The sequence below is a fragment of the Dorea sp. 210702-DFI.3.17 genome (genome assembly GCF_020560825.1).
Lineage (GTDB): Bacteria > Bacillota > Clostridia > Lachnospirales > Lachnospiraceae > Dorea > Dorea formicigenerans.
The window spans coordinates 173,014-288,356 of record NZ_JAJCNB010000001.1; the positions used below are offsets into that span (position 1 = coordinate 173,014).

Consider the following 115,343-nt stretch of genomic DNA (forward strand, 5'->3'; position numbering starts at 1 on the left):
CAAAGAATGAAGAAAAATGTCCGGTCATCGCTTCTATTTCCAAGCCATATAAAGGGATATCCGGAATCCGGAAAAGCTATGAAGAAGCACAAAAGTTATTTGGAATTGCCAGTGCTTCCGGTGCCAGTGCGTTTACAATTCCAGAAGATTTAGAAGAGCAGGAAGACGATTCGAAGCAGTTCTCTGAAGACAGGGAAATCCGGATTATGAACAGCATACGGAAAAATGATTTTGTGGAACTAAAAGAAACATTTATTGATTTTATTTACCATCTTCCAAAAGAAGAAGCACGGCAATGCCAGTACCTTCATAAAGTTATGCTCCGAGTACAGTTCATGCTTCAGGACACCTATGGTATGAACGAGGATATGAAAAATCAATTTACAAATTATTATTCTAACCTGAATCATCTGCCGGCTGTAAAAGCAGTAGATGTCTGCTACAAAATTTTATGCCGTGCAATAGAACTGCGTCAGGAAGAAGCCGGGAAAAATGAAACGGGTTATTTTAAAGAATATATGGCAGAAGCTGTCGCTTATATCGAAGAACATCTTCAAGAGGAAGACTTGTCAATCATTGCAACAGCAGCTCATGTATATTTAAACCCGGTTTACTTTGGACGTATCTTTAAAAGCACCTTCCATATGACTTTTAAACAGTACCTGGTCAAAAAACGTATGGATAAAGCAAAAAGAATGCTGGAAGAAGAAAATACCAGTATCCGAACAATCTGTGAAGAAGTTGGTATCAGCAATCCTTCTTATTTTTCACAATTATTCAAGCAATATACCGGAAAACTGCCAAGTGAGTATAAAAAGGAATACGAAGTATGAAGCAAAAATATTTAAGTTCAGGTATCCAGAAAAAATATTTAAAATCTACGCTTATATTACTTCTTCTTGCACTTTTATTATCTATGATCGGAGTATGGAGTTATATGCACCATACTTTAAAAAATAATATTATAGAAAAATACGAGTTTGCAGACGAGAAGATGGGAATTTTACTGGATAATCTTTATACGAAATCGAAAGAAGTGACTGCAGAAGCTATTCTTAATGAAACGATCCAAAAAAGTCTGAACGCAGAAGAACTGACTGATAATGAAAAGAATGCCGTTGGCAAATATTTCTCATATCTGGATCTGGATTCTATTCAAGATTATTGTTATATGGATAATAAAGGAAACGTATATACCAGATTCTATAGTTATGTAGATGCTTTTGACATTAAAAACACTGTGTTTCAGAAGAAGCTTGGTACAGAGTACGCAAAAACAGTCTGGTTCATTGCAAAAGATACACTCTTTAACGGAAAAGAAGATTCCTTGTTCATCACCCGATATGTTCATTCTCTGGACTATCCAAGCGAACCTGGAATTATTATTCTGAAAATGAATCCTTCCTTTTTGAATCATATCGTAACGATGGATTCCGAAAAGGCAGATTCTTCCATTCTAACCGGAATAATGGATCAGAATGGAAATATTTATGCTCTGAATCAGAAAAACACTGACTTGCCGGACAATGTGACGAAAACTTTGATAAGCGCATGTAAAAAATCCTCTGATACGGGAATTATTCTCAATGGAGAGACTGTAACGGGTGGTTATCTGTCTGCTTACTATCAAAAGGACTGTTCGTTTTCCATCTTTACGTATGTGCCAAATGAAGTTGTTACAAGTCAGACCACCCAAATTTTAATTGTATTGGTTCTGATTTACCTGATTATTGTAGTATTAGCCCTATTACTCAGTATCTTGTTCTCTAATCGGTTCACCAGACCGGTCCAGGAAATCACCACATATATGACTGGATTTGACGGGGGAGATTATACACATATGCCAGAACTTCACACAAACACGGAATTAGATCAGATTGGACATTCTTACAATGAAATGCTTAGCAATATTGAACAACTTGTCAATGAAATTAAATTACAGGAAAAAGAACTGCGCACCAGTGAATTAAATATGCTGATCAGTCAGATCAATCCACATTTTCTGTATAATACACTGGATACCATCTATATGCTTGCGCGTATGAACAAAGAGGAAACGACCATGCGTATGATCCAGGCTCTTTCAAAGTACCTGCGCCTCTGCCTCAGTAAAGGAAGTGATATTGTATCCGTAGAAGATGAGCTGGAAAATGTGAAAAGCTACATGGAAATCCAGCAGATCCGAAACGCAGATCTGTTTGAGTATGAAATTGACTGTCAGGTCAATGCAAAAGAAAATAAAATCCTGAAGCTGATCCTTCAGCCATTAGTAGAAAATGCAGTAAAATATGGATTCAGTGAAATCTATGAGGGGGGCTATATACGGATACGGATTACAGAAGAAAATGATGTTCTGGTGCTATCTGTCTATAATACCGGCATGCCAATGAATAAAGATATGGTAGAAAAGATCAACGGACTTACGCATTTACCTATTTCTCAGATCAAAGAGGCATTTCCTGACAAAAAACATGGATACGGTGTATTTAATATACTGACTAGACTGCGGTTAAAATACGGTGATAAGATTACATATTACTACGAAACAACCGATGCAAGTACAACTTGTACGATAAAAGTGCCAAAAGGAGGTGAGCAGGAATCATGAAAAAGCAACATATCAAAAAAACAATCCGAAGTATGTTTATACTTCTACTTATGATCTGCCTGCTGACCGGCTGTAAAACATCTGAAAAAAAACTGGCAGAAGAATCCAAAGAACCAGTAAAAATATCCATTATTCTGACCGTGGATCCATCTACCGGAACGAAAAATGAACAGAAAGTAGTGGAAGCATTTAATAAAAAATACAAAGGAACCTATGAACTGGATGTTGACTGGATCGTAGAGACAGAAGATGACTATCGTCAAAACCTGAAACGATTGAATGCAACCGATGAACTTCCGGATATTATTACAGATCTTCGAATGCTTCCTTCTTTTTATCAGAAAATGATTGCAGAAAACCGAATTGTGAATTTGACTCCATATATTGATGCAGACGAAGAATGGTCTTCCATGATCGAACCTGTTGTACAGGAAGGATGCACTTACGCAGACGGAAATACTTATCTTGCACCAATTTCAACTGCGGCTTTTTCCTGCTGCGGCATATTCTGGAATCAGGAATTGTTTAACAAAGCCGGCATTGATTCCTTTCCAACAACATGGGATGAGTTCTGGGCGTGTTGTGACAAACTTACAAACGCAGGTATCACGCCACTGGCACTACATACAGATGGAACGGGATGGGCACCTATGTTACTGGCAAGTGCAGCAGTCGCTTCTTCATCGGAAGAAGGTGCTGAATTTATGAGTCTGATCTATCCGGACACCTACCAGAATGCTTCCGGGCTGGAATTGGCAAATACTTTAAAGCGACTGTTTTCCTATACAACATCGAATGCCCTGTATAATGATTTTGACACAGCATACAATAACTTTTTTACCGGGAAAGCAGCTATGGTTCCAAATGGATATTGGATGATCGACCAGATTCCTAACGGATGGGAACAGTGTGTTCGTTTTTCTTCTTTTCCTGGAAATACACTGGTTTCTTCTCCGGAAACATTTGGCTGGGCACTGACGTCTGGATGCAGTGAAGAAGTAAAAGAAGGAGCACTTGCATTTTTTAAATTCCGGACAAAATTTAATCTTCTGGAAAAAGAAACGATGTTTTCAATGGAGGAAAAATATATAAGCCAGGTGGAACGCGACTACCTGAAGGCATTTTCGAATTCCCCGACATTTGTTCCGAATTACCAGGTCAAATGGAATTCCGTTTTCCAGGAAAATACGCTCTCCAAATACCTGCCTCAGCTTGCGGAAGGACGTATTACCCCGGAAGATTTTCTAAATTATGCAGATGACAGCATACGACAATTTGAAGAAGAACAATAACGGAAAGTTTAATTTTTTATATTAGAGGTTTTTTTATTGATACAGTTTTACGCAAATTTCCTGCTAAAATATGAGTAAATCAAGAGAACAAAAAAGATTCTCAGAAAGGCGAGGGAACAATTATGAAAATGCGTAAAGTTGTATCAATTTTACTTGTTGCAGCAATGACTATCGGAATGGTAACTGGCTGCGGCAACTCATCGGGCAAAAAAACTGCAAAGTCTGATGCAAAAGGAAAGGTATATTATCTGAATTTCAAGCCAGAGCAAGATGAGCAATGGCAGGAACTTGCGGAGCAATACACAGATGAAACGGGAGTTCCGGTAACTGTACTCACTGCTGCATCCGGTGAATACGAAAAAACATTAAAATCCGAGATGGCAAAAACAGATGCTCCTACATTATTCCAGGTAAATGGTCCGGTAGGACTTGCAAGCTGGAAAGATTATTGCTATGATCTGAAAGATTCTGATATAGCAAAAGAGCTGACAGATGATGACTTTGCTCTGATGGACGGAGATAAGATGGCAGGTATTGCTTACGTTGTTGAGAGTTACGGTATCATTTACAACAAAGAGCTTCTTAAAAAAGCAGGTTACTCCGCATCAGATATCACAAACTTTGACAGCTTCAAGAAAGTTGTGGAAGACATTACAGCAAATAAAGACAAACTTGGATTCTCTGCATTTACATCAGCAGGTATGGACGGTTCTTCTGACTGGAGATTTAAAACTCATCTGGCAAACCTTCCAATCTACTATGAGTATAAAGCAGACGGTATTGATAATACAGATGCAATCAAAGGTACATACCTTGACAACTATCGTCAGATCTGGGATCTGTACATCAACAACGCAACTTGCGAGTCAACTGCTCTTTCTACAAAGACAGCTGATGATGCAACTGCAGATTTCGTAACAGAAGAGGCTGTATTCTATCAGAACGGTACATGGGAATACACCAACATCAAAGATATTGGTGATGATAATCTTGGAATTCTTCCTATCTACATTGGTGTAGACGGAGAGGAGGATCAGGGAATCTGTACTGGTACAGAGAACTACTGGTGTGTAAACTCCAAAGCTTCAAAAGATGACATTCAGGCTACTTTAGACTTCATGAACTGGTGTGTAACATCTGATGCAGGCGTTAATGGTCTTTGCAAAGAAATGGGATTCACGATTCCATTCAAAGCAAATCTTGATTCTGATAACGTACTTGTAAATGAAGCAAACAAATATCTGGAAGATGGCAAAACTCCTGTTTCATGGAACTTCTCAACAATGCCTTCTGAGGAGTGGAAGAATGGTGTTGGTTCTGCATTAACTGCATATGCAGCAGATCAGACAGATGCGAACTGGGCAAAAGTTGTAAGTGCTTTTGTAGACGGCTGGGCAACTGAAGCAGCAGCTTCCAAATAAGAAATATCAAATATTAATCGTAATATATTCATGCGGCGGGCAGGGTCAATTCTCCCGCTGCTTTTAAGGAAAGGGGGCACCTTTTATGCAAAAGGCTGTAAAACGCTATATGCCCATATTCGTACTTCCTACATTCTGTGCGTTTATCTTGGGCTTTATCATTCCTTTTATCATGGGAATCTGGCTTTCATTCTGTAAATTCACAACGGTAACAGATGCGAAATTCATCGGATTTTCCAACTACAAAAAGGCTTTTGAAGACACGGTATTCCGTCATTCTTTCTGGTACACTGCATTGTTTGCAGTTGCATCTTTAATTATTATTAATGCCGTTGCTTTCGCTCTGGCAAGTGCACTTACCAAGAATATGCGTGGTACTAATATTTTCCGTACTATTTTCTTTATGCCGAACCTGATTGGTGGAATTGTTCTTGGTTATATCTGGCAGTTAATTTTTAATGGTATTCTTGAAAAATACGGAACAGCACTTGCATTAAACGAATGGTACGGATTCTGGGGACTGATCATTCTTGTAAGTTGGCAGCAGATTGGTTATATGATGATCATCTATATTGCAGGTCTTCAATCTATTCCGGGTGATGTTATGGAAGCGGCACAGATCGATGGTGCCGGAAAATGGACAAAATTATTCAAAGTCACGATTCCAATGATGATGCCATCCATTACCATTTGTATGTTCTTATCACTGACAAACGGATTTAAATTATTTGACCAGAACTTATCACTGACAGCCGGTGAACCTTCCAAGATGTCTGAGATGATGGCACTGAACATCTTTAACACGTTTTACGGACGTACTGGATGGGAAGGTGTCGGACAGGCAAAAGCCGTCCTGTTCTTTGTTCTTGTCGTTGCAATTAGTATGATTCAGTTACATATGACTCGTTCCAAGGAGGTGCAGCAATAAATGAAAAAGGAAAGAAGTGCTCTTAGCGCAGCCGGAACCGGTATATTTACAATCTTAGGAATTGTCTATATACTGCCTATTTTAATCGTACTTATGAATTCTTTTAAAAAGAAGGTTTATATTAATAAACAGCCATTCCAGCTTCCGGATGGAAAAACGATGGCCAGACTTGAAAATTACATGACTGCAATTGATAAATATAATCTTCTAAGTGCAGTTGGCTGGACAGTATTTATTACTGTTGGATCTGTTCTTGTAATTCTTGTATGTACTTCTATGTGTGCATGGTACATTACAAGAATCAAATCTAAATTTACAAAAATGCTTTACCTTTTATGCGTATTTTCAATGGTCGTACCTTTCCAGATGGTTATGTTCACCCTGTCACTGGTTGCTGACCGTACCGGACTTCGTACTCCTTGGGGTATCATTATTATTTATCTGGGCTTTGGTGCAGGTCTTGCAGTATTTATGTTCTGTGGATTTGTCAAATCAATTCCAATCGAGATAGAGGAAGCAGCAATGATAGACGGCTGCACACCGATTCGTACATTTTTCAGTGTAGTACTTCCGATCATGAAACCGACCTACATCTCTGTTGGTATTCTTGAGACAATGTGGATCTGGAATGACTTCCTACTTCCTTATCTGGTACTGGATCTGAACAAATATAAGACAATTTCTATCGCAATCCAGTATATGAAGGGAAGCTACGGCCGTGTTGATATGGGTGCTGTTATGGCTGCTCTGATTCTTGCAGTTATCCCTGTCATCATCTTTTATCTGTCCTGTCAGAAACATATTATCAAGGGTGTGGCAGCAGGAGCCGTTAAAGGTTAGGTACATGCCTGAAAAAAGGAGTTTATATCATGAGACAAAGTGGAATTTTAATGCCGGTATCTGCAATTCCTGGTGCATACGGAATCGGATCATTTTCAAAGGAAGCTTATAAATTTGTCGACTGGCTGCAAAAAAGCGGCCAGTCACTGTGGCAGATTCTGCCACTTGGCCCGACCAGTTATGGGGATTCTCCTTACCAGTCATTTTCGACTTTTGCCGGAAATCCTTATTTTATTGATCTTGAAACACTGGCCCGGGAAGGACTGCTTGAAGACGACATATGCAGGCAGGCAGATTTTGGTAATAATCCGAATCAGATAGATTATGGCATGCTTTATCAGAACCGATTTCATATCTTAAAGGTAGCTTATGAACATGCAAAAGAACAGCAGATCATGAATTCTTCTGATTACGTGGATTTTCTGAACGAACAAAATGAATGGCTTTCAGACTATGCTCTTTATATGTCTGTAAAAGATTATTTTCATGGAGCTGGCTGGAATCTATGGGAGGAAAATATCCGTCTTCGCAGACCAGATGCAATTTCGCATTATCAGGACTTACTTACAGATGAAATTCATTTTTATCAGTTTCTACAATACGAATTCTACAAACAATGGAACATGTTAAAAGAATATGCAAATCAAAAAGGGATTCAGATTATTGGAGATATCCCAATTTATGTTGCTTATGACAGTGCAGATGTATGGGCACACCCAGAGTTGTTCCAATTAGATGAAAGTGGACAGCCAACAGCAGTAGCCGGATGTCCTCCGGATGGTTTTTCTGCTACCGGACAGCTTTGGGGAAATCCTTTATATCGGTGGGATTATCACAAAGAAACCGGATTTTCCTGGTGGGTAAACCGGATCCGAGGTTGTTTTAGACTATATGATATTATGCGAATTGACCATTTCCGGGGCTTTGATGAATATTACAGCATTCCTTATGGTGATCCAACTGCTGAAAACGGGCACTGGGAAAAGGGGCCTGGTATGGATTTATTTCACAAAATAAAACAAGAACTTGGTGATCTTCCAATTATTGCTGAGGATCTTGGATTTTTGACAGATTCCGTAAAACAACTTTTAAAAGATAGTGGGTACCCAGGTATGAAAGTTCTTCAATTTGCTTTTGATTCCAGGGAAGACAGTGATTATCTTCCGCACAATTATCATCCAAACTGTGTTGTATACACCGGTACCCATGATAATGATACGCTTCAAGGATGGTATCAAGCTTTAAAAGAAGAAGATAAAGAAATGGCTTTGGAATATATTGGAAATCGATTTACTCCGGAAGCAGACATTCATTGGGATTATATTCGGCTCGCTATGAGAAGTGTGGCAGATACATGTATTATTCCTGTTCAGGACTACTTAGGTCTTGGCTGCGAAGCACGCATAAATACCCCTTCTACATTAGGCGGAAACTGGATCTGGCGTTCAGACGAAGACAGCTTCACGGATAATCTGGCAGCAAAAATTAAAAAAATTACTCAATTATGCGCGCGCAGTTTACAACAAAAAGGAGAGTAACAATGAATTACAAAAAATATTTGGAAGACCAGCTTCAGACATCTATTGAAGCGGCAGATCATAAAAGTGTTTATTATGCACTGCTTCATCTGACAAAAGAATTATGCAAAGAGAAACCAGCAAATCAAGGGACAAAAAAGATTTACTACATTTCGGCAGAATTTTTGATTGGAAAACTTCTTTCCAACAATTTGATCAATCTAGGAATCTACGATGATATAAAGAAGCTTTTACATGAAAACGGAAAATCTCTGGAAGAAATTGAAGAATTCGAACCGGAACCATCACTTGGAAATGGCGGGCTCGGACGCCTGGCTGCTTGTTTTCTTGATTCTATAGCAACACTTGGACTTCCGGGAGCTGGAATTGGCCTGAATTATCATTACGGTCTCTTCCGACAGGTTTTTGAAAACAACAAGCAAAAAGAGTTGAAAAATCCATGGATTGAAAAAGAAAACTGGCTTATAAAAACAGATGTTCATTTTCCGGTTCAGTTTGGTTCTTTTACTTTACAGGCGTCCATGTATGATATTGACATTCCCGGATATGGTAACGGAATCAACAAACTACATCTTTTTGATGCAGACTCCATTGATGAATCACTTGTGACAGATGGCATTCATTTTAACAAAGAAAATATTGCCAAAAACCTGACTTTATTCTTATACCCGGATGACAGTGATAAAGCCGGACATCTGCTCCGTATTTATCAGCAGTATTTTATGGTCTGCTGTGGTGCAAAGCTTATTTTAAAAGAACTAAAAGAACAGAATTTTGAACTTACTTCGCTTCCTGAACATGTTGTCATTCAGATCAATGATACCCATCCATCTATGATCATCCCGGAACTTATCCGGCTTCTTATGGAGCAAGACATTGACTTTGATACTGCAACTGATCTCGTATCCAGAACATGTGCCTATACAAATCACACGATTCTGGCAGAAGCTTTGGAAAAATGGCCGCTCGATTATCTGAATGAGGTCGTGCCGCAACTGGTTCCGATTATTGAAAAATTAGACGCTAAAGCAAAAGAAAAATATAAAGATGAGTCTGTTGCGATCATTGATTCGCAAGACCTTGTGCATATGGCTCACATGGACATTCACTATGGCTTTAGTGTAAACGGAGTTGCAGCCCTCCACACAGATATTTTAAAAAACTCCGAATTAAAAGCTTTTTATCAGATCTATCCGGAAAAATTTAATAATAAAACAAATGGTATTACATTCCGTCGCTGGTTGATGCACTGTAATTTGGAACTTTCGGAATATATCAGCAGTCTAATCGGTGATTCCTGGAAGAAAGATTCTTCGAAACTTGAAAAACTTCTTGAGTATCAGAACGATACTAAGGTATTGAATCATTTTCTTAAGATCAAGCAGAAGAATAAGCAAAAACTATGTATGCATTTAAAAGAAAAGCAAGATTTGGACATTGATCCGAATTCCATTTTTGATATTCAGATCAAAAGACTGCACGAATACAAAAGACAGCAGTTAAATGCGCTTTATGCCATTTATAAATATAAACAGATCAAATCCGGTCAGCTTCCACAGAGGCCGATCACCATGATCTTTGGGGCAAAAGCTGCACCTGCTTATACACTTGCAAAAGATATCATCCATCTGATCCTTTGCCTCCAAAAGCTTACGTTATCAGATCCTGAGGTATCACCTTATTTAAAAGTGATTATGGTTGAAAATTATAATGTTACAGAGGCATCTCATCTAATACCTGCCTGTGATATTTCTGAACAGATTTCGCTTGCATCAAAAGAAGCAAGTGGAACCGGCAATATGAAATTCATGCTGAACGGAGCTGTGACACTGGGAACTATGGATGGCGCCAATGTTGAAATCTGTAATCTGGTCGGAAAAGATAACATTTATATTTTTGGTAAATCCAGTCAGGAAGTGATTCAATTATATGAAACGTCCGAATATCATTCTGGCCAATATTACGACAATGATCCACTGATACAAAATCTCGTTGATTTTATTATCAGCAAAGAAATGATACGTATCGGTGACCCGGAAAACCTGTGCCGGTTATACAAAGATTTGATCGGTAAAGACTGGTTTATGACTTTGCTCGATTTAAAAGAATACATTGCTGTGAAAGAGAACGTAATGGCTGACTACGAGGATCGTATGAACTGGGCTGGAAAAATGTTAATAAATACTGCAAAAGCCGGATATTTTTCTTCTGACCGGACCATTGCCGAATATAACCGGGATATCTGGAAACTTTAATCGTATACTTGTCTGAAACATAAATATGAGCTATACTAAACCAAGGCCATTTTTCGCGAAAGCTAAAATGGCTTTGGTTTTTTCGTTATCGATTACATGTACAAGGAGGAAAACATGATCAGAATCAGTCAGTTAAAGCTTCCGGTTACTCATAAAAAAAGTGACCTTGAAAAGAAAATATATACAACATTAAAAATTTCCAGCTCAGATCTTCTGACCTGGCATATTGAAAAAAAATCTCTGGATGCCAGAAAGAAACCAAATCTTTTTTATGTTTACACGATTGCAGCAAACGTTCAGAATGAAAAGCGGATTATAAAAAAGAACCGGAATAAAAATATTACAATAAAAGAAGAAAATGATAGCTATCATTGCACTCCGACCGGAACACATGTACTGACTTACAGGCCTGTTGTAATCGGGACCGGACCGGCCGGTCTGTTCTGTGGTTATGCGCTTGCACGTATGGGATACCGTCCAATTCTTTTAGAACGTGGTGCTTCTATGGAAGAGCGCCAGAAAGACGTACAAGATTTCTGGAAAACAGGCAAACTAAATCCTGAGTCTAATGTCCAGTTCGGCGAAGGCGGTGCAGGTACATTTTCTGATGGAAAGTTAAATACGCTTGTGCACGATACCCATAACAGAGGAAAGGAAGTCCTGCGTCTTTTTGTGAAATATGGGGCACCGGAATCCATTCTTTATGATGCAAAGCCACATATCGGAACTGATATTCTGGCAAAGGTCGTTAAAAATATACGTGAGGCAATCATCTCTATGGGTGGTGAAGTTCGTTTTCATACAAAAGTGACAGGAATCCGTACAAAACGCAGCATTGATTTTTCAGATGAGCCGGCACTTGCGATGCTTCATCTGGAAGATACCAGAACAAACATCGGAGAAGATTTACTGACGGACGTTGCAGTACTTGCCATTGGTCACAGCGCCAGAGACACTTTTGGGCTTTTAAATCTCTCAGATATAAAAATGGAGCCAAAACCATTCGCTGTAGGCGTACGCGTAGAACATCCACAAGATATGATTGACGAATCTCAATATGGTAAAGATGCACCCGAGAGCCTTCCTGCTGCTGCATATAAATTAACAGCTAAGACAAAAGAGGGCAGAGGTGTCTATACTTTCTGCATGTGTCCAGGCGGTTATGTAGTAAATGCTTCATCTGAAGAGAACCGACTTGCAGTAAACGGCATGAGCTATAGCGGGCGAAATGGCAAAAATGCCAATAGCGCAGTAATCGTAACCGTCTCACCGGAAGATTTCCCAGAAAAAGGCATCCTCGGAGGTCTGGCTTTTCAGCGCCAATTAGAAGATGCTGCATATGCTGAAGGACAAGGGAAGATCCCGGTCCAGCTTTTTGGTGACTTTAAGAAAAATGTGCCATCTTCCAGTGCAGGCACTATATCCCCACAGATGAAAGGTGCTTATAGCTGGGGCAATGTAAGGAGCATTTTCCCTGAGTTTATTGCGAGATGCCTGGAAGAGGGAATTACGGAATTTGGAAAGAAAATCCCAGGCTACGACCGCGATGATGCAGTCCTCTCCGGTGTAGAAAGCCGTACCTCTTCACCCGTCCGTATTCTGCGTGACGAGACCTTGCAAAGTTCTGTAAAAGGACTTTATCCATGCGGGGAAGGTGCAGGATATGCAGGCGGTATTACATCAGCCGCCATGGATGGACTGAAAGTGGCAGAAGCTGTCAGTCAAAAATACATGGCTTTCGACAATCCTAAGAATGTTTAAGAATTTTTTAAGGGTATAAGTCTATACACATTTTCAGAAATGTGCTAAAATGTATGGAGTTTTCAGATAGAAGAAACATGAGGAGGAGTACATATGAAGGGAGCAGGCGGAAAGAACTCCTGGGCACTTTTTCTGTTGTTATTAACAGGAATCGTCCTTGGAGGCTTTATTGGCATGCTGGCAGAAGGGGTGCCGGCGCTTAGCTGGCTTGGCTATGGACAGACGTTCGGGCTTGATACACCGATTGTAGTCAATCTGGGACTTCTGGTCATTACATTTGGTCTTACGATCAAGATTACAATCGCCAGCATTATAGGCGTTGTGATTGCAATTATCATTTACCGCTTCTTATAGTCTACCGAAGAGAATCATCGAATCTAAAGGAATATATGAATCAAAAAGTTACCATGAAAGAGATACCGAGTGCCGACAGGCCTTATGAAAAATGCGAAAAGCTCGGCGCCGGTGCTCTGAGTGACACAGAACTTTTAGCTGTGCTGCTTCGGACCGGTACGAGAGGGGAGAATGCTCTCGAGCTTGCCAGCCGTATTCTTTATCACAACGGCGAAAGCGGAATTCTCGGTATTCATCAGTTCAGTATTGAGCGATTGAAGAAAATTCACGGTGTCGGACGCGTGAAAGCAGTCCAGCTATCCTGTATCTCAGAGCTTGCGAAGAGACTTTCCAAAGCCTCTGCCGGGGAATTATTAAGTTTTGAAAATCCGGATTCGATTGCAAGGTACTACATGGAAGATCTCCGGCATGAAAAGCAGGAAATCATGAAACTGCTCATGCTGAATTCCAAATCAAAACTCATTGGCGAAACGAATATATCAAAAGGAACGGTGAATGCTTCCTTAATTACGCCAAGAGAATTATTTATTGAAGCATTACAAAAGAATGCTGTATTTGTTATTATTTTACATAATCATCCAAGTGGTGAGCCGACACCAAGCAGAGAAGACCGGCTCATTACAAGGCGCATTCAGGATGCGGGAGCTCTAATCGGGATCGAGCTTTTAGATCACATCATCATTGGGAATAATTGTTATGTGAGTTTTCGCGAAGAAGGAATGCTGTAGAAAGGATTTGAATCATATGGCAAGGAACACCTATGGACTGGATCTGGGATCCTACGAAATCAAAGTCTATGACAAAAAGCAAGATACCATCTGGAAAGAAAAGAATGTGCTTGCAGTTCAGGATAAAAAAGAAATTATTGCAATCGGTGAAGATGCTTATCAGATGTATGAAAAGACTCCACCGGATATTGAAGTTGCATTTCCAATGCGTGACGGCGTTATTTCCCGTTTCAATGATATGCAGAACCTGCTTCAGAATATTCTAAAAAAGAACCGACATTTCAGCCGGGGTGCAGAATATGTGATCGCGGTACCAACTGATGTAACTGAGGTACAGAAAAAAGCCTTTTTCGATCTTGTGATCCACTCAAATGCAAAGGCACGAGAAGTTAATATCGTAGAACGTTCCATTGCCGATGCAGTCGGTCTTGGTATTGATGTACAGAATACAACGGGTGTTATGATCATTAATTTCGGTGGTGAGACAACTGAATTATCCGTCCTCACCGAAGGTGGTATCGTCTTTAACCGCCTGTTAAAGCTTGGTGGTACAACACTGGATCAAGAAATTGTGAATCTTGTACGGAACAGTCATGATTTTTTGATTGGAAGCAGAACGGCAGAAATATTAAGACAGCAGTTCGATGTTTTTAACGGCGATTCTGAGACCGCTTTCTCTGTAGCAGGAAGGGACCTGATCACTGGACTCCCTATGCGAAAGACCATTTCCATCACACTTGTAAGAGCCGCATTTAAAGATACTCTTCTGGAATGTATGAAAGCCGTCCGCTCTATGCTGGACCGTACACCGCCGGAGATCCGGAAAGCTATTTACCAGAATGGGATTTATCTGACTGGTGGAATTGCGAATATGAGCGGTCTGGATGCTTATGTAGAAAGTATGACTAAAATCCACACAACTGTTGCTGAAAAGCCGGGCATTTGTGCAGTGAATGGGTTAAAGAAAATCATGCTTTCCAAGGATCTCAGTAAATTAGCATACTCAATGTTAGACGAAAGTTATAGGTGGATGAGATAATATGAAGATAAAAAACCAATCCTCAATTCCAAGTAAATACTGGTTGGCAATCATTGCAGTCATCTGTGTGATTCTTTTGGGAATCGATCAGGTGACAGACGGCGGGGGGCCGCTTCGATTTATCGGTGATTATACAGTTGTTCCAATGCAGAAAGGTATCAGCTATGTTGGAAGATGGTTAAGTGATCTTTCTGATAACTTTGAGACACTTCAGGATATGAAAAAGCAAAATGAAACTTTGCAGTCCAAAGTAGATGAACTGACTATTGATAATACAAGACTTCGCCAGGACGAATACGAATTAGAACGTCTGCGCGATCTGTACAAACTGGATCAGAACTACTCTGATTACGAAAAAATCGGTGCACATGTCATTGCGAACAACGGAACGAACTGGTTCAGTGATTTTACTATAGACAAAGGAAGTGCAGACGGCATCAAAGTGAACTGTAACGTACTGGCCGGGAGCGGGCTGGTAGGACTTGTCACAGAAGTTGGTCCCCACTATGCGAGAGTACGTTCAATCATTGACAATTCCAGCAACGTAAGTGCTATGATCCTCTCTACTTCAGATACCTGCATCGTGCGTGGAGATTTGAAATTAATGGACGATGGACGTCTTCGTTTTGAAAAGCTGGCTAATAATGACAATGACATAAAGGTCGGTGAACAGGTTGTTACTTCCTATGTAAGTGACCGCTTTGTTCAAGGTCTCTTTATCGGATATATCAGTGAGATCAATGTGGATTCCAATAATCTGACTCGTTCCGGTTATATCACACCTGCGGTAGATTTTAGCAAAATTCAGGAAGTCCTTGTTCTCACAAAGACAAAAGAAGATATGACGAACGGGGCAGACGATGAGTCTGCTTCCGACACAGCAAAGGGAGAGTAGTGATCTATGAAACGAAAGCTCATAACACTGGCAATTATTATCCTGTGTTTTCTCTTGCAAAGTACCATTTTTCCATCACTGGCTTTTGCCTGCGTGCAGCCAAATCTTTTTATAATTGTAACAGCATCTTTCGGATTTATGCGAGGACGTAAAGAAGGTATGGCTGTTGGTGTGATCTGTGGACTTTTGACAGACGTTTTCTGGGGAAACACAATTGGATTTTATATACTTTTATATACTGTGATTGGATATTTAAACGGAACATTTGAACGTTTGTTTTATGATGAAGATATTAAACTGCCTTTAGTACTTATCAGTGGCAGTGAACTAATTTACGGTGGCATTATCTGCTTTTGTGGATATATCCTGAAAGGTGACTTTAGTTTCGGAACCTATCTGATTCATATTATCCTGCCAGAACTTGTATACACTATTTTAGCAACTTTGATCGTATATCAGATCATCTTACACATTAACAAAAAACTAGAAGCAGAAGAGCAAAGGAGTGCAAGCCGATTTGTATAATTTGTGGAACCGGATTAAATCCGGCATAAGTGATATCGTAAAATCAAGAACATTTATTGCAATTATCATGTTCTGCGTCTTGTCAGCAGTATTACTTCAACGAGTATTTTATCTGCAGATTGTGAAAGGACAGAACTATACCGACAAATATGAACTTCAGATTCAAAAAACAAAAGAGGTCGAAGGAACCCGCGGCAATATTTATGACCGCAACGGTGTTCTGCTTGCCTACAATGAACTGGCTTATTCTGTTACCATTCAGGATAATGGAGACTATGATAAAAAATCCGAAAAAAATAAAGCTTTAAATCAAATCGTAACGAAAGTTATTAACATTGTAGAAAGTAATGATGATTCCGTCATCAATGATTTTGGTATTATTCTGGATGCCAATAGTGAATACTCTTTTGTAGCAGAAAGTGATACCCAGCGCCTGCGTTTCATCGCAGATGTATATGGCAAAAAAACCATTGATGAATTATCGGACAAGCAAAAGTCCCAGTCTGCTGCCGACATCATGCATTACTTATGTACCGATAAAACTTACGGTTATGGTATCAACGAGAAAAAACTGGACAAGACTATGATTTTGAAACTGGTCAATGTACGTTATGCAATGTCTCTGAACAGTTATCAGAAATATATCTCTACTACGATTGCATCCGATGTCAGTGATCAGACTGTGGCTGATATTATGGAAAACAGTGATTCTCTACAGGGCGTTAACATTGAAGAAGAATCCTTACGCCGATATACAGACAGTAAATGTTTTGCAAATGTAATTGGCTATACCGGACAGATTTCAACAGACGAATATGATGCACTTAGTAAAGAGGATCAGGAAACTTATTCCAAAACGGATACGGTCGGAAAATCCGGACTTGAAAAAGTCCTGGATTCCACACTTCGCGGAAAAAAGGGTGAAGTGAAGTTATATGTAAATAACGTTGGTAAAGTTCTGGACACCGTTCAGTCTACAGAACCAAAAGCTGGCAATGATGTGTATCTGTCTTTGGATGCTAATCTTCAAAAAGCAGCCTATAATATTCTGGAACAGGAGCTTGCCGGAATTCTTCTTTCCAAGATCCAGAACACTTTGGATTTTGATCGGAATTCTGTCAGTGACGGAAGTGACGTTATGATTCCAATTGGCGATGTTTATAACGCACTCATTGCTAATGATGTTGTAAATATGACTCATTTCAGTGAGAATGATGCAAAATCAACCGAACAAGAAGTTTATAATACATTTTCCGGATACAAAGAGCAGGTTCTGGCAAGTCTTTCCAGTACACTTGCAGATCCTAATGCAGCTGCATACAAAGATGATTCTAAGGAAATGCAGGCATATCTGAGTTATATTGTTACAGATATATTGACAAATAATACCGGCATTTTAAATTCCAGTGTCATCAACAAAAATGATGAAACCTATAAAGCATGGAAAACAGATGAGACCATCAATGTTTACACATTTTTAAACTATGCTGTTTCTCAGAACTGGATTGATACCTCAAAGCTTCAAAATTATACAAGCAATGGTGGTAAATATTCGGATTCCTCGGAAACTTTCCAGGCAATTATTTCATACTTAAATGAACATTTAAAATCCGATAACAGTTTTGACAAGCTGATCTACAAATACATGATCAAAGCCGGATCCATTACTGGTCGTGAACTTTGTATGATTCTCTACGAGCAGAACATACTTAATTATGATGAATCTCAATATAATGCACTCGCAAGTGGCGCAACAACAGCTTATGACTTTATGCGTGGAAAGATCCAGACACTGGAGATTACACCTGGACAGCTCGGTCTGGAACCATGTACAGGTTCTTTTGTCATGACAGATACTTCCACAGGTCAGGTTCTGGCATGTGTATCTTATCCGGGATATGACAATAACCGACTTGCAAACAATATGGACTCAACTTATTACAATCAGCTTGTAACAGCAAGTTCCCGTCCATTCTACAATAATGCGACACAGGAAAAGACCGCACCGGGATCTACTTACAAACCTTTGTCTGCCATAGCCGGACTTACCGAAGGTGTTATCAGTACCGATTCCCATCTTCCGTGCCATGGTATTTATGAAAAGATTGAACCAAATCCAAAATGCTGGATTTACCCAAACGCACATGGCAGTCTGGATGTGTCGGGTGCAATTGAAAACTCTTGTAACAGTTTCTTTTATGAAGTCGGTTACAGATTAAGTCTGAAAGACAACGGAATCAATTCTATCAGCCAGGATAATAATCAGGGTGATGCAACGAATGCTTACTATTCCAGTGAGCTTGGACTCCAGAAGCTTTCAAAATATGCTCAGATGTTTGGACTTGGAACCACTTCCGGAATGGAAATTCCAGAGGCTGATCCACAAATTTCCGATGATTCTTCTGTACCATCTGCAATTGGACAGGGTACCAACAACTACACGACAAGTCAGCTTGCCCGCTATGTTACTACGATTGCAAATAAAGGAACACTTTTTGATCTGACACTCCTGAACAAGACCACTGATGTCAAAGGCAATGTCATTGAAGAATCACAGCCAAAAATCGATAATACTCTGTCAGATATTTCTGCAAGCACATGGGATGCTGTACATGAAGGAATGCGTAATGTAGTACTTGTATCTCACAGTAGTACATTTTCGGATATTAACAGGAGCGGATTCCAGTTATCCGGTAAAACCGGAACAGCTCAGCAGAGTAAAACGCATCCGGACCATGCGCTTTTCATAGGATTTGCGCCAAGCGATTCACCGGAAGTTGCTTTTGCAACTCGTATCGCCAATGGTTATAGTTCTACTTATGCAGCAGAAGTAGCCAGAGACGTTATGAAATATTATTACCAGCTCACTCCGGAAAATGAATTGATAACCGGAACAGCTTCAAGCATTGGTTCAAATGCTTCAAATGAAGGCTAGGAGCAGCTTGCCCTTCAAAAGACAAAATGGTTCATGAAACACATAGCGAAAAGAAAATTCAAAAGCATGAAACAAAGCCATTGACAGGAGGAAGTTATTCATGGGCGAAGTAATTGTTATTACATCAGGAAAAGGCGGTGTAGGTAAGACCACTACAACAGCAAATATTGGTGCGGGACTCTCTTGGTTAGGAAAGAAAGTCATTGTCATTGATACCGATCTAGGTCTTCGCAACCTTGACGTAGTTATGGGACTGGAAAATCAGATTGTCTACAATCTGGTCGATGTGATTGAAGGAACCTGTCGATTGAAACAGGCAGCAATCCGGGATCGCAGATATGAAAATCTCTATCTGCTTCCATCTGCCCAGACAAAAGATAAATCAGCAATTTCACCGGAACAGATGAAAAAGCTGGCTTCAGAATTGAAAGAGGAATTTGATTATGTACTTTTAGACTGTCCGGCCGGAATCGAACAGGGATTCCAAAATGCAATAGCCGGAGCTGATCGTGCTCTTGTTGTCACAACACCGGAGGTTTCCGCAATCCGGGATGCTGACCGCATCATTGGACTGTTGGAAAAAAATCAGATTCGCAATAGTTCGCTAATCGTTAATCGCATCCGAATGGATATGGTCAGACGAGGGGATATGATGTCCATTGATGATGTGACTGAAATTCTCTCCATTCCACTGATTGGAGCCATTCCAGATGACGAGCAGGTTGTTGTTGCCACGAATCAGGGGGAACCGGTCATCAGCCTGGATTCCCTGGCCGGAAAAGCCTATACAAATATATGCAAGCGTATTCTCGGCCTTGAAGTACCTTTCTTGAATCTTTCCGGACATCAAGGACTATTTTCAAAGCTGTCCGGTGTCTTTCATAAAAAATAGGAGGGTACATACAGCATGTTAAAAAAATCTTCTGTGTCTGTTGCGAAAAGCAGATTGAAACTGCTGATCGTGTCAGACCGCATAAGCTGTTCTCCGATAGAATATGAGAACATTTCCAGAGATTTATTCCAGACATTATCCAAATATCTGGAACTCACAGAAGATAACTTTCATGTTGAAATATACAGAACACATATTTTCATTTCATATGTAGGAGAAGAAACGTGAGATTACCAAGATTAACAAAACCTTATAAACTCAGAGATTACAAGTTCAGCCTTGTTCTGCTTGTATTTGCATTATCCGTAATTGGCATTATGGTTGTAGGCAGTGCGAAGGCATCTGTTCAGAACAAGCAGATTTTTGGTGTCTGTGTAGGATTCGTTCTTATGATGATTGTATCTTTGATCGATTATATATGGATTCTTAATTTTTACTGGATTATATACGCAGTCGCAATATTAAGTTTGTTATCTGTACTTGTCTTCGGACACACAGCCAACGGCGCAAAGCGTTGGATTGACTTGGGATTTACAACTTTTCAGCCATCAGAGCTTGCAAAAATTCTTTTAATTTTGTTTTTTGCAAGATTTCTTATGGATCACAAAGATGATATTAACGATGCAGTCACATTGATTAAATATGCAGTGCTTGCCGGAATTCCACTTGCTTTAATTCTGGTAGAGCCGAACCTTTCTACTACAATCTGCACTGCACTTGTCATTTGTCTGTTGATCTATATTGGAGGACTGAGTTACAAATTTATCGGAACTGTGCTTCTTATATTAGTTCCAGTGGCTATTATCTTTTTAAGTATCGCCGTCCAGCCAAACCAGCCATTTTTGAAAGACTATCAGCAAAAGCGTATTCTTGCTTTCCTGGAGCCTGAAAAGTATGCCAGTGATGAAGCATATCAGCAGAATAACTCTGAGATGGCAATCGGATCTGGTCAGCTTACCGGAAAAGGTCTGAATAACAATACTACTACCTCTGTAAAAAATGGTAACTATATCTCAGAGCCACAGACGGATTTTATCTTCGCCATTATTGGCGAGGAACTTGGGTTTGTTGGATGTTGTATTATTATTGCGTTATTACTGCTTGTTGTGATACAATGTATATTGATTGGAATGCGATCGCGGGATCTCGCTGGAAAGATCATATGTAGTGGCGTTGGAGGTCTGATTGGATTTCAAAGTTTTATTAATATAAGTGTAGCAACGAATATGCTTCCGAATACCGGAGTACCGCTGCCATTTATCAGTTATGGCCTGACATCACTTGTAAGTTTATATATCGGTATTGGATTTGTCTTAAATGTCGGACTGCAACAAAAAAAATATCAATAAAGGAGTGAACGCAATGAATATAGGTCTTGTCGCTCATGATTCAAAGAAAACACTGATGCAGAATTTCTGTATTGCTTACCGTGGAATTCTGAGTAAACACGAACTTTATGCTACCGGTACAACTGGAAGACTCATCGAAGAGGTAACGAATCTGAATGTTCACAAATATCTGGCTGGTCCACTTGGTGGAAAGGAACAGCTCGGAGCTCAGATTGCTCAGAATGATATTGATGCATTAATTTTTTTAAGAGAACCTATGAACCCAAAACCTCATGAGCCGGAGGTCAATGATTTATTCCGCCTTTGCGATACTTATAATATCCCAATGGCAACGAATCTTGCAACCGCTGAACTGATTATTTTAGCAATTGACAGAGGAGATTTAGACTGGCGTGAAATGTACAGATAACTCTTCCAAAAGCAGAAGAGCAAGAAATAAACGTAATAAAAGAAAAAAACAAATAAGAAACAGATGGGTCGCATGCCTGTCTGTTATTCTTATGATACAGTGTATTGCAGCTGTCAATATCTATAAAGACAGCAACAAAACATGAGCTCTAGTACAGGAATATGAAACTTCCAATTATACAAAAACTTTGTATCGGGGGCAGCTATTTGCCGAAAATCTGTGTACAGCATCTGAAGACATTCCGTTATCTGTTAAATCTTCCGATACTGGTTCTGACTCAGTTTCCGAAAATGCTTCTGCTGCTGGCAATCCACTTGGCTTTGAACCGGAGTCCGTACATGCAGTAGGGCTTTTTGACGTGAATAACGCCGAAACAGATTGTGCTTATAATATTCATAAGAAAATCTATCCTGCAAGCACAACGAAGATTCTGACCGCCCTGGTTGCTTTGGAGAATGGAAATTTATCTGATACGGTCACAGTGGCTGATGAAGCTGATTCTGGTAAATTTGCAGCAGATGAACAGACATGTGGCATCAAAGCAGGAGATCAGCTCACACTGGAAGATCTGTTGAACGGTCTGCTTTTATATTCCGGCAACGACAATGCCGTTGCCATTGCTGACCACATTGCAGGCAGTACAGAAAAGTTTGCAGAGATGATGAATGCTGAAGCAAAAAAACTCATGGCAACAAACAGTCATTTTGTGAATCCAAGTGGTCTTCATGACGATAACCATTATACGACTGCTTATGATCTCTATCTGATTTTTAATGAATGTATCAAACATGATGAATTTGTAAAGATCATTAACAGCAGTTCTTATACTGCACATATTACCGGCGCAGATGGAACAAAGCGAGATGTGAAATGGGAGCCTACCAACTATTATGCAAAAGGAGAAGCAACTCCTCCTGATAATGTGACAATCATCGGCGGCAAGACTGGTACAACAAAAGGAGCCGGAAACTGCCTGATTCTTCTTACAAAGGACAGTTCTGGAAATCCTTACATTTCCATTATTATGGGAGCCGGATCAAAGCCTCTTCTTTATCAGGATATGACATCTATGCTCAGTAAAATTTAGTTGTACTAAAAAAGTATATCAAAAGGGGCATCCTCATAGGATACCCCTTGGTTTGTTCTTAGCCTGCTTTATGAGCAGACATCTGTCATATCTTTCATGCGACCGTACAAGCTGATCAGGTAAAGTCCACAGATACCTACGATTGTATAGATAATCCTGGATAACCAGGACAGATTTCCAAATAAGAAAGCTACCAGATCAAACCGGAATATCCCAACGAGCAACCAGTTGACAGCCCCGATAATTACAATTGTAAGAGCTGTATTGTCAAACCATTTCATATAGATTCCTCCTTTTTTTTACTGCCTATAGTATGTACAAAGTTCAAGAATTTATGCAAAAGGACCATATTTATGTATTACACTTATTCAGATTATTTAAAAAATAAATATCATGAAAAGGTTTATAAACTTCCTGTCAATCTTCCTGTTACCTGCCCAAACCGTTTAAACGGAGCATGTGGCTGCGATTTCTGTGCGGAACATGGAACAGGATTTGAAGCTTTAAATCCTCAATTATCTGTGACAGAACAATTAACTCTAACTCGAGAAAAGATTGAAAAAAAATATCATGCACATAAATTTATTGCTTATTTTCAAAACTACACGAATACATTTTTACCTATTGACAGATTTGAAAAATATATGCGGGAAGGCGCAAGCTTTCCGGATGTTGTAGAAATTTCCATTTCGACCAGACCGGACTGTATCCGCTCTGATTATTTGGAAATTCTTGAAAAAATCCGTTCAGAATTTCAAGTAGAGATTACTTTGGAACTTGGACTTCAGACTGTAAATTACCATACATTAAGAAATATACACCGCGGACATACATTAGCCGAATTTATTGATGCTATGTGGATGATCCGAGATTATCACTTTGACACCTGTGCACATGTTATTCTCAACTTGCCAGGTGATGATCTGATGGATGCTATTGAATCTGCAAAGATACTGTCTGCACTTCAGGTCAGCACAGTCAAACTCCATTCTCTCTATATTGCTAAAAACACAAGGTTGTGTGAAGCTTATGAAAATGGTACAATAACTCTGTGTTCAAAAGAAGAATATATCACACGTGCAATTACATTTTTGGAATACCTTAATCCAGAAATTGCCGTGGAACGGCTTTTCAGCCGTATTCCCGAAAATGATGCCGTTTTTTGTAACTGGGGCACAAGCTGGTGGAAACTAAAAGATGAACTACTTAGCACGATGCAGAAAACAGACAGCTACCAGGGAAAAATGTATCATTATTTACATGGAGCAGCTTTAAGGTCTTTAGATGGCTCTGATAATTTATAGTACTTTGTCTGCTTTGCAGATCTAAATATTACGACTTGTCTAAGAATCTTGAATCATTAAAAGGAGGCCGACGTTGGCAGAAAATCATACTACAAACATTACTGCATTTCGGAAAAAATGGAATATTAATATCGGAATTGTCATCTTTGGAGTGGTATTCATATATCTGCTTGTCACGGTTCTTATGTACCTGACAAGTAAGCATATTTCGGCATATGAAGTCAGAGAGGGCAGCATTTTAAAAGATAATGCCTATACCGGACTGGCAATTCGCAATGAAGAGGTCGTGACTGCCGAGCAGTCAGGTTATATTAACTATTTTGTGTCAGAAGCCAGCAAAGTTGGTGCAAAAACAAAAGTATATTCTCTTTCTCCGAAACAATTAGAATTTAATGACACAATTTCTACAGATTCGCAGGAACTGACTGCCGAAGAACGAGATTCCATCTATTTAAAGACCCAGTCCTTTAGTGAAAATTACAATGGCAGCAGTTTCAACGAGGTTTATTCTTTAAGAGATGAAATTTCCTCTGTTCTGGAAAGCAAATCTAATCAAAGTCGTCAGGCACAATTAGATGAGATGGTACAGGCAGGTACTGACGGGCTTCAGGTATTCAATGCTCAGTCCGACGGTGTGATTCTTTATTCTACAGATGGATATGAGAATCTGACCGTCAGTGATGTCACTGCTGATATGCTTTCAAAAAAGAACTATAATTCCGTAAACATAAAAAACAATTCAAAGGTAAATTCCGGAGAAGCTATCTATAAACTTGTGAAAGACGATGACTGGTCACTGGTCATTCCACTGGATGATAAAACAGCTAAAAATCTGGCTGATACGAAAAGCGTAAAGGTTCAGTTCACAAAAGATCAGGTGAAAGAACGTGCCTCTTTTCAAGTATACAGTGCAAAAAACACAAACCTTGGTATCCTTACATTTCATACTTCCATGGTTCGCTATGCGAAAGACCGTTATCTGGATATTGAATTAATTTTAGAAGATGAATCCGGACTTAAAATTCCAAAGTCCTCTGTGACAAAAAAAGACTTTTATCTTGTACCGGAAAATTATCTGACACAAGGCGGCAACAGTAAAGAAACTGGTGTTTTAATCCATAACGATTCTGACGATGCCCAGTTTAAAAAAGTTGATGTCTATTATCGAGATACAGAAACTGGCATGGTTTATCTGGATCCAAATGCATTTGATAAAAATACAACTTTAATAAAACCTGATTCAACTGAAACATACAAGCTTAAGAAAACAAAATCTTTACAGGGAGTCTATAATATCAATAAAGGATATGCTGTATTTAAACAAATCCATATACTGTGTGAAAGTGATGAATACTATATCGTTGAATCTGGAAATTCCTATGGTCTGGCTAATTATGACCATATTGCACTTGTTGGCAAAGATGTAAGAGAAAATGATATTGTTTATTAAGGAGCTGATAAAAATGTTAAAAGAAAATCTGGAAAATGTAGAACAGAAAATTCAGGCTGCATGCGAAAGAAGTGGGCGTGACCGCTCAGAAGTTACTCTGATCGCAGTCAGTAAAACCAAACCGGCAGAAATGGTCCAGGAAGCTTATGATCTTGGAATCCGTCTTTTCGGTGAAAATAAAGTTCAGGAAATCATGGATAAGTCGGAATTACTTCCTGCTGATATTCACTGGCATATGATCGGCCATCTTCAGCGCAACAAGATCAAATACATCATTGATAAAGTGGATTTGATTCATTCTGTTGACAGTTTGAGACTTGCCGAAGCGATTGAAAAAGAAGCAGCTAAGAAACATGTAATTGCAAAAGTCCTGATTGAAGTAAATGTAGGAAGAGAAGAGAGCAAATTCGGATTTCTTCCGGAAGAATTAGATGATTTTGTTGAAAAAGCTTCTGATTTTTCACATATTCAGTTTATGGGACTCATGACAAGCGCTCCATTTGTTGATAATCCAGAAGAAAATAGACCAATTTTCGCAGAATTAAGGAAATTATCTGTTGACATAGCGCGTAAAAACGCCCATAATATGTCTATGAGTATACTTTCCATGGGTATGACCAATGATTATGAAGTTGCAATTGAAGAAGGTGCAACAATGGTTCGTGTGGGAACAGCCATTTTTGGTGCCCGTAATTATGCTCAAACAAACGTAAGATAGGAGATATTACAAAATGGGAGTATTAGATAAGTTTTTGGACATCATGAAGTTAAGTGATGATGATGAGTATGATGAAGATGACTTCTTTGATGATGACGAATATGATGATGAATACGAAGAAAAGCCAAAAAAGAGTATCTTCCGCAGAGAAAAGACTCATGATGAAAGCGACGAAGACGATTACGAGCTTCCTGCCAAGTCTCAGCAGCGTCCGGCCCGTTCTAATAATAAAGTAACTCCGATGCGTCAGCCAGCACGTCGCACAGGTGTAAGCATGGAAGTCTGTGTTATTAAACCGACATCTGTAGAAGATGCCAGAGAGATCACTGAAACATTATTAAGCGGACGTACTGTTATTCTGAATCTGGAAGGACTGGATCTTGAGGTTGCTCAGAGAATCATTGATTTTACATCTGGTGCTACATATGCAATCAGTGGAAATCTTCAGAAGATATCCAATTACATCTTCCTTGTCACACCTACTAATGTTGACATTTCCGGAGATTTACAGGATTTACTGAACACTTCTCTTGACACATCTTCAATGCGTACAAGATTTTAATTAAAAGTTTTTCAGAGTATTTATAATAGTGAGTGTTTATGAATAAAGAGGAACAATTATTAGAAAAACGGCTGATTGAATTATCTAATCTTGCATTCAGCCGTGATATTGTTACATTTTCAGATTTTCTGAATTTGAATGAATTGAATATCCTGCACAGGACCCCGAAAGATCAGTTTAAAGCGAGGTTCGAAACGTATGGAGGTTATGAGTTAGCAGAGCGTCAGATGGTTGCATTTCTACCTGATGCTCTTTATTATGACTACGGTTACCCAATGCAGGCTCTTAAGATCTGTCCGGTGAACAAGCGTTTTGCAGAAGATCTGACACATCGTGATTATCTGGGGGCTATTATGAATCTTGGAACCAGTCGTACCAAGATCGGTGATATTATTCAAACAGACGATGGTGCTATTGTTTTTGTAAAAGAGGAGATTTCAGACTATATTATGAAAAATCTCACACGGATCAGGCATACAACTATCACCGTGGAACGCAGAGAACTTTCAGATATTTCCTATGAACCTCATTTTGAGGAATTGAAAGGAACAGTTCCTTCCGTACGCCTTGACACTGTGCTTTCGGTCGCATACCCACTTTCCCGGAGTAAGCTGACCACATATATCGAAGCTGCAAAAGTGTTTGTAAACGGTAAACTGATCACGAATAATGGCTATCATCTGAATGAAGGCGATTTGATTTCCGTCCGTGGACTTGGACGAATCGCTTATGCAGGAATTCTGTCCGAGACAAAAAAAGGACGTTACATGATTTCTCTTAGAAAATATATTTAAAATATCCGGAATATGACAGTATTTTTGAAACTTCGAATCAGAAAGGACTTTTATAAATTATGGATTCAATAAAATCACGCGGCAGACATTATATTTCAGCAATATTACTTGTATTAGTTGGTGTATGGTTCGATCAGTTCACAAAAACTTTAGCTGTGGATCATCTAAAAGGGCAGGATCCTTTTATTCTGATCAAAAATGTGTTTCAGTTTGAATACCTAGAGAATCACGGAGCAGCATTTGGCATTCTGCAGAATAAACAGATTTTCTTTTTTATCATTGTACTGATCATTTCAGTATTTATTATCTGGTTCTATCTGCATGTCCCAATGACAAAAAAACTACTGCCATTACGAATTTGTGCCGTATTTATTTTCTCTGGTGCAATTGGCAATTTTATTGATCGGTTAAAACTAGGATATGTCGTGGATTTCTTTTATTTTAAACTGATCGACTTTCCAGTTTTCAATGTAGCTGACATCTATGTAACAGTCGGAACATTTATACTTGCTTTTTTATTGTTGTTTTATTATAAGGAGGAAGACCTTGACAGAATATTTCACAGTTGAAAATGAAGAAGGAGACCGTATTGACCGTTATCTTGCTGAGGAGATGCCGGAACGATCTAGATCATATCTTCAAAAATTAATTAAAGAACAATATATTAAAGTCAACAACAAGCCTGTAAAAGCCAATTACAGGCTTGTTTTAGGTGACAGGGTAGAAGTATGTATCCCAGAGGCAAAAGAACCCGATATCGAGCCAGAAAACATTCCTCTGGACATTTTATATGAAGATGAAGATGTAATTGTCGTCAATAAGCCAAAACAAATGGTAGTCCATCCTGCCCCTGGGCATTACAGTGGAACATTGGTCAATGCTTTAATGTATCATTGTGGTAATAAGCTCTCCGGTATCAACGGCACTTCCCGTCCCGGAATCGTACACCGCATCGATATGGATACAACCGGTTCTCTGATCATCTGTAAAAATGACATGGCTCACCAGAGCCTTGCTGTGCAATTAAAAGAACACTCTATTAATCGAATTTACGAAGCCATTGTACATGGAAATATCAAAGAAGAAGAAGGAACTGTAAATGCACCTATCGGACGTCATCCAACAGATCGTAAGAAAATGAGCATCCATGCTAAAAATGCAAGAAATGCCATTACCCATTACAAAGTGCTGAAACGCTTTGGCGACTACACTTATATCCAATGTAAGCTTGAAACCGGGCGTACACATCAAATTCGCGTACACATGGCAAGTATTGGACACCCACTTCTCGGTGATCAGGTATATGGCCCCAAAAAATGTCCATTTCCCAAGCTCGTAGGGCAGACCCTGCATGCTAGAACACTTGGATTTATCCACCCACGTACTAATGAATATATTGAAGTAAATGCTCCTTTACCTGATTATTTTTTGAATTTATTAGAGAAATTAAATTAAATTTTCTATACATTTCACGCAATTTATAGTATAATGTCTATATATTTAAAGGAGCGTGATAAATATGACAAATACAATTATTACAATCGGACGTGAATTTGGTAGTGGAGGATGCGAGATAGGTCATAAATTAGCTGAAAAATTAGGTATTAAATGTTACGACAAAGATATGCTGGATCTTGCAGCAAAAGAAAGCGGAATATGCCAGGAGATTTTTGAAAGCCATGATGAAAAACCAACAAACAGCTTTCTGTATTCTCTGGTAATGGATACATATTCCTTTGGTTATTCATCCGGAAGTTATACGGATATGCCATTAAATCATAAGGTTTTTCTTGCACAATTTGATGCGATAAAAAAGATTGCAAAAGCTGGACCTTGTGTTCTTGTCGGAAGATGTGCAGATTATGCATTAGAAGATAATCCTGAGCTTTTAAGCGTATTTATTCATGCAAATATGGATGCCCGTATCCGCCGTATCGCACGTGATTTTGATCTGACAGATGCAAAGGCAAAAGATATGATCCGTAAGACAGATAAACAGCGTAGCAGCTATTATAATTATTATACAAACAAACGCTGGGGAGATGCAAACAGCTATCAGTTCTGTCTGGATAGTTCCAAACTCGGCATTGAAGGTACTGTTGACGCTATTCTTAAACTGATTGAAATCAAAGATGATCAGAAAATTAATAAAAAGATATACTAAATGAAAAAATCCCGGGTATCATAGTTGAGACCTTTTAACTTCAGTCTTATATAACAATAAAAAATAAGAAAGTGGAACATTTTCTCAGTCAGAAATAGATTCTGCTTTCTTATTTTTTATTCAACTGTTTTAGTTTTTTGTTTGAATACTATTTTCTTACATCAAAAATCAAAAAAATTTTAATTTTTAAAATTTATTCTCTTAATTTCACTGCCGAAGCCGCCATACGGCGTCTGTCTTCATCAATAGCTGCATAATGTTTTTTGGTCGTATTAACATCTTTATGCCCCAGGACATCTGCCACAAGATAAATATCACCTGTTTCCTTATATAGCGACGTGCCATAGGTACTACGAAGCTTATGAGGTGTGATTTTTTTATTCGGAGTTACCTGACGGGCATATTTCTTCACCATATTCTCAATTGCCTGAACCCCCATACGCTTTCTTTGCGTTGACAAAAATAAGGCTTCTTCATGGCCGGAGAGGGGAGTAATGACTTTCCTGTCAGCTTCAATGTAATTCTCAAGTGCATCCGCAACCTCATCACCAAAATAAACAACCATCTGGCTTCCGCCTTTTCGCGTAACCGTAATTCCATTATTCTTAAAATCTACATCTGTAAGATTTAAACCTACACACTCTGAAACACGGATTCCAGTACCGAGAAGAAGTGTAAGAATCGCCAGATCACGATTCTTTGTTTTTTGATAATATGCAAGTGCCTGTCCAGTCAGATGTTCACCTGCAGATTCCACATAATCCAAAAGCATTGCCACCTCATCAATATCCAAACGTATAATCGCCTTGTCATGAAGCTTAGGCATATCTACTAAAAGCGTCGGATTCGTGGCAATGTACTGATGCTTAAAGTAATACGAATAAAAGCTTCTAAGCGCTGACATTTTACGTTTTAACCCACGTTCACCGTTGGTAATCATTTCGTTGTCCTCACGCTTATAAACCTTCAGATATTCCATATATTCTTCAATATCAACAGGCTCAATACGCTCCAGATCCTGAACCCGGAACTGATCCATCGTATAATTCTTGTAAATCGGATTATTTTCTAATAAAAAATGAAAGAACACCCGGATATCATATGCATAATTGATTCTCGTCTTTGCAGACGATTTAGGCTCCATAGCCCGGAAATAATCCTTCGCGAATGGCGGCAAAGTCTTTAAGACTTCTCTAAGTCTCAGTGTCTGGTCTATCTGTGTTTGCTTGTAATAATCGCTGGTCATAGTTGATGATTTAGTTATTGTTTTGTCTGCCATAATATTTTCCCCTCGTATTAATTACGTTATGTGTCTATATAATCTTTTAAATATTGGAATATCCTTTATTTCATATAAAAATCTACGTAAATTATACCATAACTTCATCTTCATATCTACATCTTTTGGAAAAATCGGTGTTTGTCGTATAGATTGATTTAACTTCTTGTAATTCTATTGTCAATTCTCTTCTTAGTATAAAGACAGGGCATAAAACTATCTCTAATCTTATGCCCTGTCCATGGGTGAGTGTTTATATATAAGAGAATAACATTCTTATATATCTGAGTAATAAAATATATCTTAAACGCTATATTATTTACACAACAGACTAATTATCTTGCCTGTGTGTCATAATAAGCTACTGTAAGGTATTGTCCAGCGTGAATCTGATCTGATGTAAGTCCGTTAATAGACATTACTTCATCAATATAGTCATAAATAGAATCGTAGTCATCACCTCTGTATTCTTTAGCGATTTCCCATAACGTATCACCTTCTTTGATCTCAATGCTCTTGTAAAATTTCTGTTCTGGCTGTTCACTCTTATCGTGGGCGGATACCAGATTGCTTCCAAGTGCAATACTTAGTCCAACAATCATAATAAATGCTACAATCCAAAGTGTTAATGTGTCTCTGTATGTCTTATGCGTTTTCGATTGACACTTTCCTGATTCTGTTCTTCCCATTGTTCTTTCTACTGCATATTCGTTACCCATTCTCATAACTTTTACACTCCTCTTTTTTGATTCCCTAACATGAAATTCTAAATTGTAACTATATCTTTTTGTAGTATCGAATGAATGTTCTCGAACTTTTGTTCGTGATTATATTATATCGAACAGTTGTTTGGATGTCAATATCTTTTTATAAAAATCCGAACATATTTTCTAAACATTTGTTTGCTTTTTAATATGCCCTGTGATAAAATATAACCATCAAATTAGAGACGCTATATCACTAAACTATAAGTATATAGAATGGCTGATATGAATATACGGGAGGATTATTATAATTATGGCACAGGGTAAGATTACTCCAAAACAACAAGAGATTTTAGATTATATCAAATCACAGATACTGGAACGTGGATTTCCACCTGCAGTACGTGACATATGTGAAGCTGTTCATCTAAAATCTACTTCTTCTGTCCATTCTCATCTTGAGACATTGGAGAAGAATGGATATATTAAGCGTGACCCGACAAAACCGAGGGCAATTGAGATTTTAGATGAGTCTTTTAATTTTAACAGACGTGAGATGGTCAATGTTCCGCTAATCGGTCGTGTAGCAGCCGGAGAACCTCTTCTGGCACAGCAGAATATCGAGAACTACTTTCCTATTCCGATGGAATTCATGCCGAATAATCAGACCTTCATGCTGACTGTTTGCGGTGAGAGTATGATCAATGCAGGTATTCTTAACGGGGATATGGTACTGGTAGAGCAACAGCAGACAGCAGATAACGGAGATATGGTTGTTGCATTGATCGATGATGGTGCAACTGTAAAGACTTTTTATAAAGAAGAGGGATTTATCAGACTTCAACCGGAGAACGACTTTATGGATCCGATCATCGTAAGAGACTGCCAGATTCTTGGCAAGGTGATTGGTGTATTTAGATTCTTTAAATAATTTTGACATGCAATTTCCTATTACATTATATAAAAAACGGTATGACCTGCGCCATACCGTTTTTTATATTCCACTCTTCTGTTGTATCTAAATGATGTTGGGGTCAAAAACCCCAACTATGATGCCTACGGATTGTTCATCTCAACGTCTTTTCCATCACTCCAGATTCTCTCCAGATTATAGAATGGACGGTTTTCTCTGTCAAAAATATGAATGATGATATCACCGTAATCCAGAAGTACCCATGTACCGCTGTTATTACCTTCCTGCTCTTTTAACTCATATCCGGCTTTATGCATCTTCTCTTCTACATTGTCAACAAGTGCACCTACCTGACTGTCACTGGTTCCGTTTGTTATAACAAAATAATCTCCAATGACAGATATCCCAGATATATCGATCACACGAATATCTTCACCCTTTTTCTCATCCAGTGCCTGATATGCTACGCGTGCCATTTCCAATGCCTGATTCATTCTGTCTCCTCCTGTTATTTTAAATTTGCAGGAATGCGAGTGATTTTGTTGCCCGTCACCTATCGTGGACGCCATCGCCCATCGCATATCTGCTATTAATTATTAATGTTTTGAATAAAGTTCATTGTAATATTGATAAGTCTCTTCGGTTGTCTGATCAATTGGCATGTCCTGCGCTTTCAGATACACCAGGGAATCTCGCAAAATACGATACAGACACTTATCAATATCTTCAAATGCCAAATGTCTCACATCCATCATATTGGGCAGCTCTTTGCGCCCCGGCTCCATATAATCTGCAATATATACAATCTTTTCTAAAAGACTCATTCCCGGACGTCCTGTCGTATGAGAACGAATTGCCATAAGAATCTCTTCATCTTCTATATCATACTTATCTTTCGCCAGATAAGCACCTAATTTTGCATGCAAGAGACTTGGATTCTTTCGTTCGATTTCTGAAATCTCCAGATTGTATTTTTCGCACATTTTTATCTTTGTATGTCCTGGAATGCATTTTGCGCAATCATGTAAAAGTCCGGCAAGTAAGGCCTTTTTCAAATCTGCGCCATAACGCATTGCCAGTGCTGCTGAAGTATACATTACCCCCTGTGTATGGCGATAGCGGTCTTCATCCAGTTCTTTCATTAATTTTTTACTGATTTTTTCGATTTCCTGATCCATACAGTCCTTCCTTTCTGATGTAAGCTTCGACTTCTGCCGGAATGTATTCTGACACAGGTTCTCCTGATTCTATAAGTTTTCTGATTTCATGAGACGATACGTGTTCTAAAGGCATTGCAAGGAACTTTATATATGCTCCATATTTCCCTTTAAGCATCTGTATCTGTCCATTTAAGGACTCTTTGGTCGCCGCCTCATCTCTGCACGCTGCAAGAATAATACATGCCTTAAAAAGCCTTTCCGGGTGTTTCCATGTTTCGATTGAAAAAAGGGAATCTGCTCCTATGATAAAATAAAATTCATCGTCCGGATACATTTTCCGAAAATGTTCCATCGTTTTATAGGAGTAAGATACTTTTTCCCGCTTCGCTTCATATTCCTGCAGATAAAACTGCTTATTAGCTTTTATTGCAATCCGGGTCATGGCAATTCTTTCATGAATATCTGACTCAATAGAAGACTGTTTTTTATGCGGAGGCATTCCATTTGGCATAAACCAGATCTGATCCAGATCGAACTGCGTAAGTGCAGTCCGGGCAAGATGTAAATGTCCATTGTGGATCGGATCAAATGTACCTCCCATAATTCCTATCTTCATAGATATCACCTCACTGATACCATACATTTTTTTGTTACTGCTTCTTCTGATATCATTTACGGAAGGACAATCTTCTTATTCTTATCTTTTCCTTCTTTATAAAGAACAATTTTTTTGCCGATTACCTGAACAACCTGAGAATGTGTACGCTCTGCCAGCATACTTGCCAATTCTTTTGGATCGTCTGCACAGTTCTTCAGAACACTAATCTTAATCAGTTCTCTTGCTTCCAGTGCCTCAGCGATTGCTTTTGTAAATTCTGGTGTCATACTGCTTTTTCCAATCTGAAAGATTGGATCCATAGTCATAGCCAGACCCTTTAAATATGCTCTCTGCTTCGTTGTCATAACGTGATTTTAATTTCCTTTCTATTTTATTTGTAATAATCGAACTGAAGGCCATACATTTTCACAGTATCTCCTTCTTCTATTCCAAGTTCTTCAAGCTGCTCCAGGATTCCTGTATCCTTTAAGAACTTCTGGAAGAACGCAAATCCTTTTTCCGAATCCAGGTTCGTGTAACCAAGCATCTTCTCAATCTTTGGTCCTTCTACTATATACATATCGTCTTCTTTCTCAACTGTATATGGAAGATCCAGATTAATAAGTTCTTCATCCGGGAAGTACTCAGGCTCGAAGATGATCGGCGCAACATCCAGCTTCTCAATTTCAGTAGAAACATAATAAAGAAGCTCTTTGATTCCTGCTCCTGTAACACCAGAAATTGGAAATACTTTGATTCCCTGCGGTTCAAATTCTTTTTTCAGACGTTCTACCGGATTTTCTGACTCACCATCATCGTAAATCAGGTCTACTTTATTCGCTGCAATGACTTGTGGTCGGCTTGCAATCTCTGCATTGTATGCATGTAGCTCTGCATTGATCTTATGAATATCATCCACTGGATCACGTCCTTCACTTCCTGCTGCATCTACAACATGAATCATCATCTTTGTACGCTCAATATGTCTCAAAAATTCATGTCCAAGTCCGATACCTTCAGATGCTCCCTCAATGAGTCCCGGAATATCCGCGATAACAAATCCGTTTGCGCCTTCAAGATCAACAACTCCAAGGTTCGGATTGAGTGTTGTAAAGTGATAATTTGCAATTTTCGGCTGTGCATTGGTTACTCTGGAAAGAAGTGTAGATTTTCCGACATTCGGGAAACCTACCAGTCCAACGTCAGCGATTACCTTAAGCTCAAGTTTTACCATCAGCTCTTTTGCCGGCTGTCCAGGCTGTGCATACTTCGGAATCTGCATAGTCGCTGTCGCAAAATGCTGATTTCCAAGGCCTCCTTTTCCACCTTTTAAGATGACCTGACGTCTGTTGTCTCCAGACATATCGGCAATGACCTTGCCTGACTCAGCCTCTTTGATGACAGTCCCTTCAGGAACTTTCAATACGATATCATCAGCGTCTTTACCATGGCATCTCTTTTTTCCGCCTGGTTCACCGTCTTTCGCTGCATATTTTCTGCGGTGTCTGTAATCCTGAAGAGTATTCAATCCTTCGTCCACTTCAAAGATTACATCTCCGCCACGACCACCGTCACCGCCGTCCGGTCCGCCGTTGGGAACATATAATTCTCTTCGGAAACTGACGTGTCCATCGCCACCTTTTCCGGATCTGATCGATATTGTCGCTCTGTCTGCAAACATGTTCTTTCTCCTTTTTTATAATAAAATGCTGTTTTATGATAAAGAAAAAAGATGCTGCACATAACTAACAACTAGCATCAGTTATATTGCAGCATCTTTTGCTCATTCTTAATTATGCTACTGGATAGATAGAAACCTGTTTCTTATCTCTTCCTTTTCTTTCAAATCTTACAACGCCATCAACGAGAGCGAATAATGTATCATCTCCGCCACGTCCTACGTTAAGACCTGGGTGAATCTTTGTTCCACGCTGTCTGTAAAGGATATTACCAGCTTTTACAAACTGTCCGTCAGCTCTCTTAGCACCAAGTCTCTTAGACTCGGAATCTCTACCGTTCTTTGTAGAACCAACTCCTTTTTTATGAGCAAAAAACTGAAGATTTAAGTTCATCATGGTTGTTACACCTCCTCGAAAGTTAAATCAATATATTCTTCGTAGTTCTCGTCATCAGCCATTCCTTTGAGTCCGAGAATCATCGTGTTCAGAAGAAGTCCGGCTTCTTTAGAAGGATTACCTTCCAGATGCCAAGAAATCATGCCTGTCTCTTCATCAGAAAATACAGAAAATGCATCTTCTGTATAAAGTTCAATTGCATTCATCGTATTGATAATCAATACCGATGCTGCTGCACACACAATATCCTGTCCTGGATCTGCATATTCAGCATGTCCCTCTGTCTGAAATCCTGTACATTCTTCCTTCTCATTTTGATAAATGACTACATGAATCATGGATAATCTCCAAAAATTAATTATGCATTAATCTTCTCGATCTTAACTGCAGTGTACTGCTGTCTGTGACCGTTTTTCTTATGGTATCCAGTTTTTCTCTTATACTTGTAAACGATAACTTTTCTTGCTTTACCGTTCTCAACTACAGAAGCTTCAACTGTTGCACCTTCAACAGTCGGATTACCAACCTTTAATCCGTCGTTGCTTACTGCGAGCACCTGGTCGAAAGTATAAGTCTCTCCAGCCTCAACACCAAGCTTCTCTACTTTAATGATATCGCCTTCAGCTACTTTGTACTGTTTACCACCTGTTGCTATAATTGCGTACATATGGCACCTCCTATTATCATTACTCGCCAATTACGGTGTCTGCAAAATAATTTTGCAAGACTTTAAAACCTCATTGTGCGGCATACCTGTATATATTAGCATATGATTTTTCAAAAATCAAGTCTTTTTCCAAAAATTCAAAAATAATTTTCAACGCTTATCAAAAACTGCAGAACCGTTCACAATTAATGTGTAATTATAATCCCAGTAATTTTACTGCTGTCCCAGCAAAAATCTGATTTCGTTCTTCCTCTTCCAAAGGCATTTCCTTCAAAATCTCTACAAACTTTTTCTGATCTGCCCACGGAGAATCAGTTCCAAATACAATCCTGTCTGCACCGTGTTCGCGTACCATACGAAGGAACTGTTCTTGCGGCATACGGTCAAGAATCACACCTGTATCAAAATAAACATTTCTTCCAACCAGCCGTTCTTCCACCTCACTCCAGAGCTCATTACCACCCATGTGTGCAAGCACCAGTTTCTCTGGTTCCACTTCATTCAATACTTCTTCTGCCATGGCCGGCGTGCAGTGTATATTATCCGGACACTTCGGATCTTGACCTGCATGCACGCTGATTATCAGTCCAAGCTCAGTAGCATAGGAAATAATTCTCTTATAACGGATATCGTTAAAATAAGTATCCTGATAATCCGGATGAAGTTTGATTCCTTTCATGCCCATATCCTGAATCTGTTTCAGTTCTTCTTTATAATTCTCACTTTCCGGATGCAGACTTCCAAAAGAAATGAGTGTCCCTTCCTGAAAATGTGTTGCAAATTCATTGATTGTATGAAACTGACCTGGTCTGGTTGCAATCGGAAGCACGATAGAATGATCAATACCTGCCTGTTTTGTAGATTCTTTTAGCCCTTTCCATGTTCCATCGGTAAACGGATTCATGTCACCGCCTGTCTTTGACAGGAAATCAATCGTTCTTGCAGCAATTTTATCCGGAAACATATGCGTGTGAAAATCTATGATCATAGTTTCTCCTCTAAATTCTTGTATTTACAAAAATGTCATAAATTGCTTTAATTGCTGCATCAAAATCGTGATTTCTCACACCAATGATAATATTCAGCTCACTGGAACCCTGATCGATCATCTTTACGTTAACATTTGCATGTGCCAGTGCTGAGAATATTCTTCCGGAAGTTCCTCTTGTGGCACGCATACCGCGTCCTACAACCGCGATCAGCGCAAGATCTGATTCCAGTTCCAGGAAATCCGGTTCAACTGCACGATGGATTCCCGCAATCACTTTCTGCTCTCGCTCAGCAAATTCGTCCTGATGAACGAAGATTGTCATAGTGTCAATTCCAGATGGCATATGTTCAATAGAAATTCCATTATCTTCAAATACTGTCAGAACTTTACGACAGAACCCTACCTCTGAGTTCATCATGGCTTTTTCAACTGTAATGGAGGCAAAATCCTTCTTACCAGCCACACCAGTGATTGTAAATCTCGGTTTCTGGCATGTTGCTTCAACAATCAGAGTTCCCTTGTCTTCCGGAGCATTAGTATTCCGGATGTTGATTGGAATTCCTTCTCTTCTTACAGGGAAGATTGCGTCTTCATGAAGAACTGTTGCACCCATGTAAGACAACTCACGAAGCTCTCTGTAAGTAATCACGTCGATTGCCTTTGGATTCTTGATAATACGCGGATCTGCAATCAGGAAACCTGATACGTCTGTCCAGTTCTCATACATATCTGCATGTACTGCTCTTGCTACGATAGAACCTGTAATATCAGATCCTCCTCTGGAAAATGTATGGATTGTTCCGTCCGGATTAGATCCATAGAATCCAGGAATGACTGCCCGCTCTGTATGCGCCAGTCTCTCGGATAATACTTCGTTTGTCTTCTCAGCGTCAAATTCTCCTTCTTCATCAAAGAAAATGACTTCAGCTGCATCAATAAATTCATATCCCAGATAAGCTGCCATGATAATACCATTCAGATATTCTCCTCTGGAAGCAGCGTAATCTCTCCCGATCTTTTTACTGAAGTTTTCCTGAATCGTCTTAAATTCATCGTCCAGAGAAATCGTAAGCTCCAATCCATTAATAATAGAATCATATCGATCTTTGATAACTTTCAGGATTTCTTCAAAATCCTCTTCTCTGTCATCATCTAAAATTGCCTGTCCGTAACATTTATACAAAAGGTCTGTCACTTTTGTGTCACCAGAATGACGCTTTCCAGGCGCTGACGGAACCACATAACGTCTTGTCTCTTCTTTTCGGATAATAGCTCCTACTTTTTTGAACTGAGCAGCACTAGCCAGTGAGCTTCCTCCGAATTTTACGACCTTTATCATCTTTTTTGTATTCCTCCACATAACATAATCTAGTAATGCTGAATAATTTATCATCCAATGAAAAAACTATCTTCTGATATATTACATTATTTTTCAAGCATCTGCAATGGAATATCTGTATTAAATACGACTCCATTTATGCCCACCTTTCGTGCACCTTCCACATTTTCAGGTCTGTCATCAAAGAACAGTGCCTGTTCCGGAACGATTTTATAACGCTTAAGAAGTATCTCATAAATTTTTGGATCCGGCTTCATACATTTCTCCTTCCAGGAAAATACCCCTCCGTGAAATGTTTTCAAAAAGCTTAATTGCTCCTCTGACTGACAGTACATTTCGTCAGAATAATTGGACAGATAGTACATTTTCATTCCTTTTTCACGAATATACGAAAGCCAACGTTCTGTTACCGGATACGGGACAATGGACGCGCCAAATCCTTCGAACACTTTGCGGATATCTCCCTCAATCTCCGGATCATTTTCAATAAACGAGTCAAGCCACTCCTGTGTCGTGTAAAGTCCGGAATCACCTTTATCCCAGTCATCACTGCGAAATACTGCATCTGCCACACGGTCAAACATCGCACCTTCATAACCAAGATCATGAAGATAGTCCTCCCACGCAAAATGTATCAATACATTTCCAATATCAAAAATTACGGTATCAATATTTTCTGTCAGGTAATTATCCATAATTGTCTCTCCTTCTTTCAAGAATGCCTCGGCATTCTCGCAAAAAATCCTCTGTTAATCTTTATGAATAACATCAGCAAACTGTGCGTTTGCGGCTTTTGCAAGATCTTCAGGCAACAAAGTCAATTGCATGCCCAGCTTTCCACCGCTGACATGCATATGATCCAGTTCTTTTGCATCTTCCTGGATCACTGTCGGGAACTGTTTCTTCATTCCGATTGATGTACAGCCTCCCCGCACATATCCAGTCACCTTTGTCAATTCTTTCAGATGAAGCATCTCCAGTGATTTTTCACCTACAACTTTTGCAGCCTTCTTAAAATCGATTTCTTCCTCGATAGGAATAACAAAGACATAATGCCCACCGCTTTTTCCTGTTGTTACCAGTGTCTTGTATACATATTTATGATCATACCCTAACTTATCCGCAGTCTCAATACCGTCTGAAAATTCATCACATTCATATTCTTCATATTCATATGGAATCTTCATACGATCCAACATACGCATGGCATTTGTCTTTACTTCTTTTTTACTCAAGTCAATCACTCCTTGTCTTATTGAACAAAGAATGCGCCTCGGCACATTCTCGCTGTAAAAAACACGTCAAACTACTCTTTCTAACTAAGAACAGACCATCGGTGTCCCAAGTGCCTCAAGGGGCACCAGTTTTCCAGCCTCGTCCCTTGCATATACATCGAGGCGATTATAGAACAACGGTGCATCTTCCTGCCCAATATATTTCAGAAATGTTTCCATTACAAGATCTGGTTTCAAGTTCTGTTCGCTACCGGTTGCCAAATATAGATATATATATTCTTCCTTTATTTCTGACCCGTAAATCATCGGCTTAATATCAACTTCTTTTTCGCTCTTCTTTGTCTTCTTCCAAACCAAAATCTGCTCCTGACTTAAGAACTCGTCCCAGGATTCTTTCCATTCAGACGGAATATTTCTTCGAACATCCGAACTCTTTCCTGATTCCAGTAAAAACACCTGATAATCGGAGGCTGCCGTAATCGTCATACCACTGGCCTTTTTCTCCTCGGAAATCTGCACCATACTTACCATCTCAATTCCTTCTACGCTGACTGCATTCATTCGGGCCACCGCTTCTTTTGAATCAATCGGCTCTGTCAATTCAATATCCAGATATTCTCCGTCACTGGTAAGGCCGATTCCTAGTGGCTGAGCAAATGACATGATCATATGCGGACTGTATCCGCCACTGAACGCGATCGGTATGTCTGCCCGCCGCATCACTTTTTGAAAGAAACGCATAACATCCAAATGTCCGATAAATTTCATACATCCGTATTTTCGAAATTTAATTCTTGCCTTCAACACAGACACCTCCTCCCCATCTTGCGGCACCACAGCCGGAACACTGCATTCTGCAGTTCGGTGTTACTTCTCCTTTCATAGCTTTGTCCCATTCTTTTCTCAAGAATTTTTTCGTAACACCAATATCAATGAAATCCCACGGGAACACTTCATCTTCATAGCGTTCTCGTAAATTGTAAAATCCAATATCAATTCCAGTATTTTCAAATGCCTGCATCCATTTATCATTGTCGAACTGATCACTCCAGGAATCGTAAATAGCTCCCAGACGATATACTTCCTCAATCAGTTTTCCGACCTTTCGGTCGCCTCTGGCAAGGATACCTTCCAGAACAGTCACTTCTGCATCATGCCAGTTGTACTTCAGACTCTTACGGTTAAGCTGATCTTGAAATGCATGTTTCACAGTGGCAGCTCTTGCAATATATTCTGTATTTTCATACATCGGCGCCCACTGGAATGGAGTGAACGGTTTCGGAATAAAGAAAGAACTACTGGCTGTAATCTGACATTTTCCATTGCGCTGATCCTTTGGAATCTCATAGTAGCGTCTCGCAATTTTATCTGCCAGAACCGCAATCTCTTTCATATCTTCTTCAGTTTCCGTCGGAAGTCCAAGCATAAAGTAAAGTTTTACCTTGTTCCAGCCCCCGTCAAATGCCTGTCCTGCACCACCGAGAATATCCTCTTCCGTAAGTCCTTTATTAATCACATTCCTCATTCTCTGGGAACCAGCCTCCGGTGCAAATGTCACACTGCTTTTCTTAATATCCTGGACACGTTCCATAACATCCAGAGAAAAGGCATCAATTCGAAGAGACGGCAGAGAAATATTGATTCCTTTTCCTTTAAATTCATCGATCAGGAAGTTTACAAGCTCCTTTAGCTGACTGTAATCACTGGAACTTAAGGAACTAAGCGAAATCTCTTCATGCCCGGTGCTCTTTAACATCTTATAAGCATACTGTTTCAAAACCTCTACGTCTTTTTCTCTGGTCGGACGGTACAACATTCCTGCCTGACAGAAGCGGCAGCCTCGGATACAGCCACGCTGGATTTCAAGTACAACACGGTCCTGCGTCGCACGAATAAATGGAACGACCGGATTCTCCGGGTAGACAGCCTCACTCATATCCATTACAAGCTGCTTCTTGATCTTTTCTTTTGCATTTGGATGATTCGGTACAAATGAATCAATCGTGCCATCTTCTTTATATGTTACATCATAGAACGCCGGAACATAGATACCTTCTACCTCTGCAGCTTTTGCCAGATAATCCCATCTGCTTCCACCATTTTTCTTATTTTCTTTGTAAATATCTAAGAGCTGGTCATAAACCGTTTCTCCTTCACCGATATAAAACATATCAAAAAATTCTGCAATCGGTTCCGGATTATAGGTGCAAGGACCGCCGCCAATTACAATTGGATCATCCTCCGTCCTTTCTTTCGCGTGAAGCGGAATTCCACTCAGATCCAGAATCTGCAAAATATTCGTATAGCACATTTCGTACTGGATTGTAATACCGAGAAAATCAAACTCTTTCACTGGATCCTGAGATTCCAATGCAAAAAGAGGAATATGTTCCTCGCGCATCACCTTGTCCAGATCTACCCACGGAGAATAGACACGCTCACACCACACATCCTCACGGCGGTTGAACATGTCATAAAGAATCTGGATGCCAAGATGGGACATTCCAATTTCGTAGACGTCCGGAAAACACATAGCGAACCTGACATCTACCTTTTCCGGGTCTTTCATGACCGAATTATACTCGCCTCCGATATAACGGGCAGGCTTCTCGATTTTTAGTAATATTTCATCATTTAAAGCAAGCTTTCTCATTAAATCTCCTCGATTCTTTGTGCAATATACACAAAGAAATTCTTACTGTTTTTTCTTGTAAAATCATAAATTTTCGTTGTTTTTTGTAACTGTTTTTTTGCTGTATTTTAGTCTATTCTAGAGTGAAAATCGTAAATTACTACAAAACTTCCAAAATTCTAAACACTGACTGACGTTTAGTAATGGTTAACAATATATAATAATATATGGTAATCAGATAATAGTCAATTAAATTCGATTGCATATTTTCCCACATATTATTCACTATCGGTTACATCCAGGATTTCCTGTCAAATCTTAGCATAACCTACTGTTACCCATGCACTTTTCTCCTCACAAAATAAAAGCAAATAACTTGCATCGCAATTGTAATGAGCCATGATGCCGGATATGAAATAAACAGAAATGCCAGCGAACGGTGAGCCGGGAACAACCAGAACACCCATACAATTCTTGTTCCCACTGTACCAATAACGGATAAGATCATCGGTACTGTTGAACGATCCATACCACGGAGTGCCCCTGGAAAAAGATCCATAATTCCGCACAGGAAATATGTCACGGTGGTATATGCAAAAATTTCTATACCACAACGGATTACTTCCGCCTCTTCTGTATATAATCTCAGAATCTCTGCTCCAAATAAATAAACTCCGCCTCCTAATACAAGCGATACGACAACCGTCAGAATCAGGCAATCCATCAATATTTTATCCATACGTTTCAGTTTTCGCAGTCCATAGTTCTGACTGGTAAAGCTCATACATGCCTGTGTGATCGCATTGACAGAGACATATAAGAATCCAAAAATATTATTTGCTGCTGTATATCCGGCCATAGTTGTTGAACCAAATGAATTCACCGAAGATTGAAGCAATGCATTTGAAAAATTAATTACAGTACTTTGAATTCCAGCCGGGATTCCAACCTGGCAGATTGGTTTCAGATATTCTTTCCGTATCTTCAAGCGGGAAAATCGTAACTGGTAGCTGCTCTTAGTTCTGTATAAACAACCAATTACCAGTACACAGGAAATAAATTGTGAAGTCACCGTTGCAATTGCAACTCCTGCCACGTCCAGATGGAATACAATAACAAGCAACATATTTAAGCATGCATTGACCACTCCGGAAATAATCAGGAATATCAGCGGCCGTTTCGTATCTCCGACAGCTCTTAATATGGCTGCGCCGTAATTATAAAGCATAAAAAAAGGCATACCCAGGAAATAAATTCTCATATACAACGTTGCCTGATCAATAACATCAGAAGGGGTACCCATAATCTCAAGCGCAAGTCTTGAAAAAAATAATCCCACAAAAATCATAATAATTCCACTGATCAAAGCAAACATCATCGCTGTATGAACGGTCTCGGACATTTCTTCATGCTTTCCCGCTGCATAGTATCGGGCAGCTAATACATTTGCACCAAGAGAAATACCAATAAATAAGTTTGTAAAAAGATAAATAAGCGCTGTCGTTGCCCCTACTGCCGCAAGAGACTGGCTTCCACTGAATCTTCCTACGACTACAATATCCACCGCATTGAACATTAACTGCAGCATACCGGATAACATCAACGGCAATGCAAATGATATTAACTTGTCCATGATTGATCCATTACACATATCAATCTCGTATTTGTTTTCCCTGCTCATAATTTTCTTCCTTTTTATTATCCTCTATATGAAAATAAACGCCTGTGTTTTTAGCTCAGAAAAGACAGCAAAGCATGATTTCATTACTTTACTGTCTCTCATTTTGCAATTCATAATAAATCTTCAAAAAAAATTCTTACTTCACCAGATATACAGAGGCATTTGCCACGCCAAGCGCCTCTGCCTCTTCATGGCTGTTCACATAGATATCAATGTGATTCTGCTTAATCGCTCCACCACAGTCTTCTGCTGTAAATATATGTCCTCCGATGATAACTTTTGTTCCGTATGGAATGACACTTGGATCAACTGCAATGGTTCTTCCTTCTGCCACACGGCTTCCTGTTGCTGTAATTCCATCTGCTTTATTACAACACTTTTCGCATGCGCAGTAGTATGTAATCTTAAAATTCCCAAGACATGTACCATACATATCTGTCGTCGCATTGACTTCTCCAATGCCTCCATCAACAACTACCTCATTATCCTCCAATATACGAGTTGCCCACACTGCATTTTCCGTATTGACAGTGCCACTGATAATTCCGGCTTTCGTGTTGGCTGCCTCAATCGTTTTTCCATCGCCAGCATACATGACTACATGATAAACATGTCCCGCTTTTGCGTAGAAAATCAGATCTCCCGGCTGGGCATCTTCCACAGGAATCTGTGTCCCATACTGACTCTGATCTTGTGCAACTCTTGGAAGTTCATATCCGTATGCCTTATAAATCTGCTGCACAAATCCCGAACAGTCTGCCCCTTCTGTCAGACTGGTTCCTCCCCAGACATATGGATTACCTATAAACTGAGACGCATATTCCAAAATAGATTCTCGAACTGCTCCATTCGGAGTTCCTTCTTTTGTAGACATCAGTGTATAGTAAAGTGCCTGATTCTCTTCTGGCGATATGATTTCTTCTGCAGTCTGATAGTGATCCTCACCTGTAATCTCCACCTGTGTGGTTACTTCATCTCCAGTATTCAGATATTGTCTTGCCACAAATCCACGCACATCTGCGGACTCCACATATACCCAGTCAGAATCCGCATCTGCAAGCACATAACAAAGTGCTCCCTGATTCATCGTTCCCACGATTCTGGATTCTGTACCTTTGCCCTCACGTACATTCAGCATCGTCGCATTTACCGTCGCATAATTCTTATCTGCAACAGTTTGATTTACCGTTGCACGCAGATACGTATATGCCTGATTTTCCAGTGGTGAAACTAATGTCTGGGCAATTGCTGCCGTTCCTTCAATTCCAGTATATTCAGTCCCATTCTCTGCTGCAGTTTTCTTTGCTTCTTTTTGATAAACTTCCAAAAGTTTCTGCGCTGCATTGCTGGTATAAACTTCTGATGCTTTCACAAATCCTCTGACATTACCGGACTCTACGTAAAGCCAGCCATTTTCTTCTTCTTTTAAAATGTAAAGAAGACCATTCTTATCAAGTTTACCAATGTAACGGACCTGCTCAGCATTCTGATCTGTTACATTCTCGTTTAGCGTCACATCGTCTTCTGTCTGTTGCTGTTCGGTAATAAGCTCTGCGTGAATTGCTGCTTTTTTATTCTGCTCTGCCTTTTCGTAAATGGCATTTAACTTTTTTGCTTCTTTTTTCGCAGCCTTTTTATCTGCTTTCAAAGACTCATCTGATGTGTCGGCGGTTCCATCTATTCCTTCCGGAATGGATTCTCTGACATACAGATCATCCTTTGCAAATGCATAAGTTCTCGCAACTGTCCAAAATCTGAAATCATCAATAATCTGTGGAAGTTTTACAATCTGCTGCCTGGAAATTAAATCCTCATTACTTGCTGTTTCTGTATTCTCAGTTTGAACCGCTTCCTCCTGATTAGCTTGCCCATTCTGATCTGTCTCTGTATTTTCTATATTGTCAGCAGGAGTTTCCGGTTCATCTGGATCACTCGGTGTTGTCGGTGCTTCCGGCTCACTCGGTTCTGCCGGTGTTTCCGGTATTTCCGGTTCACTCGGTTCTGTCGGTGTTGTCGGTATTTCCGGTTCGCTCGGTTCTACGGGTGTTCCCAGTTCTGTTACTCGTTCTCCGGTTGTCGGATCTACCTTCTGTCCAGTCGTCACATCTTTCAGAAACTTATCGGTGTCCAGCTTCACCTCATTGCGCTGAATCATTCCAAGTACTACTTCAGATACTTTTACTAAAGTTTCTGAACCATCGACTTTTTTAGCCAGTACATTTTGTACCCCTGCCTGTTGTTCCATCGTACTGTCAGATGTATTATCATCTGCAAGTACTGAAATCGGTGTGCCAAATGTCATGCCAACTGCCAGAATCCCTGCCAATGTCTTTGTTCCTTGTTTTTTTATAATGTTTGTCCTTTTAGCTTTCACAAGTTGTCCCTTCTTAACTATTGAATAATATTCAAGAATGCCTCGGCATTCTTGCTGCGAGGTGCGCGTCATGCAATTGCATGACATACTTCTACTGCGCACCTCTGCAATCCCGCCGGAGGCTATATCAGCTGGGGGATTGACTCCCCCACTGATACAAGCTTGTTTCTCACCACCTATAAAGGTGGAAGTCATCTCCCAGCTGATATATTATACAGATTCTTTCTTTAACACCTTATGATTTCAATTACTCTTCTTGCTACTCTTTTTAGAACTGCTGTCACTTTTCTTTGAGTTGTCTGCATCAGATGTTGCTTCACTCTTCGCATCAGATGATGAACTGCTGCTTGTATCTGTCAGGGCTGAGCCGCTGCTCTTATACTTTTCTACATCTTTTGCCCAGAAATCAACATACTTCTCACCGTTCTGTAATGCAACGCCTTTTGCCTTTGCCATCTCTGAAACCGTCACAAGCTGATAGCCTGCTTCTTCAAGTTTTGGAATCAGGACAAGTGCCGCATCAATAGATTCTGTATGGATATCATGCATCAGAATAACATCTCCATCCTGTACATCATTCATAACCGTATCAATGCTTGACTGTGCATTTCTTGTCTTCCAATCCAGGGTATCAATACTCCATAAAATCATTGGCAGTCCTACAGAAGATCTTACCGTATCATTGATTGCACCATAAGGTGGTCTCATGACGGTTGCCGTGGATCCTGCTGCCTGTTGGATCAGATCGTTCGTTGTACCAATCTGATTTGCGATCTTATCTGCACTGAGCTTTGTAAGCTGCGGATGGTCATAAGAATGGTTTCCTAATTCACAACCAATTTCTTTCATCTTCTTTACAAAATCTTCTTTTCCCGGAATATTCTTTCCCTGCATAAAAATGTTGCATGTGCATTATACTTCTCTAACTGAGCCAGAAGCTCTCCAGTTCGTTCTCCCGGTCCGTCATCAAATGTAAGCGCCACCATCGGTTTACTCGCATCAATATTGACATCTCCTTTTGATTTCAGTTTACCTTTTTTGGAAAATGTACATTTTACAAGACCTACCTGAACTTCTCCGGTCGCCATAATTCCACTATTGTCGAAATAATAATCATCTTCTTCAATGGTCTGCCAGCCAATGACTGCCGCACCATTATCCCCTAGATAATATGTTCCGTCATCAGTTTTCTTCCATCCCGTCTGCATAACACCGTCTTTATTGAAGAAATATGTTGCATTATTGATGGTCTGCTTTCCGGTTACTTTATTACCATCTGCATCAAAATAATAAGTCTTACCTTTGGAAACCACAAAATCATTCATTACATATGTACCATCGTACTTCTTAAACTTGTCTCCATCCCATGTTCCTGTTGGATTTGTCACAACAAATGTACCGCCTTCAACTGTCAGTCTGACTTTATGTTTCCATTCATTCTCCAGCTTTTTCTGGATATCGGAATTCATCTTAATCGTGATCTTGTATTTTCCTTCTGTATCAGTCTTGGCATCTGTGGAAATCTCATAATTCTTTCCAGCTCTCAGTTCATTGATGAAATCTGCAACACTGTAACCCTTTTTCTTATCCAGCCATACTTTGGCAGCTTTTTTCTCGTCCTCCGATGTTGCCGTAGCTGTAAGATTTACCGGATCCTGACTGTTCTGTTGTATTTCAATCTTATCTGCTTTGAGCGTAACTTCAGTCTTAACACCAATCACTCCGGCAAACTTTAATATTCCGGTCAAGACCAGACATGCAAGTACTAAACAGGCTGCCAAAATCAGGATTTGATTCCTCTTCTTTCTCTTTCGGTGGTTTTTAAGGCTTTCATGTCTTTCACTTCTGCTATCATACCCTTTCAGATCATCCGATTTTTTCTTCGAATGGTTTCCATGGATTCTTCTATTCTCATGAGAAATCCAATCATCGTCTTCGTCATAGTCAGAATACCTCTCCGAATCTTCTGCTTCTGTTCCGTAATCTATATAATCATCGTCCAGATCATAGTCTCCATAGTCTTCATCGTCATCTAATCCGCTGTCTTCATCGTCCAGATCATAGTCTTCACCAAAAGCATATCTCTGATCTTCATCTATATTAAATTCATCTTCATCTCGAAATTTACTCATAGGTATTCTTTCTCCACTTTTCCTTTTCTTATTCTCAGTTAAGTATAGCTCAGTTCGACATTTTTCTCAACGGGATAGTTATTAGGAATTTCTTAAGGTTTTGTTACAATTTATTACAACCTGTTACAATGATTTCCAAATTTCCTGAATATCCGTATCTTTTGTAATTTCATTGGCTATATCACTGCTGCTCATATGAAATACTTCCTGTTTTTGTTTATCCATTGTTAAAAATGCAGCAAACATCAATGCACACAAAAAAAGGCGGATTCCAAATGTTCCGCCTTTTGTATCTTCATTTATATCCTCTTGTGACTTTCCATACAGGTAATGATATGCATTTGCATATCTTGGGTGTACTGCAGGTATCGTCCTTCTATCATTATACAGAGCCCTTGTCTGCTCCAAAAGCTCCTGCCTGCGTCTTTCTGCATCATTCATAGCTTCCTCCATCTTATTCATTATTGAACATTTATCGCTTTCTTAAATCTATGAACTTACTTATGCACCTATACCTGCAAGGAATCTATTTCTGCAATAACTGATTTGTAATATCTTCCCATGTAATTCCTTTTTCCACCATCAGTACCATAGCATGATAAAGGAAATCTGCCATTTCCGTTTTCAATTCTTCCGGATTTGGATTTTTGGAGGCAATCACAATGCCGGTTGCTTCTTCTCCAATCTTCTTCAGGATCTTATCCTGTCCCTGTTCAAAGAGATAATTTGTATAAGACCCCTCCTTTGGATTATTTTTTCTGTCAATAATTGTCTGGTAAACATGTTCGAACACCTGTACCGGGCTCTTCTCATTATTATCACTTCCAACAATAGGCTGGAAGAAACAAGTTGGATTTCCTGTGTGACAAGCTGCTCCCACCTGATCGACTTTTGCAAGGAGCGTATCCAGATCGCAATCTATTGTCAGTGACTTCACATACTGAAAATGTCCGCTTGTCTCTCCTTTCAGCCAAAGCTTCTGTCTGCTTCTGCTGTAATAAGTCATGCGCCCGGTCTTAACCGTCTGGTTAAATGCTTCTTCATTCATATACGCCAGCATCAGCACTTCTCCTGTCTGGTAATGCTGTACGATGACCGGAAGAAGCCCCTGCGGATTTTTCTTAAACTGTGAGAACTCCATAATACTTTCAAATGAAGTCATCTGAATATCTTCTTTTTCGCAGAGTTCTTTAAAATCATTAAAATTCATTTCCGGCTGACTGATATATCGTCCAGACAGACCTTTGACTCCTTCGGATTTTAAAATTTTAAATAATTCCAGTTCTTCCATCGTATCAGTCACAATGACACATGGAATGTCTGTAACTGCCACAACAGAGTTCAGATCCAGTCTGTGCATAAAAATCAGTTGGCTGCAATTATCTTCAATCAAATGCTGATTCTTGAACAATCCGTCAAAATCATCTAACGAAACTGCAACCTTCTCTTTTCCGAAACGTTCAGCCGCTTTTGCCATCATCTCAGCACTGTCCGGTTTTGAAAAATTCAAAATCACTCGTTTAGCTCCGGAATACAGGATTCTCTGTACATCTTCCATACGTTTGATGTTGCCTCCTGCTACCATTGGAATACTGATCACATTATGAATCTGTCTGAGAAGATTTAAAGATGCCTCGTGATCATCATCAGAATCTGATAAATCAAAAATCAGAAGTTCATCTGCCCCGCGGTCGCTGTAGTGCTTCGCGAGCTCTACTACATTATCTGCCAGTACTTCCCGGTCATTAAACCATTTTATCGCTTTCCCTCCTGCAATATAAATACATGGGATTAATTTTCTGTAACTTATCATAATTAAGTTTTATTCTCTCCTTTTACAGGCTTCCTTTCGTTGTCCACGCCTCATCAATACGCGGTTCTCTCATTGTCGCCATGTCAAGAGCCTTACCAAAGCTCTTGAACAGGGCTTCTGCCATATGGTGATTATTCTCTCCATCCATAATTTTCAGATGAATATTCATCATTGCACTGTAAGATATGGCATAGAAGAATTCTTTGATCATTTCGGTATCCAGCTCACCGACATTCTCTACCGTAAATTCTGCATCATATTTCAAATATGGACGTCCGGAAAGATCTACTGCACACAGTGCCAGTGTCTCGTCCATCGGAAGAATCATATGCCCGAACCGCTTGATTCCGGCTTTATCTCCTACCGCTTCCAAAATTGCCTGTCCGATTACGATTCCGGTATCTTCTATGGTGTGATGACAATCCACATCCAGATCTCCATTGACCTTTACGGTAAGATCGAACAACCCATGTCTTGCCATTCCGTCCAACATATGATCAAAAAATCCAATTCCAGTATCGATCTGATTGTTCCCGGTTCCATCAAGATTCAGTGTTACTTCAATGTCAGTTTCTTTTGTTGTACGTTTCTTTGTTGCTATTCTTGCCATATCTTTCAAGCCTCCTTATTTCTCAAAACGAACTTTAATTGAATTTGCATGTGCAGTTAAGTGTTCAGCTGTAGCAAATGCTTCAATATCCTCGTGGATCGCACGAAGTGCATTTTCAGAATAAGATATTATACTTGATTTCTTAATAAAATCATCTACGGAAAGTGGTGAGAAGAATTTTGCAGTTCCATTTGTCGGAAGAACATGGTTCGGTCCGGCAAAATAATCTCCCAGTGGCTCACTTGCGTACTCTCCGATGAAAATAGCTCCGGCATTACGGATTTTTGTCATGACATCAAATGGATTCTTTGTCTGGATTTCAAGATGCTCGGAGGCAATCTCATTTGCTGTCTCAATTGCCTCATCCATCGTATCTGTAACCAGTATGTATCCATAGTTATCGAGAGATTTCTGAATAATCTCACCACGGGATAATTCTTTTATGAACTTGTCAGTCTCATCAGAAACTTTCTTGGCAAGTTCTTCGCTTGTTGTTACAAGGATTGCTGAGGCGAGTTCATCATGTTCTGCCTGTGACAGAAGGTCTGCTGCCACGAATCTTGGATTTGCAGTCTCGTCTGCAATAACAAGAATCTCACTTGGTCCGGCAATGGCATCAATACTTACATAACCATAAACTGCTTTCTTTGCAAGTGCCACATAAATATTACCAGGTCCTACGATTTTGTCAACTTTTGGTATGCTCTCAGTTCCATAAGCAAGTGCTCCGATTGCCTGTGCTCCGCCGACTTTATAGATTGCATCTGCTCCGGCCTCTTTTGCTGCCACCAGTGTAGTCGGTGTTACCTTTCCGTCTTTTCCCGGAGGTGTCACCATAATAATCTCATCAACTCCAGCTACCTTTGCCGGTACAATGTTCATCAATACAGAAGATGGATACGCTGCCTTTCCACCTGGTACATACACACCTACTCTGTGAAGTGCTGTCACTTTCTGTCCAAGGATCGTTCCGTCCGGTTTGCTGTCAAACCAGCTTGTCTGACGCTGTTTTTCATGATAAGTACGTATATTTGCAAGTGATTTACGGATAATCTCAACAAGCTTTCGATCTACCAGTGCATAAGCCTCTTCAATCTCAGCATCTGTAACTTTGATGTTTCCTGCATTTAAGTCTGCCTGATCAAATTTTTTTGTGTACTCAAACAGAGCCTGATCTCCGTTTGCCTTTACATTTGCGAGAATTTCTGTCACTCCCTGCTCATACTGTCCATAATTGTTCGGGCTTCTCTTTAACAGATCTTCTAATAGATTTTTTCTGCTGTTTTCATCTAATTTCTGTATTCTCATTGCCGTTCTTCCTCCTATATTCAAGGCTCCTGTTATCATCTTACATGTCTTTTTGCTTTTTCTGTCCAGAAACCATTTATTATTTTAAATCTGTGTGCGAAGCTTCATCAACAGATTCTTGATCCGCTCGCTTTCCATACGCATGCTGACTGGATTCACAATCATTCTTGCGGAAAGAGGACATACTTCCTCCAGAACTTCCAGTCCATTTTCACGAAGTGTGGAACCGGTCTCCACAATATCAACAATGACCTCAGAAAGTCCAACAATTGGTGCCAGTTCAATGGAACCGTTCAGTTTAATGATCTCCACAGTCTGATGCTTTTTATTATAAAAATAATCTTTTGCAATATTCGGATATTTTGTTGCCACACGGATCAACTCATGATGCTGTAAAAGCGGCGCTGCATCCTTATATCCGCAGACACACATTTTACATTTTCCATAGCCAAGATCCAGAACCTCGTGGACTTTACGCCCTTCCTCCAAAATGGTGTCCTTTCCTACAACTCCAATATCAGCTGCACCATACTCTACATAGGTCGGTACATCTGGTCCCTTTGCCAGAAAGAAACGAAGCTTCAATTCTTCATTGGTAAAAATCAGCTTTCTGGAATTCTTGTCCTTCATCTCTTCGCAAGTAATACCAATCTTTTCAAACAATTCCAGGGTCTGATTGGCAAGACGCCCTTTTCCGAGGGCAAATGTCAGATATCTCATATAAAAAACTCCTATCGTCAAATTCATAACCCATTTTCAGGGGTTTTCGAATCCGAGTCTGCCAAAGCAGACATTTTATTTGTTATTATTAACTTCCTTTTGTTCTCCGGTCACCAGATTTACCATGGTAATCTCACCACTTTTCTTAATATATACAAGACTTCCAGCATAATATTCCTTGCCGAACCGGATATAGTCTTCCAGTCCCTTCTCCGGTGATTTCTTAATCAGTTCTGTGTTCTTTGCCTTCGCCCGGAAATCTTTTGCAAGCCGGATTGCATCTCTTGCACGGCTTTCATCATAAAGAATAATTGCATTCTTTCTTGTATAAACAATGCGGATTTTTTGGCGGATCAGAGCATTCATCAACTCATCAATGACAATGGCAAAGCCGATAGATGCTGATGTCTTTCCAAACTTCTCCAGCAAATGATCATAACGGCCGCCTTTGACTACCGCATCTCCGGTTCCAAATGTATAACCACGGAAGATGATTCCCGTATAATATCCATAATTTCCTGTCATACTCAGATCAAAAGTCACAAACTTCTCGACTCCGTAAAGTGCGAGGATATCATAAATCTTCTCCAGCCGCTTCACAGCCATGATTCCACTGGAATTGGGTGCAATGTTCTTTGCTTTTGCAAGAACTTCCACGCCTCCGACCAGATTTCCAAGAGCTGCAAATGCCTCTTTTGAGCTTCTCTTTACCATAATACTGTCCAGATATTCCTCAACTCCGAAGTAATTGCGGTTGTTGATCAGTTCAATGACCCGCTCCCGTGCTTCTTCGTCCAATGCAGCGTCTTCAATAAGACTTTGGAAAAAGCCAAGATGTCCAACGCTTAATTGAAATTCCTTAAGTCCGATTGCCTGCATAGATTCAATGACCATAGCAAGCATCTCTGCATCTGCCTCCACGGAATCATCCCCAATCAGCTCAGCTCCCATCTGGGTCACTTCTCTTAATCGTCCCTGATTGTTGGAATGGTTAATAAATGTATTACCTGTGTAACAAAGCCGTATCGGGAGATCTTCCTCTCCAAATAATGTAGCAGCCACACGTGCGATGGACGGTGTTATATCTGGTCGCAAAACCAACGTGTTGCCTTCTTTATCAAAAAATTTGTACAGATCTTTGGACGGTATTGTTCCGATTTCCTTCCGGAACACATCAAAATATTCAAAGGTCGGAGTCTGAATATCATGATATCCAAATAAATGCAGTGTTTTTTTTAGTCGATTTTCCAGTGCCAGCTTCTTTCCGCACTCAACATTATAAATATCCCGGACTCCCTCCGGCGTATGAAGTAGTTTTTCCATAGATCATTCCTCCCGCACTTTAGCGTGCTACCATATTAAAACCTTATTGCATTATACGCATTTCCAGGCACTTTGTCAAGCTTCCTCACGGAGTTCCAAATCCAGATTTATGAAGTCCAGATAAGGAATATAATACCCGTTTTTTGGTTTCATAAAAAATCGTGGATCTAATTCCTCGTAGCGGATACTTTTACGCCCGCCATCACATGCTCTGTTCCAGAAACGAATCATTTCTTCAAATCGCATATAATAAAGTTCGTTCCGTTCAGAATAATAAATCAGGATAAACGCAATTCCATCTTGTTGCTCGAACTGAGTCATAAATGTAATCTGATGCTCATGGATATTATGTAATGGGAATGTATCAGCTACACATTCTTTTGCATCAAAGCACACTGGAATTCCCTGGACTGCTCCAATGTAATCTACCGTACTTCGTTTTTCAAAATACGCCAGTGTGATCTGTTTGTGATCTGCGTCCATGCGCACCGGTGTAATGGGGGTCGGTATCTTCTGAATCAGGGCAAGTCCCTTTTCCAGATAATGGTCGTTGGTCCAATTGACCATCTCTTCTAATGTAGAACCTCTAAGGCCTCTTGAGTTCCATGTTCCCATGCTGTCTCCTTAATAAGTCGATAAAATTTGCCCGGAACACGCGCCTGAAATACATTTTTCGAAAGATTCTCCAAAGGTTTTGGCATCTGCGGAAAATGCAGCTCATAAGAATGTAGCATTTGTGTCTTTACACCATATGACTCATACTGGTGGTTCCAGGATATATTTCCATATTTGTAGTCCCCCATTAACGGGTGTCCGATACTTTCCAGATGTGCACGGATCTGGTGCGTCCGACCGGTGATCAGATGAACCTTTAACAGCGTAAGCTCTTTTTGATAAGCCACTGGCTCATATTCTGTCTCAATGGCTGCTGCCCCTTCCGACATTTTCCGGCTAATCATAACTTTATTCGTTTTCTCATCTTTTTTCAGATATCCACGAATATGTGAAGTTTCTTTAATACAGCCTTTGACCAGACAAAGGTAATATTTTGCAAGGGTTCTTTCTTTAAAAGCTTCCCCCATAATCTGAAGCCCGGCCAGGCTTTTCCCTGCCACGACCATACCGCTTGTGTTTCGGTCCAGACGGTTGCAGATTCCAGGGTGAAATGTCAGAAGTTCTTCTTTTGTAACAGAACCATTTGACAGAAGATATCCAATCACATATTCCACCAGTGACACATCTTCTTTCTTTGCTTTCTGAGATAACATGCCTGCCGGTTTATTTATAAGCAGGATATTATCGTCTTCATAAATAATCTCCAAATCCTTTTTTACCGGATAAGACTCACTTGCTGCTGCATTTCCTGTAAATTTATCGATTGTCTCCTCTGCAAGAAAAAACTTTATCGAATCTCCGGTATTAAGTTTCTCCTGTCCTGCTGCCTTTTTCCCATTTAATGTAATATTCTTCTTTCTGAGCATTTTATAAATGAAACTTCCAGGCGCTTGGGGAAGATATTTTTTCAAATATTTGTCCAGTCTCTGACCGGACTCATTTTCTTTGATAATCGTCTCTTTCATAATTCTACATACAAGTGGACAAAATCAGTTTCCGGACTGCACGGTCCTCCCGTCCGTTCTCTGTATGTCCCACCTCAACAATATTATTCATGCCCTCCACGCGGCTTAAAAATGCTTTGTAATCGTGGAATATCTTGACCGTCATTTTCTCGTGATGATTTGCATTGAGCATGTCCTTCAAATATCTGGCACATGTTACCTCGTCCGTCTTTGTATTCGACGCATAACCGATGACTGTATGCCCGGAAATCACAATAGCGTCAACCGGCATCACTTTCTCCGGACTTGTAATGACAAGATCATAAACTCTTTTTAAAAGTGACGCTTTTGCCTCGATTTCCTGATAAATATCTTTTTCTATACTCTGATGTGGTGCAATGGTAATAAATTCGACCAGCATCTTTGATGCCGGAAGACACCCGACGACTGCAACTACCGTGAGCAGATTCAGCTTGGTCTTCGTCTGCACATAACCAAGCACGACAAGTGCTATGACAACTGCAAACTCCGCAATCGTTCCGATCAGGTATTTTTCTTTTCTCCATCTAATATAACCAGGCTGTCCCTTTTCTTTTTTCTTCATGCGAACCTCCTATTCTGCAATTTTCTCCATCACTGCCACGATCACACTGTCCGGCACAATTTTTGATGCCACCCAGGCAGCTTTCATGGATAGACCATACACGGAAATCTTTTTGCCTCTCGCGCTGTCGATCAGAGCTTTTCTGACCACGTCTTTCGCATCGGCACGAAATTTCTTTTTCACACTTGCGACTTCTTTTCCGGTATGGTCAAAGAATTCTGTATCCACCGGTCCCGGACACACGGCAGTCACATAAATACCGCTTCCTTTAAGTTCTCTGCCAAGTGCCATGGACAGGCTGTAAACGTAAGATTTTGTCGCTGCATACACTGCAAATCCAGGCTGTGGTCCAAATGCTGCAGCTGATGAAAGGTTCACAATTCTGCTGCCACAATGCATATACGGAAGACAAAGTGCTGTCATTCTTGTCAGTGACCGGCAGTTAAGATCTACCATGCCGGTTTCTTCCTTCCAGCCATACTCGCAGAATGTTCCAATCTTTCCATAACCCGCCGCATTTACGAGCATCCGTACATTGGCGTGGGATTTTCCCAGTGCTATTCCCAGTTTTTTATAAATATAATCCTGGTTCAGATCTCCGTCAAAAATACGCACCGGAACTTTTAATTCCATCTCCAGTTCGTTCAGACGTTCTGCCCGTCTTGCGACGACCCAGATTTCATCCAGATTCTGATAAAGCTTTGGAATCTGCCTTGCAAATTCTCTTCCAAGTCCGGAAGATGCCCCTGTAATCAATGCTATCTTCATCATACTCCTATCACCTCTTGCAGTGTTTACAATTATCACTTTCGCTATTATTATCTGCTCTTTCGGCGTTTATTGTTTCCGCCTCTGTTATTTTTTACATTTTTTGAATTCTTGCAGTTCTGCTTTCTTTTTACTCCAGACATGTCTGACTTGATTTTCCTTGGCTTGATCAAGCATTTCTGGTCAAATCCCACCAGATCCATGCGCCCGGATTTTCTAAGCGCCTCCATGACCAGATCATAATTCTTCGGATCCCGGTACTGGATCAATGCTCTCTGCATTGCTTTTTCATGCGGGTTCTTCGGTACATAAACTGGTTTCATATTTCTTGGGTCTACGCCTGTGTAGTACATACAGGTAGATATGGTGGACGGTGTCGGATAGAAGTCCTGTACTTGCTCCGGCATATATCCAAGATCCCGTAAATGTTCTGCAAGCTCGACTGCTTCCTTTAACGTTGACCCCGGGTGAGAAGACATTAGATACGGCACAAGATATTGATCCATACCAAGACGCTCGTTCATTTTTTTATACCGTTTTACAAACCCCTTATAGACAGAATTCTCCGGTTTTCCCATTTTCTCCAGGACTGCGTCTGATACATGCTCCGGTGCAACCTTAAGCTGCCCGCTTATATGATACTGGCACAGTTCCTTTAAAAATGTATCATCCTTATCTGCCATAACGTAGTCGAACCGGATTCCGGAACGGATAAAAACTTTCTTGACTCCAGGTATTTTACGCAATTTTCTAAGAAGTGCCACGTAATCCCGGTGATCGACCTTCATATTTTTACACGGTTTCGGGAACAGACACTGCTTTTCCTTGCAGACGCCGTATTTTAACTGCTTTTCACAGGACGGTGCACGGAAGTTTGCCGTTGGGCCTCCAACGTCATGAATATATCCTTTAAAATCCTTGTCCTTCACCATTTCATTCGCTTCTTTTAATAAGGACTCATGACTTCTCGTCTGCACAATCCTTCCTTGATGAAAGGTCAGGGCACAGAAGCTGCACCCTCCAAAACAGCCACGGTTACTGATCAGACTGAACTTGATTTCTTTGATTGCCGGAACCCCTCCGTCTTTTTCATAACTCGGATGATAAGTTCTCATATACGGAAGGCCATACACCAGATCCATCTCGTCCTGAGAAAGCGGTTTTGCAGGTGGATTCTGTACAACATAAAGATGATCGCTGTAAGGCTCTACGAGACATTTCCCCGAAAACGGATCTGTATTACAATACTGCACATAAAAACTTCTTGCATAATTGAGCTTGTCCTCTTTTAATTGCTCATAGGATGGAAGAATTGTCGGTTCATAGACACTGTCCAGACTCTTGACCTTACACACAGTTCCCGGAATGTAAGTAATATCTTGAATACTAAGTCCACTATCTAACGCCTCTGCAATCTCAATGATCGAATGCTCACCCATTCCATATGAAATAATATCCGCCCCGGAATCCAATAGCACGGAGCGTTTTAATTTATTGGACCAATAATCGTAATGTGCCAGTCTTCGAAGACTCGCCTCGATTCCTCCGAGAATGATTGGTGTCTTTTTATAAACCTGACGGATCAGGTTGCCATAGACTGTCACCGCATAATCCGGACGTTTTCCCATAACACCGCCTGGAGTATAGGCATCTGTACTTCTACGCCTTTTTGATACAGAGTAATGATTTACCATAGAATCCATATTACCTGCCGATACAAGAAAAGCAAGTCTTGGCTCGCCAAGAACGGTGATGCTGTTCTTATCTTTCCAATCCGGCTGTGCGATGATTCCGACCTTGTATCCATAATCTTCCAGAAGCCTTGTAATAACTGCCGGTCCAAATGATGGATGGTCTACATAAGCGTCCCCTGAAATGTACACAAAGTCCAACTGTTCCCAGCCCCGTTCTTCCATATCCTTTTTACATATTGGTAAAAATCCCTGTGACATCTATAATACCTCACTTGTAGCGTTCAAAATAATAAATTCTTTAATTCTTCTTCGGTCAGCATGCGGTATTCGCCCTCTGCCAGATTATCATCCAGAATCAAGCTGCCCATACGTTCCCGTTTCAGATAAACAACCTCTTTTCCCACTGCCTGGAACATGCGTTTTACTTGATGAAACTTTCCTTCCTGGATGGTCAGACGTATTTCGGATAAATCATCACTTTTTATAATGTCGAGTTTTCCCGGCATCGTGATCTCCGGTTCATCTTCTGTGCCAATATTTACACCTTCTGCAAATTTTTCCGCATCGTCTTTTGTAACGTTCCCCTGCACTTTTGCAAAATAGCATTTATCCACATGATGTTTCGGAGAAAGTAACCGGTGTGCCAGATTTCCATCATTTGTAATTAAAAGAAGTCCCACCGTATCCTTATCCAGACGCCCCACCGGGAACAGATCTTTCCGCTTCTGTCCCTTGATCAGATCAATCACTGTTTTCTCGCGTTTATCTTCTGTTGCAGATACTACACCCGCCGGTTTGTTCAGCATATAATATACATAAGAGGCATATCCGATTCGTTCACCGTCCAGTGTGACATGTGCTTTTGTCTCGTCCACTTTAAGTTCCGGGCGCTTTGCAATCTCGCCATCTACCTCTACTTTGCCTTTTCGAATATACTGCTTCACTTCCTGCCTGGTTCCTACGCCCATCTCAGACAGGAACTTGTCTAACCGGATCATGAATTCAACCTCCATCCCGGCAGATATTTATTCTTCAAAGTTCCATTAGCAAGCTTTCCCCATCCCAGTGGATAACCATCCACGCAGACCAGATACCAGCCTTTTGCTTTCGTCTCTACCAAATCATCAACATCCAGTGTTTCCCCTTTCAGATAACGGCTCACACGATCATCTTCTAGTGGCAGATCAACAATCTTCTCATAATCATCTTTTTTGAGGGTCATGGCAAAGGCCTGGCTTGGCTCAAACCGTTTTTTCTTAAGTTCTCCAAGTAAAAGTCCGGTACGCAGGAACCGAAGTCCCTTAAGATCAGGAAGTCCTGCCGGCATTACATAGACACGCTCGCCGTGGATATCCAGAAGATCCGTACGGATTTCTTTCTTTACATCATTTAAAAATTCTTCCAGTTCCTCTGGTAATTTCTTCTTTCCTTTTCCACCGATCAGTTCACCTTTCACACGGTCACACGGTTCGCCCTTTTGTACAAGTGCCAGATAATGTCCTTCCCCTTTCATTTTATGTGGGAATATGCGGACAGTATCCGCAAGCGACGGATCCCGTGATTCTGTCACTTCCGGCATCCCCTGAACAAAGCCTTCATATGGCGCAATCTTCAAGATTCTAAATTCCGGATAGGTCTTAAGTAAATGTTCGATGACCTGCTCATTTTCTTTCGGATCAAAAGTACAGGTAGAGTACAGCATCATTCCGCCTTGCTTTAACATACGAGCAGCCTGCAAGATAATGCTCTTCTGAATATTACAGAAAAAGTCCGGCCCATGCTCCTCCCATGCAGATACCATTTTTTTATCTTTTCGGAACATTCCTTCTCCGGAACACGGTGCGTCAATCAGAATCTTATCAAAATACTCTGTAAAATAGTTTTCCATTTTTCCAGGCTCTTCACTTAAAACAAGAACATTGCCAATACCGAACACCTCAATATTTTTCAGAAGTCCCTTGGCTCTGGAATTACTAATATCATTGGCCGCAAGTACTCCTTCCCCCTGAAGCTTTGCTCCAAGCTCCGTAGCCTTTCCTCCCGGTGCCGCACATACATCTAACACCTTGTCTCCCGGTTCCACCGGAAGCCGGTTTGCCGGTGTCATGGCACTTGGCTCCTGCAGATAATAAAGCCCTGCAAAATAATATGGATGTTTAGACGGAGTTACATGCTCCCCGTCATAATAGAATCCATTCTCAATCCAGGGAATCGGCTCGATTTCAAACGGACAGATCTTTTTAAACTCTTCTACGGAAATTTTATTCGTATTTACACGAAGCCCATAATAACGCGGCTCTTCATAACATGTAATATAATCGTCAAAATCTTCTTTCAGAAGATCTCGCATCTTTTTTTCAAAATTCTCTGGCAATCTCATTGATTTTTCTCCTCCAGCGCATAAACATACATAATATAGTATATCATATCTGGGTGTATAACTCTAGAAATATGAATAGATTAATTTTTTATTTTCTAAAAATAAAAGCACTTCATACGGATTAACGCTGATTTCTTTCCCATTTTCATAAAAATAAATTCCAAAATGTAAATGTACGGGAAACTGTCCCACCGTTCCTTCTGCTCCATAACCGCTGTCTCCCATGTACCCAAGCAATTCTCCTGCTCTTACATAATCTCCTATTTTCAGGTTTGTATAAGAGTCCAGGTGTGCGTAGTAGTAATAAGTACCACTATTGCTTATGATACCAATCCGCCAACCCCCTTTTTCAAGCCAGCCCTTATTTTTCACCGTTCCGTCACTGACGCTCACCACCGGATACAGCCCCCGTTTATTTTCAGCCGCCATAATATCTGTTCCTTCATGCACCCGCTTCCCGCCATAATTACGTTCCATATGCCAAGTGTCCACAAAACTTACTTCCAAAGATTTATCCAAATCAGACTCTGGAATCGGGAAATACAAGGCCTCTTTTTCCACATTTTGCATCGCCTGCCTGCATGTTAAAGACAGGTATTTATTCTGACGCAGTTCTTCCGAAAAAAATTTATCTCGAAATTGCTGCGCAGCCAACGTCATCATTCGATCTGTCATGTGTTTTCCGGACGTATATGAAATTGATATTCCAACAGCATCCAGTAGCGCTATCACAAGCAGAATTGCAAACAGCCTCAAGCTTACCTGCCAGGTATACACTTGTTTATTTCTAAGATTCCTGTTTTTCTTCATTTCAGTTTTATTCTCATTTTCCGCACATTTTTCTTCTACTATATGACTATATCAAATGTAAAATAACCCCCATCTCTGCAGATGGTAAAAATAAAAATAGAACATACAGATTCTTTCTCCATATGTTCTACCTTTATATTTTCTTATTTTTCAAACTGCCATGATGTCTGTAGATTTTTTATACTACACACCACATTATCCTATTTTAATTTTGCAAGAATTCCTTTTAAGTATTCCCATGTTCTCTGTGTAGAGGCAATATCCAGCTTCTCATTAAAGGAATGAATATCCAAAAGGTCCGGTCCCATAGATACACAATCCAAATCTGGTTTCTTTCCAAGGAAAAGTCCACACTCCAGTCCGGCGTGAATGGTAGATACAACCGGTTCTTTTCCATACTGCTCTACGAATGTCTCTACCATTACTTTGCGAAGTTCGGAATCTACTTTGTACTCCCATGCAGGATATCCACCCTGCACCTTTCCGTTAGCTCCGACAACCTGTGCACAAGTATCCAGGATTTCTTTCATATCTGCTTTCTTACTCTCCATAGAACTTCTTACAAGACTTTCAAGCTTTACAGTGTCCTTAGTCGTCTCTACAATACCAAGATTCAGGGAAGTTTCAACCAGTCCTTCCAGTTCACGGTCATAGCACTGTACTCCGTTCGGGCAGATGATAAAATATGTGATTACACGTTTTGTACTCTCCGCGTTCATAACTGCCACACCAGATACACTTTCTTCTTCTACATCCACAGTAAGTCCCGGTTCTTTTCCAAGAAACTCCTTGTCCCATGTTGCTTTTAACTCTGCAACAGAAGCTTTTACTTTATCAGCATCTTCTTTCGCCACAAGGATCTCTGCCTTACACTCACTTGAAATGACATTGTTCTTTGTTCCTCCTGCAATGCTGATCAGGCGGATGTCAGTCTCCAAAGATACGTGATTCAGAAGTCTTCCCATCATTTTATGTCCATTTCCACGCTGTTTGTGAATCTCTGCTCCGGAATGTCCTCCAAGAAGTCCGTGGATACGGATACTGATTTTCTCTCCTTCTGCGTTCTCGCGTGTGACTGGAATCTCAGTATTATATCCGAATCCGCCTGCACAGCCAACTGTCAGGATTCCCTCTTCTTCAGAGTCAATATTAATAAGCTTCTTTCCTTTAAGTACGGACAAGTCAATATTCTCTGCTCCACCCATTCCAATCTCTTCATCTACCGTAAACACAGCCTCAATTGGTGGATGCGGAATATCCTTGCTGTCCAAAATCGCCAGTGCCATAGCAACTGCAATACCGTCATCACCGCCAAGTGTAGTGTCTTTTGCTTTTACATATCCGTCTTCTACATACAGTTCAAGCGGATCTTTCTTAAAATCATGATTTGATTCCGGACGTTTCTCACATACCATATCCATATGTCCCTGAATAATGACCGGTTCACTGTTCTCATATCCCACTGTTCCCGGTTTGGAAATGATAATGTTATTCGTCTCATCCTGGATGCATGCAAGTCCTCTTTCTTTTGCAAATGCTACGCAGTAATCACTGATTCGCTTTGTATCGAATGTACCATGAGGTACCTGGCAGATTTCCTCGAAAAATCGAAATACTTCTTTTGGTTCTAAATTTTCTAATACCATGTTTATAACCCTCTCTTTGAAATAATTTTTGTGGTCACCCCATATCTGCGCAACCACGAATTTCTTTCTCTATTATGTATCATTTGTCATAAAAAATCAAATATTTCCATATGGTTAATTAAGTTTTAAGATTTTGCTCAGCAGGAGGCTTGTTCCATGAAAAATCATTTTTTTCAGTTTTTTCTGATCCTATGCTTTTTTGTGATGCTTTTATTTCCTTCTGAAGTATTTGAAGGCGCAAAATCCGGACTTCTACTTTGGTTCCTTACTGTTTTGCCAACGCTTTTTCCATTTCTTCTCATTTCGCGCCTGCTTCTTGACTCCTGTGCCTGTTCACTTTTAAACAAACTCCTTGCTCCTGTGATAAGCCGTCTGTTCGGCATTTCCGCCCAAGGTTCCTTCGCTTTTATTGTAGGATTCCTGTGTGGTTATCCGATGGGGGCAAAGATTACCGCCGATCTCTTTCATGCAAGGCAGATTTCAAAAGCAGAAGCTTCTTATCTACTGTCATTTTGCAATAATACAAGCCCTGCATTTCTCATCCATTATATTGTTCTCGGATATTTTCAGAACCCCAGACTCATTTTCCCATCTGTGCTGATCTTATACGGAACGCCTATTCTATTAACATTTTTCTTTCGCATAAAGAAACATTTCGCATCATCGAACACTACAGACATTACATCTCCATTTACTATTTCAAAAATTCCTTCATGTTCTCTCGATTTCTGTCTTATGGATAGTTCTGAGGCTATCGTTAAAATCGGCGGATATATTATCCTTTTTTCCGTCATTTTAAATTTACTCCAAAAGCTCCCGATTTCACACCCGTTTTATCAGTTATTTCTTCTGCCATCTTTAGAACTAACTAACGGCTGCGCTCTCTTAAACAAAACAATAACCGCCCAGACCATCCCTCTGTCTTTTCCTATCTATTATAGCCTCTGTATGGGACACACTGCTTTCGGCGGCTGGTGTGCACTTTTTCAGACAGGCAGCATGATAAATGGAAGCGGACTTTCTCTCAACTCCTATGCAAGAAAAAAACTGGTCACCGCTCTGGTGACCAGTCTGTTTGCTTATCTTTATATACGTTCAACCTAAAAACTGTGTTTGCACTCACATCTGTAGCAATTCCTGACTCTTAATTGAGAATCTGTAAACAAATCTTCGTACAGGATAAAGAATCTACTCCTCACTGTCCAGGTCAAAATCCGGGAATGCATCCTCTGCTGGTTCTTCTTCCTGCTCATATCCCTGATCTTCATTCTGTGCTGCTACCGGCTGATCCGGAATATCCAGCTCCGCACGGTTATTACGAACCATGTCATAGCACTCCTGAAGAGAATTCACAAGACTATCATACTTGGTTGTATAACTGTCCAGTGTATGTCCGATGATTCCTTCTGCATTCGCCATCAGATTATCTGCATAACGCATAGCTCCGATACGGATTTCATTCGCATCGCTTGTTGCATTATCAAGAATCTCCTGTGCCTGCTCTGTGGCAGCAGTTACAATCTCATTCGCCTGTGCGTATGCCTGCTGCATAATTTCATGCTCGCTCACCAGTTCATTCGTATGAATCTGTGCTTCCTCCAGCATGCTGTCCGCTTTTGCCTGTGCATCAGCAAGGATTGCATCTTTATTTGCAATAATCTTCTGATAACGCTTGATCTCATCTGGCGTCTTCATACGAAGCTCACGAAGGAGCTCGTCCATCTGATCTTTATTTACAATAATTTTTGATGTAGACAGTGGCTGAAACTTACAACTGTCAATATATTCCTCGATTTCTTCAATGATCTGCTCAATACGGCTGCTCATTATCTACACTCTCCTTTTTGATTCATTTTCTCCCTTATTCTTTCTCGCACAACATCGGGAACAAACTTTGAAATATCTCCATGATAGAAAGCTACTTCTTTTACTATGGTAGAGCTCAGATAAGAATACTCCAGGCTTGTCGTTAAAAAAACTGTCTCAACACTTGGCTCCAGTTTATGGTTCGTCTGAGCCATCTGAAGCTCATATTCAAAATCTGTGATTGCCCTGAGTCCTCGAACTATCATACAGGCATCCATCTTTTTTGCAAATTCTACCAGTAGCCCATCAAATGGGACTACGATTACATTTGTCATATCCCGTGTTACCTCATTTAACATTTTAACACGTTCCTCTACGGAAAACAACGGGGTTTTTGCATTATTATTCAATACTCCGATGACCAGCTCGTCCACAAGCGGTGCGGATCTTCTGATAATATCCAAATGTCCATATGTAACCGGATCAAAACTTCCGGGATAAATTGCTCTCTTCATAACTGCTCCTTATTCTTTCTCCAGGAAAATGTGTTTATTTGTCTTATACATCTTTTCTTTTATTATGGAATAGCCCAGTTCTTCTGCATAAGACAGATCTGTCTCCTTCGATGCTTCCACGATAATAATTCCGTCATCCGCCAGCAAAGTCGTATCAGCGAGAAATTCCAGCACTTGCTTTTCCCATTCGTGATTATACGGTGGATCCATAAATATATATTCAAACTTCCACTCACCATTCAGCCTCGAAAGCGCCGCAAATACGTCCATCTGCATCGTCTTTGCCCGGTCTTTTAATTTTGTAGATTCCAGATTCTCCTGTATGCACTTCATAGCTTTTGGATTCTTCTCTACGAATACCGCATTTGCCGCCCCGCGGCTCAGCGCCTCAATCCCAATCCCGCCGCTTCCGGAAAAGAGATCCAGGAAATTACTATCATAGAGTTCTGCCGAAATCATATTAAACAATGTTTCTTTTATCCGGTCTGTTGTAGGTCTTGTATCCATTCCATCCAGTGTCTTAAGCTGCAGACGTCTAGCTGTTCCTGCAATTACTCTCATATCACATTCCTCTTTATCTTTATCTTTATCAGTTCTTTTTTATACTATTTCATCTATTTTTATCTACATTTTTCGTAAATTTTTCTTAGTTTCTCGTTCATTATAAATTTGTCCCATGGAAATGTCAATCCGATTCCCCGATGTACTGTATTCTATGCAAAATTCTGACACTGACTCCATGAAATTAGGGATACAACTTTTTCTTGTCATATCCCCATTTCATCTTTGTTCTGTTACCGTTAAATATTATTTACCGGCCATCTGTTTTTCCTGCTGTTCAATCATCTTTTTTACCATATAACCACCAACTGATCCATTCTGTCTGGAAGTCAGATCACCATTGTAACCGTCTGTTAATGGTACTCCAAGTTCTGTTGCTACCTCATACTTGAATTTGTCCAGTGCTCCTTTTGCCTCTGGAACTGCTGCTTTGTTAGATGAACGATTTGCCATTTTATACTCCTCCTTTTGTAACTTTGTTTTTGTTACGTTGTTAGTATATGGAGGATTTAAATTATTACACTAGAAGTTCCTTCATAATCTGGAATTTGCTGGACATATTCAGGATTATTTTTTAAGAGCCATTCTGCGGCTTCGTTCGCTTTCTGCAAAATTGCCGCGTCCTGATAAATATCTCCCAGTCCAAAATCCATAAGTCCGCTTTGACGGATTCCAAACAAATCTCCCGGACCGCGAAGTTTTAAATCTTCGCTTGCGATTTTAAATCCATCGTTCGTTTTATTTAAAATTTCCAGACGTTTTTTTGTTTCTTTTGCCTTTGAGCCGGTCATAAAAATACAATAAGACTGATATTTTCCTCGTCCAACACGACCGCGGAGCTGATGAAGCTGCGCCAGTCCGAAACGCTCTGCATTTTCAATCATCATAACGGTTGCGTTAGGCACATCAATTCCAACCTCAATAACTGTCGTTGACACAAGGATCTGGATTTCATTACGTCCAAAACGCTCCATAATCTCGTCTTTTGCTGCCTGCTTCATTTTCCCATGAAGATGATCAACTACAATCTGAGTCCCCATTTCTTCTTGCAGCATTCTGGAATAATCTGTCACATTTTCCACCTCCATAGCTTCACTTTCTTCTACCATCGGGCAGATAATGTAACACTGTCTTCCTTCTGCAATCTGCTTTTTCATAAATGTGTAGGCCGTCTGCCGGTAACTGGTGTCTACCACACAATTCTTAATAGGCAGACGGTTCGCCGGAAGTTCATCTATCACAGAAATATCAAGATCTCCGTATAAAATGATTGCAAGGGTTCTCGGGATCGGTGTCGCACTCATAACAAGAACATGCGGAACACCGCCTTTTTTTGCAAATGACTCTCTTTGTTTTACCCCAAATCTATGCTGTTCATCTGTCACTACAAGTGCCAGATTATCATAATAAACTGCGTCCTGAATCAGTGCATGCGTCCCCACGATGATCTTCGCAAGTCCGCACTCGATCCGGTCGTAAGCTCTGCGTTTTTCTTTTGCCGTCATCGAACCTGTCAAAAGCACTACTTTTATCGGAATATTATATGCTTCAAAAAGACTGGTAATCGATTCATAATGTTGTCTTGCCAGCACCTCTGTCGGTGCCATCATTGCCGCCTGATAGCCTTTTAATGCGGTATTAAGAAGCGCTAATACTGCAACGATTGTTTTACCTGACCCTACATCTCCCTGCACAAGTCTTGACATGGCATGCTCAGATGCCATGTCCTGCTGGATTTCTCTCCATACGTTCTGCTGCGCCCCGGTCAGTTCAAATGGTAACGCTTTTTGAAACTCCTCTGTCCGTAAATCCAATGGAATCACATATTCATTATCCATGCGGCTATTGCTGTCTTTTAATTTCCGGATTGCAAGTATAAACTGTAAAAACTCTTCAAATACAAGCCGTTCTCTTGCATGATAAAAGACTTCTTTATCTTCCGGAAAATGAATACCACGAATGGCATAATTATATTCTGCCAACTGATAATGCAGACGGATTTCTTCAGGCAAATGCTCTTTTGTAAGATCAAGGCTTTCTACGACCTGCTTAACAGCTTTTGAAATCGCATTGTTCGTCAGGCCTGCTGTCAGATTATAAATCGGTTGTAGTGTATGCAGTTTTTCTTCATATTTTTCACTTGGATAAAAGATTTCCGGATGTTCCAGTACAAGTCCTTCCCGCCGATTCACAGCCCGGCCGCGCAAGGTAATCTGACCACCACCTGCCAGCGTATTTTTAAGAAACGGCATACGAAACCAGACTGCTTTGATCGTCCCCGTCAGATCTTTTATGTGAATGGTCGTCACCTGCAAGTTCCGACTTCCACCCACCTGCACACGCCCGAAAATCATTCCTGTTACAGTAACAGTTCGACCGTCCTCTACCTCTGCGATAGGGACGGCCTCCTCATACACGTCGTAATTTCTCGGATAATACCTGAGAAGGTCACCAACTGTATAAATTCCCAGTTTTGCAAACAGCTTCTCCGTCTTCTCCCCGACGCCTTTTATTTCATGAATCTTACTCTGTTCAATCATATCTCTTATTCTACAGCTAATACATAATAATAGATTGGCTGACCACCACAGTGCACATCAACATCTATATCTGGATAGAGTTTTTCAACTTCCTGTGTAAAGGCATCCGCCTCTTCCTCAGTCACATCCTGTCCATAATACAGACTGATCAGTTCCGAATCATCATCTACAAGCTGTTCTAACATCTCCAGTGTAGTCTCTGCAATATCCTGTCCTACAGAAAGGATTCCTGCATCACCAATTCCCATAATGTCTCCCTGATGAATCTCTTTGTCATCAATGTGTGTATCACGGACTGCATAAGTAACCTGTCCGGTTTTCACATTCTTAATTTCATCAAGCATTGTCTCTTCGTTAGACTTTGCATCTGCATCCGGAACAAAGTTAATAATTGCTGTAATCCCCTGTGGAACAGTCTTTGTTGGGATTACAATGATTTCTTTATCTTCCACAAGGTCTTTTGCCTGATTTGCTGCGAGAATAATATTCTTGTTATTTGGAAGAATAAAAATTGTCTCTGCATTGACCTGATCAATGGCTTTTAACATATCATCTGTACTTGGGTTCATAGTCTGTCCACCCTCAATGATATAATCTGCTCCAAGTTCTCGGAAGATTTCGTTCATTCCATCACCAATAGATACTGCAATAAATCCCATTGGCTTCTTCGGCTCTGCAGTCTTTTTAGCTTCTTCGGCTTCTGCCTGTTCTTTTGCAAGCTTCTCGGAATCACGAATCAGTTTTTCCCTATGCTCCTCACGCATATTATCTATTTTCATGCGTGATAACTGTCCATAAGTCAGTGCTTTCTGAATCGCAAGTCCTGGATCATTCGTGTGTACGTGGATCTTCACGATTTCATCATCTGCTACACATACGATAGAATCACCAATTGATGACAAGTATGCTTTCAGCTCATGCTCGTCGTTCTCTGTAAATTCCTTATCGAGAAGAATGATAAACTCTGTACAGTAGCCAAATTTAATCTCTTTTTCTTCCTCGACGCTGACTTTTACTGCTGTACTATTTCCAGCAGCCGGTGCAATTGCGCTATAATCAATCTCTTTCCCAAGAAATGCATCATATGCTCCGCGGATAACTTCTAAGAGTCCCTGTCCACCAGAATCCACTACCCCTGCTTCTTTCAAAACCGGGAGCATCTCCGGCGTCTTCTGAAGGACTTCATCCGCATGCTCAATAACTGCCGGGATAAACTCCTCAAGATCTTCTGTCTCAAGAGCAAGCTCTGCTGCTTTATCTGCGATTCCACTTGCAACAGTAAGGATTGTTCCTTCCTTCGGCTTCATAACCGCCTTGTATGCTGTGTCTCTTGCTCTCTGGCAAGCTGCTGCAAGGGCTGCAGTGTCAATCTCTTTTTCATCACAGATCGACTTTGTAAACCCTCTTAAAAGCTGAGAAAGAATAACTCCCGAGTTACCTCTGGCTCCTCTTAAGGAACCGGAAGAAATTGCTTTTGCCAGATTCTTCATATCAACATCTGCAAGCGCTGTCACTTCCTTAGCTGCTGACAGGATTGTCAAAGTCATATTAGTTCCCGTATCTCCATCCGGAACAGGGAATACATTCAGTTCGTTGATAAATTCTTTCTTTGCTTCTATATTCTGCGCACCTGCAAGAAACATCTTCGCAAGCATATTTGCATCAATTGTCTTTGTAGCCACTTCTTATGTCCTCCTTGATTAATCAATGACGCGTACGCCCTCGATATAGATATTAATCTTATCTACCGGCATTCCGGAAAACTCTTCCACACGATACTTCACATTGCTGATCAGGTTATCCGTAACCGCTGAAATACTTACGCCATACGCAACAATGATATGAAAGCTCAAGCTTACATGGTTATCCTCAGAGATACGCACCTTAATTCCACGAGTCAGGCTCTCTTTTTTTAACAGATGAACCAGACCATCCTTCATATTCACTGCAGCCATTCCAACGATTCCAAAACACTCTACCGCTACAGTTCCTGCATATTTTGCTATCACTTCAGGATCAATCGTAATAATTCCGAGATCCGTGCTCATACAACCTTTCATATCCGATACCTCCATATCCGTATATTTAACATATGTATTATACTCTGTTTCATTATATATTACAAGGCAAAACAGGCATGTCCCGACTGTTCTGCCTGATCATCATTTTCACATAACGAAAAAAAGCCCAGATTCCATTTCTGGAATCTGAGCTTTTATACTATTATGCTCGCTCAACTTTGCCAGATTTCAAACAAGAAGTACAAACATACATTCTCTTTGTAGCTCCGTTCTCTGTCTTAACACGAACAGATTTTACATTAGATTTCCACATTTTTGGGGATTTTCTATGAGAGTGGCTTACGTTGTTTCCAAAGTGAGCACCCTTTTCACAAATAGCACATTTTGCCATGACTGCACCTCCTAACGCTCATAATAAGTCTTTTTCAGACTCGCAACAATAATATACTAGCAGATAATTCTCACAAAAGCAAGTATTATTTTCAAGATTTTTCCGACATTTTTCAATCAAGATTTATATTTGCCTTTTTTGTTATTTACAGCAAAACAAATTATATCCAGCCAGCAGGCATAGTATGACACACAGAACAGTTACAAATGTATTGGGCAAAAGCATGGCGATCACAAGTCCGATTGCTATTCCAAACAGCGCAAATCCCACTACCCGTTTCATTTTTTATCGACCCTTCTCTTATAATGTATCTTACTCTATTCTATGCTTCACACAGACCGGACATTACAGATAACTACTGTACATCTACGCTATCAAGAATATCCTTCACATCATTCTCGTCAAGTTTTGAATCTTTACCTCCTGTAAATTTGTCGACCATGTCAGGCACCATATCAAGAATCTTTGTGATCGTATCCTGGTTCTTAATATTTACCAGTCTTGTGTGTCCATTCTGGATCACAAGAACTGCGCAAGGTGTCATCTTGCCGCCAACACCTCCGGCTCCTTTTTCCTTCTTGTCCGCATTAAACGCTCCGGCTCCAATTGCAAAAGATACATCCACCAGTGGAAGAATGATTGTGTCCCCGATATGGATTGCATCTCCTACTACTGTCTTCGATGAAACAACTCCATCAATTCCTGTGAACAATGCCTCCACAGTCCCTTTAAAATTATTATCTGCCATATAAAAATCCTCCTGTTATTTTATTTTAAAATTACGAATATCACGATAAGTCTGACGCACATTTCTATTCCAGATCAGTTTCCAGCCGCTCTGAACAAAATGCCACAGATAAATCTTTCCTTTTAAATATGCTGAACCTTTCAGCACCTGATGTTCAAAATCAGGTGTCACACTTATACATCCTCCAACAAATGGATATAGCACGCCAAACACTGCCAAAGCCTGTCCGGTATGATACGGATCATCAAATCCATAAATAATCCTCACATCTGCCTTTTTTGGCTTTAAATGTTTCATAAGCCTGAAAAGTTCTTTTTTACATTTGTGATATGCCCCTTTATGCACCTCATCTCGAAGAAATTCTTCCAACTTTTCTTTCTTTCCCGACAATGCTTTTATTTTATCACACAATTTTCCAAAAGTACATTTTATCTTCTGAATCCACGAAAGAATCCTCTGATAGAAGCTTCCATTCTTTTCACTGTCCACAGATTTTTCTTTTTCAGAAATTCCTTTTTCAGTTTTCCATTTTTCAGATTCCGGAGCATGCGTACTCTTTTGGCGTATCGTCTGCGGCGCCGCCAGATTCTCTTCAGATTTTTCTGTAAATTTTTCAGGTTCATTCTTTTCAATCTTGTCTGTTTCTGTAATACTCTTCTCATGATTCGATTTCTCCTCTTCTTCTATTTCTGAAATCTCAGTTTCCTCAGCTTCTTCTATTCCAGAAATCTCAGCTTTCTCAGCTTGTTTCTGCAGCGTCTGTACCTTTTTCTGTTTCTTTCCGGCTCCTGTATTTCCTCTTTTTATCCATGCAAATCTAAGCCGCCACTTCATTTTTCCATTCTTATACAAGATGTCCACCCGAACAAGCTGCAAAAGCCAGATAACTTGCACTTTTCCCTTCAAAGAATCCAGGTCACCATCACACCTTCCCTGTACCTCGTAATGAACCGGCACAAAAAGAAAAATAGCAATCAATAGCAATAGGATTCCCAGTATTACAGCGATTATTATGCCGATTATTTTTAATATCAAAATCAAAATATGTAGCATCGCATCTTAGCCTTCCTGTTCTCTTTCTAACAGATATGTGCGGATATCCGCCGCTCCTGTTTGTTCATACACTTTCCCGGCGATCTCTTCTACCAGCTCCAGAGCCGCCTCGTAACCTCTTACAATTCCTACAACAAAGAAATCATCATTTGGAAAATCCGGCTGAAGAAAAAGCGCTGCATTATAAATTTCAAGCTGATTCGACCCATGTTCCGGCAATACCAGTACATAGATATCTCTTTGAAGTTTTCCCGTATTCAGTCTTCTTATAATCTTTTCTTTTTTCTTTTTCAGGTCTTCACCCCAGTAAAGTCTGCGATAATATCTCATGTTATCTTTCCATTTTCTCAACTATTTACCAATTATTACCTGCACATATCACAGAATCTTCTTTATTGATAATATGCATCAAACACTTTTTTTGCAATATTAACTGCTTTTGCAGAACCGTCAGCCTGCTCAATAATCACACTGATCACAAGTTCCGGGTTGTCAACATTAGCAATTCCAACGAACCAGGAATGATCTTTTTCCTTATCTGAGCTATATTCTGCCGTTCCGGTCTTTCCTGCAGCCGTGTAGTTTTGTCCACCAAGTACAGATGCTGTTCCATAATCGGTAACAGCCGTCATATAATCTTTGAGCTGCGCCGCCTCTTTGGAAGTCATCAGATCTTTATATTTCTCCGGTTTTGTCTTCTCGATCACATTTCCTGCATTGTTGGTAACAGAATCTACCAGATATGGTTTCATCAATGTTCCGCCATTGGCAATTGCTGACGTGATCAAAGCCATATGATATGGGCTTACCTGTGTTTTTCCCTGTCCCATGGCAGTCATCATCCGCTCTGCCTCCGTGTCCGATGAAGTCAACGTAAACTGACTCTTGCTGTACGGCAGGACAGACGGAAGTTTCTTATTAAACAGAAGCTCTTGCGCAGTATCCTTGTAAGTGTCTGCATTCAGTGATCTTCCGATATTGGAAAATGAAGTATTACATGAATACGCAAGACTATCCCTCAAAGTCACCTGTCCGTGTACGTGTCCACCATAGCAATGAATTGTAACATCACCGCTTTCAATAGAACCTGTACAGTTATAGGAATAGGAATCAAAATCTGCATTTTCACGCATGAACTCCAGTGTTGTTACAAGTTTAAACGTAGAACCAGGTGCGTACTGCCCCTGCGTTGCACGATTCAGAAGCACACTATCCTCATTTGTGCTGAGTTCATTCCAGTTTTGGCTGACTGTATTCGGATCAAAATCAGGTTTTGAAACCATAGCTAAAATCTTTCCTGTACTTGGATCCATAACAACTACTGCACCTTTATTAGAACCAAGTGCATCATAAGCTGCTTCCTGGAGATTTGTATCCAGTGTCGTTACTACATTATCTCCCTGGTTTTTCTTATCCTGGAATTCATTTTTTAATTTGTCTACAAAAAATGCATTGGAAGTCAGAAGTTCAAAGTTAGAAACAGACTCCAGACCAGATTTTCCCTGAGCAGTATAACCGACCACATGAGCAAATATATTATTGTACGGATATTCTCTTGTCTCTGTCCCATCTTCTGCCACATTTGTCTGAGCCAGCACATTCCCTTTTCTGTCCAGAATCTTTCCGCGGATCACACGGTCCGCATAAGAATCCTGCCTCTTATTATAAGGGCTGCTGATGATATCTCTGCTTTTCACAACATTAAAATAAGAGATATAACCCATCATAGCAATAAACAGTGCTACAAAAATATATGTGACTCTAGCGAACTCTTTGTTGCGGGCGCGCTTTTTCTTTTCTCGGCGCTTGTCCTGCCGGTCTGCTTCTTTTCGCTCTCTGCGGGACATCTGCCGTTTTTCGCGCTCTCTTTTTAACCTCTCCTCTGCCTCTCTCTGCTCGTAACCTTTCCTTCTTTTTTCTTTCAAGATTCTCTTCCTCGTCTTCTCTTAAAATATAAAGTCCCTGAATAATTGCAAACATGATCAATGTACTGAGTATAGAACTTCCTCCGTAACTGACAAGCGGAAGTGTCACTCCAGTAGATGGAATGAATTTTGTTACTCCTCCAATATTCAAGAACACCTGAAAAATGTAACAAGTTCCAAGCCCCAGTGCTACCAGTTTATAAAACATATTGCGAAGCTGCATCGCAATGTTTAAAAACATTACATAACAACTAACACATACCAACGTCATGCATAATCCGAAAATCAGCCCCATCTCCTCGCAGATTGCAGAAAAGATAAAATCTGACGATGCAACAGGAATCGTATCTGGCTGTCCCTGGAACAGTCCCATACCGAACCAGCTTCCTGTTCCAATTGCAAATAAAGACTGTGCCACCTGATATCCGCTTCCACTATATGAAGCAATCGGATCTTTCCAGGCGACCACACGGTTCCTAACGTGATTAAACAAGTAATAAGCCCCCACTGAAGCTACACTTCCGGCTCCTAGTCCTGCCAATACATATAAGGGCTGTCTGGTTGCCACATACAGCATAACCAAGTACACTACAAATATAATCAGTGCAGCTCCAAGATCCTTTGACGCAACCAAAATCAATACATGAAACGCTGCTAGTGCTGTCGTCACAACGATATCTTTAAATGCCATGGACTGTTTAAAACTGGAAGCCACAAAAAATACAAATACAATTTTCACAAGCTCAGACGGCTGAACGTTAATTCCTGCCACCTGAAAACCAAGCTTTGCTCCATAAGACACAGAACCAATTACAATGACAAGAGCCAGAGATACAATACCAATAATTGCATAAACCTTTCTCCATTCCGAAAGCTTTTTCACCTTTCGGATCACGACTGGTACTACCAGACTGATTGCCACACCACCTGCTGCAATAACGAACTGTTTTACTGCATTGGAATAACTTAGTCTCGTCAACATGATCATACCGATACATAATAGCATACACATATTATTTACGACCAATCTGGACACTCTCGGATAAATAATCGTATATAGCAATACAGTAGTTCCAAACAATACTACCTGCATCAGATAAAATGCAAGAAGCTTGATATCCTCCTGTTCCAAGTACATGACCAAATATGCAATAATATGTATCATGAACATCAACACATTCTGCTGCCTTAAAAGACTCTTCTTTTTATCCGGATCTTGATATCCAAAAATACTGAAACACAAGAATGTGTACGAAGTCATCAATATGATCATCAGATATTTTGACAATTCAACAATAATGTTTACCAATTTTTCACCTACTTTACTCCCCGCTTAAAATGTCCTCTGGTAAAACTGATATCTGGCATCGGTATCTCTTTATCCTCCAGAAAAACATTTTTATAACTTTCTATGATTTGTTCCATCTCCCGTTCTTTTTCTAATGTAAAATTCAGACGGATTCCAGATGGTTCCAGGCTCCTGATTTCATTTTTCTGATCCAAAAGAACAATCGGAGCTGAATTATATATTATATTATAACAGTATTTACAGTAATTTTTAACAGGAAATTTATTTCCAAGGCGATCTGTAATATATAACATACTATCTTTTCCAAGACAGCCCTCCGTCGTCCTTCTGATACAGTTTGCTGTAATCATTACAGGCTGATACCCGTAGACAATCAGATTACCTCCCGTAGACAGTTCGCTAAGCTCCCGGAAATTCAATTCAACGGAAGACGTATACTGATCAATTCCAAGTTCTGACAATTCTTTTATTGCCCTGTTATTCCATCCGTACAAATTATAATCCGACAGAATCTCCTCTTTATATCCTTTTGATTTCATCCATTCTAAAGCTTCCCAGTTCCGAACAAGAACACCTTCATAATACTGGCTGATCTTCTCAAAATATACCTTGTAGATATTCATTGCTCTTTCCCTGAAAATGTATGGCATCGCCAGACAGATCTTTGATTCATGTTTTTTATCTCTCATGTTTAAGCGGTATTCTTCTAACATGTCGATAACTGTTTCATCAAATGCGATTGCATCAGATATAAAGATGCGATCAACATATTCCCTGGCTAAAGCCAGCTTTAACTGTTCCACTGTCTCTACTGAAATCTGAAACTCATAATTTCTTCTGCTATTTTCAAACTTATTATCAGACATGTCTTCTGCCTGAATCTCCGACCAGATCATATGCCGACGATATTCTTCTGTAATCTGCACTTCCAGATCCGAGAGCGCTGCTCTACGTAGTTCATTCAGACTCTGCATCGGCAGAAACAGTTTTCCAGATACATCGATATACACCTCTTCAAATACAAACGGAGTATTTCCGGTTTTCCGTATCTGCTTTTCGATCCGTTCTGCCGCAAGGGGTTGATTTTTTGCAGTCTGGACCATATCTCCTGTCACAGTTACCGTCATTTCCGGTCTGTCATGCAGCCATACAGTCAGTTCTGAGACAGTGCCTTCTGCAAGATTTAAGGTTCCGTCAATTCTTTCCTGTAATATGTAATCCATTTTTTCTTTCTTCGGTTCCGTCTCTTTTTCGGGACGCTTCAAAGAAAGCATCTCTTTTCCGTTCTGCTTTCTGTAGTACCCATCACAGTACCCTCTTCGGCGGTAACAATTTTCCAGCTTTTCTTTGTCCTCCTTTGTGACACGGAACCCTTTTTTCCCTTTTTGCAGATAAATATCTGTATATTTCCGATACATCTGCACCACCGTATATACATAATCCGGCTGTTTCATGCGCCCTTCAATCTTAAAAGAATCAATTCCGGCCTCAACAAGTTCGGGTATCATATCGATCGTACAAAGATCTTTCAGGCTCATTAGATCTGCAGATTTTCGATTTTCAACTCGATATGGAAGTCTGCATGGCTGCGCACATTCCCCGCGGTTTCCACTTCGCCCGCCAATCATACTGCTCATTAAGCACTGTCCGGAATAGCAGTAACACAAAGCACCATGCACAAAACATTCTATCTCCAGACCAGTTGCATTTTTCATATTCTTAATTTCTTCCAGAGACAACTCTCTTGCCGGCACAATTCTCTCTGCTCCCATTCTCTGAAAAAGTTGTGCGCTCAGTGTTTGTGTCACAGTTGCCTGAGTACTTACATGAAGTGGAAGATCCGGAAATGCTTCCCGAATCAGGCGCATAGCCCCGATATCCTGCACAATCACTGCATCCAGCCCTTGTTCGTAATATGGGCGGAGATAATCTACAAGTTCTCCCAGTTCCTGCTCTTTTAATAACGTATTGACTGTCATATATAATTTACGTCCGTGCAGATGCACATAGTCAATTGCTTCCAACATGCGTTCCTCATTCAGATTATCCGCATGCGCCCTTGCCCCGAAACGGCTCCCCCCTATATATATCGCATCTGCTCCGGCACAGACCGCTGCTTCCAGGCATTCCCATGAACCCGCCGGCGCAAGTATCTCAACTTCTCTTTTCATTCTGATTTCGTCCTTAAATTAATTATTATTCAAAAATACCAGGATTCAGGAGTTTTTAATTCTCTGTCATTTTCTATGATTTTTCTGTCATTCTGGTATCTTTATCTTTAAAAAGGGCCGTCAATCCGACAGCCCCTCTCATATTCTAATTCTCTTTATTATTCTTAATCTCTGTCTCCAGTTGAACAATCTTCATCTGAAGTTCCTTGTTCTCTTCCTTTAACTTGTCCAATGCTTTATCCGCATTCTCTAATTTGATCTGTACAGATATCAGTTCATGCTTCAGATCATACATCTCTTTATCTTTCGCTTCAATATCACTTTCCAGTGTACCGCCCTGTTTTCGTGCTTTAAAATAATCATCCGCAATATTAAGTGCCAGCAGAACACTTCTTGTCTCTGCACTCTGCTTACGATATCCCTCACTACTGCTGCATTCGTCAATCTTATGATTCAAATATGTAGATACCTTTTGCAGATATTCTTCACTTTCAAATCCACTTAAAGTGAATACTTTTCCTCCAATTAAAACTTCTGTAAAATTCTTTGATGATGCCATAAAAGCCTCCCACAAACTCTGCTATTTCTTATGAATATAATTTATTATAAACTAAACTGTCATAAAAACCAACTATTTTTCATGATTTTGCTTCAAAATCCCTAAATGTGCATACGCAAGATCTGTCACGATCCGCCCTCTCGGTGTTCTCTGAATAAATCCATTCTTCAATAAATATGGCTCGTACACATCCTCTATTGTTCCTGAATCCTCACTCAAAGAAGCCGCCAGAGTATCCAGTCCAACAGGACCGCCATCAAATCTTTCTATGATCGTCATTAAAAGATTCCTGTCTGTCTGATCTAGTCCACACTTATCTACGTCAAGAAGATCCAGTGCATAATTCGCCACATCTTCTGTAATATATCCATCATACTTCACCTGAGCAAAATCTCTCACACGTTTCAAAAGACGATTCGCAAGTCTCGGCGTTCCCCTGGAACGTCTCGCAAGTGCAGTAGCTCCGGCATCATCTATCCCTACATCAAGAACCTTTGCTGACCGGGCAATAATTCTCTTAAGTTCTTCAACTGTATAAAACTCCAATCGGTGAATCACACCAAATCGGTCTCTGAGCGGTGCCGTCAGCATGCCGACACGAGTTGTTGCTCCCACCAATGTAAACTTCGGAAGATCCAGTCGAATGGATCTGGCACTTGCTCCCTTTCCAATCATAATATCTATCGCATAATCTTCCATAGCCGGATAAAGAACTTCTTCCACCTGACGATTCAAACGATGAATTTCATCTACAAAAAGTACATCTCCCTCCTGCAGATTATTGAGGATTGCTGCCATCTCACCCGGCTTTTCGATTGCCGGTCCAGATGTAATCTTAATATTCACATGCATCTCATTAGCAATAATTCCGGCCAGTGTTGTTTTACCAAGGCCTGGAGGGCCATAAAAAAGTACATGATCCAGGGCTTCCCCCCTCTCTTTTGCTGCAGTAATGTATACTTTTAAAATCTCTTTTGCTTTTTCCTGTCCAATATAATCATCTAAAAGCCGGGGCCTTAGGTGACTTTCAATCTTGACATCCTCTTCCAGATTCTCTGTTGTTATAATTCTCCTGCTCATATCTCTCCCCTTGCAGTAATCAGAACATGAACTTCAATGCTCGTTTAAGCAATTCTTCCACCTGCATATCTGGTGTGATTTCCACCTGTTTCACAGCTTTCAGTGCTTCTGTATTGCCGTATCCCAATGCAACCAGCGCCTGAACCGCTTCGCTTTGAATCTCTCCTCCTGTTGACATCTGGGCTTTTAAAGCACCATCTTCTGTTATTGCATGTTCCAGAGCATCTTCGATGCTCAACTTATCCTTAAGCTCCACAATCAACTTCTGCGCTGTTTTTTTCCCGATCCCAGGTGCGGATGAAATGGCTTTCACATCATCAGCCATAACTGCAAACCTCAGATCATCTGGTGACAATACCGACAGAATTGCCTGACCTCCTTTAGGCCCGATTCCACTGACTCCGATCAGTAGCTTAAATACATTCAAATCATCTGCTGTCAGAAATCCAAACAGTTGCATTGAATCTTCCTTGACATTCAAATAAGTATGTATCTTCACTTCACTTCCAACCGGTGGAAGTTTACTCATAGATTGCGCTGACATATAAATTCCATATCCTACGCCTCCTACATCTACAATTGCTTTATCTTCATATTGAGCAGCCAGCTCACCTCGTATATATGATATCATAGTACCTCCTCTGCTCCTTCTACTCTAAAAACATAATATCGCTTATTCTCCTAAGCACCTGATCTGCAACAACACCGATCAAAAATCCCGTAATCAGTCCGGCAACAAGAAGCACCGGCATATAATATGACATTGCAAATGTCTCAACAACAATCATTGCAACAACCAGTTGTCCAATATTGTGACAGACACCGCCTGCAATACTGATTCCAATAACACTGAATCCTCCTGCCTTTTTCAAAAGTGCCATCACAGTTAAACTAAGTAATCCACCTGCCAGACTATACGCAATACTAAAATAATTTCCAAACAAAACACCGCTTAAAAGGACACGTACTATAGATAATACATACACTTCCCTAAGCGGTATCTTATAAAGTGCAATCACGATAATCAGATTAGCCAGCCCAAGCTTGACTCCCGGGATTCCAAACGAAATCGGAACAAGAGTTTCAATATAGCTAAAAATCAATGCAAGCGCTGTAAATACTCCAAAATATGCTACGCGGTTTTTCACTTTTATGTCTCCTCCTACTATATCAGGCCGCTCTTTCTTATTCTTTATCCGCTGTGGCACATAATGTTACTGCTTCACGGACACTAATTCTGAACTTTAATTACTTACTGCATCATACTGGCTGTTCTGATGGCTGTCAACTTCCACAACAATCTTATTCGGCAGGCAGATAATACTTTCTTTATTCTTAGAAACCGCCTTCTGCTTCACGCAGAGCTGATCCGGGCAATCCGCACGGATCATATCAGCTTCTCCATTCTTGATCTTCAAAACATTGCTTCCATTATTCAGCACGATTTCCTGATCATCTGCCAGACTATATACGCCTTCTATTTTTCCATTCACCTTTACAGTAATGTAATCTGCACTTTTCTCTCCAATAATCTTATGTAACAACACACACGATCCCGCCACTACCAGGATGATGATCATTAGTACAATATCTTTTTTCTTCAATCTATTTTTCATCTTGGCTACCTCTCTACGGATATTTTAGCACAGTACTTCTATCTATGCAACCACATGTTCGATTGTTTCTTTCACCAGAATCACTTTCTTAAACTCAAGGCAGCTAGTGTCAAGTGTCTGAAAGAACAATAGCATTGCATATCTCATATTTCATGTTATAATTACCATAGTTATAAATACTTGAAAATGGAGATTATTATGAAACTAAAACAAATGATTGCTGTTCTAAGTTCAGTTGCCATGCTCTTATGTGGCTGCAGTTCTGCGAATGCAAAAGACCAGACTTATTCCGACACACTTTACGATACAGTTGTAAAGGTCCAGATTCTGGATCCTGTAAACGAGAATGTCATGAGCGGATTAAAAAGTCTTTGTCAAAAATACAATACCATGTTTTCTATGTATGTAGAAGGCAGTGACATTTACAATATCAATCATGCCCAAGGCATGCCGGTAGATGTTTCCTCTGATACTGCGACACTTATCAAAAAAGGTATCTACTACGGCGATTTATCCAATGGATCTTTTGATATCACGATTGGATCTGTTTCCCAATTATGGGATTTTACTTCTGGTTCCGGAACTGTTCCAGATGCAGACGCAATTGCCTCTGCGCTCAGTCACGTAAATTACAAAAATATCAGTGTATCTGATAACACCGTCCAGCTTTTGGATCCAAACGCTTCCATTGATGTAGGTGCTATTGCCAAAGGATATATTGCGGATCGTATCAAAGATTATCTGAAAAAAAATGGTGTAAAACATGCAGTCATAGATTTGGGTGGAAATATCCTTCTGCTCGGATCCAAGACCGACGGCTCCAAATATAACATCGGAATCCAGAAACCCTTTGGTGAGACCGGAGAACCGATTACTTCCATCAAAGTAGCAAATAAATCTGTTGTTACAACTGGGATTTACCAGCGTTACTTTGAGGCAGATGGGAAAATTTACCATCACATTCTTGATCCTCGCACAGGTTATCCATGTGAGAATACATTATACAGTGATACAATCATTACTGATTCTTCCCTGACAGCTGATGCTCTGAGTACGGTATGTTATCTCATGGGATATGAAGCTGCCAACGATCTGATCGATCAGTTAGAAAATGTAGATGCATTGTTTATTACAAATGACAACGAAATTCACTACACAAAGAATTTTCTTCGATAATTCCGGCAAATACTTATTTCCATCTTTCAGATTTGTAAGAAGCTTTTAATAATATGGTGCAGATTCAATAACACATTTCCATAATAATAACTCATTGGCGGGTTTCCGGGAAAATACCGGAGCATCCGCCAGATATAAAACAAAATCATCAATATTCCAAGCATGGCAAGAATTTTCCATGCTTTTTTTGTATCAGAAATTCCCAATATATATCTTCGTATTCCGAACCACAGAATAAAAATCATAAAAAGATATACAAATGGATGCATCTGCCACGCTCCCGCAAAATCCAGATGCAAAAGACGTATAAATGCTCTCGTCATGCCACAACCCGGACACGGAAGTCCGGTAATCAGCACAGCCGGACAGATTGTAATAAAAAATTTCCTAAGCAACACAAAATAGGCGAATACTGAAAGTATCGCCCATTTTGCATGTTTCACATCTTTAAAAAATATCGTTTTTCCAATTTTTAATCTTTGTTTCAGATTACGTTTTATCTCCATCTTCCACTTTAATTCTTTCTAGAGAATAACTTTCTTCGGACATTTTGCCGCACATGCACCGCATCCGGTACATTTTTCCGGATCAATATGCGCAACATTATCCAGAACCTTAACAGCATCAAACTGGCATGCTTTTTCACACATCTTGCAGCCAATGCATCCAACTTTACATGCCTTCATGACATCTTTACCCTTGTCTTTAGAATTACATTTTACAAGATGTTTCATGTCATATGGCACAATCTCAATCAATTTACGAGGACACGCGGCAACACATTTTCCACAAGCTTTACAAGCTTCTTTATCAACCACAGCAACGCCATCAACAATGTGGATTGCATCAAACGGACAGGCTTTCACACACGTTCCTTCTCCAAGACATCCATATGTACAAGTCTTTGGCCCGCCATTCTGCATCATATTGACCATGACACAGTCACCAATTCCATGATATTCGTAATCTGTTGCTGCCTGCTCACATGTTCCACCACATTTTACAAATGCTACTTCATGGATCTGCTCACCTGCAGACACTCCCATAATCTCACCAATCTTGGCTGCGACTGGCGCACCTCCGACCGGACAGCTTCCAACTTCCGCTTCTCCCTTTGCAATTGCTGCAGCAAGGCCGGAACATCCGGCATATCCACAACCGCCACAGTTATTTCCCGGAAGCACTCCAAGAATTGCCTCTTCTCTCTCATCTACTTCAACCGCAAATTTCTTTCCGGCAAGTCCAAGGAATACACCAATGAACAAGCCAGTACCACCTACGATAACAGCAGCAATAATAACAGCTGTAATATTCATTGTCTATCCCTCCTATATCAGTCCTGAAAATCCACAGAACGCAATTGCCATAAGACATGCTGTAAGCAAGACAATTGGTGTCCCCTGGAAGGACTCTGAAATATCATTGTACTCAATCTTCTCACGAATACCTGCCATAATTACGATTGCAATCAAAAATCCAACAGATGTTCCAACACCATTTACAACGCCTTCTAAAATTGTATAATCTTTCTGGACATTTGTAAGCGCTACACCAAGAACCGCACAGTTTGTTGTGATCAGTGGAAGATATACTCCAAGTGCCTGATAAAGTGATGGCATCGCTTTTTTCAGAAACATCTCAACAAACTGAACGAGTGCTGCAATAAATAATATAAATACAATCGTCTGCAGATATTCAAATCCTAATGGAACAAGAATAAATTTATAAATCAAACTTGTCAACAGGGAAGAAAGTGTAATAACAAACACAACTGCTCCCCCCATACCTGTAGCTGTCTCAACTTTTTTGGATACTCCAAGGAATGGACAAATTCCAAGAAACTGGCTGAGTACAACGTTATTTACAATAGCTGAACCGATTGCAATAATCAGTAATTCTGATAATGTCTTCATACTCTGCACTCCTCCTATTCTTCATCGCCTGTTGGAAATACTTTTCCGCTACATCCGGCACATCCGGCACAGTCTGAGCAGCATCCTTGAGGCTCTGCGATTTTCTTGCCTTTCTTTTCAGCATTTTTTCTGATTCTATTCATACCTGCAACCAAGAATGCAAGAACAAGGAATGCTCCTGGTGGCAGGATAAAGATTGTTACCGGGACATAACCGCCCTGTCCGGCTGCAAGATCTGCAAGCGGCAGAATCTGTTTTCCGAAAATTGCTCCTGTTCCGATGAACTCACGAACAATACCAATGCATGCAAGTCCAAATGTAAATCCAAGTCCCATACCAATTCCATCAAAGATAGAAGGAAGAACCGGGTTCTTGGAAGCATAACTCTCAGCACGTCCAAGAATGATACAGTTTACTACAATCAGTGGAATGTAAAGTCCAAGTGCATCATAAAGACTCGGCACAAATCCTTCTAACAGGAACTGAACAATTGTTACAAATGAAGCAACAACTACAATGAACGCCGGCATTCTGACTGAATCCGGTATGATCTTACGTAGCATGGAAATCAACATATTGGAAAGGACCAGTACAACTGTTGTCGAAAGTCCCATACCAACTCCATTGATTGCAGATGTCGTAACCGCAAGTGTCGGACACATACCAAGCATCAGAACAAAAGTAGGGTTCTCTTTAATCAGTCCATTATAAACTCTTTCCGTACATTTATTCATCTTTAATTACCTCCCTGTCCAAATGCATTCTGATAATAGCCAAGGGCCGCATTGACAGCTCCGGTCACTGCTCTTGAAGTGATTGTTGCACCACTTAAAGCATCTATCTGCTCACCGTCTCCTCCATCTTTTGACACAGCAAACTTTGTCGGATTCTTTCCTACATACTGTTCATAGAAAGACGGTTCTTTTGCTTTCATACCAAGACCTGCAGTCTCACTGATAGAAAGGAATGAAACACCTGTCACAGTACCATCAGACTGGATACCAACACTAACCTGAATATCTCCGCCATATCCGTCCTTATCGGTTGTTGTGATGACATATCCTGTATCACCAACTGTACAGACTTCGTCAATAGTTGCATTAACACCAAGATCACTGATTGCCTGCTTTGCAGCCTTCTGATCTACATCTGTCTCTTTAAACTCATCAAGCTTTGCATCCGGAAATACAGCCTGCCAGGCTTCTTTTTTCGCCTTTTCCTGCGCCTGGGCGATTGGATTCAGAGTTATCTCATGAACGAGACCAAGTCCAAGTCCTGCAATCAAAGTGATAGCAGTCAGAATCAATGTGTTTTTCAAAATCTTATTCATTATTTCTCTCCTCCTTTACCAAATGGTTTTGGGAGAGTAACTCTCTCGATCAATGGTACAATTAAGTTACTGATGATGATTGCATAGGAAACTCCCTCTGCGGAACCGCCGAACAGACGGAAGAGTCCAGTCAGAATTCCAAGCAAGATTCCATATACGTATTGTCCCTTTGGCGTAATCGGACATGTTACATAATCCGTTGCCATGAACCATGCACCAAGCATCAGTCCACCACCACACAGATGTGCTGTAATATACTGTGCATCAAAAAATCCTACAGCCGGATTCTGGAAATGTCCAAAAATACCAATAAAGATAACGAATGTCACAATATATGTACCAGGGATACGAAGATCAATAATTCCCATTAAAATTAAGAAGATTGCTCCAATGATAATTGCAATCACTGAAGTCTCACCGATTGTTCCAGGAATTGTTCCGATCAGCATGTCCATAGAATTAACAGCTTTCCCTGCCTTCAAAAGCGCCAGTGGTGTTGCTCCTGTTACTCCGTCATAGACGAATGTCGTCATCTGACTTGTAAAAGAAATCAAAAGGAAACATCTTGCTCCAAGTGCCGGGTTCATAAAGTTCTGTCCCAGACCTCCAAAAAGCTGTTTTACAATCAAGATACCAAATACACTTCCAAGTGCACCCATCCACCATGGTGCTGTAGGTGGCATATTAAGCCCCAGAAGCAGTCCTGTTACAACAGCACTGTAATCCCCGATTGTAATTTTTTTGTGCATTAATTTTTCATAAATATATTCTGTCAGTACTGCAGATGCTGTCGTACTGATGAGCATAATGAGCGCCGGAACTCCAAAATTATATATACCGAACGCAGATGCAGGCAGCAGTGCAATTACTACCATGAGCATAATCTTGCTGGTTGTCATATTATCACGGATATGTGGTGATGATGACATTTTTAATGTTTGATCGCTCACGTTGATTCACCTCTTATTCTTTCTTATTTCTTCTTGCGATTTGCAAGTGCTGTTTTTCTCATAGAACCGATTGCCTGCTTCAACTGGCGCTTAGCCGGGCAGACATAACTACAAGATCCACATTCCATGCATTCCAGGCCTTCGTATTTCGTAAACGCTTCTTCATCATGGTGTTCCGCATAATCTGCAAGTCTTGATGGAATCAGACGACTTGGACAGACCTCCACACATCTTCCACAATTAATACATGCTGTCGGCTCGTACTGTGCAACTTCATCCTTTGTGAAGCAGAGAATGGATGAAGAAGTCTTTGTTACCGGAACATCCACTGTAAACATAGAAAATCCCATCATCGGACCTCCGGAAATAATCTTCTCCGGATCAACCTTATAGCCTCCGGCTGCTTCAATCAATTCTGCCTGATTCATACCAAATGGCGCTTTGAAGTTGCCAGGTTCATGAACTGCATCTCCACTGACTGTTACAATTCTATCCATAGATGGCTCACCTTTTGCAACTGCACGGTAAATTGCTGAAATCGTAGCAACATTGTCTACAACACAACCAGCATCAGCCGGAAGCATTGATGAATTAATCGCACGTCCAGTTGTTGCATAAATGAGCTGACGCTCACCCCCCTGCGGGTACTTTGTCTGGAGTTTCAGCACTTCCATACGTGGCTCATCTTTTGTCAGTTCTTTTAATTTTTCAATACAGTCCGGTTTATTATCTTCTACTCCAAAAAGACCTTTTGCATTATCAAACAGTCGAAGAATTATCTTCATACCTTCTACTAACTCCTCGCCATGCTCCAAAATCTGTCTGTAATCTGCTGTAATATAAGGCTCACACTCCGCACAATTGGCAATGATATAATCGATCTTATCCGGTTCTTTTGGAGATAATTTTACTTTTGTTGGAAATCCAGCTCCACCCATACCGACAATTCCGGCATCTCCGATTGCATTCAAAATTTCTTCTTTTGACATCTCTGACACTGCCTTTGGTGTACTGTACTCAACTTCCTCATACTCTCCGTCATTTTCAATCACAATGCTGTTGACTTTGGAGCCAGCCGGAGTGAAACGCGGTTCAATAACTTTTACGGTTCCAGAAACCGATGCGTAAATTGGCGCTGATACAAAACCACCGGCTTCCGCAATCATCTGCCCTCTAAGGACATGGTCACCTTTTGCCACAATCGGTACTGCCGGTGCACCGATATGCTGTGACATCGGATATACCAGATCACCTTTCGGCTGTACCTGGACAATTGCTTTATCTTTTGCCAGAGCTTTGCCGTCATTCGGATGAACTCCACCTTTAAATGTTAACAATGACATCCTTTTATCCTTCCTTCCTAATTTGTCTTTTTATACTATACTAGAAAATATCTGATTTTTCCAGTGTTAGCTTCGATTTTCTTGTATATTATGCAATACAGCTCGTTCTTTTATTAACAAAGAAAAGGGGCGAAAGTTCTACGACTTTCCACCCCTTATTATTTGCATCTTATAATCTATTACTCAGCGTCAGCTGTCTCTTCATCAGCTGCCTCAAGAGCTTTCATGCTAAGGCTGATCTTCTTCTCTGCTTCATTCAGATCAACAATCTTAGCTGTTACTTCTTCTCCGACTTTCAGTACATCTGACGGTTTGTCAACATGTGCTTTTGAAATCTGAGATACATGAAGTAATGCATCTACTCCAGGCGCAAGTTCTACAAATGCACCAAAGTCTGTCATTCTTGCAACTTTACCTGTAATTACTGTTCCAACAGCATAATCTTCTGCAGCATTAGCCCATGGATTAGACTCTGGGAATTTCAGGCTAAGAGCAATCTTTGTATCGTGAATATCTTTTACAAGAACCTTTAACTCATCGCCAACTTTAAATACTTTCTTCGGATTCTCAACACGTCCCCAGGACATCTCTGAAATATGAAGAAGTCCGTCAACTCCACCAAGATCGATAAATGCACCAAAATCAGTAACATTCTTAACAACACCTTCTACTGTATCACCAACATGAAGCTTCTCAAACAGCTCTTTCTGTTTTTCAGCTTTCTCAGCAACAAGAAGCTGTCTTCTGTCACCGATTACACGGTTTCTTCTTGGATTGAACTCGCTGATCACAAATTCAATTTCCTGATCCTGATATTTGCTCAAATCTTTCTCATAAGTATCTGACACAAGGCTTGCAGGAATAAATACTCTTGCTTCATCAACTACTACACTGAGACCTCCGCCAAGGATCTGTGTAACAGGAGCTTTCAGAACTTCATGGTTCTCATAAGCCTCTTTTAATCTTTCATTACCTTTCTCGGCAGCTAATCTCTTATATGTCAGCAACACCTGTCCTTCTCCGTCGTTTACTTTCAGAACCTTCACTGTCATAGGGTCACCTACGGATACCATAGTAGTAAGATCTGCATTGCTGTCGTTCGTGTACTCACTTCTTGTAATGATACCATCTGCTTTGTAACCAATATTTAAAACGATCTCATCTGGTTTAACATCGATGACAGTACCGTCTACTACCTCTCCGTTTCTAATTGTTTTTAAAGACTCTTCCAACATCTGTTCAAAAGTTAATTCTGACATTATTTTGAACCTCCTCAATTATTTTATTGGGCGTGGATGCCCCTGCTGTAATACCTACTGTTTCCACGGACCTTAATTGATTCATATTCAAATCGCCAAGTGTCTGTATATAGTACGTATCCGCACATGCATTGCTGCAGATTTCAAATAACTTTTGGGTATTTGAGCTTCTCTTGTCTCCGATGACAATCATCGCATCCACCCGCTTTGCAATGTCATAAGCCTCTTCCTGACGCTCTTTCGTTGCATTACAAATCGTATTTAAAACAATAATATCATAACGCTTTTCAGAAATAATTTCAACTAAATCTTTAAATTTATTGTAATTAAATGTCGTCTGTGCTACTACACAAACTTTTTCACTCTCCGAGACCAGTTCAAATGCCCTTGCTTCCTCTTCTGTCTGAATGATCGTAGCCGGGCCTTGCGCCCATCCTTCAATTCCCATAACTTCTGGATGTTCACGGTTTCCTATAATTACAATATGATATCCGTCCCGGCTTTTTTCTTCCACGATCCTATGTATTTTCTTCACAAATGGACAGGTTGCATCTACATAACGTACTTTGTTTTCATCCAGAAGATCACAGATTCTCTTTGGAACGCCGTGGGAACGTATGATCACGATTCCTGATTTTATCTGCTTGAGTTCTTCTTCTGACAGGATTACTTCAACTCCCTTTTTCTCCATGTCTTTGATGACTTCTTCATTGTGAATGATCGGACCATAAGTGTAGATCTTCTCTGCCGCATTTTCTTCAATTTGCTTATATACCGTATCCACAGCTCTCTGTACACCAAAGCAGAAGCCTGCCGATTTCGCCAGTTCTACCTGCATGTTCATCCCACCTTTTCTTTTTCTCACACGATATTATCTGTGATTGCTTTTACAACCTCTTCGATTGTCATATCTGAGCTATCGATCAACACTGCATCTTCCGCCTGTCTGAGAGGTGCAATTTTTCTTGTACAATCGCGTTCATCGCGTTCTTTGATATCTTTCTTAATTTCTTCCAAATCACATGAAACACCTTTTTCTTCCAGTTCTTTATATCTACGGAGCGCTCTCGTCTCCACACTTGCTGTCAGGAAAATCTTCACATCCGCTTCAGGCAACACACAGGTTCCAATATCCCTTCCATCCATCACAACGTCCTGAGTTCTTGCAAGTTCTTTCTGAAGATTCAGCAAATGTGCCCTCACCTCCGGAACCGCGGATACTTTAGAAGCCATATTTCCAACCTCTTCATTTCGAAGCCTGGAAGTAATATTTTCGCCATTCAGATACACTTGCTGTTCACCTTGTTCATACTGTATTTTCACTTCTGCACCTTCACATGCCGCGGCAATAGCATCCAGATTCTCCGGATTAATTTTTTTGTCCAAAAAATAGACAGCAAGCGCGCGATACATTGCTCCCGTATCTACATATATATATCCTTTTTCTTTCGCAACCCGTTTGGCAATCGTACTTTTTCCTGCACCAGCCGGGCCATCAATCGCAACATTATAACCCATATTTTCTCCTTCTCAATCTGCTTTATATTTCTTTTAATTACTGGATTGCATTTCCTGCCGCATATCCGGTCGACCAGGCAATCTGAAGATTAAAACCTCCGGTCAATGCATCCAGATCCAGTACTTCTCCCGCAAAATATAACCCTTTTACAAGCTTTGATTCCATCGTTCCAGGATCAATTTCTTTCACATTAACTCCGCCTTTTGTAATAATCGCTTCCGGATAGTCGCGAAGTCCGGTAAGCGTCATACGAAAATGCTTGATCAAATGAACAAACTGTTTCCGTTCTTCTTTCTCTATACTGTTAACCTTTTTCTCCGGATCAATCCCGCCAAGTTCCAGCATGACCGGAATTAATTTAGTTGGAAACAGCTTTGTGATTGCATTTTTAAATTGCCGGTTATGATTCTCTTCAAAATCTCTCAGCACTCTCTGATCCAGTTGTTCTTCTGTAAGAGCCGGTTTCAGATCAATTTCCAATGTCAGTTCCTTTTTCTGTCCATTTTTATCCATGAATTTTTTGCCCACATAACTGCTGGCACTGATAATCAACGGACCACTGACACCAAAATGTGTAAACAGCATTTCTCCAAAATCTTTATATAATTCTTTCTTTCCATCCAATATCTTTGCTTCTACATTGCGAAGTGAAAGCCCCTGCAATTCACAGATCCATGGTTCTTTTGTCTCCATCGGCACAAGAGACGGAAAGCATTGTGTTACTTTATGCCCAACGTTTTCGGCAAATCGGAATCCATCACCTGTAGATCCTGTGGAACGGTAAGACAATCCACCTGTTGCAACAATACATGCATCTGCGGTTTGTGTAGTAGTATCTTTTAATACCACCTTGTCAAACTTACCTTTTTCAGCTTCTACACTTTTCACTTCTGTATTTAAGCAGACTTTCACGCCCACTTTTTTCATTTCCCGTTCCAATGCGCGGATAACATCAGACGAATGATCCGAGATTGGAAACACTCGATTTCCTCTCTCTATCTTCACTGGCACCCCTGCATTTTCAAAGAAATCTATCACATTCTGATTCGTATAGCCATAAAAGCTGCTATACAAAAACTTAGAATTCGTCACAACTGCATCAAACAATTCTTCCATATCTGCGGCATTTGTAATATTACATCTTCCTTTTCCAGTAATAAATATTTTCTTTCCTAGTTTTTCATTTTTTTCATACAGCGTAACTTGATGTCCGTTTTTTGCCGCAGCAATTGCCGCAAACATTCCCGCTGCTCCGCCACCTACTACAATAACATGACTCATTTATATTATCCTCTTATTCTAGTCATTCATTTTGACTGTATCGCCTACCATATTCAGTTCATCTCCACTGTAGACCTGATACTCATCCCAGATATCTTCCAGCGCCTCCAGTGTAGTGATTACTTCTTTCTGCTTCTTCATGCAGAGTGCCACCACAAGAGCATTGATCACGCTAAGTGGTGCTACAAGAGAATCTACGATCGAAGCCATATCACTTCTTGCAATCAAATTACAGGAAGAATACAGGTTCATCGGCGAATGTACACTATCCGTAATCGTGATTACCTTAGCCTTTCTGTTGCTTGCAAATTCCAATGCTTTAAGCGTTCTCATAGAATATCTCGGGAAACTAATCCCAATAATCACATCTTCTTCATCAATTCGCAGCAATTGCTCGAAGATTTCACTGGAACTGTTCGTATGAACCGCTGTCACATTATCACAAATCAAATTGAGATAGAAAGACAGAAAGCTTGCAAGTGGTGCACAGCTTCGTATTCCGACTACATATACTCGCCTTGCATTCAGAATCGTGTCTACAGCCATTTCAAACGCCTCATGGTCAATTCCTTCCATTGTCAGCTTTATCTTCTCTATATCCGACTGTAGAACCGATGTTAGAATCTCTCCTTGACTGATCCGTCCATACGTCACTTCCATTCGTTGAATGGAATTAAGTTTTGTACGGACCATCTCGCCAAGCGCCCTTTGAAACTGGGGATAGCCTTCATATCCAAGAGCTGTTGCAAATCTTACAACTGTCGATTCACTGACTCCAACCTCTTCACCCATTTTTGCAGCCGTCATAAATGCTGCTTTATCATAATCTTCACGGATAAAATCCGCCAGCTTTTTCTGCCCTTTACTGAACTTGTTATATCCGTCTTCTAATCTTTGCACTAATTCATTTTGTGTTCCCATATAGCGTCTTCCTTTTCTATTACATCGTTTCTATTATAAGATGTAAAAGAGAAATCTTCAACCTTTAATCCTATCTATCTCAATCATCTATCTTAATCTATCTCAAATCTGCCTTAAATACTTCTACTGCGCACCTCTGATATCTTTTTTAAGCCAGCATAATAAAACAGGCGGAAAATCTTCCGCATAAATGCATCTTTGACTTTCCGCCCGTTTTCATTATTTTATATTCTGCTATACTGGATAACTTCCATTCTCAGTATCAGCAATTGTCTGGTCGACCTTTGTCTGCTGTGCCTGACGATATTTGAAAAACTCTGTTGCTACCTGTGGGAACAATGCATAAGATAATACATCTTCATCCTGCTGGATCCACTGAGCACATTCTTTTCTGAGTGTGTCAAGCTCATCCGGAATCAAATCTGCCGGACGGCAAGTGATAACTTCCGGATTATCTCCAAGAACTTTCTTTACGACATCTGGATTAAATGGTTTTGCTGTCTTACCATATTTTCCACTTAAGATGTCTTTTGTCTCCTGTGTTGCAACTTTATAGCGTTCTCCCATCAGCACATTAAATACAGCCTGTGTACCTACAATCTGTGAAGATGGTGTTACAAGTGGCGGTTCACCAAGATCTTTACGAACTCTTGGGACCTCCTCAAGTACGTCGTAGAATCTATCCTCCGCTCCCTGTTCTTTTAACTGGGAAGTCAGGTTAGACAACATTCCTCCCGGTACCTGATAAAGAAGTGTCTTAATATTAACACCTAAGTTCTTAGGATTCAGAAGTCCACTCTCAAGAGCCTCATCACGAATCGGTCGGAAGTAATCAGCAATCTCTGCCAGTAAGTTCTGATCCAGTCCGCTGTCATAAGGAGTTCCCTTAAATGTCTCAACCATAACCTCTGTAGCCGGCTGTGATGTTCCAAGTGCAAATGGTGACATTGCAGTATCAATTACATCGACCCCTGCCTCTACAGCCTTTAAGTAAGTCATAGACGCCTCTCCTGACGTATAGTGGGTATGAAGCTGAATTGGAAGATCTACAGCTTCTTTCAATGCCTGTACAAGCTCTGTTGCTTTGTATGGTACAAGAAGTCCGGCCATATCTTTGATACAGATAGAACTTGCTCCCATATCCTCAATTCTCTTCGCTGTCTCTACCCAGTAATCCAGTGTATAAGCATCACCAAGTGTATAAGAAAGAGCTACCTGCGCCTCTGCTTTTTCCTCATTTGCTGCATCTACTGCTGTCTGAAGGTTGCGAAGATCATTCAGGCAGTCAAAAATACGAATAATATCTATTCCATTTGCAACAGATTTCTGTACAAAATATCTTACCACATCATCAGCATATGGACGATATCCAAGGATATTCTGCCCACGGAATAACATCTGTAATTTTGTATTTTTAAATCCATCACGGAATTTGCGAAGTCTGTCCCATGGATCTTCTTTCAGGAAACGAAGAGATGCATCAAATGTAGCACCACCCCAGCACTCTACAGAATGATATCCAACTTTGTCCATCTTTTCTACAATCGGAAGCATCTGCTCTGTAGTCATACGAGTAGCGATCAAAGACTGATGCGCATCACGCAGAACTGTTTCCGTTATCTTAATTGGTTTTTTTTCAATTTCTGCCATTATAATTTCCTCCATATATTGTCAATTACAATATTGACTGTTACATTACTCCAAAGATTGCCATGAATGTACCTGCAGCTACGGCAGTACCGATAACACCAGCTACGTTCGGTCCCATTGCATGCATCAGAAGGAAGTTCGTTGGATCTGCCTCTGCACCGACCTTCTGAGATACACGCGCAGCCATAGGAACCGCGGATACTCCTGCTGAACCAATCAGAGGGTTTACTTTTCCATGTGTAACCGCACACATGATTTTACCAAATACAACTCCGGCTGCTGTACCAAATGCAAATGCGATCAGACCTAACACAACGATTTTCAATGTATCAAAGTTCAGGAATGCTTCCGCACTTGTTGTAGCTCCTACTGATGTACCAAGCAGGATAACTACAATATACATCAATGCATTGGATGCTGTCTCTGTCAACTGTCTAACGACGCCTGACTCACGGAACAGGTTACCAAGCATCAACATACCTACAAGTGGTGCTGTTGTTGGAAGAATGACGCAGACTACAATTGTAACAATAATCGGGAAGAGAATCTTCTCGAGTTTAGATACAGGTCTTAACTGTTCCATTCTGATCTTACGTTCTTTCTCCGTTGTAAGTAATTTCATAATCGGTGGCTGAATAATCGGCACCAGTGACATATAAGAATAGGCCGCCACTGCAATTGGTCCCATGATCGCCGTCTGCTGCAGTTTACCTGCGAGGAAGATAGATGTCGGTCCATCTGCTCCTCCAATAATTGAGATTGCTGCCGCTGCCTTGTCGGAGAATCCCATGCACATTGCTCCAAGGTATGCAGCAAAAATACCGAACTGTGCTGCTGCTCCAAGAAGGAAACTCTTTGGATTCGCAATCAACGGTCCAAAGTCTGTCATCGCACCTACTCCAAGGAAGATCAGTGACGGAAGAATTGACCACTCATCCAGCTTATAGAAATAGTAGAGAAGTCCACCCGTTCCATTTGATGCATCCTCTGCATGCAACATAATATCCGGATAGATATTTACAAGCAGCATACCAAATGCAATTGGCACAAGAAGCAGAGGCTCAAATCCATGTCTGATTGCCAGGTACAAGAAGAAACAAGCCACTGCAATCATGACCACATTGCCCCATGTAAGACTAAAAAACGCCGTCTGATGCACGAGGTTTCCTAATGTTGTTGTTATATATTCCATTTCTTAACCTCCAGTCGTATATGTGTCGGCAGTATTATTTCAATGTTGCTAATACTGCTCCGGATTCGATTGCATCACCAACAGCTACGTTGATGCTTGCTACAGTTCCATCTTCCGGTGCTACAACTGGGATTTCCATCTTCATTGCCTCGATTGTAAGAACAGCATCCCCCTTCTTCACTGCCTGACCTACAGTAGTGTCAAGTTTGAATACTTTTCCGGCTGCTCCTGCTTTTACTTCAATAGATCCGGCTGCTCCTGCTGCCGCTTTCGGTGCTGCCTTTGGAGCTGCTTTTGGTGCTGCTTTCGGTGCTGCTGGTGCAGGTGCTGCGCCTGCTCCTGTCTCTTCTACTGTTACATCATAAACATTACCATTCACTGTAATTGTATAATTTTTCATTCTGATATCCTCCTAATTACTCACTATGAATTCCATTTATTTGACGGACGGCGCTTAATGCTGCGGACAACAAATCCATCTGTCGTTGTCTCTTCTGCTGCTGCAATTGCTGCTGAAATAACAGCGATCAATTCCAGATCATCAGTTTCATCCACTTCTTCGACTGTCTCACTTACAGCCGCTTTCGTTTCTTCTTTCTTCTCATCTTTTTTCTTGCCAAATGCATTCTGGATTGCCGGAATGTATTTAAACAAAGAAATCAGGAATGAAATGAAGATCAGTACTGCAAATACAGTTCCCATTCCAAGCAGTGTATTTAAGCCTGCCTTTTCCATAATCTCTCCAAGTGAGAACTTCGCACTGACTGTCATACTTTCAAGGTATAAATCTTTATCAAACACAAATTCAATCGTAGCATCACGATCTTTGAACTGTGCCGGTACAGATACTGTCAGCTCATCATCTTTCGCTTCAAATGTATAATCTCCATGTCCGACATACTCACCGCATTCTTTGATTCCTGCCTGCCAGCTGTCAACTGCACCATCAAAGCTGTCCGGTGTGAACTTCAATCCAGACATCATGAACTGATACTCTTTGCTGAATTCGTTCTGGTCGTTCCACTGTGCCAGTGTATCACTGTCTACATTCTGGCAGTAGTTTATCAGAAACTCTGTCTCCTGCTCGATCATTGCCTCATCATATTCCAAAGTAGTCTGTGTCTTACCACATCCTGTCAGGCATACGATTGCGGTCATCATCAGGCAGAGCAATAAGCTAATCTTTTTCTTCACTTTGCCTCACCTCTCTAAACTGTTCCATGCTTTTTCATCGGGCTTTCTTCTCTTTTTGTAAATAACATCTCAAATGCTCCGATGACATATTTTCTAGTGTCAGCAGGCTGGATAATTGTATCTACATAACCTCTTCTTGCTGCGGAAACCGGACTGGACTGAAGCTTGGCATATTCTTTTGCTTTCTCGTTGATTGTCTCAGCATCAGCATCTGCATACATAATTTTTGCTGCAAGATCTGCTTCCATCATTCCGATTTCTGCTGTCGGCCATGCATAGACCATATCAGCACCAAGAGATTTACTGTTCATTGTCACATAAGCACTTCCAAATGCTTTTCCGATTACAACGTTAACTTTCGGTACAGTTGCATTTGCAAATGCATAAGTTAATTTTGCTGCTGCCTTTGCAAGGCTTCTTTCTGCACACATAGTTGCCGCAAATCCTGATACATTCGTCAGTGTAAGAACCGGAATATTAAATGCATCACAGAACTCTACGAATCTGGCTGCTTTTCTTGCGCCTCTTGCAGAAAGTGCTCCATCAAACTCTTCTACAACTTCTGCATTCTCATCATAAACTTTAGATCTGTTTGCAACAGCACCAACTGTCATACCATTCAAACGAATAAAGCCTGTTACCATGTCTTTCGCATGATTCTTCTGAGTCTCAAAGAATACATGATCATCTGCGATTTCAGCAAGGGCTATTGCTGTATCTTCTGTTGCATTTTCAATCTCTGAACATACACGATTCAGATCATCTGAACATTCTGTGTATGATGCATCTTCCTCATTATTACATGGTAAAATGCTTACTAATGTACGAATCTCTGAAAGAATCTCTTCTTCTGTTCCGACACCATCTACAAGACCTGTCTTTTCACTTTGGAATTTTGCAGAAGATGTATCACATTTATCTACTGTATTTCCTGGAATCGCATTCGGAGAATTTACGAATAACTTCGCATTCTTTTCTTCCATAAATGTAAAATCTGTAAGAGCTGGTACTAAGGACAAGCCTCCGCCACAGGTTCCGAAAATTGCTGTAATCTGTGGAATTACTCCTGATGCAAGTGATTGTTTTAAATATAATGTTCCAAATGCCTCAAGTGCGTCTGTTGCCTCCTGAAGTCTGAGACCTGCACAATCTACAAGTCCAATAACAGGAGCCCCCATCTTCATTGCCATATCATAAATGTTCGCGATCTTTCTGGCATGCATCTCACCAATTGATCCCTTCAATACTGAAGCGTCCTGGCTGTACACATATACCAGATTACCATCGATCACTCCATAACCGGTAATGACACCGTCTGCCGGAGTTTTCTTTTCCTGCATGTTGAAATCTGTTGTTCTGGCTGTTACTGCTCCGCCGATTTCAACAAAGCTGCCTGCATCAAGTAACTGTTCAATGCGATTACCTGCTGCATTTTCTGTTGCCATGTTGCCCATAATTTAGCCCTCCATTTTCTTTATTAAAATATGGTTATACCAAAATTTCGCCGAATTTATTATAACTTTTTTACCGAAAAATGGCAACGCCTACAAGGCACATTTGTTAAGGATTTGACAAATTTTGTTAATTATTTATGACTTTTGTTAAAAATCAAAAAGCGGTTTGGGCAATTAGCTCAAAACCGCTTTTATAGGTCTATAAATTCTGTTTATTTTTCATTTCTAAATTGAATTGGAGTCATATTATATGCCTTTTTGAACAATCGATTGAAATGCTCCACATTCTGATATCCGACAGATAATGCAATATTTTCCACTGTCATATTGCTGCTCTTAAGAAGTGCTCTTGCTTTCTTCATACGGATTTTCTTTACCAGTTCTCCAAATGTGACGCCGGATTTCTCCTTAATGTATTTGGAAATGTATGGTTTAGACAAGAAGAACTTCTCAGCAAGGTCATCTAATGTAATATCAATATAGTTCTCCTGAATATAATTCATAATTTCAATCATACGTGCGTCTTTACATGTATTGGAATTTCCAATCTCTTCCAGCTTATTAACTGCAACTGTGAGTGCCTCAATGGATGCCTTGATAATATCGGCGTCAATTCCAACACCCCAAAATGTCTTTCCTTGGCAGATTATACCAACATATGCAACAGCCTTGGAGGATGATCCTTTTGTCAGAGAATGTTCCTCGTAAAAGCTCAGTTCATAGCTGACGTTGAAATACTGTTTGATTGCATTACTGACCGCATCCAAACGTCCATTACCCGTTGCAGTGATGACCTGACTCTCTTTCTCATGATTGATCGTAACCTCAGCTGTAATTCCATTGACCTGTTTGAAATGACACTCGTCAATATGGAATACCGGTTTCGTATTAATGTAGTTATCAGAGAAAATCTGATATACAAGTTCCGGAGTCAGCTCTTTATGTGCACGGTCAGAAATACCTTTCACAAGATATCCGACTTCCTCACGCATCTCTTTTGGAAGATTGATTCCATGGCTCTGTTTCAGAATGTAGTTCACACCACCTTTACCAGACTGGCTGTTGATGCGGATAACATCTGAATCGTATTTTCTTCCAACATCCTGTGGATCGATCGGCAGATATGGAACTGTCCATGTATCGCACTTCTTCTCTTCTCTCCACGCCATTCCTTTTGCAATAGCATCCTGATGTGATCCTGAAAATGCTGTAAATACCAAATCTCCTGCATACGGCTGACGCTCATAGACATGCATTCTTGTCAGTCTCTCATAAGTTTCGCGAATATGGTGCATATCAGTAAAATCAAGCTTTGGATCTACTCCGTGAGAGAACATATTTAAACCTAATGTCACAATATCTACATTACCGGTACGCTCTCCATTTCCAAATAATGTACCTTCGATACGGTCAGCTCCTGCCAGAATTCCAAGTTCCGCAGTTGCAACACCACAGCCACGGTCATTGTGTGGATGAAGGCTTAATACAACATTATCTCTGTATTTCAGATTTTTATCTACATACTCTAACTGGCACGCAAATACATGTGGAATCGCATTTTCAACGGTTGTCGGAATATTGATGATTGCCTTGTTGTCCGCACTTGGTTTCCATACGTCCAAGACTGCATTACAAACTTCGACCGCATAATCAACCTCTGTTCCAGAGAAACTCTCCGGGCTGTATTCAAATGTAAAGTTACCATCTGTCTCATTTGCCAGCTTCAGAAGTAATTCTGCTCCATCGACTGCAATCTTCTTGATCTGCTCTTTACTTTTTCTGAATACTTGCTCTCTCTGTGCAACAGATGTGGAGTTGTACAGATGGATCACTGCATGAGGCGCGCCCTTAACAGCTTCAAATGTCTTCTTAATAATATGCTCTCTTGCCTGAGTCAGTACCTGAACGGTCACATCATCTGGGATCATATTCTTCTCAATCAGCGTTCTCATGAACTTGTACTCGGTATCGGATGCTGCCGGGAATCCAACCTCAATCTCCTTAAATCCGATATCTACTAACATCTGGAAGAACTCCAACTTTTCCTCAAGACTCATTGGCTCGATCAGCGCCTGGTTACCATCTCGCAGGTCAACACTACACCATACCGGCGGTTTTTCAATCTCTGTCTTCTTCACCCAATCATATGTGACGACCGGTGGCATAAAATAAGTCTTTTCGTACTTTTCAAAATTATTCATATCTATCACCCTTCCAAATTAATTTTCATCAAATTAGTTGTCTTTTTTTAAGACTCACTCATACTAACACAGGAATAAAAAAAAGGAAAGTGACATATTTAATCACTTTCCTTGATTTTTTTTAATATTCTTATGCTTTTTTGAGTTCAAGACTCAATTTTTCTGTCATTTTTTACTCATCCTCAAGAGCTTCTTTTCTTGTCGTCATAACTTTCTCTTCATAACATGCAAACAGATCATCGATTACTTTCTTCTCCTGTTTCTTTGTAAAAAGACTTACAACCGGAACAAGAATAAGTCCACCGACCATAGCGATCACACCGGAATTGATTGAAGATTTGAAAATGTATCCAAGTACCGGTCCCCAGCCGCTCACATCAACTCCTCCAAGTGTAATGACAAGCTGGATCACTGCTACTGCACAGCCCCATATAAAACAAACAAATGCAGAAGCTTTTGTCACGCCTTTCCAGTATAATCCATATAAGAACGGTGCCAAAAATGATCCTGCAAGAGCGCCCCAGGAAACTCCCATCATCTGTGCGATAAATGTTACTTCCGGATGTGCATCTTTAAAGATTGCAATCACTGCCGATACAAAAATAAAAAATACAATAAACACTCTCATAACAAACACCTGCTTTTTCTCAGACATTTCTTTCTTAGATGCAGGCTTGATCACATCCAGTGTAAATGTAGAACTTGATGTCAGCACCAGTGATGAAAGGGTGGACATAGATGCGGATAATACAAGCACAATGACCACCGCTATGACAAGTGCCGGAAGTGTAGATAACATGGTCGGCACAATGGTGTCAAACAGCGGTTTTCCAGTGGCTGTATTGATGGTTACTTTATTTGCATACAGTCTTCCGAATCCTCCAAGGAAATAACAGCCTCCGGCAACAATAATGGCAAACACTGTGGATATAACTGTTCCTTTATGTATATCTTTCTCGCTCTTAATGGCATAAAATTTGCCGACCATCTGTGGCAGCCCCCATGTTCCAAGGGAAGTCAGAATTACCACAAATAAAAGCGCCAGCGGATCCGGTCCAAGAAACGCGGTGTATGCTCCCTGCCAGCCCGCGTCGCCTGTCACAGAAGCCAACGCCTTTGTTGCCTCCTGAAATCCTCCATTGTCGGCAAGTACTGCTCCGATTACTGCGCAGATTCCAAACAGCATAATGATTCCCTGAATAAAATCATTGATCGCCGTTGCCATGTATCCACCGAAAATAACATAGAATCCAGTCAGTACCGCCATAATTAAAATAACAAGCCAGTACGGAATATCAAACACAAGTCCAAAGAGACTGGAAAGTCCATTGTATAAGGACGCCGTGTACGGAATCAGGAAAATGAATACAATGACCGATGCCGTTACCTTAAGCGGCACACTGTCAAATCTCTTACCAAAGAAATCCGGCATCGTCTTAGCATCTACATGCTGTGTCATAATACGGGTTCTTCTTCCAAGCACATTCCATGCAAGCAATGACCCGATAAATGCATTTCCAAGTCCTGCCCACGTACTGGCAAGGCCAAAATTCCATCCAAACTGTCCCGCATAGCCTACAAAAATAACAGCTGAAAAATATGACGTTCCAAATGCAAAAGCCGTCAGCCACGGACCAACACCACGCCCTCCAAGAACAAAACCATTCACATCTGTCGCATGCTTTCTGGAATAAAATCCGACATAAATCATAATCGCAAAGAACACGACAAGCAAGATAATACATAATATTTCCTTTGACATCTCTCATTCCTCCAAATAACTAGTCTTTTGTTTGAATTCGTTGCTTTAAACCGTTGCGCTTTAAAGCGTTAAAGTCTTTCTATACAATACCATACGGGAAATGTATTGTCAATATAGAGAACTTATTTTTTCTGTCACCTCTTCCGTTTTTTGGGGCACTGCCTTCCGCATGCCGGATATTTCTAAAAACACAGAAAGAGGCTGTACAATCGTGTACAGCCTCTCCTGTGTTTTTATATAATTGGATACATGCGGATTTTTAATATTTCTCTACTACTTCACCCTGCTTTTTGTAGATACTGTTTGCAGGTACGAATCCTCTGACACTGGACAGCGGGTAGATATTGCTGTGGCTTCCGACTACACTTCCCGGATTCAATACTGTTCCGCAGCCAACTTCTACTTCATCACCGAGCATGGCTCCGAATTTCTTGATTCCGGTCTCAATCTGTCCTTCTGGCGATTTTACTACGACCAGTTTCTTGTCTGATTTTACATTGGAAGTGATAGATCCTGCTCCCATATGTGCTTTGTATCCAAGTACGGAATCTCCAACATAGTTGTAATGTGGAACCTGTACTTTATTGAACAGTATAACATTCTTAAGTTCTGTAGAGTTTCCGACTACGGCTCCCTCTCCTACAATTGCATTGCCACGGATAAATGCGCAGTGGCGAACCTCTGCATCTTTTCCGATGATAGCCGGTCCGTGGATATATGCTGATTCAAATACTTTTGCAGATTTTGCAATCCACACATTTTCTCCTACTTTATCATACTCGTCTGCCGGAAGTGTCTCTCCCAGTTTTACAATGAAATCACTAATCTTCGGAAGTACTTCCCATGGGTAAGTCACTCCTTCAAAGATATCCTTTGCAATTGTCTCATTAAGATTATACATCTTTGCTACTGTCATTTCTTCGAACATTTCTAAACTCCTCCTGCTCACAGTTTACTTATTATTTTTTTAATCTTTTTTATTGTATCTATTTGCTGTCTTTGTACTCTTTCTTCCACTAGACTTACTACCCGATTTTGCACTGGTCTTTGTTCCACTCTTTGCACGCCCGGATTTTGCGTACTTCGTCGTCTGCTTCTCATTCTTATAAAACGGTGCAACCCGGTCATAACAAGCTCGGAGCTGATATTGATTATTCAGTCCTTTGACGCCTTCCGTGCGGCTGGACACAAAGCGGTCCAGTTTCATCATATACTCGTCAGAGGTGATATCTCCGTCAGCCACATAGGTCAGCCCCTTCTCCCAGCTTGCTGTCAGCTCCGGATTCAAAAGCGACCGTACAGAATGGTCAACCACATCATAGATCATTTCTCCAAGCATGGTCGGTGTGACAATCTGTGTCTTCTTATTGAGTGCCAGATATTTATTGTTAAAAAGCTTCTTTAGGATTTCACCTCTGGTCGCACTGGTTCCGATTCCACTTCCTTTAATCTGTGCGCGAAGCTCTTCGTCTTCGATCAATTGTCCTGCATTTTCCATAGCAAGGATCAGGGAACCGGAATTATAGCGTTTCGGTGGAGATGTCTTTCCTTCCTTAATCTCCATTCCCTGGATTGGGAGAGTCATCCCTTTCTTCAGGCTTTGGATTTTTTCAAAAAATGCCTGGGAAGATGCCATATCTTCGTTACCGTCACCATTGTCACCCGAATTGTTATCACCGAAACCATCACCTGTTTCTGCGGAAGTCACACTTCCACTTACATTTCTGTCTTCTGCTCCTGCAGCACTGCCAGATTCTCCCTTCTTTTCTCCCGGAACTCCAACAACTTTTAAGTAGCCAGGCTCTGCCAGTACTTTAAAGCTTGCAAAGAAAGACTCTTCTTTTACCTTTGTCGTAATGGCAACCTTCTGATAAACCGCCGCCGGATAAAATATACTTAAAAATCGTCTTACGATTACATCATAGACCGCCCGTGACGTCCAGGAAAGTCCACTTAGCGCACTCATTCCCTGCCCGGTCGGAATAATCGCATAGTGGTCTGTGATCTGCTTGTCATTGACATATCTTGTCTTTACAAGCCCTTTATGACTTCCAAATGAAACAATTTCCTGTAAAAATGGTACGGCAGGCTCATACTTCATAAGGCCGTTCAGGTTCTTATGTATCTCTTTTGCTACTGCAGTAGAAAGTACACGCGCATCTGTTCTCGGATAAGTTGTCAGCTTCTTTTCGTAAAGCTCCTGAGCAATCTTAAGTGTCTCGTCCGGACTGATCTTGAATCTCTTAGAGCATTCATTTTGAAGTTCCGCAAGATTAAATAAAAGCGGCGGATTTTTCTTTTCTTTTTTCTTCTCAATGGACGCAATCTGACCTATTACCGGTTGTTCCTGCGTCAGATAATCTATGACCTGCTGCGCCTTTTCGCGCTCTTTAAATCCATTTTCCTTATATAGATCAAATGACTCGAACCACTTGGAACCCTTTACTGCGCGCCATTCTCCTTCAAATGTCTGACCCTGTTCTCCAATTGTCGCAAGAATACGATAAAACGGTGTCTCGATGAACTCACGAATCTCGCGTTCTCTTCTTACCACCATTCCAAGAACACAAGTCATTACACGCCCTACAGAAACAACTGAGTAATCCGTTCCAAGATAATTAGAAATGCTATTTCCATATTTTAATGTCAATAATCTTGAAAAATTGATTCCCATGAGATAATCTTCCTTGGCTCGCAGATAAGCAGCACTTGCCAGATTGTCATACTCACTTAAATCCTTTGCCTCGCGGATTCCTCGCAGTATTTCCTCCTCTGTCTGGGAATCGATCCACACTCTTCGTCTATTTTTTCCATGCACCTGCGCCTGTTGTTCTACCAGACGGTAAATATATTCTCCCTCACGTCCTGAATCGGTACAGACATAGATCGTCTCTACATCCGGTCGGTTCAAAAGCCCTGCTACAATCTTATACTGTTTCGCCACCGACGGTATAACTTCATATTTGAATCTTGTCGGTATAAACGGCAGCGTCTGAAGACTCCATTTTTTCAAGGCAGGATCATACTCCTCCGGATAACTCATAGTCACCAGATGTCCTACACACCAGGTCACAATGGAATCCTCTGATTCCAGATACCCGTCCTGCCTTCTGGTGTTCAGCTTCAATGCCTTCGCAAACTCCTGTGCAACACTGGGTTTCTCAGCTATATATAGTGATTTCCCCATATTTATTACGTTAACTCCTTACTTTACCTTTTTTATTAATTACATCCGAATTCTTATCATCCTCATAGAATACTGGCAAATTAATTTTTTACCTGCTGAATATCCGTCCGATTCTCTTCAATAAACCAATTTTCTCCGGTAATTCCTGTGGCGGTTTTGCCTGCAATGCCTCTTGCATAAAGACATTCTGTGAATCAATATACGGTTCTTTCTGCTCTTTACGCCTGTATTTTCCGTCACTTCCAAGAACTCTTGCTTTTACATTATCACTTAACATCACTTTCAAATAGTGATTGATCTGCCTGCGGATATCCTGATCCAGTATTGGGGCAGCTACTTCTACACGCTTCTCAGTATTACGTGTCATCATGTCTGCTGATCCAATATAAATCTTCTGATCATTTCCACTTCCAAAACTGAAAATACGCGGATGCTCCAAATATCTTCCAACAACACTCATCACACGGACATTGTCCGTATAGCCAGTTACGCCCGGCAAAATACAACAGATTCCCCGCACGATCAGATCCACTTTCACTCCTGAGCGTGATGCTTCTGATACTTTCTGTATAAAATCTACATCCGTAACAGAATTCATTTTCATAATGATCCGCCCATTAGAACCTTTTTTGATTTCCTCATCCATCAGATAAAGAATCTTCTGCTTCAGGCTGGTCGGTGATACGATCAAATAATCATATTGTCCTGCCAGATTACCAATTGACATATTTTTAAAGAATTCTGCCGCATCTTTCCCTATTGCCGGATTTGCTGTCATAAGCGACAGATCTGTATACATTGCCGCTGTTTTTTCATTGTAATTACCAGTTCCAATCTGTGTAATATACTGGATTTCTCCGCGGCTTCTATAAGTAATAAGACAGATCTTTGAATGCACCTTATAACCGTCAAATCCATAGATCACACGGCACCCTGCTTCTTCCAGGCGCTCAGACCAGTCAATATTATTCTGCTCATCAAATCTTGCACGCAGTTCGATCAGAACCGTTACTTCTTTTCCGTTTTCTGCTGCCGCACACAGATATTCTACCAGCCTTGCTTTCTTTGCCAGACGATAAATCGTAATCTTGATCGTCATAACATCCGGATTCACCGACGCTTCTTTTATAAGGCGCAAAAACGGATCCATACTCTCATACGGATAGAATAACAGGATATCTTTTTTCTTTATCTGGCGCATCACATTACCTGCTGCCACATGTCCACTGTTCTGTGGCGAAAATGGCGTATAAGTCAGAGAGCGTTTCATAGCTTCCGGTAAATTCCCACTGATACCAAAAATGTAATCTAATTTCATCGGCATCTTTGTTCGAAAAATCTGATTCGGCTCAATCTCAAACTTCTCACAGAAATATTTCTGTGTCTCTTCAGACAGTTTATTTGCAGTCTCCAGTCTGACTACCGCCATACGGCGGCGTTTGTGAATAGTCTGCTGCATAAGATACCGGAAGTCATCCGTCACTTCCAAAGCCTCGTCATCCGGAGACACATCAGCATTTCTCGTTACACAGATATAATTCGCTTCCGACACTTCGTACTTCGGAAATACCAGGTTCAGATGCTCCAGGATGACCTTTTCCATACGAATGTATCGGATATCATGTCCCGGAAGGCACAAAATGTCCGACACGAACTGTGGCACCGGAACAATTCCCATCATACTTTTGTTATCCATCTTCAAACTTGCCGTTACATACAATTCTTTATTCAAAAGATGCGGAAATGGATGATTCGCATCCACGATCTGAGGTGAAAGAATTGGTAATATCTGATTTTTAAAATAATGCTTTACATATTTCTTTTCCTGAGGCTCCAACTCTTTATAATCAAGCCCACAAACACCATATGGATGCAGTTCTTTCTTAATCTCAGCATAAGTCTTATCGCGCTCTTTATATAAAGGTGCAACTTCTGTCAGGATTGCATGGATCTGCTCCTGCGCTGTCATGCCGGACCGGCTGTCTTTTGCCTTGGCATCTGTGTGCACCATATCATAAAGACTTCCAACACGAATCATAAAGAATTCATCCAGATTGCTGGTGAAAATTGCAACGAATTTCATCCTTTCAAGAAGCGGCACCGACTCGTCCTGTGCCTCTTCCAGTACCCTTTGATTGAACTTAAGCCAAGATAACTCCCTGTTCTGGGTATAATTCAATAACTCTTTACTCATCAGCCTCGTCCCCCTTTTTCATATCTGCTTTCTATAATATATTTATAATTTTTCAGAAACAAATACAGCCAGTTTCTGTTTTATATAACTGGCTGCATTTCTGTTTTTATAATTATTTTGCCTGAATATAGCCTTTTGCTGTCAGAGCTTCTGCACAAAGCACAGCTCCGCCTGCTGCTCCACGGACTGTATTGTGTGAAAGTCCTACGAACTTAAAGTCGAACATAGAATCTTCTCTGAGACGTCCGATGGATACACCCATTCCGTTCTCATAGTCTACGTCTAATCTTACCTGTGGACGGTTATCCTCTTCCATGTAGCGGACAAACTGCTTTGGTGCACTTGGAAGTCCTGCCTCCTGCGGAAATCCTTTGAAGCTTTCCAGTTTCTCAATAAGCTGCTCTTTTGTAGGTTTCTTCTCAAAGTTGATAAATACTGCGGCTGTATGTCCGTTCAGAACCGGCACACGCAGACACTGGCATGTAATCTTCGGAGCATCTGCAAGTGTGATCTGTCCGTTCTCATATGTTCCAAGAACACGAAGCGGCTCCTGCTCGCTCTTTTCTTCCTCTCCACCGATGTATGGAATAATATTCTCTACCATCTCCGGCCACTCTTTGAATGTTTTACCTGCTCCGGAAATTGCCTGATATGTTGTAGCAACAACTTCTTTTGGTCCGAACTCTTTCCATGCCGCAAGGCAAGGTGTGTAACTCTGAATAGAGCAGTTTGGTTTTACTGCAATGAATCCGCGTGTTGTTCCAAGACGTTTTCTCTGATCATTGATCAGTTCAAAGTGGTCTGAGTTAATCTCCGGCACTACCATCGGAACATCTTTTGTCCAGCGGTGTGCACTGTTATTGGAGACAACCGGTGTCTCTGTCTTCGCATACGCTTCCTCGATTGCGCGAATCTCGTCTTTTGTCATATCAACTGCACTAAATACAAAGTCTACAGAAGAAGCTACTTTCTCGACTTCATTAACATTCGCAACGATCAGTTTCTTAACTCCTTCCGGCATCGGTGTATCCATTTTCCAGCGGTCTCCGATTGCTTCTTCATATGTCTTGCCTGCTGATCTCGGGCTGGCTGCAACTGTTACAACCTCGAACCATGGGTGGTTCTCCAGAAGTGCAATAAAGCGCTGTCCAACCATTCCTGTTGCTCCTAATATTCCGACTCTTAATTTCTGATCCATCTCATATGTCTCCCTTCTAATACTCTTCCATGTATTTTTTATAACTATCCACTGCTTCCTGCATCGGTTTCACACCCGGTGCACCAGTTGTATTACGTTTCTCTACACATGTCTTTAAACTGATTGCTTCATAGATATCTTCCTCGAATACAGGTGAAATCTTCTTATACTCCTCAAGTGGAAGATCATCCAACGGAATCTTCTTATCCAGACAAAGTAACACAAGCTGTCCTACGATTCCGTGTGCGTCTCTGAACGGAACTCCGTGATTCACAAGATAATCTGCTGCATCTGTCGCATTTGTAAATCCGTGCTTTGCACTCTCTTCCATGCGGTCATTCTTAAATGTCATCGTACGAAGCATGCCTGCAAATAACTGTAAGCATCCTTTTGTTGTATCGATTGCATCAAATGGAAGTTCTTTATCTTCCTGCATATCTTTGTTGTATGCAAGCGGAATTCCTTTCATTGTAACAAGAAGTCCGGTCAGTGCAGCATAGACACGTCCAGTCTTACCTCTTACAAGCTCTGCGATATCCGGATTCTTCTTCTGCGGCATAATACTGCTTCCGGTACTGTAAGCATCATCAATCTCAACAAACTTATATTCATTAGAATTCCAGATGATCACTTCCTCTGAGAAACGGCTCAGATGCATCATAATCATGGAAAGCGCTGACAAATACTCAATCAGATAATCTCTGTCAGAAACACCATCCATACTGTTCATAGTTGGTCCGTCAAATCCAAGAAGCTTTGCTGTATAGGCACGATCTAATGGGTAAGTCGTTCCTGCAAGGGCTCCGGATCCAAGCGGACATGTATTCATTCTTGCATAAATGTCTTTCATACGCTCATGATCCCTTTTGAACATCTCAAAATACGCGCCCATGTGGTGAGCCAGTGTGATTGGCTGTGCTTTCTGTAAATGTGTGAATCCCGGCATATATGTCTCAAGGTTATTCTCCATAATTCCAAGAATCGCCTCTAACATCTCCTTAATCAATGTATCTGTCTCCTGCACTTCATCACGGATATAAAGCTTCATATCCAGTGCAACCTGATCATTTCTGCTTCGTCCTGTATGAAGCTTCTTACCCGCATCTCCCACACGGTCAATCAGGTTTGCCTCAACAAAACTATGAATATCTTCATATTTATCAGTAATCTCAAGTTTTCCTGATTTCACATCATCAAGAATCCCCTGAAGTCCTGTAATAATAGTCTCTTTTTCTGCATCGGTCAGGATTCCCTGCTTTGCAAGCATGGTAACATGTGCCATACTTCCTTTGATATCCTGCTCATAAAATCTCTGGTCAAATGAGATAGATGCATTGAACTTATATACTAACTGGTCAGTCTCTTTTGTGAAACGGCCTCCCCATAATTGTGCCATAATCTCTTCCTTTCCGTCATTTAATACTGTACTGTATAAAAGTGTACCATATTTTTATCTAAAGTCAACAGTGTCTTACTTTCGTTGTCTCTGAGAAAATTCACAACCACAGTAATCCTGTCTGTACAAACCATAAATTTTTGACAGTTCTGTGGAACGCTTGTAACCATTTTTCTTCTTAAAATCTGAAATCAAATATTCCACACCATATTCTTTTGCCAGACGCTGCCCGATTTCATTGAGCTTTGCTGCATTCTTCAGTGGACTGATGCTAAGCGTGGTTGTAAAATAGTCATATTCTCCTGCTTTTGCAATCTCTGCAGTCTCTCTGAGACGCAGCTCATAACATTTCATACACCGGGAGCCGCCTTCTTTGACCTCCTCAAGTCCCCTGGCCATCTCGTAAAATTTCTCTTTCTCATATTCTCCCGCTACAAAGCTGACCGGATATTTGAAATTCATATCATCGATCAGTTTCTGTTGTTCCAGAATCCGCTTCGTATACTCTGTCTCCGGATAAATATTCGGATTATAGTAGAACACTGTGATTTCAAAATAATTGCTCAGATACTCTAACACATAACTGCTGCATGGAGCACAGCAACTGTGTAACAGAAGCCTTGGAACACGCCCTTCTTTTGTCAGCGTATCCAATAACTTGTCTAATTCTTTTTGATAATTCATACTCATCGTCCCTATCTTGCGTACTCACATGCAATTATAACTTTTTCATAACAAGATGACAAGGGAAAATCCATATTTATGAACCATTTTATGACCACGGAAAAACACATTTTTCGTTTGATATAAAACTGACCACACATTTTCTTTCAAGATACATATGATAAGATATAGGATTATCATTTGCGGAGGTTTCCATGGATCAAGTACTGGAACTTAAGAATATTCACTATGCTTACCACAATCCGGACGGAGAAACTCCTGCCATAAATGGCATCTCCTTTATCCTGAATAAAGGAGAATTCGTTGCCATCGTCGGACCTTCGGGTTGCGGAAAGTCAACGCTTCTTTCTATTATTGCCGGACTTCTCATACCGGAAAAAGGCTTCATTAAAATCAATGGGAAATACCTTCACGAAAGCACTACAAATGTAGGCTATATGTTACAACATGATGAACTTTTCGAATGGCGGACCATTTACAATAATGTTATTTTAGGACTGGAAATTCAGCATATGCTGACTGCAAGGACCAGGGAAAAGGCACATAATCTTTTAGACATCTATGGGCTGAAACAGTTTGAAAATGCAAGGCCCTCGGAACTTTCCGGCGGCATGCGCCAGCGGGCCGCCCTGATCCGTACGCTCGTTCTGGATCCAGATCTCCTACTGTTGGATGAACCATTTTCCGCATTGGACTATCAGACCCGCTTAAATGTCGGGGACGATATTGGTCAGATCATCCGGCAGGAAGGAAAATCAGCCGTTCTTGTAACACACGACCTGTCAGAAGCCATCTCCCTTGCCGACCGGATCATTGTCCTTTCCGGACGCCCGGCTAATATACGTCAGACTGTTCCACTCATTTTTGATTTAGAACAGGATACTCCTTTGAACCGCCGAAACTCCCCGGAATTCAAACATTACTTCAACTTAATATGGAAGGAGCTGAATACAGATGACTGAATTTTTAAATGAACTTTCTGAAAATCAGATCAACTATCTGAAACAGCAAAAGAAGCACAAATGCATTGTCGGTATCTCCCGGATTCTGATTCTTTTCAGTTTTCTCTTTCTTTGGGAATTCACTGCAAATGTAGGTATCATCGACTCCTTCATCTTTAGCAGCCCGTCAAAGATTGCACTATGTTTCTGGGGCATGGTGCTGGATAAAAGCATTTTTCTGCACACCAATGTTACACTATATGAGACAATCTTAAGCTTCCTGCTCGTCACTGCCACCAGCATTCTGGTTACCATTCTTCTTTGGTTCAGCAGACGGTTATCAGAGATCCTGGATCCTTACCTGGTAGTACTGAACAGTCTTCCGAAGTCTGCACTTGCACCACTTCTTATTGTCTGGCTTGGAGCAACAAAAACAACAATTATCGTCGCCGGAATGTCTGTAGCAATCTTTGGAAGCATTCTGAACTTATACACCAGTTTTATGACCGTCGATCCAGGAAAACTGAAACTCATCTATACACTGGGTGGAAATCGGAGGCACGCGCTTCTAAAAGTCGTACTTCCTTTTTCTCTTCCGGCAATCATCAGTAACATGAAAGTCAACATCGGACTCTGCCTCGTAGGCGTGATCATCGGTGAATTTCTGGCTGCCAGAGAAGGGCTTGGATATCTGATCATCTACGCGAGCCAGGTCTTTAAGATGGATTGGCTTCTTATGAGTATCCTTCTTCTCTGTCTCATGGCAACACTTCTCTATTCGCTCATCAATCTACTTGAGCGTTGGTGCCGGAAGCATTACTAATATCTCAATTCTTTTTTGAAGAACAAAGAATGTGCAATTTCCTATTATATGAAAAAAGGACCTATCACCTCTTGTGACGGTCCTGTACATAATAGCGTGTTTTTTGTTTTACTTACATATACTGTGTTAACTCCGCTTTATTATTAGTAAATTTCATTGCTTCTTCTCTTGTAATATATCCCTGTTGCATCAATCTGGAAAGATCCATATTCAGTGTATGCATCCCGCGCTCGCTGAAGATACGGCTTCTTGTTTATCTATACCTGATTTTTATCTCTTTAGTAACTGTTCGTTACTCTCTTTATAAAAAATGCAGATACCATGTAACGATCTGATCTCCATATAATGCCGCCAGCGCCAGTCCGAATGCAAGAAATGGTCCGAATGCAAATACATCTTTTTTTCCTAATTTCTTGCTCTTTAGCATAAATGCTCCGTAAGCGCCTCCTGTCAGCAGCCCGAAAAACATGGCGCACACTACCGGTCCTGTCCCAAGAAATGCTCCGGAGACCGCCATTAACTTGATATCTCCGCCGCCAAATGCTCCCGGGATTGCAAGTGCCAGAAGCAGCATCGGAACAGAGATGATCAGCGCTCCGATCAACCTGTCTATAAGC

Annotated in this window: 114 protein-coding genes and 1 pseudogene (2 of these 115 only partly in view); 34 read left to right on the plus strand and 81 right to left on the minus strand. The window is 40.6% G+C overall.

All coding sequences use genetic code 11. The features are described from left to right. The 21 genes from LI149_RS00800 to LI149_RS00900 all read left to right on the plus strand — a co-directional run. Positions 1-833, plus strand: the 3' portion of a protein-coding gene (locus tag LI149_RS00800) for a response regulator (protein WP_227142873.1). The gene continues 766 nt to the left of window position 1, outside the view; 833 of the gene's 1,599 nt are visible here — the last part of the coding sequence; its start codon lies beyond the left edge, outside the window; it ends in the stop codon at positions 831-833. Further along, positions 830-2,608, plus strand: a complete 1,779-nt coding sequence (locus LI149_RS00805) for a sensor histidine kinase (RefSeq protein WP_227142874.1) — start codon at positions 830-832, stop codon at positions 2,606-2,608. The genes LI149_RS00800 and LI149_RS00805 overlap by 4 nt, the downstream gene beginning before the upstream one ends. After that, a complete protein-coding gene (locus LI149_RS00810) occupies positions 2,605-3,900 on the plus strand; it encodes an ABC transporter substrate-binding protein (RefSeq protein WP_227142875.1) in 1,296 nt (431 codons plus the stop codon). Before LI149_RS00805 ends, LI149_RS00810 begins: the two co-directional genes overlap by 4 nt. Before the next feature lie 122 nt (positions 3,901-4,022). Next, positions 4,023-5,321, plus strand: coding sequence for an ABC transporter substrate-binding protein (locus LI149_RS00815; protein ID WP_227142876.1), 1,299 nt, complete (start codon positions 4,023-4,025; stop codon positions 5,319-5,321). A gap of 85 nt (positions 5,322-5,406) precedes the next feature. Beyond that, a complete protein-coding gene (locus LI149_RS00820; RefSeq protein ID WP_005332727.1) occupies positions 5,407-6,249 on the plus strand; it encodes a carbohydrate ABC transporter permease in 843 nt (280 codons plus the stop codon). After that, positions 6,250-7,089, plus strand: a complete 840-nt coding sequence (locus tag LI149_RS00825; protein WP_227142877.1) for a carbohydrate ABC transporter permease — start codon at positions 6,250-6,252, stop codon at positions 7,087-7,089. It abuts the gene before it with no gap. 29 nt (positions 7,090-7,118) lie between these two features. Continuing rightward, positions 7,119-8,627, plus strand: a complete 1,509-nt coding sequence (gene malQ, locus LI149_RS00830) for a 4-alpha-glucanotransferase (RefSeq protein WP_227142878.1) — start codon at positions 7,119-7,121, stop codon at positions 8,625-8,627. A gap of 2 nt (positions 8,628-8,629) precedes the next feature. Beyond that, on the plus strand, positions 8,630-10,882 hold the full coding sequence (locus LI149_RS00835) for a glycogen/starch/alpha-glucan phosphorylase (RefSeq protein ID WP_173786022.1): 2,253 nt from the start codon (positions 8,630-8,632) through the stop codon (positions 10,880-10,882). A gap of 114 nt (positions 10,883-10,996) precedes the next feature. Continuing rightward, positions 10,997-12,643, plus strand: coding sequence for an NAD(P)/FAD-dependent oxidoreductase (locus tag LI149_RS00840; protein ID WP_227142879.1), 1,647 nt, complete (start codon positions 10,997-10,999; stop codon positions 12,641-12,643). Positions 12,644-12,736: 93 nt separating this feature from the next. After that, positions 12,737-12,997, plus strand: a complete 261-nt coding sequence (locus LI149_RS00845) for a DUF4321 domain-containing protein (RefSeq protein ID WP_005332732.1) — start codon at positions 12,737-12,739, stop codon at positions 12,995-12,997. Positions 12,998-13,032: 35 nt separating this feature from the next. Beyond that, positions 13,033-13,725 (plus strand): DNA repair protein RadC, encoded by a 693-nt coding sequence (gene radC, locus LI149_RS00850; RefSeq protein WP_005332734.1) that lies wholly within the window; start codon positions 13,033-13,035, stop codon positions 13,723-13,725. Between the two features lie 16 nt (positions 13,726-13,741). After that, positions 13,742-14,764, plus strand: a complete 1,023-nt coding sequence (locus LI149_RS00855) for a rod shape-determining protein (protein WP_005332736.1) — start codon at positions 13,742-13,744, stop codon at positions 14,762-14,764. A gap of 1 nt (position 14,765) precedes the next feature. Beyond that, on the plus strand, positions 14,766-15,659 hold the full coding sequence (gene mreC, locus LI149_RS00860) for a rod shape-determining protein MreC (RefSeq protein ID WP_005332737.1): 894 nt from the start codon (positions 14,766-14,768) through the stop codon (positions 15,657-15,659). 6 nt (positions 15,660-15,665) lie between these two features. After that, complete coding sequence (gene mreD, locus LI149_RS00865; RefSeq protein WP_005336394.1) at positions 15,666-16,184, plus strand: rod shape-determining protein MreD; 519 nt, start codon at positions 15,666-15,668, stop codon at positions 16,182-16,184. Continuing rightward, the gene (locus LI149_RS00870) at positions 16,177-19,119 is read left to right on the plus strand and encodes a penicillin-binding transpeptidase domain-containing protein (protein ID WP_227078258.1); all 2,943 of its coding nucleotides are present in this window, start codon (positions 16,177-16,179) and stop codon (positions 19,117-19,119) included. The genes mreD and LI149_RS00870 overlap by 8 nt, the downstream gene beginning before the upstream one ends. 100 nt (positions 19,120-19,219) lie before the next feature. After that, positions 19,220-20,011 carry a septum site-determining protein MinD gene (gene minD, locus LI149_RS00875; RefSeq protein WP_005332740.1) on the plus strand — a complete coding sequence of 264 codons (792 nt, stop codon included), beginning with the start codon at positions 19,220-19,222 and terminating at the stop codon, positions 20,009-20,011. A 15-nt stretch (positions 20,012-20,026) separates the two neighbouring features. After that, positions 20,027-20,239, plus strand: a complete 213-nt coding sequence (locus LI149_RS00880; protein ID WP_117612699.1) for a cell division topological specificity factor MinE — start codon at positions 20,027-20,029, stop codon at positions 20,237-20,239. Beyond that, entirely contained in the window at positions 20,236-21,360 is a 1,125-nt protein-coding gene (locus LI149_RS00885) for an FtsW/RodA/SpoVE family cell cycle protein (RefSeq protein ID WP_173786016.1), read from the plus strand. The genes LI149_RS00880 and LI149_RS00885 overlap by 4 nt, the downstream gene beginning before the upstream one ends. 13 nt (positions 21,361-21,373) lie before the next feature. Further along, entirely contained in the window at positions 21,374-21,769 is a 396-nt protein-coding gene (locus LI149_RS00890) for a methylglyoxal synthase (RefSeq protein WP_005336385.1), read from the plus strand. 161 nt (positions 21,770-21,930) lie between these two features. After that, entirely contained in the window at positions 21,931-22,116 is a 186-nt protein-coding gene (locus LI149_RS00895; RefSeq protein ID WP_227142880.1) for a hypothetical protein, read from the plus strand. An 11-nt stretch (positions 22,117-22,127) separates the two neighbouring features. Further along, on the plus strand, positions 22,128-22,856 hold the full coding sequence (locus tag LI149_RS00900; RefSeq protein ID WP_227142881.1) for a serine hydrolase: 729 nt from the start codon (positions 22,128-22,130) through the stop codon (positions 22,854-22,856). Between the two features lie 68 nt (positions 22,857-22,924). On the opposite strand, the gene LI149_RS00905 is transcribed toward LI149_RS00900, so the two are convergent. Then, entirely contained in the window at positions 22,925-23,137 is a 213-nt protein-coding gene (locus tag LI149_RS00905; RefSeq protein ID WP_005332750.1) for a DUF378 domain-containing protein, read from the minus strand. Positions 23,138-23,209: 72 nt separating this feature from the next. On the opposite strand from LI149_RS00905, the gene LI149_RS00910 reads away from it, so the two are divergent. The 8 genes from LI149_RS00910 to LI149_RS00945 all read left to right on the plus strand — a co-directional run bounded on the left by LI149_RS00910 (position 23,210) and on the right by LI149_RS00945 (position 29,848). Beyond that, complete coding sequence (locus LI149_RS00910; protein ID WP_173786014.1) at positions 23,210-24,160, plus strand: TIGR01212 family radical SAM protein; 951 nt, start codon at positions 23,210-23,212, stop codon at positions 24,158-24,160. 73 nt (positions 24,161-24,233) lie between these two features. Next, positions 24,234-25,610, plus strand: coding sequence for an HlyD family efflux transporter periplasmic adaptor subunit (locus LI149_RS00915; protein ID WP_173789446.1), 1,377 nt, complete (start codon positions 24,234-24,236; stop codon positions 25,608-25,610). 13 nt (positions 25,611-25,623) lie between these two features. Continuing rightward, complete coding sequence (locus LI149_RS00920) at positions 25,624-26,328, plus strand: YggS family pyridoxal phosphate-dependent enzyme (RefSeq protein WP_227078262.1); 705 nt, start codon at positions 25,624-25,626, stop codon at positions 26,326-26,328. 13 nt (positions 26,329-26,341) lie between these two features. Next, on the plus strand, positions 26,342-26,890 hold the full coding sequence (locus LI149_RS00925; protein ID WP_005332757.1) for a cell division protein SepF: 549 nt from the start codon (positions 26,342-26,344) through the stop codon (positions 26,888-26,890). A gap of 38 nt (positions 26,891-26,928) precedes the next feature. Beyond that, positions 26,929-27,684, plus strand: a complete 756-nt coding sequence (locus LI149_RS00930) for an RNA-binding protein (protein ID WP_022278481.1) — start codon at positions 26,929-26,931, stop codon at positions 27,682-27,684. 59 nt (positions 27,685-27,743) lie between these two features. Continuing rightward, positions 27,744-28,253: a signal peptidase II gene (gene lspA / locus LI149_RS00935; protein WP_029730490.1), complete on the plus strand. Its 510-nt coding sequence runs from the start codon at positions 27,744-27,746 to the stop codon at positions 28,251-28,253. Next, positions 28,231-29,139, plus strand: coding sequence for an RluA family pseudouridine synthase (locus tag LI149_RS00940; protein ID WP_173786011.1), 909 nt, complete (start codon positions 28,231-28,233; stop codon positions 29,137-29,139). Before lspA ends, LI149_RS00940 begins: the two co-directional genes overlap by 23 nt. 64 nt (positions 29,140-29,203) lie before the next feature. Next, positions 29,204-29,848: an AAA family ATPase gene (locus LI149_RS00945; RefSeq protein WP_005332761.1), complete on the plus strand. Its 645-nt coding sequence runs from the start codon at positions 29,204-29,206 to the stop codon at positions 29,846-29,848. 193 nt (positions 29,849-30,041) lie between these two features. Here the strand turns inward: LI149_RS00945 and LI149_RS00950 are convergent, their stop codons facing one another. Next, a complete protein-coding gene (locus LI149_RS00950) occupies positions 30,042-31,127 on the minus strand; it encodes a tyrosine-type recombinase/integrase (protein WP_005332763.1) in 1,086 nt (361 codons plus the stop codon). Between the two features lie 335 nt (positions 31,128-31,462). Beyond that, positions 31,463-31,852, minus strand: coding sequence for a LysM peptidoglycan-binding domain-containing protein (locus LI149_RS00955; RefSeq protein WP_227142882.1), 390 nt, complete (start codon positions 31,850-31,852; stop codon positions 31,463-31,465). Between the two features lie 292 nt (positions 31,853-32,144). Between LI149_RS00955 and lexA the strand changes: the two genes are divergently transcribed. Further along, entirely contained in the window at positions 32,145-32,762 is a 618-nt protein-coding gene (lexA, locus tag LI149_RS00960) for a transcriptional repressor LexA (RefSeq protein ID WP_029732398.1), read from the plus strand. Between the two features lie 125 nt (positions 32,763-32,887). On the opposite strand, the gene rsfS is transcribed toward lexA, so the two are convergent. From rsfS to LI149_RS01120, 32 genes and pseudogenes are all read right to left on the minus strand, one after another. Then, positions 32,888-33,238: a ribosome silencing factor gene (gene rsfS, locus LI149_RS00965; protein WP_227142883.1), complete on the minus strand. Its 351-nt coding sequence runs from the start codon at positions 33,236-33,238 to the stop codon at positions 32,888-32,890. Between the two features lie 102 nt (positions 33,239-33,340). Then, complete coding sequence (gene yqeK, locus LI149_RS00970) at positions 33,341-33,922, minus strand: bis(5'-nucleosyl)-tetraphosphatase (symmetrical) YqeK (RefSeq protein ID WP_005332788.1); 582 nt, start codon at positions 33,920-33,922, stop codon at positions 33,341-33,343. After that, a complete protein-coding gene (nadD, locus tag LI149_RS00975; protein ID WP_040015479.1) occupies positions 33,894-34,520 on the minus strand; it encodes a nicotinate-nucleotide adenylyltransferase in 627 nt (208 codons plus the stop codon). Before nadD ends, yqeK begins: the two co-directional genes overlap by 29 nt. A gap of 56 nt (positions 34,521-34,576) precedes the next feature. Beyond that, positions 34,577-34,867: a ribosome assembly RNA-binding protein YhbY gene (gene yhbY, locus LI149_RS00980; RefSeq protein WP_005332792.1), complete on the minus strand. Its 291-nt coding sequence runs from the start codon at positions 34,865-34,867 to the stop codon at positions 34,577-34,579. A 26-nt stretch (positions 34,868-34,893) separates the two neighbouring features. Next, positions 34,894-36,183: a GTPase ObgE gene (obgE, locus tag LI149_RS00985; RefSeq protein WP_227142884.1), complete on the minus strand. Its 1,290-nt coding sequence runs from the start codon at positions 36,181-36,183 to the stop codon at positions 34,894-34,896. 112 nt (positions 36,184-36,295) lie between these two features. After that, positions 36,296-36,577, minus strand: a complete 282-nt coding sequence (gene rpmA, locus LI149_RS00990) for a 50S ribosomal protein L27 (protein WP_005332800.1) — start codon at positions 36,575-36,577, stop codon at positions 36,296-36,298. A 5-nt stretch (positions 36,578-36,582) separates the two neighbouring features. Next, entirely contained in the window at positions 36,583-36,915 is a 333-nt protein-coding gene (locus tag LI149_RS00995) for a ribosomal-processing cysteine protease Prp (RefSeq protein WP_005332802.1), read from the minus strand. Positions 36,916-36,935: 20 nt separating this feature from the next. Next, positions 36,936-37,244, minus strand: coding sequence for a 50S ribosomal protein L21 (rplU, locus tag LI149_RS01000; protein WP_005332804.1), 309 nt, complete (start codon positions 37,242-37,244; stop codon positions 36,936-36,938). A 196-nt stretch (positions 37,245-37,440) separates the two neighbouring features. Continuing rightward, entirely contained in the window at positions 37,441-38,232 is a 792-nt protein-coding gene (locus LI149_RS01005; protein WP_147566958.1) for an amidohydrolase family protein, read from the minus strand. 10 nt (positions 38,233-38,242) lie between these two features. Next, positions 38,243-39,574 (minus strand): aspartate kinase, encoded by a 1,332-nt coding sequence (locus LI149_RS01010; protein ID WP_022278385.1) that lies wholly within the window; start codon positions 39,572-39,574, stop codon positions 38,243-38,245. A gap of 86 nt (positions 39,575-39,660) precedes the next feature. Continuing rightward, the gene (locus tag LI149_RS01015; RefSeq protein WP_168933562.1) at positions 39,661-40,269 is read right to left on the minus strand and encodes an HAD family phosphatase; all 609 of its coding nucleotides are present in this window, start codon (positions 40,267-40,269) and stop codon (positions 39,661-39,663) included. A gap of 54 nt (positions 40,270-40,323) precedes the next feature. After that, positions 40,324-40,809, minus strand: coding sequence for a Cys-tRNA(Pro) deacylase (gene ybaK / locus LI149_RS01020; protein ID WP_022278387.1), 486 nt, complete (start codon positions 40,807-40,809; stop codon positions 40,324-40,326). An 84-nt stretch (positions 40,810-40,893) separates the two neighbouring features. Next, the gene (locus LI149_RS01025) at positions 40,894-41,613 is read right to left on the minus strand and encodes a TIGR03936 family radical SAM-associated protein (protein ID WP_173789451.1); all 720 of its coding nucleotides are present in this window, start codon (positions 41,611-41,613) and stop codon (positions 40,894-40,896) included. Next, the gene (locus LI149_RS01030) at positions 41,597-43,462 is read right to left on the minus strand and encodes a TIGR03960 family B12-binding radical SAM protein (protein ID WP_227142885.1); all 1,866 of its coding nucleotides are present in this window, start codon (positions 43,460-43,462) and stop codon (positions 41,597-41,599) included. The genes LI149_RS01025 and LI149_RS01030 overlap by 17 nt, the downstream gene beginning before the upstream one ends. A 313-nt stretch (positions 43,463-43,775) precedes the next feature. Next, positions 43,776-45,122 (minus strand): MATE family efflux transporter, encoded by a 1,347-nt coding sequence (locus tag LI149_RS01035; protein ID WP_117658559.1) that lies wholly within the window; start codon positions 45,120-45,122, stop codon positions 43,776-43,778. A 136-nt stretch (positions 45,123-45,258) separates the two neighbouring features. Next, positions 45,259-47,496 (minus strand): NlpC/P60 family protein, encoded by a 2,238-nt coding sequence (locus tag LI149_RS01040; protein WP_227142886.1) that lies wholly within the window; start codon positions 47,494-47,496, stop codon positions 45,259-45,261. A gap of 243 nt (positions 47,497-47,739) precedes the next feature. After that, a pseudogene (locus LI149_RS15400) lies at positions 47,740-49,628 on the minus strand (polysaccharide deacetylase family protein). 123 nt (positions 49,629-49,751) lie between these two features. After that, positions 49,752-50,069, minus strand: a complete 318-nt coding sequence (locus LI149_RS01050; RefSeq protein ID WP_117656969.1) for a hypothetical protein — start codon at positions 50,067-50,069, stop codon at positions 49,752-49,754. An 85-nt stretch (positions 50,070-50,154) separates the two neighbouring features. Further along, the gene (gene hisIE, locus LI149_RS01055) at positions 50,155-51,441 is read right to left on the minus strand and encodes a bifunctional phosphoribosyl-AMP cyclohydrolase/phosphoribosyl-ATP diphosphatase HisIE (RefSeq protein ID WP_173785829.1); all 1,287 of its coding nucleotides are present in this window, start codon (positions 51,439-51,441) and stop codon (positions 50,155-50,157) included. Between the two features lie 22 nt (positions 51,442-51,463). Then, positions 51,464-52,051, minus strand: coding sequence for an imidazoleglycerol-phosphate dehydratase HisB (gene hisB, locus LI149_RS01060; RefSeq protein ID WP_168933557.1), 588 nt, complete (start codon positions 52,049-52,051; stop codon positions 51,464-51,466). Between the two features lie 15 nt (positions 52,052-52,066). Beyond that, entirely contained in the window at positions 52,067-53,359 is a 1,293-nt protein-coding gene (gene hisD / locus LI149_RS01065; protein WP_105308590.1) for a histidinol dehydrogenase, read from the minus strand. 84 nt (positions 53,360-53,443) lie between these two features. Then, positions 53,444-54,079: an ATP phosphoribosyltransferase gene (gene hisG / locus LI149_RS01070; RefSeq protein ID WP_005336290.1), complete on the minus strand. Its 636-nt coding sequence runs from the start codon at positions 54,077-54,079 to the stop codon at positions 53,444-53,446. Between the two features lie 75 nt (positions 54,080-54,154). Next, positions 54,155-55,402, minus strand: a complete 1,248-nt coding sequence (hisZ, locus tag LI149_RS01075) for an ATP phosphoribosyltransferase regulatory subunit (RefSeq protein ID WP_168933555.1) — start codon at positions 55,400-55,402, stop codon at positions 54,155-54,157. 75 nt (positions 55,403-55,477) lie between these two features. Beyond that, positions 55,478-56,017 (minus strand): Holliday junction resolvase RecU, encoded by a 540-nt coding sequence (locus tag LI149_RS01080; RefSeq protein ID WP_168933554.1) that lies wholly within the window; start codon positions 56,015-56,017, stop codon positions 55,478-55,480. Continuing rightward, complete coding sequence (locus LI149_RS01085) at positions 55,975-56,982, minus strand: RluA family pseudouridine synthase (protein ID WP_173785830.1); 1,008 nt, start codon at positions 56,980-56,982, stop codon at positions 55,975-55,977. The genes LI149_RS01080 and LI149_RS01085 overlap by 43 nt, the downstream gene beginning before the upstream one ends. Positions 56,983-56,986: 4 nt before the next feature. Further along, on the minus strand, positions 56,987-57,565 hold the full coding sequence (locus LI149_RS01090; RefSeq protein ID WP_173785831.1) for a hypothetical protein: 579 nt from the start codon (positions 57,563-57,565) through the stop codon (positions 56,987-56,989). A 9-nt stretch (positions 57,566-57,574) separates the two neighbouring features. Continuing rightward, a complete protein-coding gene (locus LI149_RS01095; RefSeq protein ID WP_118236535.1) occupies positions 57,575-58,336 on the minus strand; it encodes an SDR family oxidoreductase in 762 nt (253 codons plus the stop codon). A 47-nt stretch (positions 58,337-58,383) separates the two neighbouring features. Next, positions 58,384-60,285 (minus strand): YgiQ family radical SAM protein, encoded by a 1,902-nt coding sequence (locus tag LI149_RS01100; protein WP_005332847.1) that lies wholly within the window; start codon positions 60,283-60,285, stop codon positions 58,384-58,386. A 23-nt stretch (positions 60,286-60,308) separates the two neighbouring features. Beyond that, positions 60,309-61,025 carry a pseudouridine synthase gene (locus LI149_RS01105; RefSeq protein WP_227086596.1) on the minus strand — a complete coding sequence of 239 codons (717 nt, stop codon included), beginning with the start codon at positions 61,023-61,025 and terminating at the stop codon, positions 60,309-60,311. After that, positions 61,022-62,407 (minus strand): RsmF rRNA methyltransferase first C-terminal domain-containing protein, encoded by a 1,386-nt coding sequence (locus tag LI149_RS01110; RefSeq protein WP_173785834.1) that lies wholly within the window; start codon positions 62,405-62,407, stop codon positions 61,022-61,024. Before LI149_RS01110 ends, LI149_RS01105 begins: the two co-directional genes overlap by 4 nt. 63 nt (positions 62,408-62,470) lie before the next feature. Beyond that, entirely contained in the window at positions 62,471-63,217 is a 747-nt protein-coding gene (locus LI149_RS01115) for a M23 family metallopeptidase (RefSeq protein WP_168933549.1), read from the minus strand. A 200-nt stretch (positions 63,218-63,417) separates the two neighbouring features. After that, positions 63,418-64,863: an aminoacyl-histidine dipeptidase gene (locus tag LI149_RS01120; protein ID WP_173785836.1), complete on the minus strand. Its 1,446-nt coding sequence runs from the start codon at positions 64,861-64,863 to the stop codon at positions 63,418-63,420. Positions 64,864-65,019: 156 nt separating this feature from the next. On the opposite strand from LI149_RS01120, the gene LI149_RS01125 reads away from it, so the two are divergent. Continuing rightward, complete coding sequence (locus LI149_RS01125) at positions 65,020-65,967, plus strand: nucleoside recognition domain-containing protein (protein ID WP_117656974.1); 948 nt, start codon at positions 65,020-65,022, stop codon at positions 65,965-65,967. 84 nt (positions 65,968-66,051) lie between these two features. Here the strand turns inward: LI149_RS01125 and LI149_RS01130 are convergent, their stop codons facing one another. The 20 genes from LI149_RS01130 to LI149_RS01225 form a co-directional block, all read right to left on the minus strand. Further along, positions 66,052-66,690 carry a hypothetical protein gene (locus LI149_RS01130; protein ID WP_005332854.1) on the minus strand — a complete coding sequence of 213 codons (639 nt, stop codon included), beginning with the start codon at positions 66,688-66,690 and terminating at the stop codon, positions 66,052-66,054. Next, positions 66,690-67,184: a pantetheine-phosphate adenylyltransferase gene (gene coaD / locus LI149_RS01135; protein WP_005332855.1), complete on the minus strand. Its 495-nt coding sequence runs from the start codon at positions 67,182-67,184 to the stop codon at positions 66,690-66,692. The genes LI149_RS01130 and coaD overlap by 1 nt, the downstream gene beginning before the upstream one ends. 9 nt (positions 67,185-67,193) lie before the next feature. Next, positions 67,194-67,745: a 16S rRNA (guanine(966)-N(2))-methyltransferase RsmD gene (gene rsmD / locus LI149_RS01140; protein ID WP_005336267.1), complete on the minus strand. Its 552-nt coding sequence runs from the start codon at positions 67,743-67,745 to the stop codon at positions 67,194-67,196. Between the two features lie 246 nt (positions 67,746-67,991). After that, positions 67,992-68,198, minus strand: coding sequence for an alpha/beta-type small acid-soluble spore protein (locus tag LI149_RS01145; RefSeq protein WP_005332859.1), 207 nt, complete (start codon positions 68,196-68,198; stop codon positions 67,992-67,994). Positions 68,199-68,254: 56 nt separating this feature from the next. Beyond that, a complete protein-coding gene (recG, locus tag LI149_RS01150; protein ID WP_227142887.1) occupies positions 68,255-70,285 on the minus strand; it encodes an ATP-dependent DNA helicase RecG in 2,031 nt (676 codons plus the stop codon). A gap of 5 nt (positions 70,286-70,290) precedes the next feature. Then, complete coding sequence (locus LI149_RS01155; RefSeq protein ID WP_168933546.1) at positions 70,291-71,967, minus strand: DAK2 domain-containing protein; 1,677 nt, start codon at positions 71,965-71,967, stop codon at positions 70,291-70,293. Positions 71,968-71,985: 18 nt separating this feature from the next. Next, positions 71,986-72,345 (minus strand): Asp23/Gls24 family envelope stress response protein, encoded by a 360-nt coding sequence (locus tag LI149_RS01160; RefSeq protein WP_040015456.1) that lies wholly within the window; start codon positions 72,343-72,345, stop codon positions 71,986-71,988. 163 nt (positions 72,346-72,508) lie between these two features. Beyond that, a complete protein-coding gene (gene rpmB / locus LI149_RS01165) occupies positions 72,509-72,697 on the minus strand; it encodes a 50S ribosomal protein L28 (protein WP_005332867.1) in 189 nt (62 codons plus the stop codon). Between the two features lie 141 nt (positions 72,698-72,838). Continuing rightward, positions 72,839-72,979 (minus strand): hypothetical protein, encoded by a 141-nt coding sequence (locus LI149_RS01170; RefSeq protein WP_005332869.1) that lies wholly within the window; start codon positions 72,977-72,979, stop codon positions 72,839-72,841. A gap of 73 nt (positions 72,980-73,052) precedes the next feature. Beyond that, entirely contained in the window at positions 73,053-73,445 is a 393-nt protein-coding gene (locus tag LI149_RS01175) for a GerW family sporulation protein (RefSeq protein ID WP_005332870.1), read from the minus strand. A 15-nt stretch (positions 73,446-73,460) separates the two neighbouring features. Next, positions 73,461-74,480, minus strand: coding sequence for a DUF2953 domain-containing protein (locus LI149_RS01180; RefSeq protein WP_227142888.1), 1,020 nt, complete (start codon positions 74,478-74,480; stop codon positions 73,461-73,463). Positions 74,481-74,504: 24 nt separating this feature from the next. Then, positions 74,505-74,828 (minus strand): hypothetical protein, encoded by a 324-nt coding sequence (locus LI149_RS01185; RefSeq protein ID WP_005332872.1) that lies wholly within the window; start codon positions 74,826-74,828, stop codon positions 74,505-74,507. A 62-nt stretch (positions 74,829-74,890) separates the two neighbouring features. After that, positions 74,891-76,222 (minus strand): penicillin-binding protein 2, encoded by a 1,332-nt coding sequence (locus LI149_RS01190; protein WP_227078277.1) that lies wholly within the window; start codon positions 76,220-76,222, stop codon positions 74,891-74,893. A gap of 37 nt (positions 76,223-76,259) precedes the next feature. After that, complete coding sequence (locus tag LI149_RS01195; protein WP_173785841.1) at positions 76,260-77,732, minus strand: FtsW/RodA/SpoVE family cell cycle protein; 1,473 nt, start codon at positions 77,730-77,732, stop codon at positions 76,260-76,262. Positions 77,733-77,740: 8 nt separating this feature from the next. Next, a complete protein-coding gene (locus LI149_RS01200) occupies positions 77,741-79,903 on the minus strand; it encodes a U32 family peptidase (protein ID WP_227142889.1) in 2,163 nt (720 codons plus the stop codon). A gap of 145 nt (positions 79,904-80,048) precedes the next feature. Continuing rightward, positions 80,049-80,462, minus strand: a complete 414-nt coding sequence (gene zapA / locus LI149_RS01205) for a cell division protein ZapA (RefSeq protein ID WP_005332876.1) — start codon at positions 80,460-80,462, stop codon at positions 80,049-80,051. A 72-nt stretch (positions 80,463-80,534) separates the two neighbouring features. Continuing rightward, complete coding sequence (gene ruvB, locus LI149_RS01210; protein WP_227142890.1) at positions 80,535-81,542, minus strand: Holliday junction branch migration DNA helicase RuvB; 1,008 nt, start codon at positions 81,540-81,542, stop codon at positions 80,535-80,537. Between the two features lie 19 nt (positions 81,543-81,561). Beyond that, entirely contained in the window at positions 81,562-82,173 is a 612-nt protein-coding gene (gene ruvA, locus LI149_RS01215; RefSeq protein WP_227142891.1) for a Holliday junction branch migration protein RuvA, read from the minus strand. 19 nt (positions 82,174-82,192) lie between these two features. Continuing rightward, positions 82,193-82,690, minus strand: a complete 498-nt coding sequence (locus LI149_RS01220; RefSeq protein WP_040015480.1) for a Gx transporter family protein — start codon at positions 82,688-82,690, stop codon at positions 82,193-82,195. Between the two features lie 96 nt (positions 82,691-82,786). Then, positions 82,787-83,158 (minus strand): NusG domain II-containing protein, encoded by a 372-nt coding sequence (locus LI149_RS01225; RefSeq protein ID WP_227142892.1) that lies wholly within the window; start codon positions 83,156-83,158, stop codon positions 82,787-82,789. Between the two features lie 198 nt (positions 83,159-83,356). Here LI149_RS01225 and LI149_RS01230 point away from each other — a divergent pair, with 198 nt between their 5' ends. After that, on the plus strand, positions 83,357-84,334 hold the full coding sequence (locus LI149_RS01230; RefSeq protein ID WP_117495409.1) for an FAD:protein FMN transferase: 978 nt from the start codon (positions 83,357-83,359) through the stop codon (positions 84,332-84,334). A 26-nt stretch (positions 84,335-84,360) separates the two neighbouring features. Here LI149_RS01230 and LI149_RS01235 read toward each other — a convergent pair whose 3' ends face one another. From LI149_RS01235 to LI149_RS01355, 25 genes are all read right to left on the minus strand, one after another. After that, positions 84,361-84,840 carry a DUF2752 domain-containing protein gene (locus LI149_RS01235; RefSeq protein ID WP_227142893.1) on the minus strand — a complete coding sequence of 160 codons (480 nt, stop codon included), beginning with the start codon at positions 84,838-84,840 and terminating at the stop codon, positions 84,361-84,363. Between the two features lie 18 nt (positions 84,841-84,858). Then, positions 84,859-85,650: an RnfABCDGE type electron transport complex subunit B gene (locus LI149_RS01240; RefSeq protein WP_005332883.1), complete on the minus strand. Its 792-nt coding sequence runs from the start codon at positions 85,648-85,650 to the stop codon at positions 84,859-84,861. A gap of 12 nt (positions 85,651-85,662) precedes the next feature. Next, complete coding sequence (locus tag LI149_RS01245; RefSeq protein WP_005332884.1) at positions 85,663-86,247, minus strand: electron transport complex protein RnfA; 585 nt, start codon at positions 86,245-86,247, stop codon at positions 85,663-85,665. Between the two features lie 14 nt (positions 86,248-86,261). Further along, on the minus strand, positions 86,262-86,981 hold the full coding sequence (rsxE, locus tag LI149_RS01250; RefSeq protein WP_227142894.1) for an electron transport complex subunit RsxE: 720 nt from the start codon (positions 86,979-86,981) through the stop codon (positions 86,262-86,264). A gap of 2 nt (positions 86,982-86,983) precedes the next feature. Further along, complete coding sequence (locus LI149_RS01255; protein ID WP_005332886.1) at positions 86,984-87,577, minus strand: RnfABCDGE type electron transport complex subunit G; 594 nt, start codon at positions 87,575-87,577, stop codon at positions 86,984-86,986. Continuing rightward, positions 87,577-88,506 (minus strand): RnfABCDGE type electron transport complex subunit D, encoded by a 930-nt coding sequence (locus LI149_RS01260; protein WP_173785856.1) that lies wholly within the window; start codon positions 88,504-88,506, stop codon positions 87,577-87,579. The genes LI149_RS01255 and LI149_RS01260 overlap by 1 nt, the downstream gene beginning before the upstream one ends. Positions 88,507-88,550: 44 nt before the next feature. Continuing rightward, entirely contained in the window at positions 88,551-89,870 is a 1,320-nt protein-coding gene (gene rsxC, locus LI149_RS01265; protein WP_173785847.1) for an electron transport complex subunit RsxC, read from the minus strand. Between the two features lie 179 nt (positions 89,871-90,049). After that, positions 90,050-91,129: a 30S ribosomal protein S1 gene (gene rpsA, locus LI149_RS01270; protein WP_005332898.1), complete on the minus strand. Its 1,080-nt coding sequence runs from the start codon at positions 91,127-91,129 to the stop codon at positions 90,050-90,052. Further along, positions 91,110-91,967, minus strand: coding sequence for a 4-hydroxy-3-methylbut-2-enyl diphosphate reductase (gene ispH, locus LI149_RS01275; protein WP_173785848.1), 858 nt, complete (start codon positions 91,965-91,967; stop codon positions 91,110-91,112). Before ispH ends, rpsA begins: the two co-directional genes overlap by 20 nt. 23 nt (positions 91,968-91,990) lie before the next feature. After that, on the minus strand, positions 91,991-92,647 hold the full coding sequence (cmk, locus tag LI149_RS01280; RefSeq protein WP_005332902.1) for a (d)CMP kinase: 657 nt from the start codon (positions 92,645-92,647) through the stop codon (positions 91,991-91,993). Between the two features lie 37 nt (positions 92,648-92,684). Then, positions 92,685-93,929 carry an NAD(P)/FAD-dependent oxidoreductase gene (locus LI149_RS01285; RefSeq protein ID WP_173785849.1) on the minus strand — a complete coding sequence of 415 codons (1,245 nt, stop codon included), beginning with the start codon at positions 93,927-93,929 and terminating at the stop codon, positions 92,685-92,687. A gap of 18 nt (positions 93,930-93,947) precedes the next feature. After that, positions 93,948-94,850, minus strand: a complete 903-nt coding sequence (locus LI149_RS01290) for a MurR/RpiR family transcriptional regulator (protein WP_005332906.1) — start codon at positions 94,848-94,850, stop codon at positions 93,948-93,950. A gap of 234 nt (positions 94,851-95,084) precedes the next feature. Further along, a complete protein-coding gene (locus tag LI149_RS01295) occupies positions 95,085-96,500 on the minus strand; it encodes an oxaloacetate decarboxylase subunit alpha (protein ID WP_005336230.1) in 1,416 nt (471 codons plus the stop codon). A gap of 40 nt (positions 96,501-96,540) precedes the next feature. Further along, a complete protein-coding gene (locus LI149_RS01300; protein WP_147566935.1) occupies positions 96,541-97,692 on the minus strand; it encodes a sodium ion-translocating decarboxylase subunit beta in 1,152 nt (383 codons plus the stop codon). 34 nt (positions 97,693-97,726) lie between these two features. Beyond that, positions 97,727-98,092, minus strand: coding sequence for a biotin/lipoyl-containing protein (locus LI149_RS01305; RefSeq protein ID WP_005332914.1), 366 nt, complete (start codon positions 98,090-98,092; stop codon positions 97,727-97,729). A gap of 23 nt (positions 98,093-98,115) precedes the next feature. Then, entirely contained in the window at positions 98,116-98,886 is a 771-nt protein-coding gene (locus LI149_RS01310; protein ID WP_227078394.1) for an OadG family transporter subunit, read from the minus strand. 14 nt (positions 98,887-98,900) lie between these two features. Next, positions 98,901-100,340, minus strand: a complete 1,440-nt coding sequence (locus LI149_RS01315; RefSeq protein WP_227142895.1) for an acyl-CoA carboxylase subunit beta — start codon at positions 100,338-100,340, stop codon at positions 98,901-98,903. Positions 100,341-100,552: 212 nt separating this feature from the next. Next, complete coding sequence (locus LI149_RS01320) at positions 100,553-102,541, minus strand: 2-isopropylmalate synthase (RefSeq protein WP_005336221.1); 1,989 nt, start codon at positions 102,539-102,541, stop codon at positions 100,553-100,555. Positions 102,542-102,713: 172 nt separating this feature from the next. Beyond that, on the minus strand, positions 102,714-104,303 hold the full coding sequence (locus tag LI149_RS01325) for a sodium:solute symporter (protein WP_173785851.1): 1,590 nt from the start codon (positions 104,301-104,303) through the stop codon (positions 102,714-102,716). A 259-nt stretch (positions 104,304-104,562) separates the two neighbouring features. Next, the gene (locus LI149_RS01330; protein ID WP_005332919.1) at positions 104,563-105,231 is read right to left on the minus strand and encodes a UDP-N-acetylglucosamine pyrophosphorylase; all 669 of its coding nucleotides are present in this window, start codon (positions 105,229-105,231) and stop codon (positions 104,563-104,565) included. A gap of 39 nt (positions 105,232-105,270) precedes the next feature. Further along, on the minus strand, positions 105,271-107,490 hold the full coding sequence (locus tag LI149_RS01335) for a DNA topoisomerase (protein ID WP_227142896.1): 2,220 nt from the start codon (positions 107,488-107,490) through the stop codon (positions 105,271-105,273). Positions 107,491-107,578: 88 nt separating this feature from the next. Continuing rightward, positions 107,579-109,684, minus strand: coding sequence for a polyphosphate kinase 1 (gene ppk1 / locus LI149_RS01340; RefSeq protein ID WP_227142897.1), 2,106 nt, complete (start codon positions 109,682-109,684; stop codon positions 107,579-107,581). 112 nt (positions 109,685-109,796) lie between these two features. Beyond that, positions 109,797-110,882: an aspartate-semialdehyde dehydrogenase gene (asd, locus tag LI149_RS01345; RefSeq protein ID WP_005332942.1), complete on the minus strand. Its 1,086-nt coding sequence runs from the start codon at positions 110,880-110,882 to the stop codon at positions 109,797-109,799. A 16-nt stretch (positions 110,883-110,898) separates the two neighbouring features. Next, on the minus strand, positions 110,899-112,278 hold the full coding sequence (argH, locus tag LI149_RS01350) for an argininosuccinate lyase (protein WP_005332943.1): 1,380 nt from the start codon (positions 112,276-112,278) through the stop codon (positions 110,899-110,901). A 75-nt stretch (positions 112,279-112,353) separates the two neighbouring features. Next, positions 112,354-112,962, minus strand: coding sequence for an epoxyqueuosine reductase QueH (locus tag LI149_RS01355; protein ID WP_040015463.1), 609 nt, complete (start codon positions 112,960-112,962; stop codon positions 112,354-112,356). Between the two features lie 194 nt (positions 112,963-113,156). On the opposite strand from LI149_RS01355, the gene LI149_RS01360 reads away from it, so the two are divergent. Both LI149_RS01360 and LI149_RS01365 read left to right on the plus strand, forming a co-directional pair. Next, the gene (locus LI149_RS01360; protein WP_005332946.1) at positions 113,157-113,924 is read left to right on the plus strand and encodes an ABC transporter ATP-binding protein; all 768 of its coding nucleotides are present in this window, start codon (positions 113,157-113,159) and stop codon (positions 113,922-113,924) included. Next, a complete protein-coding gene (locus LI149_RS01365; RefSeq protein ID WP_118000284.1) occupies positions 113,917-114,726 on the plus strand; it encodes an ABC transporter permease in 810 nt (269 codons plus the stop codon). The genes LI149_RS01360 and LI149_RS01365 overlap by 8 nt, the downstream gene beginning before the upstream one ends. Positions 114,727-115,027: 301 nt before the next feature. On the opposite strand, the gene LI149_RS01370 is transcribed toward LI149_RS01365, so the two are convergent. Next, positions 115,028-115,343 carry the end of an A24 family peptidase gene (locus LI149_RS01370; protein ID WP_173786056.1) on the minus strand. Its footprint extends 467 nt past the window's final position, so the window shows 316 of its 783 coding nt (coding positions 468-783); its start codon lies beyond the right edge, outside the window; it ends in the stop codon at positions 115,028-115,030.

What these genes read in the sequence shown, in the direction of transcription:
- LI149_RS00805 (WP_227142874.1), top strand. Translation starts at nt 830, where the DNA reads ATGAAGCAAAAATATTTAAGTTCAGGTATCCAGAAAAAATATTTAAAA.
- LI149_RS00810 (WP_227142875.1), top strand. Translation starts at nt 2,605, where the DNA reads ATGAAAAAGCAACATATCAAAAAAACAATCCGAAGTATGTTTATACTT.
- LI149_RS00815 (WP_227142876.1), top strand. Translation starts at nt 4,023, where the DNA reads ATGAAAATGCGTAAAGTTGTATCAATTTTACTTGTTGCAGCAATGACT.
- LI149_RS00820 (WP_005332727.1), top strand. Translation starts at nt 5,407, where the DNA reads ATGCAAAAGGCTGTAAAACGCTATATGCCCATATTCGTACTTCCTACA.
- LI149_RS00825 (WP_227142877.1), top strand. Translation starts at nt 6,250, where the DNA reads ATGAAAAAGGAAAGAAGTGCTCTTAGCGCAGCCGGAACCGGTATATTT.
- malQ (WP_227142878.1), top strand. Translation starts at nt 7,119, where the DNA reads ATGAGACAAAGTGGAATTTTAATGCCGGTATCTGCAATTCCTGGTGCA.
- LI149_RS00835 (WP_173786022.1), top strand. Translation starts at nt 8,630, where the DNA reads ATGAATTACAAAAAATATTTGGAAGACCAGCTTCAGACATCTATTGAA.
- LI149_RS00840 (WP_227142879.1), top strand. Translation starts at nt 10,997, where the DNA reads ATGATCAGAATCAGTCAGTTAAAGCTTCCGGTTACTCATAAAAAAAGT.
- LI149_RS00845 (WP_005332732.1), top strand. Translation starts at nt 12,737, where the DNA reads ATGAAGGGAGCAGGCGGAAAGAACTCCTGGGCACTTTTTCTGTTGTTA.
- radC (WP_005332734.1), top strand. Translation starts at nt 13,033, where the DNA reads ATGAATCAAAAAGTTACCATGAAAGAGATACCGAGTGCCGACAGGCCT.
- LI149_RS00855 (WP_005332736.1), top strand. Translation starts at nt 13,742, where the DNA reads ATGGCAAGGAACACCTATGGACTGGATCTGGGATCCTACGAAATCAAA.
- mreC (WP_005332737.1), top strand. Translation starts at nt 14,766, where the DNA reads ATGAAGATAAAAAACCAATCCTCAATTCCAAGTAAATACTGGTTGGCA.
- mreD (WP_005336394.1), top strand. Translation starts at nt 15,666, where the DNA reads ATGAAACGAAAGCTCATAACACTGGCAATTATTATCCTGTGTTTTCTC.
- minD (WP_005332740.1), top strand. Translation starts at nt 19,220, where the DNA reads ATGGGCGAAGTAATTGTTATTACATCAGGAAAAGGCGGTGTAGGTAAG.
- LI149_RS00880 (WP_117612699.1), top strand. Translation starts at nt 20,027, where the DNA reads ATGTTAAAAAAATCTTCTGTGTCTGTTGCGAAAAGCAGATTGAAACTG.
- LI149_RS00890 (WP_005336385.1), top strand. Translation starts at nt 21,374, where the DNA reads ATGAATATAGGTCTTGTCGCTCATGATTCAAAGAAAACACTGATGCAG.
- LI149_RS00895 (WP_227142880.1), top strand. Translation starts at nt 21,931, where the DNA reads ATGAAACTTCCAATTATACAAAAACTTTGTATCGGGGGCAGCTATTTG.
- LI149_RS00905 (WP_005332750.1), bottom strand. Translation starts at nt 23,137, where the DNA reads ATGAAATGGTTTGACAATACAGCTCTTACAATTGTAATTATCGGGGCT.
- LI149_RS00910 (WP_173786014.1), top strand. Translation starts at nt 23,210, where the DNA reads ATGTATTACACTTATTCAGATTATTTAAAAAATAAATATCATGAAAAG.
- LI149_RS00920 (WP_227078262.1), top strand. Translation starts at nt 25,624, where the DNA reads ATGTTAAAAGAAAATCTGGAAAATGTAGAACAGAAAATTCAGGCTGCA.
- LI149_RS00925 (WP_005332757.1), top strand. Translation starts at nt 26,342, where the DNA reads ATGGGAGTATTAGATAAGTTTTTGGACATCATGAAGTTAAGTGATGAT.
- LI149_RS00930 (WP_022278481.1), top strand. Translation starts at nt 26,929, where the DNA reads ATGAATAAAGAGGAACAATTATTAGAAAAACGGCTGATTGAATTATCT.
- lspA (WP_029730490.1), top strand. Translation starts at nt 27,744, where the DNA reads ATGGATTCAATAAAATCACGCGGCAGACATTATATTTCAGCAATATTA.
- LI149_RS00945 (WP_005332761.1), top strand. Translation starts at nt 29,204, where the DNA reads ATGACAAATACAATTATTACAATCGGACGTGAATTTGGTAGTGGAGGA.
- LI149_RS00950 (WP_005332763.1), bottom strand. Translation starts at nt 31,127, where the DNA reads ATGGCAGACAAAACAATAACTAAATCATCAACTATGACCAGCGATTAT.
- LI149_RS00955 (WP_227142882.1), bottom strand. Translation starts at nt 31,852, where the DNA reads ATGAGAATGGGTAACGAATATGCAGTAGAAAGAACAATGGGAAGAACA.
- lexA (WP_029732398.1), top strand. Translation starts at nt 32,145, where the DNA reads ATGGCACAGGGTAAGATTACTCCAAAACAACAAGAGATTTTAGATTAT.
- rsfS (WP_227142883.1), bottom strand. Translation starts at nt 33,238, where the DNA reads ATGAATCAGGCATTGGAAATGGCACGCGTAGCATATCAGGCACTGGAT.
- yqeK (WP_005332788.1), bottom strand. Translation starts at nt 33,922, where the DNA reads ATGGATCAGGAAATCGAAAAAATCAGTAAAAAATTAATGAAAGAACTG.
- nadD (WP_040015479.1), bottom strand. Translation starts at nt 34,520, where the DNA reads ATGAAGATAGGAATTATGGGAGGTACATTTGATCCGATCCACAATGGA.
- yhbY (WP_005332792.1), bottom strand. Translation starts at nt 34,867, where the DNA reads ATGACAACGAAGCAGAGAGCATATTTAAAGGGTCTGGCTATGACTATG.
- obgE (WP_227142884.1), bottom strand. Translation starts at nt 36,183, where the DNA reads ATGTTTGCAGACAGAGCGACAATATCGATCAGATCCGGAAAAGGTGGC.
- rpmA (WP_005332800.1), bottom strand. Translation starts at nt 36,577, where the DNA reads ATGATGAACTTAAATCTTCAGTTTTTTGCTCATAAAAAAGGAGTTGGT.
- LI149_RS00995 (WP_005332802.1), bottom strand. Translation starts at nt 36,915, where the DNA reads ATGATTCATGTAGTCATTTATCAAAATGAGAAGGAAGAATGTACAGGA.
- rplU (WP_005332804.1), bottom strand. Translation starts at nt 37,244, where the DNA reads ATGTACGCAATTATAGCAACAGGTGGTAAACAGTACAAAGTAGCTGAA.
- LI149_RS01005 (WP_147566958.1), bottom strand. Translation starts at nt 38,232, where the DNA reads ATGATCATAGATTTTCACACGCATATGTTTCCGGATAAAATTGCTGCA.
- LI149_RS01010 (WP_022278385.1), bottom strand. Translation starts at nt 39,574, where the DNA reads ATGATAAAGGTCGTAAAATTCGGAGGAAGCTCACTGGCTAGTGCTGCT.
- LI149_RS01015 (WP_168933562.1), bottom strand. Translation starts at nt 40,269, where the DNA reads ATGGATAATTACCTGACAGAAAATATTGATACCGTAATTTTTGATATT.
- LI149_RS01030 (WP_227142885.1), bottom strand. Translation starts at nt 43,462, where the DNA reads ATGAGAAAGCTTGCTTTAAATGATGAAATATTACTAAAAATCGAGAAG.
- LI149_RS01035 (WP_117658559.1), bottom strand. Translation starts at nt 45,122, where the DNA reads ATGAGCAGGGAAAACAAATACGAGATTGATATGTGTAATGGATCAATC.
- LI149_RS01050 (WP_117656969.1), bottom strand. Translation starts at nt 50,069, where the DNA reads ATGAATGATGCAGAAAGACGCAGGCAGGAGCTTTTGGAGCAGACAAGG.
- hisIE (WP_173785829.1), bottom strand. Translation starts at nt 51,441, where the DNA reads ATGATAAGTTACAGAAAATTAATCCCATGTATTTATATTGCAGGAGGG.
- hisB (WP_168933557.1), bottom strand. Translation starts at nt 52,051, where the DNA reads ATGGCAAGAATAGCAACAAAGAAACGTACAACAAAAGAAACTGACATT.
- hisD (WP_105308590.1), bottom strand. Translation starts at nt 53,359, where the DNA reads ATGAGAATACAGAAATTAGATGAAAACAGCAGAAAAAATCTATTAGAA.
- hisG (WP_005336290.1), bottom strand. Translation starts at nt 54,079, where the DNA reads ATGAGATATCTGACATTTGCCCTCGGAAAAGGGCGTCTTGCCAATCAG.
- hisZ (WP_168933555.1), bottom strand. Translation starts at nt 55,402, where the DNA reads ATGGAAAAACTACTTCATACGCCGGAGGGAGTCCGGGATATTTATAAT.
- LI149_RS01080 (WP_168933554.1), bottom strand. Translation starts at nt 56,017, where the DNA reads ATGGGAACATGGAACTCAAGAGGCCTTAGAGGTTCTACATTAGAAGAG.
- LI149_RS01085 (WP_173785830.1), bottom strand. Translation starts at nt 56,982, where the DNA reads ATGAAAGAGACGATTATCAAAGAAAATGAGTCCGGTCAGAGACTGGAC.
- LI149_RS01090 (WP_173785831.1), bottom strand. Translation starts at nt 57,565, where the DNA reads ATGAAGAAAAAAGAAAAGGGACAGCCTGGTTATATTAGATGGAGAAAA.
- LI149_RS01095 (WP_118236535.1), bottom strand. Translation starts at nt 58,336, where the DNA reads ATGATGAAGATAGCATTGATTACAGGGGCATCTTCCGGACTTGGAAGA.
- LI149_RS01100 (WP_005332847.1), bottom strand. Translation starts at nt 60,285, where the DNA reads ATGTCACAGGGATTTTTACCAATATGTAAAAAGGATATGGAAGAACGG.
- LI149_RS01105 (WP_227086596.1), bottom strand. Translation starts at nt 61,025, where the DNA reads ATGATCCGGTTAGACAAGTTCCTGTCTGAGATGGGCGTAGGAACCAGG.
- LI149_RS01110 (WP_173785834.1), bottom strand. Translation starts at nt 62,407, where the DNA reads ATGAGATTGCCAGAGAATTTTGAAAAAAAGATGCGAGATCTTCTGAAA.
- LI149_RS01115 (WP_168933549.1), bottom strand. Translation starts at nt 63,217, where the DNA reads ATGAAGAAAAACAGGAATCTTAGAAATAAACAAGTGTATACCTGGCAG.
- LI149_RS01120 (WP_173785836.1), bottom strand. Translation starts at nt 64,863, where the DNA reads ATGGTATTAGAAAATTTAGAACCAAAAGAAGTATTTCGATTTTTCGAG.
- LI149_RS01125 (WP_117656974.1), top strand. Translation starts at nt 65,020, where the DNA reads ATGAAAAATCATTTTTTTCAGTTTTTTCTGATCCTATGCTTTTTTGTG.
- LI149_RS01130 (WP_005332854.1), bottom strand. Translation starts at nt 66,690, where the DNA reads ATGAGCAGCCGTATTGAGCAGATCATTGAAGAAATCGAGGAATATATT.
- coaD (WP_005332855.1), bottom strand. Translation starts at nt 67,184, where the DNA reads ATGAAGAGAGCAATTTATCCCGGAAGTTTTGATCCGGTTACATATGGA.
- rsmD (WP_005336267.1), bottom strand. Translation starts at nt 67,745, where the DNA reads ATGAGAGTAATTGCAGGAACAGCTAGACGTCTGCAGCTTAAGACACTG.
- LI149_RS01145 (WP_005332859.1), bottom strand. Translation starts at nt 68,198, where the DNA reads ATGGCAAATCGTTCATCTAACAAAGCAGCAGTTCCAGAGGCAAAAGGA.
- recG (WP_227142887.1), bottom strand. Translation starts at nt 70,285, where the DNA reads ATGATTGAACAGAGTAAGATTCATGAAATAAAAGGCGTCGGGGAGAAG.
- LI149_RS01160 (WP_040015456.1), bottom strand. Translation starts at nt 72,345, where the DNA reads ATGAAAGGTTGTATGAGCACGGATCTCGGAATTATTACGATTGATCCT.
- rpmB (WP_005332867.1), bottom strand. Translation starts at nt 72,697, where the DNA reads ATGGCAAAATGTGCTATTTGTGAAAAGGGTGCTCACTTTGGAAACAAC.
- LI149_RS01170 (WP_005332869.1), bottom strand. Translation starts at nt 72,979, where the DNA reads ATGAAACGGGTAGTGGGATTTGCGCTGTTTGGAATAGCAATCGGACTT.
- LI149_RS01175 (WP_005332870.1), bottom strand. Translation starts at nt 73,445, where the DNA reads ATGGCAGATAATAATTTTAAAGGGACTGTGGAGGCATTGTTCACAGGA.
- LI149_RS01185 (WP_005332872.1), bottom strand. Translation starts at nt 74,828, where the DNA reads ATGAGATATTATCGCAGACTTTACTGGGGTGAAGACCTGAAAAAGAAA.
- LI149_RS01190 (WP_227078277.1), bottom strand. Translation starts at nt 76,222, where the DNA reads ATGGGTTATATCTCTTATTTTAATGTTGTGAAAAGCAGAGATATCATC.
- LI149_RS01200 (WP_227142889.1), bottom strand. Translation starts at nt 79,903, where the DNA reads ATGAAAAGAGAAGTTGAGATACTTGCGCCGGCGGGTTCATGGGAATGC.
- zapA (WP_005332876.1), bottom strand. Translation starts at nt 80,462, where the DNA reads ATGGCATCATCAAAGAATTTTACAGAAGTTTTAATTGGAGGAAAAGTA.
- ruvB (WP_227142890.1), bottom strand. Translation starts at nt 81,542, where the DNA reads ATGAGCAGGAGAATTATAACAACAGAGAATCTGGAAGAGGATGTCAAG.
- ruvA (WP_227142891.1), bottom strand. Translation starts at nt 82,173, where the DNA reads ATGATATCATATATACGAGGTGAGCTGGCTGCTCAATATGAAGATAAA.
- LI149_RS01225 (WP_227142892.1), bottom strand. Translation starts at nt 83,158, where the DNA reads ATGAAAAATAGATTGAAGAAAAAAGATATTGTACTAATGATCATCATC.
- LI149_RS01230 (WP_117495409.1), top strand. Translation starts at nt 83,357, where the DNA reads ATGAAACTAAAACAAATGATTGCTGTTCTAAGTTCAGTTGCCATGCTC.
- LI149_RS01235 (WP_227142893.1), bottom strand. Translation starts at nt 84,840, where the DNA reads ATGGAGATAAAACGTAATCTGAAACAAAGATTAAAAATTGGAAAAACG.
- LI149_RS01240 (WP_005332883.1), bottom strand. Translation starts at nt 85,650, where the DNA reads ATGAATATTACAGCTGTTATTATTGCTGCTGTTATCGTAGGTGGTACT.
- LI149_RS01245 (WP_005332884.1), bottom strand. Translation starts at nt 86,247, where the DNA reads ATGAAGACATTATCAGAATTACTGATTATTGCAATCGGTTCAGCTATT.
- rsxE (WP_227142894.1), bottom strand. Translation starts at nt 86,981, where the DNA reads ATGAATAAATGTACGGAAAGAGTTTATAATGGACTGATTAAAGAGAAC.
- LI149_RS01255 (WP_005332886.1), bottom strand. Translation starts at nt 87,577, where the DNA reads ATGAATAAGATTTTGAAAAACACATTGATTCTGACTGCTATCACTTTG.
- LI149_RS01260 (WP_173785856.1), bottom strand. Translation starts at nt 88,506, where the DNA reads ATGTCATCATCACCACATATCCGTGATAATATGACAACCAGCAAGATT.
- rsxC (WP_173785847.1), bottom strand. Translation starts at nt 89,870, where the DNA reads ATGTCATTGTTAACATTTAAAGGTGGAGTTCATCCGAATGACGGCAAA.
- rpsA (WP_005332898.1), bottom strand. Translation starts at nt 91,129, where the DNA reads ATGTCAGAATTAACTTTTGAACAGATGTTGGAAGAGTCTTTAAAAACA.
- ispH (WP_173785848.1), bottom strand. Translation starts at nt 91,967, where the DNA reads ATGCAGGTAGAACTGGCGAAATCGGCAGGCTTCTGCTTTGGTGTACAG.
- cmk (WP_005332902.1), bottom strand. Translation starts at nt 92,647, where the DNA reads ATGGGTTATAATGTTGCGATTGATGGCCCGGCTGGTGCAGGAAAAAGT.
- LI149_RS01285 (WP_173785849.1), bottom strand. Translation starts at nt 93,929, where the DNA reads ATGAGTCATGTTATTGTAGTAGGTGGCGGAGCAGCGGGAATGTTTGCG.
- LI149_RS01290 (WP_005332906.1), bottom strand. Translation starts at nt 94,850, where the DNA reads ATGGGAACACAAAATGAATTAGTGCAAAGATTAGAAGACGGATATAAC.
- LI149_RS01295 (WP_005336230.1), bottom strand. Translation starts at nt 96,500, where the DNA reads ATGGCAGAAATTGAAAAAAAACCAATTAAGATAACGGAAACAGTTCTG.
- LI149_RS01300 (WP_147566935.1), bottom strand. Translation starts at nt 97,692, where the DNA reads ATGGAATATATAACAACAACATTAGGAAACCTCGTGCATCAGACGGCG.
- LI149_RS01305 (WP_005332914.1), bottom strand. Translation starts at nt 98,092, where the DNA reads ATGAAAAATTATACAATTACAGTGAATGGTAATGTTTATGATGTAACA.
- LI149_RS01315 (WP_227142895.1), bottom strand. Translation starts at nt 100,340, where the DNA reads ATGGGCAACATGGCAACAGAAAATGCAGCAGGTAATCGCATTGAACAG.
- LI149_RS01320 (WP_005336221.1), bottom strand. Translation starts at nt 102,541, where the DNA reads ATGAATAATTTTGAAAAGTACGAAAAGACTTATTTTATGCCACCGGTC.
- LI149_RS01325 (WP_173785851.1), bottom strand. Translation starts at nt 104,303, where the DNA reads ATGTCAAAGGAAATATTATGTATTATCTTGCTTGTCGTGTTCTTTGCG.
- LI149_RS01330 (WP_005332919.1), bottom strand. Translation starts at nt 105,231, where the DNA reads ATGTTCGAAGAAATGACAGTAGCAAAGATGTATAATCTTAATGAGACA.
- LI149_RS01335 (WP_227142896.1), bottom strand. Translation starts at nt 107,490, where the DNA reads ATGGGGAAATCACTATATATAGCTGAGAAACCCAGTGTTGCACAGGAG.
- ppk1 (WP_227142897.1), bottom strand. Translation starts at nt 109,684, where the DNA reads ATGAGTAAAGAGTTATTGAATTATACCCAGAACAGGGAGTTATCTTGG.
- asd (WP_005332942.1), bottom strand. Translation starts at nt 110,882, where the DNA reads ATGGATCAGAAATTAAGAGTCGGAATATTAGGAGCAACAGGAATGGTT.
- argH (WP_005332943.1), bottom strand. Translation starts at nt 112,278, where the DNA reads ATGGCACAATTATGGGGAGGCCGTTTCACAAAAGAGACTGACCAGTTA.
- LI149_RS01355 (WP_040015463.1), bottom strand. Translation starts at nt 112,962, where the DNA reads ATGAATTATCAAAAAGAATTAGACAAGTTATTGGATACGCTGACAAAA.
- LI149_RS01360 (WP_005332946.1), top strand. Translation starts at nt 113,157, where the DNA reads ATGGATCAAGTACTGGAACTTAAGAATATTCACTATGCTTACCACAAT.
- LI149_RS01365 (WP_118000284.1), top strand. Translation starts at nt 113,917, where the DNA reads ATGACTGAATTTTTAAATGAACTTTCTGAAAATCAGATCAACTATCTG.